The organism is Paraglaciecola hydrolytica (assembly GCF_001565895.1).
Taxonomy (GTDB): Bacteria; Pseudomonadota; Gammaproteobacteria; order Enterobacterales; family Alteromonadaceae; genus Paraglaciecola; species Paraglaciecola hydrolytica.
In genome coordinates, this window is record NZ_LSNE01000005.1 from 572665 (window position 1) to 688007 (window position 115343).

121 protein-coding genes and 1 pseudogene (1 of these 122 running past the window's edge) are annotated in these 115343 nt (G+C 42.1%); 58 read left to right on the forward strand and 64 right to left on the reverse strand.

Annotation, left to right across the window (positions count from 1 at the left end):
* The 17 genes and pseudogenes from AX660_RS10410 to AX660_RS10490 form a co-directional block, all read right to left on the reverse strand.
* Window positions 1-391, reverse strand: a pseudogene (locus AX660_RS10410) (transposase); the annotation flags it as partial.
* A gap of 363 nt (window positions 392-754) precedes the next feature.
* Entirely contained in the window at window positions 755-1039 is a 285-nt protein-coding gene (locus AX660_RS10415; RefSeq protein WP_131811785.1) for a hypothetical protein, read from the reverse strand.
* A gap of 84 nt (window positions 1040-1123) precedes the next feature.
* Window positions 1124-1624: a CC0125/CC1285 family lipoprotein gene (locus tag AX660_RS10420; protein ID WP_068376206.1), complete on the reverse strand. Its 501-nt coding sequence runs from the start codon at window positions 1622-1624 to the stop codon at window positions 1124-1126.
* Between the two features lie 97 nt (window positions 1625-1721).
* Entirely contained in the window at window positions 1722-1979 is a 258-nt protein-coding gene (locus AX660_RS10425) for a hypothetical protein (protein ID WP_068376208.1), read from the reverse strand.
* Window positions 1980-2396: 417 nt separating this feature from the next.
* Window positions 2397-2810 (reverse strand): hypothetical protein, encoded by a 414-nt coding sequence (locus AX660_RS10430; RefSeq protein WP_068376210.1) that lies wholly within the window; start codon window positions 2808-2810, stop codon window positions 2397-2399.
* Between the two features lie 109 nt (window positions 2811-2919).
* On the reverse strand, window positions 2920-3231 hold the full coding sequence (locus tag AX660_RS10435) for a hypothetical protein (RefSeq protein WP_068376212.1): 312 nt from the start codon (window positions 3229-3231) through the stop codon (window positions 2920-2922).
* 172 nt (window positions 3232-3403) lie between these two features.
* Window positions 3404-3790: a hypothetical protein gene (locus tag AX660_RS10440; protein WP_068376214.1), complete on the reverse strand. Its 387-nt coding sequence runs from the start codon at window positions 3788-3790 to the stop codon at window positions 3404-3406.
* Window positions 3791-3945: 155 nt separating this feature from the next.
* A complete protein-coding gene (locus AX660_RS10445) occupies window positions 3946-4251 on the reverse strand; it encodes a hypothetical protein (RefSeq protein ID WP_068376216.1) in 306 nt (101 codons plus the stop codon).
* A gap of 149 nt (window positions 4252-4400) precedes the next feature.
* On the reverse strand, window positions 4401-4811 hold the full coding sequence (locus tag AX660_RS10450) for a hypothetical protein (protein WP_068376217.1): 411 nt from the start codon (window positions 4809-4811) through the stop codon (window positions 4401-4403).
* An 82-nt stretch (window positions 4812-4893) separates the two neighbouring features.
* On the reverse strand, window positions 4894-5298 hold the full coding sequence (locus AX660_RS10455; protein WP_068376219.1) for a hypothetical protein: 405 nt from the start codon (window positions 5296-5298) through the stop codon (window positions 4894-4896).
* 139 nt (window positions 5299-5437) lie between these two features.
* On the reverse strand, window positions 5438-5737 hold the full coding sequence (locus tag AX660_RS10460) for a DUF1330 domain-containing protein (protein WP_068376221.1): 300 nt from the start codon (window positions 5735-5737) through the stop codon (window positions 5438-5440).
* 144 nt (window positions 5738-5881) lie between these two features.
* Window positions 5882-6214, reverse strand: coding sequence for a hypothetical protein (locus tag AX660_RS10465; protein ID WP_068376222.1), 333 nt, complete (start codon window positions 6212-6214; stop codon window positions 5882-5884).
* Window positions 6215-6339: 125 nt separating this feature from the next.
* On the reverse strand, window positions 6340-6714 hold the full coding sequence (locus AX660_RS10470) for a metal-binding protein (RefSeq protein ID WP_068376225.1): 375 nt from the start codon (window positions 6712-6714) through the stop codon (window positions 6340-6342).
* A gap of 103 nt (window positions 6715-6817) precedes the next feature.
* Window positions 6818-7264, reverse strand: a complete 447-nt coding sequence (locus AX660_RS10475; RefSeq protein WP_068376227.1) for a hypothetical protein — start codon at window positions 7262-7264, stop codon at window positions 6818-6820.
* Window positions 7265-7386: 122 nt separating this feature from the next.
* Window positions 7387-7665 carry a hypothetical protein gene (locus AX660_RS10480; RefSeq protein ID WP_068376229.1) on the reverse strand — a complete coding sequence of 93 codons (279 nt, stop codon included), beginning with the start codon at window positions 7663-7665 and terminating at the stop codon, window positions 7387-7389.
* A gap of 113 nt (window positions 7666-7778) precedes the next feature.
* Window positions 7779-8261, reverse strand: a complete 483-nt coding sequence (locus tag AX660_RS10485) for a hypothetical protein (protein ID WP_068376231.1) — start codon at window positions 8259-8261, stop codon at window positions 7779-7781.
* Window positions 8262-8375: 114 nt separating this feature from the next.
* Complete coding sequence (locus tag AX660_RS10490) at window positions 8376-8891, reverse strand: hypothetical protein (protein WP_068376233.1); 516 nt, start codon at window positions 8889-8891, stop codon at window positions 8376-8378.
* Between the two features lie 107 nt (window positions 8892-8998).
* Here AX660_RS10490 and AX660_RS10495 point away from each other — a divergent pair, with 107 nt between their 5' ends.
* A complete protein-coding gene (locus AX660_RS10495; RefSeq protein WP_068376235.1) occupies window positions 8999-9970 on the forward strand; it encodes an integron integrase in 972 nt (323 codons plus the stop codon).
* Window positions 9971-10225: 255 nt separating this feature from the next.
* Here the strand turns inward: AX660_RS10495 and AX660_RS10500 are convergent, their stop codons facing one another.
* The 15 genes from AX660_RS10500 to AX660_RS10570 all read right to left on the reverse strand — a co-directional run bounded on the left by AX660_RS10500 (window position 10226) and on the right by AX660_RS10570 (window position 25943).
* Window positions 10226-11254: an AgmX/PglI C-terminal domain-containing protein gene (locus AX660_RS10500; RefSeq protein WP_068376238.1), complete on the reverse strand. Its 1029-nt coding sequence runs from the start codon at window positions 11252-11254 to the stop codon at window positions 10226-10228.
* A complete protein-coding gene (locus AX660_RS22990; RefSeq protein WP_068376240.1) occupies window positions 11251-11796 on the reverse strand; it encodes an ExbD/TolR family protein in 546 nt (181 codons plus the stop codon). The genes AX660_RS10500 and AX660_RS22990 overlap by 4 nt, the downstream gene beginning before the upstream one ends.
* 4 nt (window positions 11797-11800) lie before the next feature.
* A complete protein-coding gene (locus AX660_RS10510; protein ID WP_068376242.1) occupies window positions 11801-12376 on the reverse strand; it encodes an ExbD/TolR family protein in 576 nt (191 codons plus the stop codon).
* A gap of 26 nt (window positions 12377-12402) precedes the next feature.
* The gene (locus AX660_RS10515; RefSeq protein WP_068376245.1) at window positions 12403-13068 is read right to left on the reverse strand and encodes a MotA/TolQ/ExbB proton channel family protein; all 666 of its coding nucleotides are present in this window, start codon (window positions 13066-13068) and stop codon (window positions 12403-12405) included.
* Between the two features lie 65 nt (window positions 13069-13133).
* On the reverse strand, window positions 13134-13445 hold the full coding sequence (locus AX660_RS10520; RefSeq protein ID WP_068376247.1) for a hypothetical protein: 312 nt from the start codon (window positions 13443-13445) through the stop codon (window positions 13134-13136).
* Window positions 13442-14197, reverse strand: a complete 756-nt coding sequence (locus tag AX660_RS10525) for a tetratricopeptide repeat protein (protein WP_068376249.1) — start codon at window positions 14195-14197, stop codon at window positions 13442-13444. Before AX660_RS10525 ends, AX660_RS10520 begins: the two co-directional genes overlap by 4 nt.
* Window positions 14184-17105, reverse strand: coding sequence for a tetratricopeptide repeat protein (locus AX660_RS10530; RefSeq protein WP_235594713.1), 2922 nt, complete (start codon window positions 17103-17105; stop codon window positions 14184-14186). The genes AX660_RS10525 and AX660_RS10530 overlap by 14 nt, the downstream gene beginning before the upstream one ends.
* A gap of 59 nt (window positions 17106-17164) precedes the next feature.
* Entirely contained in the window at window positions 17165-19231 is a 2067-nt protein-coding gene (locus AX660_RS10535) for a tetratricopeptide repeat protein (RefSeq protein WP_068376252.1), read from the reverse strand.
* Window positions 19232-19298: 67 nt separating this feature from the next.
* Window positions 19299-19790: a hypothetical protein gene (locus AX660_RS10540; protein ID WP_235594714.1), complete on the reverse strand. Its 492-nt coding sequence runs from the start codon at window positions 19788-19790 to the stop codon at window positions 19299-19301.
* 89 nt (window positions 19791-19879) lie between these two features.
* On the reverse strand, window positions 19880-21025 hold the full coding sequence (locus AX660_RS10545; protein ID WP_235594715.1) for a DUF3570 domain-containing protein: 1146 nt from the start codon (window positions 21023-21025) through the stop codon (window positions 19880-19882).
* Window positions 21012-21245 carry a DUF4266 domain-containing protein gene (locus tag AX660_RS10550; protein WP_068376256.1) on the reverse strand — a complete coding sequence of 78 codons (234 nt, stop codon included), beginning with the start codon at window positions 21243-21245 and terminating at the stop codon, window positions 21012-21014. Before AX660_RS10550 ends, AX660_RS10545 begins: the two co-directional genes overlap by 14 nt.
* A gap of 28 nt (window positions 21246-21273) precedes the next feature.
* Complete coding sequence (locus AX660_RS10555) at window positions 21274-21783, reverse strand: TlpA family protein disulfide reductase (RefSeq protein ID WP_068376258.1); 510 nt, start codon at window positions 21781-21783, stop codon at window positions 21274-21276.
* Between the two features lie 46 nt (window positions 21784-21829).
* Window positions 21830-22459 (reverse strand): outer membrane beta-barrel domain-containing protein, encoded by a 630-nt coding sequence (locus AX660_RS10560; RefSeq protein ID WP_068376260.1) that lies wholly within the window; start codon window positions 22457-22459, stop codon window positions 21830-21832.
* The gene (locus AX660_RS10565; RefSeq protein ID WP_068377092.1) at window positions 22429-23172 is read right to left on the reverse strand and encodes an SH3 domain-containing protein; all 744 of its coding nucleotides are present in this window, start codon (window positions 23170-23172) and stop codon (window positions 22429-22431) included. Before AX660_RS10565 ends, AX660_RS10560 begins: the two co-directional genes overlap by 31 nt.
* Window positions 23173-23249: 77 nt before the next feature.
* The gene (locus AX660_RS10570; RefSeq protein ID WP_164483515.1) at window positions 23250-25943 is read right to left on the reverse strand and encodes an HzsA-related protein; all 2694 of its coding nucleotides are present in this window, start codon (window positions 25941-25943) and stop codon (window positions 23250-23252) included.
* A gap of 728 nt (window positions 25944-26671) precedes the next feature.
* Here AX660_RS10570 and AX660_RS10575 point away from each other — a divergent pair.
* From AX660_RS10575 to AX660_RS10585, 3 genes are read left to right on the forward strand one after another with little or no spacing between them, the layout of a single operon-like run.
* On the forward strand, window positions 26672-27889 hold the full coding sequence (locus AX660_RS10575) for a hypothetical protein (protein ID WP_068376262.1): 1218 nt from the start codon (window positions 26672-26674) through the stop codon (window positions 27887-27889).
* A 1-nt stretch (window position 27890) separates the two neighbouring features.
* Complete coding sequence (locus AX660_RS10580) at window positions 27891-30365, forward strand: LamG domain-containing protein (protein WP_201027433.1); 2475 nt, start codon at window positions 27891-27893, stop codon at window positions 30363-30365.
* A 55-nt stretch (window positions 30366-30420) separates the two neighbouring features.
* Window positions 30421-32016, forward strand: coding sequence for a general secretion pathway protein GspF (locus AX660_RS10585; protein ID WP_068377099.1), 1596 nt, complete (start codon window positions 30421-30423; stop codon window positions 32014-32016).
* A 267-nt stretch (window positions 32017-32283) separates the two neighbouring features.
* Here the strand turns inward: AX660_RS10585 and AX660_RS10595 are convergent, their stop codons facing one another.
* The 4 genes from AX660_RS10595 to AX660_RS10615 form a co-directional block, all read right to left on the reverse strand.
* On the reverse strand, window positions 32284-32616 hold the full coding sequence (locus AX660_RS10595; protein WP_068376265.1) for a hypothetical protein: 333 nt from the start codon (window positions 32614-32616) through the stop codon (window positions 32284-32286).
* Window positions 32617-33150: 534 nt separating this feature from the next.
* The gene (locus AX660_RS10605) at window positions 33151-33618 is read right to left on the reverse strand and encodes a DUF1294 domain-containing protein (protein WP_068376269.1); all 468 of its coding nucleotides are present in this window, start codon (window positions 33616-33618) and stop codon (window positions 33151-33153) included.
* On the reverse strand, window positions 33603-33923 hold the full coding sequence (locus tag AX660_RS10610) for a VanZ family protein (RefSeq protein WP_235594716.1): 321 nt from the start codon (window positions 33921-33923) through the stop codon (window positions 33603-33605). The genes AX660_RS10605 and AX660_RS10610 overlap by 16 nt, the downstream gene beginning before the upstream one ends.
* A 378-nt stretch (window positions 33924-34301) precedes the next feature.
* On the reverse strand, window positions 34302-35288 hold the full coding sequence (locus AX660_RS10615) for an AraC family transcriptional regulator (protein ID WP_068376273.1): 987 nt from the start codon (window positions 35286-35288) through the stop codon (window positions 34302-34304).
* A gap of 290 nt (window positions 35289-35578) precedes the next feature.
* Between AX660_RS10615 and AX660_RS10620 the strand changes: the two genes are divergently transcribed.
* Window positions 35579-36991, forward strand: a complete 1413-nt coding sequence (locus tag AX660_RS10620; protein ID WP_235594717.1) for an FAD-binding oxidoreductase — start codon at window positions 35579-35581, stop codon at window positions 36989-36991.
* 62 nt (window positions 36992-37053) lie between these two features.
* Here AX660_RS10620 and AX660_RS10625 read toward each other — a convergent pair whose 3' ends face one another.
* Window positions 37054-37458: a GFA family protein gene (locus AX660_RS10625; RefSeq protein ID WP_235594718.1), complete on the reverse strand. Its 405-nt coding sequence runs from the start codon at window positions 37456-37458 to the stop codon at window positions 37054-37056.
* 150 nt (window positions 37459-37608) lie between these two features.
* Here AX660_RS10625 and AX660_RS10630 point away from each other — a divergent pair, with 150 nt between their 5' ends.
* The gene (locus AX660_RS10630) at window positions 37609-38052 is read left to right on the forward strand and encodes an SRPBCC family protein (protein WP_068376279.1); all 444 of its coding nucleotides are present in this window, start codon (window positions 37609-37611) and stop codon (window positions 38050-38052) included.
* A complete protein-coding gene (locus tag AX660_RS10635) occupies window positions 38049-38369 on the forward strand; it encodes an ArsR/SmtB family transcription factor (RefSeq protein ID WP_068376281.1) in 321 nt (106 codons plus the stop codon). Before AX660_RS10630 ends, AX660_RS10635 begins: the two co-directional genes overlap by 4 nt.
* A 46-nt stretch (window positions 38370-38415) precedes the next feature.
* On the opposite strand, the gene AX660_RS10640 is transcribed toward AX660_RS10635, so the two are convergent.
* From AX660_RS10640 to AX660_RS10650, 3 genes are all read right to left on the reverse strand, one after another.
* Entirely contained in the window at window positions 38416-39033 is a 618-nt protein-coding gene (locus AX660_RS10640) for a LysE family translocator (RefSeq protein WP_068376283.1), read from the reverse strand.
* A gap of 94 nt (window positions 39034-39127) precedes the next feature.
* Window positions 39128-42331 carry a glycoside hydrolase family 15 protein gene (locus tag AX660_RS10645; RefSeq protein ID WP_068376285.1) on the reverse strand — a complete coding sequence of 1068 codons (3204 nt, stop codon included), beginning with the start codon at window positions 42329-42331 and terminating at the stop codon, window positions 39128-39130.
* Window positions 42332-42657: 326 nt separating this feature from the next.
* On the reverse strand, window positions 42658-43578 hold the full coding sequence (locus AX660_RS10650; protein WP_068376287.1) for a porin: 921 nt from the start codon (window positions 43576-43578) through the stop codon (window positions 42658-42660).
* Between the two features lie 219 nt (window positions 43579-43797).
* On the opposite strand from AX660_RS10650, the gene AX660_RS10655 reads away from it, so the two are divergent.
* On the forward strand, window positions 43798-45438 hold the full coding sequence (locus tag AX660_RS10655; protein ID WP_068377102.1) for a methyl-accepting chemotaxis protein: 1641 nt from the start codon (window positions 43798-43800) through the stop codon (window positions 45436-45438).
* 135 nt (window positions 45439-45573) lie between these two features.
* Here AX660_RS10655 and AX660_RS10660 read toward each other — a convergent pair whose 3' ends face one another.
* The 4 genes from AX660_RS10660 to AX660_RS10675 form a co-directional block, all read right to left on the reverse strand.
* Complete coding sequence (locus AX660_RS10660; protein WP_068376289.1) at window positions 45574-46350, reverse strand: substrate-binding periplasmic protein; 777 nt, start codon at window positions 46348-46350, stop codon at window positions 45574-45576.
* Between the two features lie 107 nt (window positions 46351-46457).
* The gene (locus AX660_RS10665) at window positions 46458-46784 is read right to left on the reverse strand and encodes a YdbL family protein (protein WP_068376291.1); all 327 of its coding nucleotides are present in this window, start codon (window positions 46782-46784) and stop codon (window positions 46458-46460) included.
* A 20-nt stretch (window positions 46785-46804) separates the two neighbouring features.
* Entirely contained in the window at window positions 46805-46984 is a 180-nt protein-coding gene (locus tag AX660_RS10670) for a YnbE family lipoprotein (RefSeq protein WP_068376293.1), read from the reverse strand.
* Window positions 46981-49785, reverse strand: coding sequence for an intermembrane phospholipid transport protein YdbH family protein (locus AX660_RS10675; RefSeq protein ID WP_068376294.1), 2805 nt, complete (start codon window positions 49783-49785; stop codon window positions 46981-46983). Before AX660_RS10675 ends, AX660_RS10670 begins: the two co-directional genes overlap by 4 nt.
* Window positions 49786-49935: 150 nt before the next feature.
* Between AX660_RS10675 and AX660_RS10680 the strand changes: the two genes are divergently transcribed.
* Both AX660_RS10680 and AX660_RS10685 read left to right on the forward strand, forming a co-directional pair.
* Window positions 49936-50310 carry a BlaI/MecI/CopY family transcriptional regulator gene (locus AX660_RS10680; protein ID WP_068376295.1) on the forward strand — a complete coding sequence of 125 codons (375 nt, stop codon included), beginning with the start codon at window positions 49936-49938 and terminating at the stop codon, window positions 50308-50310.
* A complete protein-coding gene (locus AX660_RS10685; RefSeq protein ID WP_068376296.1) occupies window positions 50303-51529 on the forward strand; it encodes a M56 family metallopeptidase in 1227 nt (408 codons plus the stop codon). The genes AX660_RS10680 and AX660_RS10685 overlap by 8 nt, the downstream gene beginning before the upstream one ends.
* 36 nt (window positions 51530-51565) lie before the next feature.
* Here AX660_RS10685 and AX660_RS10690 read toward each other — a convergent pair whose 3' ends face one another.
* The 3 genes from AX660_RS10690 to AX660_RS10700 form a co-directional block, all read right to left on the reverse strand.
* Complete coding sequence (locus tag AX660_RS10690; protein WP_157884323.1) at window positions 51566-52282, reverse strand: substrate-binding periplasmic protein; 717 nt, start codon at window positions 52280-52282, stop codon at window positions 51566-51568.
* Between the two features lie 148 nt (window positions 52283-52430).
* The gene (locus tag AX660_RS10695) at window positions 52431-54125 is read right to left on the reverse strand and encodes an NAD-dependent malic enzyme (RefSeq protein WP_068376299.1); all 1695 of its coding nucleotides are present in this window, start codon (window positions 54123-54125) and stop codon (window positions 52431-52433) included.
* 96 nt (window positions 54126-54221) lie between these two features.
* Window positions 54222-56852, reverse strand: a complete 2631-nt coding sequence (locus AX660_RS10700) for a penicillin-binding protein 1A (protein ID WP_068376301.1) — start codon at window positions 56850-56852, stop codon at window positions 54222-54224.
* 138 nt (window positions 56853-56990) lie between these two features.
* On the opposite strand from AX660_RS10700, the gene pilM reads away from it, so the two are divergent.
* The 9 genes from pilM to AX660_RS10745 all read left to right on the forward strand — a co-directional run bounded on the left by pilM (window position 56991) and on the right by AX660_RS10745 (window position 65763).
* Entirely contained in the window at window positions 56991-58055 is a 1065-nt protein-coding gene (pilM, locus tag AX660_RS10705) for a type IV pilus biogenesis protein PilM (protein ID WP_068377105.1), read from the forward strand.
* Complete coding sequence (locus AX660_RS10710) at window positions 58043-58627, forward strand: PilN domain-containing protein (RefSeq protein WP_068376303.1); 585 nt, start codon at window positions 58043-58045, stop codon at window positions 58625-58627. Before pilM ends, AX660_RS10710 begins: the two co-directional genes overlap by 13 nt.
* Entirely contained in the window at window positions 58624-59256 is a 633-nt protein-coding gene (locus AX660_RS10715) for a type IV pilus inner membrane component PilO (protein ID WP_068376305.1), read from the forward strand. The genes AX660_RS10710 and AX660_RS10715 overlap by 4 nt, the downstream gene beginning before the upstream one ends.
* Complete coding sequence (locus AX660_RS10720; RefSeq protein WP_068376307.1) at window positions 59256-59789, forward strand: pilus assembly protein PilP; 534 nt, start codon at window positions 59256-59258, stop codon at window positions 59787-59789. Before AX660_RS10715 ends, AX660_RS10720 begins: the two co-directional genes overlap by 1 nt.
* A complete protein-coding gene (locus AX660_RS10725) occupies window positions 59782-61545 on the forward strand; it encodes a type IV pilus secretin PilQ (RefSeq protein ID WP_068376309.1) in 1764 nt (587 codons plus the stop codon). Before AX660_RS10720 ends, AX660_RS10725 begins: the two co-directional genes overlap by 8 nt.
* Before the next feature lie 230 nt (window positions 61546-61775).
* Window positions 61776-62291: a shikimate kinase AroK gene (aroK, locus tag AX660_RS10730; RefSeq protein ID WP_068376311.1), complete on the forward strand. Its 516-nt coding sequence runs from the start codon at window positions 61776-61778 to the stop codon at window positions 62289-62291.
* A 33-nt stretch (window positions 62292-62324) separates the two neighbouring features.
* Window positions 62325-63392, forward strand: a complete 1068-nt coding sequence (gene aroB / locus AX660_RS10735) for a 3-dehydroquinate synthase (protein WP_068376313.1) — start codon at window positions 62325-62327, stop codon at window positions 63390-63392.
* A gap of 41 nt (window positions 63393-63433) precedes the next feature.
* Complete coding sequence (locus AX660_RS10740; RefSeq protein WP_068376315.1) at window positions 63434-64861, forward strand: SPOR domain-containing protein; 1428 nt, start codon at window positions 63434-63436, stop codon at window positions 64859-64861.
* An 80-nt stretch (window positions 64862-64941) separates the two neighbouring features.
* Window positions 64942-65763 (forward strand): Dam family site-specific DNA-(adenine-N6)-methyltransferase, encoded by an 822-nt coding sequence (locus AX660_RS10745; RefSeq protein WP_068376317.1) that lies wholly within the window; start codon window positions 64942-64944, stop codon window positions 65761-65763.
* A 2-nt stretch (window positions 65764-65765) separates the two neighbouring features.
* Here the strand turns inward: AX660_RS10745 and AX660_RS10750 are convergent, their stop codons facing one another.
* The 3 genes from AX660_RS10750 to AX660_RS10760 form a co-directional block, all read right to left on the reverse strand.
* Window positions 65766-65966, reverse strand: a complete 201-nt coding sequence (locus tag AX660_RS10750) for a DUF2970 domain-containing protein (RefSeq protein WP_068376319.1) — start codon at window positions 65964-65966, stop codon at window positions 65766-65768.
* A 6-nt stretch (window positions 65967-65972) separates the two neighbouring features.
* Complete coding sequence (locus AX660_RS10755; protein WP_235594719.1) at window positions 65973-66296, reverse strand: hypothetical protein; 324 nt, start codon at window positions 66294-66296, stop codon at window positions 65973-65975.
* A 204-nt stretch (window positions 66297-66500) separates the two neighbouring features.
* On the reverse strand, window positions 66501-67184 hold the full coding sequence (locus AX660_RS10760; protein WP_068376321.1) for a TorF family putative porin: 684 nt from the start codon (window positions 67182-67184) through the stop codon (window positions 66501-66503).
* A 321-nt stretch (window positions 67185-67505) separates the two neighbouring features.
* On the opposite strand from AX660_RS10760, the gene rpe reads away from it, so the two are divergent.
* The 8 genes from rpe to AX660_RS10800 all read left to right on the forward strand — a co-directional run bounded on the left by rpe (window position 67506) and on the right by AX660_RS10800 (window position 76087).
* On the forward strand, window positions 67506-68189 hold the full coding sequence (rpe, locus tag AX660_RS10765) for a ribulose-phosphate 3-epimerase (RefSeq protein WP_068376322.1): 684 nt from the start codon (window positions 67506-67508) through the stop codon (window positions 68187-68189).
* Between the two features lie 30 nt (window positions 68190-68219).
* Window positions 68220-69227 carry a tryptophan--tRNA ligase gene (gene trpS, locus AX660_RS10770; protein WP_068376325.1) on the forward strand — a complete coding sequence of 336 codons (1008 nt, stop codon included), beginning with the start codon at window positions 68220-68222 and terminating at the stop codon, window positions 69225-69227.
* A gap of 87 nt (window positions 69228-69314) precedes the next feature.
* Window positions 69315-69917 carry an anthranilate synthase component II gene (locus AX660_RS10775; protein ID WP_068376327.1) on the forward strand — a complete coding sequence of 201 codons (603 nt, stop codon included), beginning with the start codon at window positions 69315-69317 and terminating at the stop codon, window positions 69915-69917.
* Between the two features lie 81 nt (window positions 69918-69998).
* Entirely contained in the window at window positions 69999-71168 is a 1170-nt protein-coding gene (locus tag AX660_RS10780; RefSeq protein ID WP_068376329.1) for an HDOD domain-containing protein, read from the forward strand.
* 326 nt (window positions 71169-71494) lie between these two features.
* Window positions 71495-72700, forward strand: coding sequence for an aspartate aminotransferase family protein (locus AX660_RS10785; RefSeq protein ID WP_068376331.1), 1206 nt, complete (start codon window positions 71495-71497; stop codon window positions 72698-72700).
* Between the two features lie 23 nt (window positions 72701-72723).
* A complete protein-coding gene (gene astA, locus AX660_RS10790; protein ID WP_068376333.1) occupies window positions 72724-73758 on the forward strand; it encodes an arginine N-succinyltransferase in 1035 nt (344 codons plus the stop codon).
* A gap of 2 nt (window positions 73759-73760) precedes the next feature.
* Window positions 73761-75233: a succinylglutamate-semialdehyde dehydrogenase gene (gene astD, locus AX660_RS10795; RefSeq protein WP_068376334.1), complete on the forward strand. Its 1473-nt coding sequence runs from the start codon at window positions 73761-73763 to the stop codon at window positions 75231-75233.
* A 23-nt stretch (window positions 75234-75256) separates the two neighbouring features.
* Window positions 75257-76087 carry a DUF1338 domain-containing protein gene (locus AX660_RS10800; protein ID WP_068376336.1) on the forward strand — a complete coding sequence of 277 codons (831 nt, stop codon included), beginning with the start codon at window positions 75257-75259 and terminating at the stop codon, window positions 76085-76087.
* A 78-nt stretch (window positions 76088-76165) separates the two neighbouring features.
* Here the strand turns inward: AX660_RS10800 and erpA are convergent, their stop codons facing one another.
* Both erpA and AX660_RS10810 read right to left on the reverse strand, forming a co-directional pair.
* Entirely contained in the window at window positions 76166-76510 is a 345-nt protein-coding gene (erpA, locus tag AX660_RS10805; protein WP_068376338.1) for an iron-sulfur cluster insertion protein ErpA, read from the reverse strand.
* A gap of 63 nt (window positions 76511-76573) precedes the next feature.
* Window positions 76574-77296 (reverse strand): DUF6776 family protein, encoded by a 723-nt coding sequence (locus AX660_RS10810; RefSeq protein ID WP_068376340.1) that lies wholly within the window; start codon window positions 77294-77296, stop codon window positions 76574-76576.
* A gap of 226 nt (window positions 77297-77522) precedes the next feature.
* On the opposite strand from AX660_RS10810, the gene AX660_RS10815 reads away from it, so the two are divergent.
* From AX660_RS10815 to AX660_RS10835, 5 genes are all read left to right on the forward strand, one after another.
* Entirely contained in the window at window positions 77523-79199 is a 1677-nt protein-coding gene (locus AX660_RS10815) for a chloride channel protein (RefSeq protein ID WP_068377112.1), read from the forward strand.
* An 86-nt stretch (window positions 79200-79285) separates the two neighbouring features.
* A complete protein-coding gene (locus AX660_RS10820; RefSeq protein ID WP_068376342.1) occupies window positions 79286-79714 on the forward strand; it encodes a CopD family protein in 429 nt (142 codons plus the stop codon).
* 115 nt (window positions 79715-79829) lie between these two features.
* On the forward strand, window positions 79830-80012 hold the full coding sequence (locus AX660_RS10825) for a hypothetical protein (protein ID WP_068376344.1): 183 nt from the start codon (window positions 79830-79832) through the stop codon (window positions 80010-80012).
* Window positions 80013-80158: 146 nt separating this feature from the next.
* On the forward strand, window positions 80159-80713 hold the full coding sequence (gene folE / locus AX660_RS10830; protein WP_068376346.1) for a GTP cyclohydrolase I FolE: 555 nt from the start codon (window positions 80159-80161) through the stop codon (window positions 80711-80713).
* 236 nt (window positions 80714-80949) lie between these two features.
* The gene (locus AX660_RS10835; protein WP_201027434.1) at window positions 80950-81966 is read left to right on the forward strand and encodes a 5'-methylthioadenosine/S-adenosylhomocysteine nucleosidase family protein; all 1017 of its coding nucleotides are present in this window, start codon (window positions 80950-80952) and stop codon (window positions 81964-81966) included.
* 60 nt (window positions 81967-82026) lie between these two features.
* Here the strand turns inward: AX660_RS10835 and AX660_RS10840 are convergent, their stop codons facing one another.
* Window positions 82027-82761, reverse strand: a complete 735-nt coding sequence (locus tag AX660_RS10840; RefSeq protein WP_068376350.1) for a YebC/PmpR family DNA-binding transcriptional regulator — start codon at window positions 82759-82761, stop codon at window positions 82027-82029.
* A 100-nt stretch (window positions 82762-82861) separates the two neighbouring features.
* Window positions 82862-83959, reverse strand: a complete 1098-nt coding sequence (gene zapE, locus AX660_RS10845; protein ID WP_407669388.1) for a cell division protein ZapE — start codon at window positions 83957-83959, stop codon at window positions 82862-82864.
* A gap of 352 nt (window positions 83960-84311) precedes the next feature.
* Between zapE and AX660_RS10850 the strand changes: the two genes are divergently transcribed.
* From AX660_RS10850 to AX660_RS10860, 3 genes are all read left to right on the forward strand, one after another.
* Complete coding sequence (locus AX660_RS10850; RefSeq protein ID WP_068376354.1) at window positions 84312-84752, forward strand: ZapG family protein; 441 nt, start codon at window positions 84312-84314, stop codon at window positions 84750-84752.
* Window positions 84753-84817: 65 nt separating this feature from the next.
* Window positions 84818-86182 (forward strand): DegQ family serine endoprotease, encoded by a 1365-nt coding sequence (locus AX660_RS10855; RefSeq protein WP_068376356.1) that lies wholly within the window; start codon window positions 84818-84820, stop codon window positions 86180-86182.
* 97 nt (window positions 86183-86279) lie between these two features.
* Window positions 86280-87332 carry a trypsin-like peptidase domain-containing protein gene (locus AX660_RS10860; RefSeq protein WP_068376358.1) on the forward strand — a complete coding sequence of 351 codons (1053 nt, stop codon included), beginning with the start codon at window positions 86280-86282 and terminating at the stop codon, window positions 87330-87332.
* Window positions 87333-87366: 34 nt separating this feature from the next.
* On the opposite strand, the gene murA is transcribed toward AX660_RS10860, so the two are convergent.
* From murA to AX660_RS10895, 7 genes are read right to left on the reverse strand one after another with little or no spacing between them, the layout of a single operon-like run.
* A complete protein-coding gene (murA, locus tag AX660_RS10865; RefSeq protein ID WP_068376360.1) occupies window positions 87367-88629 on the reverse strand; it encodes a UDP-N-acetylglucosamine 1-carboxyvinyltransferase in 1263 nt (420 codons plus the stop codon).
* A gap of 57 nt (window positions 88630-88686) precedes the next feature.
* The gene (locus AX660_RS10870) at window positions 88687-88944 is read right to left on the reverse strand and encodes a BolA family protein (protein WP_068376362.1); all 258 of its coding nucleotides are present in this window, start codon (window positions 88942-88944) and stop codon (window positions 88687-88689) included.
* A 27-nt stretch (window positions 88945-88971) separates the two neighbouring features.
* The gene (locus AX660_RS10875; RefSeq protein ID WP_068376364.1) at window positions 88972-89280 is read right to left on the reverse strand and encodes an STAS domain-containing protein; all 309 of its coding nucleotides are present in this window, start codon (window positions 89278-89280) and stop codon (window positions 88972-88974) included.
* Between the two features lie 3 nt (window positions 89281-89283).
* The gene (locus tag AX660_RS10880; RefSeq protein ID WP_068376366.1) at window positions 89284-89925 is read right to left on the reverse strand and encodes an MlaC/ttg2D family ABC transporter substrate-binding protein; all 642 of its coding nucleotides are present in this window, start codon (window positions 89923-89925) and stop codon (window positions 89284-89286) included.
* Between the two features lie 24 nt (window positions 89926-89949).
* Window positions 89950-90414 (reverse strand): outer membrane lipid asymmetry maintenance protein MlaD, encoded by a 465-nt coding sequence (mlaD, locus tag AX660_RS10885; RefSeq protein WP_068376368.1) that lies wholly within the window; start codon window positions 90412-90414, stop codon window positions 89950-89952.
* Window positions 90415-90422: 8 nt separating this feature from the next.
* Window positions 90423-91202 carry a lipid asymmetry maintenance ABC transporter permease subunit MlaE gene (gene mlaE / locus AX660_RS10890; RefSeq protein ID WP_068376370.1) on the reverse strand — a complete coding sequence of 260 codons (780 nt, stop codon included), beginning with the start codon at window positions 91200-91202 and terminating at the stop codon, window positions 90423-90425.
* Window positions 91199-91999: an ATP-binding cassette domain-containing protein gene (locus AX660_RS10895; RefSeq protein ID WP_068376372.1), complete on the reverse strand. Its 801-nt coding sequence runs from the start codon at window positions 91997-91999 to the stop codon at window positions 91199-91201. The genes mlaE and AX660_RS10895 overlap by 4 nt, the downstream gene beginning before the upstream one ends.
* A 332-nt stretch (window positions 92000-92331) precedes the next feature.
* On the opposite strand from AX660_RS10895, the gene AX660_RS10900 reads away from it, so the two are divergent.
* The 14 genes from AX660_RS10900 (at window position 92332) to AX660_RS10965 (ending at window position 103310) form a co-directional block, all read left to right on the forward strand.
* A complete protein-coding gene (locus AX660_RS10900) occupies window positions 92332-93288 on the forward strand; it encodes a calcium/sodium antiporter (RefSeq protein WP_068376375.1) in 957 nt (318 codons plus the stop codon).
* A 6-nt stretch (window positions 93289-93294) separates the two neighbouring features.
* On the forward strand, window positions 93295-94272 hold the full coding sequence (locus AX660_RS10905; protein ID WP_068376377.1) for a KpsF/GutQ family sugar-phosphate isomerase: 978 nt from the start codon (window positions 93295-93297) through the stop codon (window positions 94270-94272).
* Window positions 94272-94826 (forward strand): 3-deoxy-manno-octulosonate-8-phosphatase KdsC, encoded by a 555-nt coding sequence (gene kdsC, locus AX660_RS10910; protein WP_068376380.1) that lies wholly within the window; start codon window positions 94272-94274, stop codon window positions 94824-94826. Before AX660_RS10905 ends, kdsC begins: the two co-directional genes overlap by 1 nt.
* Window positions 94823-95389, forward strand: a complete 567-nt coding sequence (gene lptC, locus AX660_RS10915) for an LPS export ABC transporter periplasmic protein LptC (protein ID WP_068376382.1) — start codon at window positions 94823-94825, stop codon at window positions 95387-95389. Before kdsC ends, lptC begins: the two co-directional genes overlap by 4 nt.
* A complete protein-coding gene (lptA, locus tag AX660_RS10920) occupies window positions 95352-95897 on the forward strand; it encodes a lipopolysaccharide transport periplasmic protein LptA (protein WP_068376384.1) in 546 nt (181 codons plus the stop codon). Before lptC ends, lptA begins: the two co-directional genes overlap by 38 nt.
* Window positions 95897-96622, forward strand: a complete 726-nt coding sequence (lptB, locus tag AX660_RS10925) for an LPS export ABC transporter ATP-binding protein (RefSeq protein ID WP_068376386.1) — start codon at window positions 95897-95899, stop codon at window positions 96620-96622. The genes lptA and lptB overlap by 1 nt, the downstream gene beginning before the upstream one ends.
* A gap of 69 nt (window positions 96623-96691) precedes the next feature.
* Window positions 96692-98173, forward strand: coding sequence for an RNA polymerase factor sigma-54 (locus AX660_RS10930; protein ID WP_068376388.1), 1482 nt, complete (start codon window positions 96692-96694; stop codon window positions 98171-98173).
* A 25-nt stretch (window positions 98174-98198) separates the two neighbouring features.
* Window positions 98199-98486 carry a ribosome hibernation promoting factor gene (gene hpf, locus AX660_RS10935; RefSeq protein ID WP_068376390.1) on the forward strand — a complete coding sequence of 96 codons (288 nt, stop codon included), beginning with the start codon at window positions 98199-98201 and terminating at the stop codon, window positions 98484-98486.
* A gap of 15 nt (window positions 98487-98501) precedes the next feature.
* Window positions 98502-98945: a PTS IIA-like nitrogen regulatory protein PtsN gene (ptsN, locus tag AX660_RS10940; RefSeq protein ID WP_068376393.1), complete on the forward strand. Its 444-nt coding sequence runs from the start codon at window positions 98502-98504 to the stop codon at window positions 98943-98945.
* A 1-nt stretch (window position 98946) separates the two neighbouring features.
* Entirely contained in the window at window positions 98947-99792 is an 846-nt protein-coding gene (gene rapZ / locus AX660_RS10945; protein ID WP_068376395.1) for an RNase adapter RapZ, read from the forward strand.
* 34 nt (window positions 99793-99826) lie between these two features.
* Complete coding sequence (locus AX660_RS10950) at window positions 99827-100102, forward strand: HPr family phosphocarrier protein (RefSeq protein WP_068376397.1); 276 nt, start codon at window positions 99827-99829, stop codon at window positions 100100-100102.
* 189 nt (window positions 100103-100291) lie between these two features.
* Window positions 100292-101647, forward strand: a complete 1356-nt coding sequence (gene mgtE, locus AX660_RS10955) for a magnesium transporter (RefSeq protein WP_068376399.1) — start codon at window positions 100292-100294, stop codon at window positions 101645-101647.
* Window positions 101648-102523: a DMT family transporter gene (locus AX660_RS10960; RefSeq protein WP_068376401.1), complete on the forward strand. Its 876-nt coding sequence runs from the start codon at window positions 101648-101650 to the stop codon at window positions 102521-102523.
* A gap of 55 nt (window positions 102524-102578) precedes the next feature.
* Window positions 102579-103310 carry a DUF3313 family protein gene (locus AX660_RS10965; RefSeq protein WP_068376403.1) on the forward strand — a complete coding sequence of 244 codons (732 nt, stop codon included), beginning with the start codon at window positions 102579-102581 and terminating at the stop codon, window positions 103308-103310.
* 70 nt (window positions 103311-103380) lie between these two features.
* Here the strand turns inward: AX660_RS10965 and galK are convergent, their stop codons facing one another.
* Together galK and galT are read right to left on the reverse strand one after the other, a co-directional pair.
* On the reverse strand, window positions 103381-104544 hold the full coding sequence (gene galK / locus AX660_RS10970) for a galactokinase (RefSeq protein ID WP_068376405.1): 1164 nt from the start codon (window positions 104542-104544) through the stop codon (window positions 103381-103383).
* Window positions 104545-104549: 5 nt separating this feature from the next.
* Window positions 104550-105611 carry a galactose-1-phosphate uridylyltransferase gene (gene galT, locus AX660_RS10975; protein ID WP_068376406.1) on the reverse strand — a complete coding sequence of 354 codons (1062 nt, stop codon included), beginning with the start codon at window positions 105609-105611 and terminating at the stop codon, window positions 104550-104552.
* Window positions 105612-105782: 171 nt separating this feature from the next.
* Between galT and AX660_RS10980 the strand changes: the two genes are divergently transcribed.
* The 9 genes from AX660_RS10980 to AX660_RS11020 all read left to right on the forward strand — a co-directional run bounded on the left by AX660_RS10980 (window position 105783) and on the right by AX660_RS11020 (window position 114810).
* Window positions 105783-106787: a LacI family DNA-binding transcriptional regulator gene (locus AX660_RS10980; RefSeq protein WP_068376407.1), complete on the forward strand. Its 1005-nt coding sequence runs from the start codon at window positions 105783-105785 to the stop codon at window positions 106785-106787.
* A gap of 583 nt (window positions 106788-107370) precedes the next feature.
* Window positions 107371-108129 carry a hypothetical protein gene (locus tag AX660_RS23200; protein WP_157884324.1) on the forward strand — a complete coding sequence of 253 codons (759 nt, stop codon included), beginning with the start codon at window positions 107371-107373 and terminating at the stop codon, window positions 108127-108129.
* Entirely contained in the window at window positions 108074-108910 is an 837-nt protein-coding gene (locus AX660_RS10990; protein WP_157884325.1) for an ABC transporter permease, read from the forward strand. The genes AX660_RS23200 and AX660_RS10990 overlap by 56 nt, the downstream gene beginning before the upstream one ends.
* The gene (locus tag AX660_RS10995) at window positions 108907-109557 is read left to right on the forward strand and encodes an ATP-binding cassette domain-containing protein (RefSeq protein ID WP_068376410.1); all 651 of its coding nucleotides are present in this window, start codon (window positions 108907-108909) and stop codon (window positions 109555-109557) included. The genes AX660_RS10990 and AX660_RS10995 overlap by 4 nt, the downstream gene beginning before the upstream one ends.
* A 3-nt stretch (window positions 109558-109560) precedes the next feature.
* Window positions 109561-110562 (forward strand): MlaD family protein, encoded by a 1002-nt coding sequence (locus tag AX660_RS11000; RefSeq protein WP_068376412.1) that lies wholly within the window; start codon window positions 109561-109563, stop codon window positions 110560-110562.
* Between the two features lie 198 nt (window positions 110563-110760).
* Window positions 110761-111354, forward strand: coding sequence for a hypothetical protein (locus AX660_RS11005; protein WP_068376414.1), 594 nt, complete (start codon window positions 110761-110763; stop codon window positions 111352-111354).
* 79 nt (window positions 111355-111433) lie between these two features.
* Window positions 111434-112267 carry an ETEC_3214 domain-containing protein gene (locus tag AX660_RS11010; protein ID WP_068376417.1) on the forward strand — a complete coding sequence of 278 codons (834 nt, stop codon included), beginning with the start codon at window positions 111434-111436 and terminating at the stop codon, window positions 112265-112267.
* 8 nt (window positions 112268-112275) lie between these two features.
* On the forward strand, window positions 112276-113673 hold the full coding sequence (locus AX660_RS23560) for a transglycosylase SLT domain-containing protein (RefSeq protein WP_068376419.1): 1398 nt from the start codon (window positions 112276-112278) through the stop codon (window positions 113671-113673).
* 123 nt (window positions 113674-113796) lie between these two features.
* Complete coding sequence (locus tag AX660_RS11020) at window positions 113797-114810, forward strand: LPP20 family lipoprotein (RefSeq protein WP_068376421.1); 1014 nt, start codon at window positions 113797-113799, stop codon at window positions 114808-114810.
* On the opposite strand, the gene AX660_RS11025 is transcribed toward AX660_RS11020, so the two are convergent.
* Window positions 114811-115343, reverse strand: partial view of a hypothetical protein gene (locus tag AX660_RS11025; protein ID WP_131811787.1) — the 3' portion only. 298 nt of this gene lie beyond the right edge of the window; the window shows 533 of its 831 coding nt (coding positions 299-831); its start codon lies beyond the right edge, outside the window; it ends in the stop codon at window positions 114811-114813. It abuts the gene before it with no gap.

Genomic DNA, 115343 nt, shown 5'->3' on the forward strand with positions numbered 1-115343 from the left:
TAGTGACGATTTCTGTAACTGCAATTAATTCTGATTCACTCATATGAGCACGTTGTTCTACATTAAGATATTTGTTGGTCAACAACGTACCTTTATGTAAAAAATGCCAACGCACTAATACCTCTTCTATCGACCAGCTATCAGCCAGGGTTTTATCCACACACAACACCACATGTGTGTGATTACTCATCACTGCAAAAGCCGCAATATCAATGGCAAAAACAGTCCCTAAAAACAACAAACGTTCTTCAACCCAGCCACGACGATGCTCGTAACTTTGCCCGGTAAATTTATCCTCACCGCACAAAAATGAACGACGAACACACCGGGAAACACAATGGTAATAAGGGGTATCGGTTAAACTGATTTGAGTTTTGCGTGACTGTGGCATGGCGGACCATCCCTGTTTATGTGAATAACTCAGAGTTTAGAACAGAACAATTTTTTTGCTATTTTAAGATGGGTGTCTTTTTTATTACGATTTATCCAATGGTATGAATCGGTGAGCCCGCTTATCTTCAGGCATTCCTAATACAGATTTCATTGAATTATGAATGACATCTGAAAGTTGAGATTTAATTGGATTAAGATTTTCTTTAATTCCATAGATGACGATCATGCCGAAGCTTCCCTAAACGTATAACGCTTTGCGAAGGGGCGCAGACCGCTGGCTATACTGCGCGAAGCGCCAAGCCAGCGAGTTTGCGTCCCTGCCGCGTCGTTTGCGGCAAACTTACGCAACTTGTTATGAGTCTCATTCACTAGCATGAACAATGCTCATACATTTGTCACCGCATTCAGACAGTACCCGATTGAGGGTATTTACATCAAAACCGATACCTTCAACTTTTGTGCCGTCTTTGAGCCAAAGCTGAATCTCAGTTTCAGACATTCGAACAATGACTGTGACTTTTCCATTCAGAATGAGATCGCGAACTTCTTCATCGGAAGTTCCTTTGTTCGACGCTGAAGCTACTTCTTTGGCCCCAGCAAAGGATGACAGCAAGCAGAGCATTACCAGGATTACTGTGTTTTTCACGAGAGACTCATAACGCCCCAAGCAGGGGATTTTATGAGCGTTGTACAGCGAGTAAAATTCCCGCTGACTTGGCTTGTTATGTGCCTATTGCGCAGGTTGTTTAATATCATATTTTTTTGTGATGTTTTTAAATATGAACTCCGCATTATAACTAAAGCCATTTTTGGGCTTTTCTTTAAAGCATACGATTGTATTAGACGCGCTGGGTTTTGAAATATTATACGTTTGACCGCCACTAGTCGTTGTTGTAGCGTTGCCGTATGCGTAATTGCCTGAACCATAAACACTTGCAGTTGTATTCGACGTAGTTGGTGTTGTGTAAGTACTGTTTGACGTAGAAGTATTAGAATTAACAATTACAAAATATTTGTACCCACTTTGGATGGTTAATTCTGCACTCCTAAGAAGCGTAAAGTCAGCGACACGTTCTTTTGCCGTAAATCCGTTGCCACGAAAAGAAACTGTAAAAACATTTTCGTCAAGCTGGGTTTCTGAATAACCACCAGAATAACCACTATTTTGATATGTAGTTGCACAGCCCGATAACAAGATAGACGAGAGTAATAATACTGGTAGAAATTTCATGCTGACTCCTTTTGGCACATAACGCTTAATATAACTGGAAAATACGAGCGTTTTTGCAACGAAGTTGCAGCGAGTAGTTTTCCAGTTTATGTTTTTGTTAGGTGCGCTGTACATTTTTAAACTGATTTGCCACATAGGCTGCAACTGGGGAAAGCGTAAATAAAATAGTTGGCACGAATATACCTCCTGCAACAAATAGAATAATACTACCCACTAAACTGAGAACTGCGATACCAGCCCAGCCCATACAAATCATTAAAACTTTTTGGTCGTTACTTTCTGATTTCCAAACACGCCACGACATCGCTGAAAACACCAATAACATTATAAATGGTAAATAATTTGATAATTCCATTTGACTCTCCTTTAGCACCTAACGCCCAAAGCAACCGCGCGGCTTTTTGCGTCGGGTGCCTTTGCTTGTTATTGCGCCAACCTTTGCACTTTCGCGGCTTGCCGCCTGCCCTGTTTGCACAACAACGTGATTAAAATTATTACCCGTAGACTAAACCAACCTAGATTAAAACTGCAACGGATAAGTGACTGTTTGGCTGAACAAATTTGAATAAAAGCGCTGGTCGTTTAAAAGATTGTTGGTTTAAAAACTGAAAGGACAATTACCAAAAAGAGCACTGGCCAACCAAAACCTAATGAAGCTAAACCCCAGCTACCAACATCAAAAAACAATTAAAAAGCAAAAGCGCTATAACGCTTAATATAACGGGAAAATACGAGCGCTTTACAGCGAGTAGTTTTCCCGTTGATGTTTTTGTTAGGCATTGCCCGCCTGCGCCTTGATAATTTTGTACTGATTGTTCCACCAGACTACAAGCTCTGCGTGCTGTTCGTGGCTGACCCAAGTGAGATTTTCCTCGTCTTGTGGGTTTCCACCAAAAATTAATGGCTTCAAATACCATTTTACTTTGCCTGTGAATCGCTCATCGGATTCAAGGGATAAGTCTTCTGGAAAAAAGAACGGCACAATCATTTTTGGATCAATGGGAATGGTCGGTAGCGAACACATGACACCAGTAGGGCTGATTACAATCAAGTCGTCCCACCCCCGCAGGCCAACAAGCGTATAGCCGGGCAAATATTGAGACAATTCGTATTTTGACGAAGCCAATGCACTCTCAGCTTCAGTGAACACGACTATGTACTCGTCGTTGAGCCAACCTTCATTCATATAGGGATGCCTAACGCCCGCTTAAACGGAAAAATATTGTTGGCTAAAATGTTGAACGGAGTGAAAACAGCCAACTGTATTTTTTCCGTTTGAAGCGCTTGTTAAGTGTTTACAGCCAAGGAGTAGCTATTTCTTGATAACCGCCAAGCATACCTATATTGCCGTAATTTCCTGGGTTACCATAATTACCAACATTACCGTAGTTCCCATAGTTACCGTAATTTACGTTTTGATGACCAGAATTACGGTTGTACATTAACCTATTCTTTTGAACAAGCTCACCAAGATAGCGGCCATTCATATCAATAAAAATATTCTGCTGCTCTAAAAAGTGACCTATATTTTGGCCGCTTGGGGCATGTAATTGACCATTAACAAAATTTGCAATGTGCTGGCCTTTACTGTTGAACAAAAACTCCATAGTCGATTCTCCTTTTGACACTTAACGCCGAGCTAAGCGGCAGTTTTTAAGTTGTGGTTTTGTGAAATACTTTTGCGCAGCAAAACCACAAAAGCGCGACTTAAAAACTGTCCAGCGCCGAAGGCGCGGTGCTTGAGCGATTTGTTATGTAATTTTTTGCTTGCGAAAGCCTCTACAGCCATTTTTCATATGCTAAATAAGCTAAGTACACCACTAAAAGAGTACGAATCACAATACTGTATATGGAGTAGCCTAGTTTGATTTCACTTTGTTCATACTCGAACCCCAAGAACTTAAATGGGTTTGCCCATGGATTAAACCCAAACTGATAGTTACCAGTTGCAGTTACGAGCTGAAGAACGTTGACAGGAATAAACAACTGTTTTGCTTTGTATAAGTGAGCGGATTCAATTTCTGAGAATGGAATTTTCCAACTACCGCACTCAACACGATCATCATAGACTTTGAACATAGCTCGTTTAGCAGCAACCCAATTATGTGAGTATCTAGGTTCTTTGTCTTCTCGATTTGTTGCTTTACAAAAACACTTGTACTTCATTCATTCCCTCGCGAGACATAACGCCGAGCTAAGCGGCAGTTTTTAAGGCGTAGTTTTGTGGAATACTTTTGCGCAGCAAAACCACAAAACTGCGACTTAAAAACTGTCCAAGGAGCGTAGCGACTGATGCTTGAGCGACTTGTTATGCATATTTTCTATTGCCTTACTCTATTAAGTTCCTGTCTAATTTTTCTTGAAACAATGGCAGGAATAATAAACGCATTTACAAAAAGTACGTACAAAAAAATACTTTTCAAGAAAGAGTGGATGAAGGCGCCAAAGAATTCTAATTCTTTTGAATAAGCATTGATTGCAAATGCGTGCATTAGAGCAAGCATTAAAAGGGCTAGCCAAGGAATAATTGAGCCCCAACTTGAAAGAAAATACTTATACCAAAGTTTTTTCGCTTCCTCTCTTGATAGGGATTCTTGCAACGATAAGTCTTTGATTGAAAAATACATTATCAAACTCCATGATTTCGCTAATAAAAAATTAAACCTTTATACCTTCGAATTTTTGATGATCCCGTTCTAGCTTTGCATAACGCTTAACATATGGGGATTTTAGGAGCGCTTTACCAGCGAGTAAAATTCCCACCATGATGTTTTTGTTAGGTAACACTTTTACCAGACATATATATTTTAAACAAATGATAAATAGCGACAAGAAATGGCGCTAAAAAGAAATAAATAAAAAAACAAATATCAAAGTTTGTAGTGCTTTTATTTAACTCTGGAATGTTGCTAAGTGCGACATACGAAATAGTTAATATACCTGTGATTAAAAAATACATTCGCAGATTTTTAGAAATAGAAAAATTAAATAAGATAGATAACATACCTATATAACCAAGAAATCCTGCTATAGGTACGAACATCAAAGGAAATGAAAAATCATAGGTTTTATCAAATATAAGAGTAAAAGAAATACCTAGGGGGATAAACGAAAGTAATAACAATATTGTTGTTGGTACAAGCCCAAACAGTATTACCCACAATTTAGAATACATACGCAGATCCATCTGTGTTACCTAACGCTAAGCTAAATGGACCGAAAAGCCGCAGGCTTTTTGTGTCCATTTTGAGCGCTTTGTTAGATGCTTTTTATTTATTTCGCATTCTGCCTTTTGCGTCAGGGATCGCGCGGTTACCCGGCGCAATACTTACCATACGACCATCAGGCCCTTGTAAGCCTCGGTGACCTGCCCGTATTGCAACCATTCTTCCGTCAGAACCTTGCAGGCCTCTAGCACCACTGGGAATTTCCACCATACGCCCATCACTACCTTGTAAGCCTCTAGCTCCGGAACGAATTGCAACCATTCGCCCATCAGAACCTTGCAGTCCTCGGCCACCGGAAGGAATTGCGACCATGTGCCCATCACTTCCTTGTAATCCTCGTCCGTTCGGAGGTATTGGAACCATGCGACCATTAGAACCTTGAAGGCCTCGATAGCCATCGGGGATTACAATTTGCTTTCCGTCACTTCCGGCGAGCTTCCGTTTCATAAATTCTCCTTAAGTGTATTTTATGCTGCGCATCTAACGCAGAGTGCAGCTGCATTTTGGTTGGCGTGGAATTTTGTGTAAAATGGCGAAGCCATACACAAAATGGAGCGACGACCAAAATGTCAGCTGGCACATATTGTTATGCAGTTGCATTTTCAACAGGAAGAAGTAAATAATTACTACTTGATCCATTTTTTCGCGAATCTTTATAAGGTGCGTAATCTGAAGACTGATAAAATTCTAATGCCTTTTCTTTTGAAGAAAACTCAGCAACAAGAGTATATTGAGGTTTATTATCTCCTTCTAATAATTCAATATTTGAAGTTCTAGTTAAATACTTACCACCAAACTTTGATAACAATGGAGTCACCTTAAGCAGATACTCTTGTACCCACGATGGATTAGTAATATTGGTCTCGACTATCATAAAGTATTTCATATTATTCCTTGTGTAAAAAATTTAATTATTTAGAGTTCACTCACTCTTATTGATGCATAACACCCCAAATAAACGGTGCGCCCGACAACGTCAAGAAGAGAGCAAGTGTACATGCGCATCCGTTTCATTTGATTTGTTAGCTTTCTACTCTGTACTCAAAACGAGTTTGTCAGTTTCGACTAAAATACCGCTATCAATTGACTTCAAGATAATCTCTCCTGATTCCGCGCTAAACGTGTCCATATGTATTTTCACGTTACCACTATATGTAGTTACGCCGTTTATAGTTGAAACTTTATCAGCAGTTATTTCCAATGCCTCATTCGGCAAAAATGACAATTCCACTTCACCTATAAATGTTCGGGTTAAACCATCAGGTGATACTGAAACCTGTTTGGATGATATCGACGTTTCATTTGCCATCAAAATCGATGACGAGAAAAGTAGAGTTGCAACTAACATCTTGTACGTTTTCATGTTAAATCCTTCTATTATTTAAAACGAGTTACTGTGGTAAATCAAAAAGCTAACGCTTTTGGAAGGGGCAGCGTTGTGGCGAAGCCACGCTTTTAGCTGTCCCACTTGCCAAACTTGTTAAATGCTTAAGCACGCGTACCACCTTCATAAAGATGATTGACACAGTAAGCACTGCCTTTCACTTTATTTAAACTACAACCTAACGACAAACATTCACTGTCGGTTAAGCCACCACGATTTTTAACCATTAACTCTTTAACAAGAGCTTCGCTGTCAAAAGCCTCCCAACCTTCTCGTGAGGGTATTTTAACAGCGTAACAGTTTTGATATTTATCCCACTCATCTACTTTCCATAGCTGTTCGCAATCTGGGCATGACATAAGTAACACCCAGTTACCAACCTCCAGTTTTGATAGTTTGGATTTGAACTCAGAGTGATTATTACTTATCTCAACTAAGTCAGATTGTTGTTGGCAATCGCACATACTTCCCTTTGGCATTTAACGCCCTGTTAACAGGCAAAAAATTGTTGGCTTAAATAGTGACGAAGGAACAAAAGCCAACTGTTTTTTGTCCTTGTTTAACAGCTTGTTAGGTGAATTTTTAAAACACCTTTGGGTTAGAATCTGTTTCTTTTTGATATTGCTTTAACAGTTTTGAATTCATAGATTCTTGGACTAATTTCAATAAAATATATCTATTATCATCCGTTCGGTGATGCTTATCCAAAGAATACTTTGTAGTTTTAACAGCAATATTCCTATTTTTGTCTGAAATAATTCTAATTGCTAAAAGGTGCAAGTTTTCTAATTGTTCGCTTTTTCTCTGACGGGAACGAGCAACCTTAGCTTTGATATCAAGAGTTTCAGGCTCTGTTTTATAGTGATTTAGATCAGAATCAAGTCCTCCTATCTCTAGGAGAGATCTCTCAATTTCAAAAAGAAGGTTATTTTCTTCTTTTTGTTGAGCGTAATATAGTTGGACATGGTGTGTTAACACTCCACCGCCCAAAGCTAATACAGCACCTAAAATTATATACAATGCTTCCATGTACGATATTCACCTAACGCCCTGTTAAGGGGCAAATTGTAGTTGGCTAAAATGTGAAGCGAAGCGGAACCAGCCAACTGTAATTTGTCCCGCTTGAACAGCTTGTTATGTGTTTTTTACACTTATCTTGACTGTTTTGCTTTTGCCTGACGTAAAGCCTTGCGTTCTTGCTTACTTGGAATATTTTCACGAGTAGAAAGAACAGCCTTTAAATCTTGATATGCTTGCTTCCACTGTGGAGTATTTTTAAACTCAATTCCATTATGCTTAGTAGTTTGATATTGATCTGATAGTTCAAACGACTCTTCACATTTTAATAAAGCGTTTCTTCGACTCATCAAAGTACCAGTATGCATCTCTTCCAAGTCAGTTTTTGATATTACATCTAACTTTTTCGACACTCATAACTCCAGAAACACATAACGCCTAAATAACAGGCTAAGTAATGGTTGGCTAAAATTGTGTAGCGAAGCGAAACGTAGCCAACTGTTACGTGTCCTTGTTGATTTTCTTGTTATGTGCAATCTAACTCATTGACCCAATTTAAAACAGATTCACAAAATAAACTAACCGAAATATCCATTACCCATTCAGACTTACCATGACTACCTTTGATAGTCGTAACTGGTTTATTATCAGGATAAGGAGACGACTCTAATTCTCTTTCTATTGATTCTGCATGTATTATTTTATCGCATATATCTTTGATAGTTACACTAGCTCGATCTTTTGGATTATCACTTTCATAAAACCCGCAATAGCTGATACATTTGAGGTCAATATGTCCCTGATACAAGAGCGTTCTAACGGCCACAGCCAAATTCAAAAGAGAAGAAGAAAGCTTTTCTTCATAGATGTCTTTAGTTTTGTCTGCTTCGTCAGCGTGTATCCCATCAATAAATAAATTGAAAGCGACTAAATCAAGTGAAAGACAGTCAATAGATAATGACCGGATTAAGTCAGTAGATAATTTATGCTTCCCTAAAATCTTAACCATGCTACCAAACCTTCATTTGCACATAACGCTTTGCTAATTGGCTGCCGAAGCGCAGCGTAGGCAGTCCAGTGGAGGCCACGTTTTTTTGTGGCCGGAACGAAATTAAGCAACTTGTTAGCTGCTTGACACATGATTTTGTAAGTAACTAATTCGTGTTTTGCGCCAATATGGAAAAAAGATTAAGGCGGTAGTGCTGTAACTTACCCAGTTACCATCTTCAAATGCTTCCATGACCCATTTATATTCTGTCTTGCCTTTAGTAAAGACTTTTAGTCGACACTCTTTACTAAGACCAAATGCAAAGCAATTTAAAGCTTCATTTTTTTCCGAGAATTCTTCGTGCCAACCGTTGTAACCTACAGTACAACCTTGCTCTGATTCCGTAAGCCACACTGTAAACCCATTCTCTGGTGACACTGATATAGTTGAGCCGTCCAGTTCCCATTTGAGATCGGGATATTTCTCAAGTTTTACTTTAATTTGGTTGATGCAATCCATACTCATACCAACAGCTAACAGCTTAATCAGCCTGTCTTCGCCGTGTTTAAACACGGGACTTGGCCGCATATTAATTTTACCTACTTTTAGCACATACTCTAACTGCCTGTAAACTATATATTTTTCAAACATATGTGAAAATAGTTTGGGGAAACACGGCGAAGCACCTTGATATTGCGCATAGGCGGAACTACAGTTAAGCACTGTATATTAAAACAGTATTTTTCTGAGGAGCAAGGATGTCTAACTCGCCATTTTTAACGTTAATTTCGGATACCATGTTTGAGCGTCGTTATGCAAAAAGGACAATTGAAACTTACTTAATTTGGGTAAAAGGATTTATTTATTTTCACCATAAAAAACACCCTGCTCAAATGGGTGATACTGAAGTTGAAGCGTATTTGAATCACTTAGTGATCAACAAAAATGTCGCTGCCAGCACCCAATCTACCGCTTTAAATGCCCTCGCCTTTTTATATCGAGACATCATTAAACAGCCTTTAAAAATCGATTTAAATTTTGTTAAAAGCGGCAGGCCGGTCAAATTACCGGTGGTGCTAACGTTAGATGAAGCAAAACGATTTTTTGAAAACGTAGACAGCAATCATAGACTGGCCATTTCTTTATTATATGGTAGCGGTTTACGCTTGATGGAATGTGTGAGATTACGGGTACAAGATATCGATTTTGATTATAAGTCTATCCGCATTTGGAATGGCAAAGGCGGTAAACATCGTGTTGTCACCCTTGCAGAAGAATTAATACCCAGCTTACGCCAACAAATTATGTTGGTGACTCAATATCTTAATGCTGACCAACAAAACCCAGAATATCGAGGAGTCTGGTTACCACATCGTTTAAGAATGAAGTACAAAAATGCGGAAAAAGACTTAAATTGGCAATACTTATTTCCTTCTAGGCAACTTGCCATTGATCCAGAATCTACATTATTGCGCCGCCATCACATTGACGAAACTGCCGTGCAAAAAGCGGTGAAAAATGCCGCACGAAATGCACACATTTCTAAACATGTTACGCCCCACACTCTGCGCCATTCCTTTGCCACCCACTTATTACAATCAGGTGCAGACATTCGAACAGTGCAAGATCAACTAGGCCATGCAGATTTACGTACCACCCAAATTTATACCCATATATTGCAGCGCGGTGGAAATAGTGTAGTGAGCCCTTTGTCGCGACTATCAATTTAAGCAGAGTCAAACAGCTGCTTTACATGGTTGTGCCTTCCCGACGGAAGACGCTCCTACATGCTGGCATTGGCTTATCACTAGCAACTATTTATTAGCCTCTATTTACTGCACTTACTGTTTTACTTCGGTGAACTCTGTGGTTCAAATGCTTTTGATTTCACCGCTTGTTTCTTCCCGACGGACGTCGATTCTACATGCTGGCATTGGCTTATCACTAGCATCTAGTCGCTAGCCTCTATTTACTGCTCTTACCCCTTAAAACGGCAAAAAGTTAAACGAATAATCCAGCAGGGTTTGCGTAACATTTTGCTGGCCAAAGTTGATCAGACTAATGCGTGCTAACAAGTCTTTTTCTAACTCTGGTGAAGCGAGTTCACTGAAGACCAATTTAATCGCAGATACACTGCCGTCTGCTTCAATTTGCAGGTTAACAGTGAGTTTGCCTTGCAGGCTGGCATCGTTGCGCAAAGCGCGGCGATAAATAGCGTAGATCCCGCCTTTATTGGCATCTAATACCTGGCGGATAGATTCGATGTTACGACTGCCGATTACTTCATCTTCTAATACGGTTTGTTGGGCAGCAAGTGAGGCAAGGCCTTCGGTGGGTGCGACATACTCGGTATTTTTTCGTTCGGCTAATTCACCCTTAGAGCCGGTATCTGTCGTGAGTTTGCTGGTGTCTAAACCGCCACTGCTGCCTGTGACTTTTTTACCAACAAACTTGCGCTGGGTTTCGTCACTGGCACCCCCACCTTTAATGCTGTCGGTATTGGCTAAATTATTGATGCTAGGATTAGTACGCATACTCGCCAAGTCATCTTGCAAGGCTAATATGCCACTTTGTTTGGCTTTTATTTTAGCCTGCTCGGTTAACTCAGCCTGAGTGGGCACTTTAACCTTAGGCACTTCTGGCACTTTTACCGGCTCCTTGGGCACCACCACTTTAGGCGGCGGCTTTTTGATTAGTTCTGGTTTAGGCTCTATTTTAGGCAATTCGATTACCGGCACAGGTTTGGGCTCGATTATTGGTTTAGGTGGTTCGACTTTAACCGGCTTGAGCAAACGAGTTAACTGGGGGGGAATTTTTTCTTTTTCTGCCCTAGGTGTTTCGGGTAATTCTTGCCATTTCACTAACAAGGCCAACATGAGAGTGAGCGCTAAAATAATGCCTACGATCAGCTTAAAACGTTGGTTTTCTTTTTCACTGGATGACCAAGGCAATACCGATACATAAGTGCTCACAGGTAAACCTTTTAACTGGGCAGTAGCAAGGGCAACATTCATCCAGCCACCTCCGCGTCAGATGTGGTTTTGCTCTCTATGCTTTCTACCGCCAAGGATATATTCGTAAAACCAGCCTGAGCACAGGTTTGCATAATGCGTTTTAGCAAAGCATAGGGAATATCTTTATCACCCATAATGGTAATGGCTTTATCGGCTGGCTCGTCTTCACTATTGGCTGATCCGCTCAGGGTAGTCACAGTAGCTTTGCCACTTTGATAAGCTAATTCTGCGACCAATTCAGGGATCAGCTCTTCATTCCGCGCCATGATACTCGCCACTGTGGCTAATTTACGCCCCTGTAATAACAACTCATTGTTATTCACCATCAAGACTAGAGTTTCTTTGGCGGCTTGTTTGGCAGTGGATTCGGGCAGAACTACGCTTTTACTGTTTTGTAATACTTGTACATCTGAAGCGTTGAGCATTAAAAAGAACACCAAAATAGTAAAGATATCCATCAAGGACACTAAGCTTAATTTAGAATCTTTGGCCATTCTGCGGTGATGGCGCTCCATGCGCATGGCTCTGGCGGATTTTTTCATCAGCTTATTCTCCGTTGCCAATGGGTATAGACAACGCCGTTGCAGTGGTGGGCAGTTCTCGCTCATCCAGCGGCGCATCGCCTAAGGAGATTTCTGGAAACAACTCAGCATCGACTACACTGCTAACCACAACATCAGGATAAGAACGGGTGCTGTCCATCAACGCCACTATTGCCTGATAAGAAATGTTTTCTTCTAATAACAAGGTGGCGGCTTTTTTGTCGATGTCCTGACTCAATAAGGTTTGTTTGATTTGTTTTAGAACGGTTTGCAAGCCCTGATAATCATAGGCTTGTTCGATTAGGGCTAAGTCTTTAACTAAATACCCTTGTGGATAATACACCGCAATATTATTGGCTCTAACCACAATTTCGAGACGTTGATCTTTAATTTCAATGGGCAACTCAGAGGCTTCGCCCAATTCAGGCAGGGTGAGATCGAGCACGGTAATGCGCGAAAATACCATCATCATCAGTAAAACCGGCACTAGCACTATCATCAAATTCATAAATGAGGTGATGTCGAGCTCTGCATCTGGCTTGGCTTTTTTAGCCCTGCGGCCTAGGCCGATTCTTGCCATGTTAAAACTCCCAGCTAAACCAAAGCTTACTCAGCCCGATCAGAGCTACGTGAATGAGTGTTTAGTTCATTGCGCGCAATCAGTAAGTTAAGGCACTTCACACCAGCCATTTCCATGCTATCGATAATTTCAGTGGTTTTGGTTTGCAAAATAGAATGAAAGGCCAGTAAAGGAATAGCGGCAATCAAACCAAAAGCGGTGGTATTCATCGCCACAGAGATACTTTGTGAGAGCAAACTGGCTTTTTCAGAAGGATCGGCACTTGCCACTGCCGAAAATGCCGCAATCAAACCAATAATGGTACCTAACAAACCTAACAAGGTAGAAATATTGGCTAAGGTTGCTAAATAGGCCGTGCGTTTTTCTAGCCGTGGCGTGGTTTCCATTAGGCCTTCTTCCATGGCGTATTCAATATCTTCACGACGTTGGCTATGGTTTAAACGCGCCATACCTGCCCCAATAATGCGGCTGATTGGCGCAGTATCTGTGGTAGAAAAACTAAGTACTGCCGCATAGTTGTTTTTATTTAGCAGCGGTTCCATGTGGGCAAACGCTTTTTTGTTTACCCGTTTGGCACTGCTTAAAAAAAAGTAACGCTCGATGGCAATCGCCAAACCCAGCGCCAGTACGATAGCAATGGGCAACATAAAAGCGCCACCTTCCTGAAAAAAACGCACTATTACGTCAAACATGTCACTCACTCCTAATGTCGAATTTAATCACTATACCTTGTTTACCCTGCGTATTAGGTATCAGCTTAAGGCTTTAGGCCTTGCTCTGGATAACTGACTTGCTCTGGGTCACTAACCTGCTCAGTCACAAACTGCAACTGGCGGCTAAAATCGTCGCGCTCCAATGGCGTAAAACCTTTATTAATGCGCTCTACGATCTGGCTAGGCAAACTGTGTTTTACGCTTGCGGCCTGCCACGGCACTATGGTTAATACTTTGGGCTGTTCTTGATTGCCACGGATGGTGTCTTCGAGCTTAATTACTTTAGGCGCGGTTTGTTGGGCAAGACTCACAAAACTCATCATACTGAATACTATCAATAAACCGAGCTTATTCATTGGCTCTCTCCTTTAATACTGCCAGAGCTGGCATTGTATAACTGTTCTTGAATTTGCAGTTGCCGTTCAATATCAATGATCCAGCCTTTTACCTGCCTATTAGGCTCTGCCACTAAAGCTTGATAAAGCTGATAATCGTCCCGCGCGGCTTTTTTATTACCCAAATATAAATCATGCAAAATGGCTCGATTTAATCGTGCCTCAGGAAAAGCCGGCCACGCGCTAAGCGCCAAATCATAGTGATATAAAGCGCGACTAAAACGCCCTTGCTCACGCAATACCCTAGCCAATTGATTATGCGCATGGTAGTTGTCTGGATTGGCCTGAATCGCATTATTGAGATAAGCAATTTGCTTGTCGAGGCTTTGCTGTTTGGTCTGTGCATCTGTTGCCTGCGTTATAAAACTTGCCTGAATATGAGCCAGTTGTAACCACGAGCCAGACAAACGTGGATATTGCTCGGCCAAACTCAAATACACACTTTGCGCCTCAGATAATTTGTTTTGTCTAATTAACAATAAACCCTGTTCAAAGCGTCTATTGACTGCCTCTGGGATGACACTTGCCTGATTCAGATACCGATTAGGCAGGGCTTTTATAGTCTGAGCTTTATGTTGCCAAGGGTCGCCAGACATAGGCGCGGCAATAATGGCTTGCTTACTGACGATGTTTTGTTTATCTGCAACATTATTACTGCTACAAGCGTTGAGTAACACCACCAACCCTAAACAAGTTGACTTAATAAATGTCATTCGCCGCCTCCACGCTTAATTCTACTTTGAGGTAACGGGCAGGCATCAAGGTTTTCAGAGCGTTAAAACTCTCTTGTACCCACTTATCATAAGTGCCCTGCCATGCCCTTTTAGCATTAGTTTCGTGCAGAGTGATGGCTTGTTCTTCAAAGGGAAAGGCCTGCTCTTCTAACAATAATTCGTACTGTTCGAGCTCCAGTGCATTGAGATCTTTAGGTTTACTGGATGCCATTAAATCTTTGGCGAGCTGATGGTAAATATCACCAAGATAAAAATTGGCCGCCGTATTAAATTCTTCGACCTTATAATCCAATACCTGATTAAAGGCTGCGAGGCTTTGCTCCAGCGCTTGTTTTTTACGCGCTAGACTGGTTTTTAAGGGCAAGCTCAGTTGAATATTTTTAAAACCAACTAAGCGATCCTGAGCAAATACCAACGAACTCATGGCCGCCAAATATCGTGAACGCTCGCTGCGTTCAATGGTGATGTCTTGTAGCGCTTGTTTATCCCCCTCAATTAATTTATTCAGCCAAAAACGGCGTTTTTCATCATCTTGGGCCTTTAGATAAATTTCACTGAGGATAAAACGCGCTTCGTTGGCCTCGGCCAAAGGTAAGGGATAACGATGAGCATAATCCCGATAAGAGCTTAAGGCTTGTTGGCTATTACCAACTTTATAATAATATTGCGCCGCCACATAAAGCGCCTGGCGGCCTTCTTCTGAGTCGGGATTTTTTTGCCACAAGGCCGTCAATTCACTGGCCGCTTGTTGCCAGCTTTCATTTTGTTGATAGGCCACTATCAATTTATCGCCAATATCCGCACTTAAAACATGTTGCTTAAAACGCTGGCGAAAGTCTTCGAGCAAATCGATGGCTTGTTGCCATTCTTGCATTTCCAACAAATATGTAGCGGCATCATATTGGGCTTTAATTCTAATACTGGTATCGGGTGTCTTGGCCAGCACCCGTAAAAAATCACTGACTGCCAGCGGTAAATAATTTTGCGCCACATGCAGTTCAGCTTGTTTATAAATGCTCGCTGCCAAACGTTCTTGTAAGTCGCTAAGGCGTGGATCATCAAGAGCCAGATTTACTAACAAGTCCTGATAAGAACGTTCAGCTGCTGCATAGTCTTCTATGGCAAACTGACTGTGAGCGATCACCAACTTAGCGGCATTTTGTTCGTTTAACGGGATAGTAAGCGGCCAGTTAAGCAAACGTTGCGCTTGTTCAATCGCTAAGGGATAACGTTGTAATTCAAATAATTGCTGCATGCTGATATACAGCACATCTTTGGCTCTGTCATCTGTGGCAAAGGTCGTTACAAAATTGTCCTGACTGATTAGCTGGAGATCTAACCATTGCTCCTGAGAAAAGGGACTATTGGCACCACCCTGCAACTGAATTTGTCGGTAGGCCAAAATGGCTGCATAGGCCGCTTCGGCAGCTTTAGCATAAGCTTCATTGCCGTAGGCATAAGCTTCAAATACCTCGATAGCTTGCGCCTTATGTCCTGCGCTCGCATAGGCTTCACCTAAACTAAAACGCACCTCAGCCTGTTGTGGATCAAAAGGGAAAGTCTCAATAAATTCTTGATACCAAAGCGCGGCGGCTAAATAAGCCTGAGCCGCTTGTTTATTTTCTATTTGTTTATCCACTACTTGTTTATCCACTACTTGTTTATCCAAGAGTTGGCCTCGGCTATGCTCATAGTGAGCCAGCTCTAACAAATATTGATTTAAAAACGGTGCCACCAATTCTTGTTGTAATACACCCCACTGCGGCCAGTATTCACCACTCATTCCATAACGTTCAACAAAACGTTGTTTAGCCGGTAATACCTCAGAGGGAAACTTACCAAGGATATACACATCAATCTCTTTCACCGCCAAAATCGGGGCCTGAAAATGTTGGGGATTAACCAAACTAAAACCTTGGTAAACCTTGGCACTGTCTTTAAAGCGCCCTTGATTGAGATAGAGCTGAGCTAGTTGGTCGTACAATACATATTCGTAGTGACGTGAGCCGACTTGAGCAAAGTGAGTTTCGATACTATCGGCAGGTGATTCAAACTGACTTTGCTGATAGGAAAACAACAAGCTCATAATGCGCAGGGTATCGTTAACCAAACGTTTTTGCCCAAGGCCTAAGGCGTCGATTTGTGCCTGACTATCTACCTGAGCCAACATAGGCCTGGCAATAATGTCACTGGGTAAACGGTCATCGAGCAATAAGGTAAAAGCCCCCAAAGCTGCGCTGTTTTGATTGTTTTTAAAATAACTCCAACCCAGCATATAAGCAGAGGTTGAGTAATAGGCACTTTGCGCGCCTTGTACAATTACCTGCTGATAAGCTTTGATCGCCGCAGCAAACTGGCCACGATTATATTCAATTTCACCTAAGCGAAAATACACCTCGGCCAGATAAGGATTTTGTGGAAAGGCCTTTAATAACTGCTGCAAACTTGAGTAACTTTGCTCTATCTCACCTTGTTGCTCATAGGCTTTGGCTAATTGATAAAGCACCTGCATATTGTCATCGTGAGTTGGGTGCTCTGCCAACAAGGCTTGATATTGCTGGATGGCTGAATCAAATACTTTTGCTGGAGCTTTGCTCTTTTGCTCAGTGCTTGCCTGTGTTTGTTGGCTTGGCACGATAACTTGACCACTTTCTTGTGCTTGCTCGGCCAGCACACCACTGAGATCAGCCAAACGATAACGTACTATTTGTTTGATTTCAGGCTCTTTAACCAGAGGCAACAACGCGGCATATTCATCGCGCAATTGCTGTAAATCTGGTTTTTTAAGCAACTGGTTATCTAAGCTCTGGGGTTTAAAATATTGCTCACCCAGTGTTTGGCTGGGAATTTTTTTGGGTTTTATCTCTGGCGCAGGTTGCTCAAACATACTGCAACTGCTCAGGCTCAATCCCAAAACTAAGCAACAAGAGACCTGTATAAACCTCTTCATGGTTGTTGCCTTGCTTGTGGTTCAAGTGCTGGCGGGCGGCCAATATCAGCAGGTATTACCTTAGATTCAGCACCAAGTTCATTTTGATTTTGCTGCAAGGCTTGATCGTTCAAACGCACTAAAGCCAACTGGGCCTGCACCACATAGCCCTGCACTTTGCTTTTAAATTGACTGACGCTCAGCTCTAGTTGTGCGGATACCTTAGCCACAAGTTGTTGTTGCAAGTCTTGATTACGCGCCAATTGTTCTTCAATCCGGCTGAGTAATTGCGCGACACGCTGGCGCTGCTGGGCATAATCAGGACGTTGTGCGAGCATGGCCAATAAACGACGTTGTTGCTCAGCGGTATTGACAATCTCGGTATCTAACTGGTGTAAGGCTTGTTGTGCTTGCCAGCTATTGGCTGCAAAAGCTTCATTGGCCTGCCAGCTTAATATGCCTTGTATACGCCTGAGTCTTGCATCATATTCGGTATTGAGCACAGGTTCTTGCAGTGCATTTTTTTGCTGATTGATTGCACTTAAACGTGTTTGCGCTGTGCTTAATCTTGCTTGTGATTGTTGATGAGCAATAGACATCAAGCTGGTGCCGTCTTGTTGTTGCTGGGCGGCAGCAAGTTGCTCAGCTAATTTATCGCGGCGGTTTTGTAAAAAACTTAGCTTTTCAAAAATCCTTGCTTGCAACATGTTTTTCGCACGTTCTACTCGCTGCTCTTGGCGCTCATCTAACATCAGTGAAAAGTGGCTCAAACGCTGCTGCCACTCGTTTAATTGTTGTTTGATCATTTGGCTTTGTTGCAGCGCCGCTAGTTGATTGCGTGTGTTTTTCTGCAAACCCGCACTTTGTACTAATCGCGTCAGTAATAAATCATCTGTGGCGCCACGCTGAGCAGTAAACGCCGGTAACTCAATCGAGGGTTTAAGGGCAGAATAGTTGTGGGCCAACGATTGAATAAATTCACTTTGTTGAATAGTTTGACTGGCTTGTTTGAGTTCCACTAATGTCTGTTTAAAACGCTGCACACCAAGTTGCAAGGTTGCCACTGACTGTCTAGGCGCAAAGCCTTTTTCATAGACATAAGCCGCTGCCAGATACGCCTCTAAGCTATATTCTGAATGCTCTGGCAAGACCATTAAACTCTGCCACACCCCCAAGGCGATTTGCAATTCTTCACCTTTTGCCGCCGCCCAGCCATACCCCAAGAGTGCGGCATCACCATCTAAACCTTCACGGCGGATACGCGAAAATGCGCTATAAGCCTCATGGGATTTACCTTGCTGCAACAAGGTATAGGCTAGGGTTAGATTCACCCTGTCTTGAATAGCCAAAACTTCTTGTTGTTTAGCCATATATTCAGCTTCACTTTGTTCATCCGCAAAAGGCCTTAACCAGTTGGGCAACAATTCTTGCAAACCATCTTCCGGCACACTCACCAGTTGTTGTAACAGCTCAATGGCCTGCTCAGTTTGGCCGAGCGCTAGGTAAGTTAAGGCTTGGTTGTAGCTCAGGTAATAATGATAAATCGAATCAGCAGAGAGTTGTTGTTGCCACTGTATTGCTTGGCCACCTAAAGCATGTTGATTGGCCAATTGAACACGTAAATAGATCAGTTGATCTTGTGTACTAGTGTCCAAATAACTCAAGGCTTCTTTGGCATCGATATGGCTAAAAGCTTCATAGGCTTTTGACCACTGACCTTGCTGATAATAGCTAAGTCCCAATGAAAACCATGCAGCAGTACGTTTTTCAGGCAGGCCATAATTAGCGAGTAAACGTGAGAAAATCTCAGCGGCCTGATCCTCTAGGCCCCTAGTTAAACTGATGCTAGCTTTAAGCAACTCAGGCTCGCTTGGATGTAAATACAGGGATGCAGGGAGTTGCTGTAAACCTTGAGGGTAATAATGTTCTAACAAAGAGTATTGCAACAACGCGCCATCTAAATCATCTTGATAATAAGCAAACAATACTTGCTGATACCACTTTTCGAGGCGACTCGCGTCACTCGTTTGTTGATGCTCCCGTGTTTGGGCGCCAACATACACAGGTAGCAACATCAGCAGCATCAGCCACCGACAGAGGTAGCTATGATATCGCCCAAAACGAGTGTATTGATGGCTCAAGCTAAACATCTTAAAGTTCGATTACCTTAAACTCTGGTTGCTGATTGGCCGTTACGTCAACGATTTGCAACTCTAACATCTTGGCATCAGCGGATTTAGTAAAGGTAAAACTAGTGGCTCTTTTATATTCACGCTCGTGGGGGCCTTTACCCAAAAAAAATGCCGTGAGCACATGCTCGCCTTGGGCAATATTGGCCAGATGTAATTTTTGCACGCCGCCCTTAACCAAAGCCGCTTGCTGTTTTTCGGTATAAAGGTAATGAGTAACACTGACATCATCGAGCTTAAGTTCAACCGAATCGAGATTAAAATAGTTGCCCACGTCCATGGATAAATACACCACTAACTGGGTAGAAGAGGGAAACAATAAATCCTCTTCGAGCACAAACAAATCACGATTAAGGGCTATGACGTCTTTTTTAAGTTGCTGGAGTTTCTCGGCCAAGGTTTGTTCATCGTTAGTCTGCTGAGCCTGACTAGCAGCACCAAACACTAGAGTCATCGCCAAGAAAACTATTTTTATTGATGCCAAAAACTGCGATTTGAAACACTTAACATTGATCATAAACATGCCAAATTATTACCTTAGAATTAATAAAATAACGATAGGTACAAACGAGTGATATTGGCCGAAAACTCATAGAGAGGTTCATCGCCCACTGGCGCATCAGCTAATACGTTGCGAAAATCATCATAATCAAACTGTACATGATCGAAATCCAAATTTACCGTACTTTTTTTCAGCCAGTTAGTCGCCGAAAAACGAAACTCGTAAGTCACACTAACACCCAAGGATACATTGCTGAACGTACTCATTTCTTTATCACGGGCGCGAAAGTTAAATTCTTCACTGCGCTGATACAAGTCTTGATAAAAATCGGCTTTATCTTGGCTATAAAAACGGCTGCGCACTTCAACTATCCACTCATCACTAAAAGTATGGATATAACCCACTTTATAAGTGGTGGCATCTATGCCCCAAGTATCGGAAAACAGCTTGGCCTCAGCATAGATAGAAGCCCGATATGGCAAATAATAATTGGCGCTTAGTGCCGTAGCATTACTGGTACGGGTATTAGGGTAAACTTCTGTCTCATAACGATACCCTTTTTCACTGCTAGCATCGAGAAAACGCACAGCACGATAGGGATTATTCAGATAACCCTCATCGGCAATATTCTCAAAACTCAGTCCCATGATCATATTTTTAGTGATCACCTGAGTCAGGCCTAAACGATAATTTTGCCGTTCTGCCTGTTCTAAAAAGCTGTCATCCCCCCGTTTGCCCACGTCATCATTGCCGCGGGAATAACCCAAACTCAAGGTGGTTAAATCACCAAAAAAATCCTGACTCAAACCAAATGACAAGTTTTTTGCGGCAAAGTCATTTTCAGAACTGCTGGTGTAACTCACATTCATCAGGGTTTTATTACGTACATAGTCCAGGCCTACACTGTGTTCGGTGCGCTCTTCGGCATAAGGGCTGGCGGTGGCGAGCACATCTATAGACGCGCCCGATATAGTATCAACGTAGTAGTTAGCGCTAAGCGAAAAGCTATTACCTATTTGTTTTCTGAGCAAAATTGAGGGGCCATCAATAGACATGCCACCCCCCTGATAAGAGTGATACATGGCATCAGCCCGTTCTTGGGGTAATACTGCAGCATCAAGTGAGCTCAGCCCTACTAACAAACACAGCAAGCCAAAACATAAGTGCTTAAGTTTAGTTGCAACCACAACCGCCCCCTGCTCCGCCGTCTGCCCCTCGAGATCCTTCACGGGCACCAAAGGCGTGATGAGTATAAGCGCTCGCCACTGGATTGCGGTTAACACTCATAATGGGATCAGCTAGATTTTCCCGCTCATAGGGTTGCACCCAAGGCTCTATGCTGGCGCAGGCAATATTTAGACTACATACACTGAGGATTAACAACTGACGTTTTAGTGCTCTTACCATGTCTAATCTCCGTTTTGACTTAGTTAGCTTATTCACGTAACAAGCTTTTGACTACTTGTTCGTACTTAGCCACGTCACCCTTTTTATAACCTCTATGCAATAAACGTTGTTTACCATCACGATCAACTATCACTGTGGTAGGCATAGCACTGACATCATAGCGTTTGCTGACCACAGCCTCGTTATCAAACAATACCGGAAAACTCACCGCAATGTCATTTAACAATACATCGGCTTTAGCCGAGTCTTTGTCTACATTAATAGCCAATATGGTAAAACCCAGATCAGCATAGTTTTGTTGCAATTCTTCGAGTAGAGGTAATTCTTCACGACATGGTGTGCACCATGAAGCCCAAAAATTAATCAATACCACATTCCCTATTTGCTCTTGTAAACGCACATTACCGTGGTTTTTACTGGCTAGGGTAAAATCGACTGCGTTTTGTTTAGTGTCTGCTGCTTGACTAGGTAATTGGCACAGTAGCAACAACGCCGCAGCAAAACCAAGTGTTTTAATTGTTGAATAATTTGTTTTCATATCATGCTCTCTTACTGCTGTGATCAAGTACCAACCACAATGCTAACTAAAAAAAGAAGGTCGCACCTAAACCATATTGGATGTTGTGGGTGGTTTTTTCTTTGCCAATTAATTCGCTATTAAACAGGTGATCTTTGAGTTCAAGGCGCAGTGAAAAATAGTCAGTTAGCAAGACTTTATAACCGACTCCTAGGCTTAAGGTGAAATGCTCGTCACCAGCAAACTCCGTACTACCGGCACTGAGTACAAAAAAAGTGGCTGAATTTATGACCCAGCTATCAGTCACAAAGGTTTCGCCATTCAGGCTGTAACCCAACCCTAAACTGTAGTAACGATACTGACGTTCGTCGTCAGTTAATAATGGAGCACCGCCACTAAGCAACTCAAAACTGGTTTGCCCGGATTCAGCTTGTTCATAAGCCGCTTCAACAAAAAAGTTTTCACTAACATGGTAAGCCAAACGCGCGCCTGCAATCATGCTGCTAGAAAAATCTTCAATACTGATCACACCAAGAGTTAAACCTATCTCGACGTTTTCAGTGTCGATAGTAGCTTCGCTGATTTCACGGCGTTGTGGTTCAGGTTCAATCACACTCGTCTGCGCGTATGCCAACCATGGGCTGAGCAATACAACCCACATCGAGCTTAGAAAAATATCGCGAAACCTAATTTCCATTGTGCCAATTCCTCGTTTTCATCCCGGTCGGTTTTGACCAGCAAACTGTTGTATTCCAACTTCACTAAAAAATGTCGTGTCAGGTAATAACGTAGGCCTAAACCAGCCGATAAAACATTGGCGCTGCGTGCCTCATCACCACTTTGCACTAAACTGCCACGGGGTTTAGTACGGATTTTACCTGCACCAAACACCACATAAGGGGCCACTTGCCACTCTGGAAAAGCGGTATGACTTATAGTAAACATCGCCAACTGGTTTTCTGCATAGCTACCTACCGCCTGAGTCAGATTAATCCCCAGACTGATATTTTCAGTGGCTATCCAATCGGCCATTACCGTAAGACTTGGTACGCCATCAAAGGAGCCTGCCATGGTGCCTATTTCAAACTGCCGAGTGGCAAAATCTTCGAAAGAGCCATCCGCTAATAACACGGGCTCACCATTGGCGTTTAAGGTTAGATGCAAATCATCCTGACTGATCCAACCTTGTTGTCCTTTGGCGGTTTGCACTTTAAACCACGACGTACGGCGTTTAAGCACACTTAACCATTCATCTTTGGCTGCCACATATATCACGGGATACGCACCCGCCGGGCCAGAGCGCATATCCACATAGGGCTGTTTAACTTGTACCTGTGCCTGCTCCTGTAAATAGTCTTGTGCTGTACTTTGGCTAGCCCAAAAACACATGCCCACCAGGTACAGCGCCATCACAGAACCCGCAGCCCGGCATGCTTTTTTCAGCCTTTTAATGTCGGTAATAGTCATTGTATTGGTATACACAGTCATCAATTTAGGGGTGCCACAAAAGGATCGTTGTAATATTGTCCACCTATATCTAACCATTCAGCAATAAGCTTTAGCTCAACAGGGGATAACCAAGCATGGTGGCTGTTGCCAACATTAAACACTTGGAAAAACCTATTGCTTGCACGGGCGCCGTTAACCGACATGCTATTACTTACCGGCACGGTACGTAATACCGGAATAGGCTGACCTTCGCTATCAAGTAGCAATTCGCCATCTTCATCCACGGCAAATACGGGATCACCGTTGGCATCGGTGACAGCTATCAAACGTTCAACCAAGATACCTTCCAGCACTTCCTGCTCATTGTCGCCAAACAGCAATTCACGATAACTCGTTATATGGTCGGGGTTGTCACTTGAGTCGCTGCCACGTAAATCGAGTTGAGCCGCTGGCACTTGAGCTAAACCAAGAGCATCCTCAATGTTATGACAAGAGGTACAAGTATGATCTTGTAATACCGTCAAACCATCTTCTGCCAGAGTTTGCCTGTTTAAATCAAACATAGGTTGGATGTGTAAAGGATAGTTAATCTGAATGCGGCACAAGGATGTCCAACTCAGGGCACAAGCTGGGCTAACAGGAATGGCTGTCTGCATATCGCCATAAGCTAAATTAAAAGGATCCGCTGGGGTTTGACGGGCGGGATCAGTCCAAATATCACTAAAATGGATGTCAGCCGAGGGATAGTTAACGCCAACAATACGCCCAGCGGTTTGCGCCATGGTATCGCCCAAATCAGCAAACAAGGCCGGATTAGTATTAGGGAAAGGTAAACCCGTATTAGCCGCGCCCTGATTGATACTTTGAACCTCTGCGTCTTTACGCCCATGAGCAGCTGTGCTTGCCTGAGTATGGCAACCATTGCAGCTACGTATTTCACCGGGCGCAAATTGCAGCCAATTTTGATGCCTTTCACTTATACGTTTACCTTGGGCATCCACCACACTAAAGGCTAAAGGCACATTAGCTGGTACGTTGAACAAGGCCGAGCCATCAGGCTCAATGGGGCTATAACCCACTATCTCACGCATGAGTTGCCCAGTGCTGCGACCAAAGGCCGAATTATTAAAATCACGTACTTCATCATCGGGTTGCGACACTGCTTTAACGATACGTAAAAAACGAGCAGGCCTTTGTATAACTGGGGTCTGAGTTGGATCGGCTAATATCACAATACCTTGGGGCGACAAATCCTCACCGGCAAAATCATAAACACTACGAATATGTATTTGAGCAAGTTTGTCCAACGCCAGTTCAGGGTCAAAATTGGGACTTTGTTGACTATCGGCAGGAAAGGCTCTGGCTTGCATTGCCACGACTTCACTATACAGCTGACCTTCTTGTGGCACTGCTACCACCAACTGAGTATTTTGAATTGGATCAAACATCCACACACCATAGAGTATGGGCGCAGCTTGAATGCCCTGTGTCGCAAGCAATTCTGCTGTGCAAGGTAGGATCTTTGCGGTGGCATCTTCAGGGACTTCGGGATCAAATACCCGACATTGACTCCAGCTAAATAGCATTCTATTACTGCCATCCCACAGTGGATATACCGCAGCAAACCTGCCACCAGCGGACAAGCTACCATCGATAGTTACATTGTCGAATAGAGCAACTTGTTCAGCATTACCGCCTTGCCCCGTAATGGGCGCCGTTCGATCAATAAACTGCCGAATATCGATACTGACATAGTCACCGCCCCACAATTCTGAGCTCATTGGGCGCAGCGCGCTGAGGATTTTACCATCGGGTAATTCACGTAACTGGGTGTATTGAAGGGCCTCTGTAGAACGTTCGTTGTTATGACTATGGCGCCCATACATCAACTCCAACTCACTGCCATCCCCATTCATTTGGTACAAATTAAAACTATTGTTGTTGCCCGCATTATCCCAACGGCTAAACAAAATTTTGCCGTTACTTAATACCGTAGGATCAAGGTCGTGACTTTGATTAAAGGAGATTTGTTGAATATCACTGCCATCAGGATTGATCACATGTAGTACTGAGGCTATTTGTGAGCGGCGTTCATCCAAAGCTTGGTATTGGGGTTTGTTTTCATCCAGCAGTATGGCTTGATTAGCTTGTTGACGGGTTGAGCTAAACACGATGCGCCCATCGGGTAAAAACACCGGAGCCGTATCCTGGCCTTCTTCGGCCAAGGCATTATTAGTGATAATGCGCTGCAAAGTATCGCTGGGTAGATGGTAAGTCCACAAATTCCAGCTAGGTTGTTCGTCTTCATCGGCATCTGCAATTTCGGGCGCACGCAGAGCAAAAACCAGAGTATTACCGTCATAAGAAACTTCGAGATCTTTTACATCATAAGCAGCTAACGGATTATCTAGCGTGGCAGCCGCGATTTGTTCGGCACTAAAAAACGCCCTATCACTGATATTACGTTCTATTGCCGAAGCAGAGGCACGAGCTTTGAGATACAGCGCAGCGCCTGGTACAAAATCATTTAACCTGCGTAAGTCTTGGCCTATTAACTCGCCATCTGCATCAATAGGAATGGTACGTTTAATAAAGACTATAGGCACATCCACCACCACGGGATCAGGCTCTTGATCATTAGGCAGTATTTTGTCACCACCACAAGCAAACAAAACCAAACACATGAGCAGCGTAAGGCTTAATTTAATCACTTGCAGGAGACATTTGAACATAGCAGTTAATAGCCTTGAATTGCGGTGGATTTGTTAGGTTTAGGAAGTAAAGACTTGCCTTAGCCTAGCAATGAATATCATTTTGTAAAACTGTCTATCACTTGCAACAATATCGCTTAATCGACAAAAATTACTGCGGTATCCTGACAGGCTTGTATCAACGACTCAATTGCGCCAACCATCATAAGTAATAAATTTTAATACCCAAGCCTAAGCAGTAAGTCAGTTTATGAGCGTCACTAATTTAAAGCCTGATGGTATATACCCAAGCAATCTGAAGATGCAGGGTTATGAATACCGTCCATGGTATTCACCATAGGCCAACCTGCGGTTGTTTGGGTATAAGCTTAGCTTGTTACCGATCAATGACAGAGCTCAATAGGCTTAACGACCTGACTTTTTGAAAGTTTATATGCTATTTCAAACATAGTTCGTCTCTTATTCGCTACGTTCCAAGCAACCATTAAGACCAAACGTCAGTCCCTACCCTGTTCAGCCCCTTTAAGGTCTGAACTCAAATTTATGGTCTAAAATGTGCTGACGCATTCTTTGATGTGCAAAAGTTGCCTTTTGCAAATCAGAATTGGCCATTAACAACTTATCTTCCTTGGTTTAATCACCTACAAAGGTATAGGGATTAAGACCCTATAAGCTCAAGTCATATTTACCCATAGGGAAATTAAGCCTCTAATGAAGCCGTGTTAACCTATCCGCACAGGAGTTCTGCTTTGAAACAGCTTGTCAGACACATTAATTCACTCAGTTGCGCAATACTCTGCAGCCTAGTGTTATGCACTCAGTCTGTGGCAGGCTCCCGTGAACAAGCCAAACGTATTCATGACAGGTTAGCCGGTGTGCCACCTTCAGCCGCAGTATTAGATCTGATGGCAAGTAGTATTGAGCAGGGTGATGTCACCCAAGCCGCTTATCTGGCGATGGATAATGCCTCATTTTATAACATCACCTTAAAAAACTGGGTCACGCCTTGGACCAATGAAGAAGCCGATGTTTTTGCGACTTTAAATGACTATAGCGCCACTGTCATTGGCATCATTCGTGACGATGTGGATTTTCGAACCATCCTCTCGGGCGATGTACTCTATATTGCTGATAACAGCCTCAACCTGCCTGCTTACAGCCCTAACAACAACGCCCATTATCAAGCCTTAGAAGATCAACATGCTGATCTCAAAGCCGTATTACAAACCACCAGCCAATCAACTTTATTAGGTATTCCCAGCGACGCTACAGCTGGCATACTCACCACCCGCGCTGCCGCCAAAGCCTTTTTTAAAGACGGTACTAACCGCGCCATGTTTCGATTTACCCTGATTAACCATCTGTGTACTGATCTTGAAGGCCTTAAAGATACTAGCCGTGCACCGGATCGCATTCGTCAAGATATTAGCCGCAGCCCAGGTGGTGATAGTCGTATCTTTAATAACTCCTGTATTGGTTGTCATTCGGGCATGGATCCACTGGCTCAAGCCTTTGCTTATTATAATTATCAATACGATGTAGATAGTGACCCTGAGGGTGAAAACGGTCGTCTGCAATACAATGCCAGTGGTCAAATAGACCCACAAACCGGCACTCGAGTGCAAACCAAATATTTGATCAACGGCAATAACTTCCCCTTTGGTTTTATCACCGACAATGACAACTGGAGTAATTACTGGCGCGCGGGTTTAAATAAAAACCTTGGTTGGGATGAAAGTTTGCCTGCTCAAGGCAGCGGCGCTAAATCCATGGGTTGGGAGCTGGCTAACAGTCAAAAATTTGCCCAGTGCCAAGTAACTAAAGTATTCGAAAACGTGTGTTTACGCAGCCCGCAAAATGCCCAAGACCGAGCGGAGATTACCAACATGACCGGCAATTTTCGGCAAAATGGCTATCAGCTAAAACAAGTGTTTGCTGATACCGCCAATTATTGTAAGGGAGAATAAAATGCAGATTAATCATTCTCTCAAACTCCTGAGCAATAAACTTACTAGCATTTTATTGTTGGCCTGTTGGCTTAGCGCCTGTGGTGGAGGCAGTGCACCCGTGGTGCAAAATCCGGCTCCACCTCCAGTCGATACCAGCCCCATTACCTATTCTGGCCCGGTAGGCGCGACTGCCGACGTACAGCAATTTAAATTAGCGCTATGGGACAACATCAGCAGCAAAGAACGTTGTGGAGCTTGTCATGTACAAGACCAACAAAGCCCATCTTTTGCTCGCAATGACGATATTAACTTGGCCTACAGCGCCGCTAATTCACTGGTTAATTTAACCTCAGCGCAAGATTCGACTTTAGTGACGAAAGTAGCGGGCGGGCACAATTGCTGGTTGGCAAGTGACTCGGCCTGCGCTGACATCATGACCACCTGGATCAGTAACTGGGCCAATGTGGAAAACAATGCCAATGAAATCATCCTCGAAGCGCCCTTAGCTAAAGAGCCGGGGGCTAATAAAAACTTCCCCGCAAGTAATGAGTTATTTAGCTCGACCGTCTACCCCTTACTCGAAACCTACTGTGCTAATTGCCATACCAATTCAGCCACTATTCCTATCTCGCCCTATTTTGCCTCCAGCGATATTAGTGAAGCCTATGGGGCAGCTAAAGCACGAATTGAGTTAGACAACCCTGCCAACTCACGTTTTGTGGGTCGTTTGCGCGACGAATTTCATAATTGTTGGAGTGATTGTGCCAGCAATGCTAATGAACTAGTCATGGCCATCCAACAAATGGCCGATGCCATTGAGTTAACGCTTTTAGATGAAAAGCTGGTTAACAGCAAAGCCCTAAGTTTATTTGAAGGCACACTGGCAACAGGCGGCGGACGTTTTGAAAAAGACGTGATTGCCAAATGGGAATTTAAAACCGGCAAAGGCGGTACCGCCTTTGATACGAGTGGGGTTGACCCCGCCATGAACCTGAGCCTTAACGGTCAGTATTCGTGGATCAACGGTTGGGGTATTCAATTAGTGAAGGGCAAAGCCCAGAGCTCAACCGCCAGTAGTAAAAAGCTCTATGATTTGATTACTGCCACCAATGAGTTTTCAATTGAAGCTTGGGTGGTGCCGGCCAATGTCACGCAAGAAGGCCCAGCCCGAATTATTAGCTATTCGGGCGGCGCAGAAAATCGTAACTTTACCTTAGGCCAAAGCCTTTACAACTACGATGCTCTGTTACGCACCAGCAATACTGATAATAACGGCGATCCAGCTCTGTCCACCGCCGATGCCGACGAAGATTTACAAGCCGGTTTGCAACATGTAGTACTGAACTATGACCCAATCAATGGTCGACAACTATTTATTAACGGGGTGTTTACAGAAGACCTAGACAATACTGCGCCGGGCGATTTGAATAACTGGAACAGTACTTATGCTTTTGTGCTCGGCAGTGAAGTGTCAGGCGAATTTACGTGGGCCGGTTCTATTCGCATGGTGGCTATTCATAATAGAGTGCTCAGCGCCGAGCAAATCACCCAGAATTTTGAGGTGGGCATTGGACAAAAATTCTTTTTACTGTTTGATGTAAGTAGCATCACGCAGATTAACCAAAGTTATGTGGTCTTCGAAACCAGCCTCTACGACTCTTATAGTTATTTATTCAGCGAACCGTTTTTTATCTCCTTAGATGACAATGCGGTGATAGAACCGGCCCCACTCAAAGGTATGCGCATTGGCATCAATGGCCGTGAAGCGTCCGTCGGGCAGGTATTTGTAAATCTCGATACCAGTGTCAACCAAGCAGAGTATGTTGCGGGACAAGGGCAGATATTGTCACGTTTGGGCACCATTATTCCACTGGAAAAAGGCGCTGAGCTGGATGAGTTTTTCCTAACCTTTGAGCAACTGGGTCGCCAAACAAATGTAGTGGTCGAGGCTGATCCGCCCTTACCTGCCGAGGCGGTTGATCTAAGTGCACAAAGCGATATTGGCATGCGTAACTTTGCCGAAATTAACGCTAGCATGGCCACCCTCACCGGTGTTAGCCAAAACAATAGCGCAGTTAAGGCGGCTTATGAGCAGCTAAAACAACAACTGCCTGCTGTGACTAATATGGGTAGCTTTTTGGCATCTAATCAAATGGCCGTCACGCAAATGGCGATTAAATATTGTGACCAACTGGTGGAATCAAGCAGTTTACGCCCAGCCTTTTTTAGTGGTTTTGATTTTAGTCAGGCTGCCAGCAGTGCTTTTACTGATCAGGACAAGAGTTTGATTTTTAACCCTTTAATCACCAAGGTTTTAGGTCAAAACATCAGTACTCAACCTGAAAGTAGCGCAGTTGCAAACGAGTTAGACACCTTGTTAGAACTTCTTACCGACTGCTCTGCAGGCAAAGTATGTGATGCCAATTACACCAAGACAGTGGTTAAAGCCCTGTGTGCCGCCACTCTTGGCAGTGCCGCGGTCACCTTACAATAGCCACGTTGCAATAGGCATATGACAAAGATTTTATGAGAAATACCTTATGAAAAGAATGATGAAAAAGACCAGTACCTCCTTTGCACTCAATGAGCCTTTGCGCCATAACTGCCATGCAAAACCGCTGACCCGTCGGGAGTTTATCGCCCAAGGTTTTATGGCCGGTGTCGGCACGGTGTGCAGTGGCTCGGTGTTTAGTTTGTTAGCCAATACAAATAAGGCGCATGCTGGTTTATCATCGGATCTTGAAGCTTTAAAAAGTAGCTGCGGTATTGCAGCTCAAGGCGCAGGTAAAATCCCCTTTATCGTCTTTGATTTGGCTGGCGGCGCCAATATTGCAGGCTCGAACGTCTTAGTGGGTGGCCGTGGTGGTCAACTCGATTTTTTAAGTACTGCGGGTTACAGCAAACTGGGTTTACCCGGTGACATGGTGCCACCTATTGCCAATCCCACCACAGGTTTAAGTGATTTTATTAATACCGAACTGGGTTTAGCTTTTCACTCTGACAGTGCCTTTTTACGCGGTATTCAAGACAAATTAGCCATAACCAACCGCGCTAATGTGAATGGCGCTGTTATTCCCGCTCGTTCTGAAAATGATACTGGCAACAACCCCCATAATCCCATGTACGGCATTAACCGTGTGGGTGCTGATGGTAGTTTGTTAACCTTAGTGGGTTCGCGCAACAGCGATTCGGGTGGTAACTCCATGGCCCCCACTATGATGATCAATGCGGCAAAACGCCCTACCAAAATTGACCGCCCTTCTGACGTCACCGGATTAGTGGATACCGGCGACCTAGTGGGTTTATTAAGCCAGCAAGATTCGGTACTGGTAATGGAATCCATTCAACGTATCAGCGCCATGAAATTAGGCAAGGTCAATACTCAGATCACTAGCGACGACGTACTCAAAGATTTAGTTAACTGTGGTTATGTTAAAAGCGCCGATATTACCGACCGTTTTGGCGATCCTTCCTCGTTAAACCCTGCTCTTGATGCCGATCTAGTTGGTGACGGGGGTATTTTCAGCGCAGAAGAATTTGCCAATGACGGAGAATTTCAGAAAACCGCTTCAGTGATCAAATTAGTGATTAATGGTTTTGCCGGTGCAGGCACCATTACCATGGGTGGTTTTGACTATCACACCGGCGACCGCTCAACCGGCGAAACCAGAGATTTACGCGCAGGTCGCTGCATGGGCGCTTGCCTTGAATACGCCGCGCGCAAAGGCATGCCACTGATGATGTACGTGTGCAGTGATGGCTCGGTCTCCAGTAATGGTATGGTCGATAACTCCATGAATGGCCGAGGCAAAGGGGTATGGACTGGGGATAACTCTTCCACCGCTGCCAGTTTCTTTTTAGTCTACAACCCTAATGGCACGCCTCAGTTACTCGGCTCAACGGTTGAGCAACAAGCCAAACACCAGCAACTGGGTTATATGCGCAGTGATGCCTCAGTAGAGACTGGCGCCACACCCGCCGCCAATAACGTTAATTTATTAGTCGAAACCGTGGTGCTAAATTACTTAGCCCTACATGGTGAACAAGGCCAGTTTGGCTCGTTGTTTCCACAAAATGGCTTGGGGAACGCGGCACTATTGGATAGCCTCACGGCATTTGAGCCGATAGTCAGTGGTGTAATTTAATTATCTTAAATGGCGGTTGGCACTTAAAAATCACGCTTATACAAATAGCGAGTGAGTTATAGCTCGTATCTCCACTAGTTTATTAACAAGGAAATTTGAATATGAGCAACCAAACTAAACCTTGCCTTAACTTACCTTTATCTGCTGATTGTCATGAATCTTGTAGTCCCCACTGGCCTAAAACATTAGTAAGCACTAGCTCTATTAACACTCAGCCACCAAAGCCGAATAATAATGCTCGTCAAAACCAAAAGCTTAAGTGCTTATCTAATCTTGGTTTTTAGTTAATCTAACGTCATCAACAACCATAATCCATCGGTCGTCTATTTGATGCGGGGCTTCTGAGACCATGAATGTTGTTGTCAAAAAAGCTAATCCGACAACAAAATCATCGCCAACAAACTCTTTAAGAGGTCCGTTAATTGACGTTGTGCCGCCATTTTGAAGTCTTTGATAGGCGACCGTGCCATCAGCCAGAATTAACAAATACATTTCTTTGCTTTGCCATTCACCAACATAGGATAATTTATCTATAGGAATCGGTTTACTGCAAGAGCTAATAGTCAAAACGAATAACAGGAGTAAAACTAATTTTTTCATGCTATCTCTTAAATATGTCAAAGAATTGTATATTGCCAACGATAAAAAACTGCGACTTGAGAACAGAGTAATTGAAATATTTTAAGTAATTTCGTTAATGGCACAATAATTTACTTTTATAATCTCGGGCTCGCTTTTCATCAGTATTTTTTACTCTTCTCAGGTGTTTTTACAAATCTAGGCCTGAATCAGCATTTTTAAAGATTTTAGCAAGTCCTCGCAAAAGCAGGGCGATTGCCCTAAAGGGAAATTCGATCACCACTTCTACTGTGTCATACCACGATGTTTCGTCATCGTGTTTTGGTGGCCACAGATAATGAGCACAAACAAAACCCACTAGACTGCACAGTAACAACAGCCAATCAAAGCCATAAAGAAGCAAATCAATAAGAAAATAGCAACTTAGTATAAAAATTAAACTGGATAAAAATACGCGTAAACTATTCATCTCAATTGCTACCAGAGTAGATAACACAGGCCGAGGAAACAGTGTTCAACCCGTGTTTGTTGTGTGGATAATTACCTTTTACCTTGTTAATAAACATAGGATCTCTTTGGCCGGTAATGGGTTAAAAAATCCGTTACTAACATTATGTTTGTTGATTGAGTCTGGGCTAATGTAAAACGTCTAATATCATGGGAGACATTTCTAAGGTGAGCGTTTCCTTGTGAAGAATGGAGCCAAGCAAAAGCACTGACATTGACTAACAGGGTAAACCAAAATACGACTCTAAAGCCGAGCTTTTTAGTTTTATGTCGCAGAGTTGTTTGCGCGATGAGTGCACCGGGCCAACCACAACACAAGGCTAGAATGTGCAAAGTATTTTCTGACACGCGCCAATCGCCATTTACAGCGGCTTTTTTATCTTTAGCGTAATAGTAAAACGCTATCAGGCTAACAATACCAAATGTGATACCAACAAAGGGTGGAGTGTAGCCAAGAATGTAAGATCCCATAATGGCGGCCGTAGCAACTAAAACAACAACTATTTGGTACTGCATATTTTCTCATTTTTTACTAAATGTTGACGCATAAAATGCGCCACACCGATGGCCACGACTATGCCTACAAAATCTGCCGCCAGATCCATAAAATCAAAGGTACGAGAAGGGATAAATGCTTGGCTAAGTTCTTCGCCAATAACAAATAAACTCACTAATATCCCTCCATAGTAGATAGGCAATTTGCCCAGCGTAAAACGGCTAAATCTTAAACCGATTATGGCGACCAGAGTCAGAAAACCAAAAAGCCCAGCATGACCTACTTTGTCTCCATATGGAAAAGAAGCGACAAATTCAAAAAACACACTGCTACCACCTGTATTTGCCAGATAAATAATCCAGAGAATAAAGATGAAAAAGCAAATAGCTAAGGCTGAAATTATCCGATACATCGTTCGCTTCTTAATTTACAAAGGGTTGGGGATCATTAACAAAACCGATTATTGCGCTAAGGGTTGTACATTTCTAGCCCGTAACACTTCTTGTTTGAATATAAGACGTTTTGACGGAAAAGTGACTTAGCCAAGCACATACAAAACCTTACCAGTAATCATTAAGTTTTTATTACCCGACATAAAGGCCTGCAACTTTAATTCCTCGGTTACGGTTTTGCCATAGCCAAGAAAAGCGTGATAGGAGTCATGTTCCTCATGCTTAGGTAAATACCCCAAATTCACACTGCCTTATTGAGCATTATTATGGTGGTGACTTACTCGCCATTTACCTGCGGCTTGACCGACCGTGCGTTTAAAGGCTTTTTGAAAAGCGGATTCAGAGCTATATCCAATGTGCTCTGCAACACAAACAATACTCATGCCATCAGCAAGAAGTTTAGAGGCTAATTGCATTTTCCAGCGATTAATATATTGCATGGGAGATTGGCCAACATAATAACTGAATCGCTCGGCCAGCGATGAACGCGACATACCACACTCACTTGCCAACTGCGCCAAGCTCCAATCCTTCAGCGGGGTTTGATGGATCAATACCAGAGCCCTACCAATATGCTCATCTTTGATTGCTGTAAGCCAATTTGCTGTCGGGTTTTCGCTTTGGCTTTCCATATGCTGCCTAAGGGCTTGAGTGAAAATGAGTTCGCTTAATTTAGTCACGTTATGTCTGGCACTGGCTGTGGATTTGCGCATTTCCTTTAAGGTAGAAAGCAATAATTGTTGCATCAAACCTTTATCACTTATGTGCTCTTTTACTACCAACATTTTGGGCAGGGTTTCTAACAATGGATTTAACGGTCTCGCATTAAAACCAATATAGCCACACACCATTTTTGCGCATTCAAGCCCTTCCCCCAACTTTACTTTAGTAAAGGGATATTCTTTGGCCGCTGTTTCCTGATAAAAACCAGGATCTGCATATGTACCTTGCCAATTGTTAATATCAGACGTTAACGCGTGGCTTGAGCCCATGGGAAACATCACAACATCACCTGATTCGAGCTTTATTGGTGGCGCAGTATCATCGTCTGATCTCACCCAACCTTCACCGTCCATCATGATATGGAAGGGAATAACATGCTCTACTTCAGGCAACATAAATGCCCCAATTAAGTGCATGGGCGGGTTAACCAATACCCATGGTTGCCCTGCTTCTACCTCAAAATAGAGCGCGCCTTTAATATGTAAGCTATTCAGTACTTCGGTTAATACATCCATTTGATTATTCCTTAGAGGGCCTTTTTGCCTCTGGCAATAGCGGTTTTAGAATCAAAAGCGCGTACAACAAAGAATAGATTAGCTCATTTTTTGGACGATTGGACATAAATTCAGGTTAATTGGCTATTAACTTTTTTTGCTAAGACGAGCAAGATAAATCAGGTTTTTGGTTTAGTGGATTAAGCAGTGTCACTCATTTATTTTTAGTTAAATAACGTATGCTAATTGTAAGGTAAAAACCGATTAATTAAGGAATTTAAGGACGTTACAGACATCGAACCGGAGTACAAATGATGAATACACTACGATTTAAAAAATTAGATGGCACTGCTACAGATATAGACAAAAGCGCAATTAACCAAGCCCTGTCAGGGGAGATCATCATGCCTGATGCAGAACATTATGATGAAGCCCGCGCGTTATGGAATGGCATGATTGATAAATTACCTGGCGTAATTGTGCGGGTTAGTAATGCGCAAGATGTTGTAAAAGCAGTAAATTTTGCCCGTAGTCATGGCATTTTGCTAGCTATCAAATCAGGCGGGCATAATATCGCTGGCAAGGCCTTAGCGGATGGCGGACTGGTGATCGATTTTAGCGCTATGCAAGAAGTGAAGGTGGATCCACTGCAAAAAACCATGAAAGTCGCGCCCGGCGCAACTTTAGCTGATGTGGATAGCGCCACTCAACAACATGGTTTAGTGGTGCCAACGGGCATTAATTCTACCACGGGCATTGCCGGATTAACTTTAGGTGGCGGCTTTGGCTGGACGACTCGTAAGTTTGGTTTGACTATCGATAGCCTGATTGCAGTAACCATAGTCACGGCAGCAGGTGACATCCTTAAGGCCAATGCGGACGAACACCCCGACCTGTTTTGGGCAGTCCATGGCGGCGGTGGCAATTTTGGCGTGATCACTGAGTTCGAATTTACCTTGCATCAGGCAGGCCCGGAAATACTAGCCGGTATGGTGGTACACCCATTCTCTGAAGCCAAAAATGTACTTGAACAATATCAAGCCATCGTTGACAAAGCCTCTGAAGATTTAACCTGCTGGATAGTCATGCGGAAAGCACCGCCCCTGCCCTTTTTGCCTGAAGAATGGCATGGCAAAGAAGTACTGGTAATGGCGATGTGTTATATAGGCGATATGGCACAAGGCCAAAAAGCAACAGAAGGTTTTAGAAAAATAGGTCAACCCATTGCCGAAGCAATCGGTCCCATGCCTTTTACAGCATGGCAGGCAGCCTTTGATCCTTTACTTACTGAAGGCGCCAGAAATTACTGGAAAAGCCTGGATTTCACTACCGTTAATAACAACGTCGTCACGGAAATTGAAAAAGCCATCATGACTTTACCCGGCAATGAGTGTGAAATTTTTATTGCCCATGTAGGTGGCGCGGTGACTAAAGTCGCACCACAGGATACCCCTTGGTTAAACCGTAAACCGCACTTTACCATGAACGTGCATACCCGCTGGCAAGACGCCACTGACGATGACATATTCCGTAACTGGGCGCGGCGGCTGCATAGCAACTTAACGCCTCATGCAATGGGCAGTATTTATGTAAACTTTATTCCTGAGGGAGATGACAATTGCATTGGCGAAGCCTATGGCACTAATTTTCCCAGACTCAAACAGATCAAACAACATTACGATCCGGGCAATTTATTCAGAGTTAACCAAAATATTGTGCCTTAAACTTTGTATTGATAACGCCGAACATCAAGTTCGGCGCTATTTCGTTTGAATGCTTTAAGTCGTTAGGCTGACTTACCATCGAAGTATTGCACAGGAATAGCGGCCACATCTAAGCCTTCAACACACCTGATATTTATTGCAGCCACCGCATTGCCTTGTGGATCAAGACCTTCACCGTAAGGGTGAATACCACAAGTTGAGCAAAAGCGATGTTTAATTGTGTGTTTATTAAATGTATAAGTTACGGCAGCTTCTTCTGGAGTGAGAAGTTGCAATTCAGAACGTGGTATAAAAATCAATAGCGAGCCTCGGCGCTCACAAATAGAGCAATTACAAGACAGCGCTTCTTTTATTTCACTATCAAATACGAAGGATACGTTTCCGCAATGGCAACTCGCTTGGTATTTCATTTCAATCTCCAGTTTAATTAATACATTACGATTGTGTGTACTCTCACGATAACTCATCGATGGCACTCAAGGTGTCACGCTAATCAGGTAGTTAACAATGAGATTAGCTAAAAAATATGCAACATGCAACCAAATGGTTGCATGTTGATGTGTAGCTGTGCTTAAATAATGACTTCCTGAATATACAGCCAATACTAGGACTGAATTATGCAAGATGTCATCCAGCGAGAAATTATCATTCATGCCACTAAAGAACGAATTTATGACTCGATAGCCAATCCTGAGTTAGTCGTCTTATGGTTTCCAGAAACACTCGAAGGTGACTACATGGTCGGCGAGCAGACAATTTTCGGATTCGGTGAGCATGGAAAAACGAGTGTATATATTGCGGATGCCAAGCCTTATGAATATTTTTCTTATCGTTGGGTTCCAGGGAGCCAGCACTTTGTTGGTGATGTGCTTAGTGTCGCCAATACCCTAGTGGAATTTCGTATTGAAGAACTGGCAGACAATTGTTGTAAAGTGACCCTGACAGAATCGGGCTTTAACCATTTACCACGCGAGTTTATGGAAGCATCTTTCCAACAAAATTCCGGCGGGTGGGAGTTTATGATAGCTCGCTTGGGCGACTATTTTACAGCTAATAAATGATTGAAGCGGATATTTACAAAGCACTGGGAGATCCCATTCGGCTTGAGATCATCAAGCGACTGACTCGTGGATCTCCTTACACGATCACCGAGCTCTCCGACAATCTGGGTATCTCTCGTCAAGGCGCCAGAAAACAAATTCAGGTTCTTGTATCGTCCAATCTGGTGCAACTTAAACCACAAGGTCGAGAAACCCAGGTCATTTTAGATACAGCGACGTTACAAATTGCGCGAAAATTTATCGCTAAACTGGAAAGTCAATGGGAACTCCGTCTTCACGCACTCAAACGGCTCACAGAAGATAAGACACAAAATTAATTGGCTTTGCTTGGCCATGACTTTGCTAAACCCTGAATGAGTTTATTTATCCCAGCGCCAGCCACACACCAACACCTATCAACAAACTACCGGCTATTCGGTTTAACCAGCGCAGGTTGTTGCCTTTATTAAGCAACAAACGTAAGGATTTTCCGCCACTGGCGTAAGCCAACATGCAGATAAACTCGCTGCACATTATAATGCCCACTAACACCGCTAGCTGAGTTGTGAGTGGTTTATCTAAACTTAAAAAAGGGGGTAATAAGGAGATCATAAAAGCCCAGCCCTTGGGGTTGGCGATGGCAGTAATAAAACCCTGAGAGATTAGTACCATGTTACTAGGATCAATTTTGGTATTTTTTAAGCTGTCGATATGAGTTTTAGCCACAAACATTTTTATCCCGACATAGGCTAAGTAAAAAGCGCCTAGCCATTTTAAGAAGGCAAATACCTGCGGGTAATTTAACATCATCGCAGCTACGCCAAGCACTGCAGCAATTGCCACGGTGGCAACACCCAATACCTCACCTAACATCATCCACAAAGTGCGTCTTACCCCCACACTCATGCCCAGTGTCATGGCTAAGGTCATACATAAACCTGGGGTAATCGAGACAAAAAAGAAGGTCGGAATAAACACCGCAAGTACTGCAATATCAGGCATAGGTAGTGATCTTTTAAACGAGTAACGAATGTAAAAATGGTGAGTTGCAGACTGGCTAGTTTACGCTAGCCAGTCATAGGGGTAAATGTACTTATTACACAACGACCTCAGCGGCAGAAGTACGTACTGTTAATAAACTGCTCAGGGCAGAGATAATCGAGGCCGTGCTATCTTGCGGCGAAAGAGCATAAAAACACTCCCACGCATGACTTTTATGCTCATTGTAATTTTCGGCTCTTTGTGGGTAGGTGGCTAAATAGGCCAAATTAACCGCATGGCCAATAGTTACATCAACCACTATAGCCTCATCAACTTTTAAGCTTGGATTCTGTGCAAAAAAGCTGGCTAGCGCATTTAAGGTTTCGATGGTTAATTGGCGATACTCGGCGGCTTGAATATTATTCAGCATGTGCTCGGTTAACAAGGCGAATGCGGCTTCGCCCGGCGTCATATCGCTGAGCACTACGCCGCTATTAATGCGATTACGTTTATCCATTTTGTTGCCTATCACTAGACCAGTTGTATGGTGCAATATCAGCCAAATTTGTTCGTTAAAGGCCGCTGAACGACGATCAATAATTCCCTGATGCTGACGCCACACTAACCAGCCATCGGTGGGTATTGCGAGCTGTTCAAGACCTAAATTTTGTTGCCAATTAAGGGTATCAGAGGAACCTTTGGCATGGAGTTTTTCCATTTTTTGCGGTAAATCAGCCAGGGATTGATAATCCTCTAATACCGCTTCTATACGTTCTTGAATAAGCGAAGGTGCCATGGCCATTAAACGTTCGTAGGCTTGATCAGATGTAATATTTTCTGCTCTAGCAATTTGACTACTCAGGAGAATAATCAAGTGACTGACTCGAATAGTCAGAAGCTCACTAAACAATTCAGGACGAGCTTTAATCAATAAACCAAGGCACAGTAAAACCTCTTGAGTAAGGATTTGATCTCTTACATCTTCGCGGCAATAAGTATGTATTTTGGCTAATAGCTCATCATCATTGAGCGGGCGTGAAATCAATGATTCATCACTATAAGCACGACCCACTTGAATGATTTTTTGGGCGACTAAGATAGCACTTACCGCCAGCCCCAAATCGCCATCTACCTTACCTAATAAACCTGATGCTTGGCGCAGAACCGACCATAAGCGTAAACGTCCAGCTTCACTATAAACCTTTTCCAATAAGTCACTCAAACGATAACAACGGTCACTAAAGGTGATGGTAGAGTTAAGTGTTTGTCGTTTCACCAACGTATTTAATAGGGCTATTTGCTCGTAGAGATTATCTGATTGTGCCAGTCGCTCAATTAATATTTGTGGATCACTGGCCAGATCAATTTCTAACTCTTGGGCTTGGGTTAATACACTGTGCTGGCCACAGCTGATCAAGGGACTTGCCTGTACTAATAAATCCGCCAGTGGTTTTTCTGGCAAGGCATAGCCATGTAACTCATCAATGCGCTCCATACTTGCAGTCGCGCTTAGTTGCGCCATTTTACCCAGTTTGACAGGAATGCCATCCACATAACCCGATTCAATTTGTTTAACTAAGTCATAAAAAGCGCTGCGATCAGCATCCAATAAATTACGCGTTAACAAAACCGTTACTGTGGGTCTACCCAGCTCAGTCCAGTTACGATGTAGGTAACTCAGTTCACTTTTAAATCTGCGTACCAAAAAATCCAGATCATAACTTAAGAAAAATTCTTGCTGCATAAACGACGGGGTTAAACAAACCACACGAGACTTACCCAACATATACACACGACTAGTGGTAAGACTTTTAGGTACTCGATACACCCTGCCTGTTAAGCCTAGACTATCGCAGCGGCCAATTTGTGCATGCACCATGGCGATGTCCTCTGGGCGGCATACTTTAACGGGTGCGATGTCACTGAGGGTTTCGCTGTTAACACCAAAACTACTGAGTTCCTGTTGCAGTTTTTGATCTTCAGCCAGAAACATCAATTGCACTACAGGTTGCATCAGGGGTTTTACATGGCGACGACCAAGCGGATCTAAATCTCCTGGACGTAACAAACCATCTTCGAGCATGCAACCGAGCAAAAATAAACTTTGCGCCCAGACTAAAGGCACGTTGTCATTGGCGATACGCTGCTGCGACCCAGGATTAAGTCTTTCCTGCTCGATGGATTCGAGAGGCACATAATACAGTTCGGGCAAAAGTTTATGACTATTTTGCTCCACCAGCACCTTGTCTAGCCTTGCACGATAGTGACTTATCTGCTCGCGATCATCACGAAAGATGGCATCCAAATACAAATAGGCATAAAACAAGGGCCACTCTGACTCGATATTTTCGAATTGTTTAAGCTCTTGCTCTTCGTAATGCAGGCGTCCTTCATCTTCCAGCATGGTTTGATGGCCATCACGCAAAAAACGTTTTAAACCGTAAGGGCCTTCAAGTTTGGCGATGATGTCATCACGGACTTTGTTAGCAAGGTTCTGGTCTGGCACGGTAAAAGCCGGAAATCCAATCACACTCAACAAAGCCGCATCAATTTCTTTGGTATTGGATTCACGGGGTAACATAGCAGCTAAGGTGATATTCGCTTGGGCAATATTGTCTGGTACCACATGAACAACTGAACTTTGACCACCTTTGGCACCATATAAATTAAAACCAGATAAGGCCTCTAACGCCGCTTTAGCCATGCCTAAAGAGCTAGCGTTTAGCTCTACACTGCCACTGTTACTTTTAGCGCCACGCTCCCAGATCCCAAAATCCGGGGTGCGATAAGCTCGCTCAATGTAGTACACCAAATTCTGCACAAAACAGACTTCTTCGTCGCTCCAGATAAGCTCTAAACCTGAGGCTATCATCTGGGTCAACATCAATAAAAATACCGAGGTGGCATCAATTTGCAAATGCCCCCACTCGTGATCCGCTACGACATTCTGACCTGTCGCGGTATCGTATTTAGCATGTAACGAATCAATGGGATTACGCGTTTTTTTAAAAGTTTCTACTTTGGCCGACTGCGCCATCATGGAGCGCAACAAAGCCCGCATCAGTTTTACCGTACGTTGTTGTAATTCATAACCACGGCCGCCGTCATCATCTAATTGACGATATGCTAAGGCCAAGCCCCATACGGCCAATATGCTGTATACGTTATCCCTCACCCATGCATCTTGATAATTGCCATGTACAGTGATGGCGGTACTGGCAGGCAATAGACCGGAAATAGGGTGTTGTTTATCCAAGATCACTGTTTTAATTTGTTGATGATAGCTATCCAGCTTGGTTCTGAGTGTGAGGTCTTGCATGGTTTATCCTGATTACTGGCATTGGAGGATGCGAAAAATTGTTGGCACCCTGAGAAGTTAGCACGACTATATTACATTGCTAAGGTTTAGTAACTTTTGATCTTTTGTTGGTATTAAGTAAAACAGACAGCAAAGAGTGCGCCATTAATCTAATTCCTTGGCAAACATCGTCGTTATTAGTTTGTCGATAAGAGCAACGGGGAGTTTTAATAAGGTTTGTATTAGCACAGATCTACAACACTAATAGCGACTCACATCTTGTTGTACCCACACTAGCAACACCTTGCACAAACAAAGTGCAGCGAGTGTGGTTGCCAGCAATCAACTCAGAATTTATAAGAAAGCTTGTGTTCAAAACCGAGAGCGAGGAACTTATTGTCAGGATTATTCTCTTTTTCAATTTGCGAATACCAAGCAAAGACCTTGGTATTATTGCCCAAAGGATAATCTAAACCGAGATTGAGGTTGGTATCGTCTTCTAAGGTTTGGTACTGCACTTTGTAAATTACATTGCCAGAATTAAAACTGTAACTCACCAAACCTCCCATTTGGCTTTCGCCGCCGTCAGCGGGCTCTTGTTGTTGTAACATACCACCAATCACATGCTGGCCTATCTTGTACTGCACACTGGCGCGGGTGGTATCAAAACCATTTACATCAAAGTCGTGGGCGATTGCCGCAAACAAAGGATATTTTTTCAGGTTTTCATCACCATAAAATACACCTGCAGACGTGGCAGAGTCACCCTGCGCACTTTTTTCAGCTTGATAAGTTACTTTAATATTAAAACCCTGATAAGAAGGGGAGCTATAACTGGCAACATCGCTCAGACGATTTTCACCTTTCCAGATTTTGGCTATATCACCTTCGTAATGGTTGTATAAATCGATTTTACCTTGCGCCATCCATAATGCGGTAAAATTGCGTCCCAAGGTCAACTCGCCAAAACCGCCACGTATACCTACATACTGAGGTCTTTCGGTTAAACTATCGTTGCCAGATTCTGCGGTAATATCTACTTTCCATTCGAGGCGATACACCACCGAAATACCATCCACAATCTGATAATCACCTTTCACACCAATCCATGAGTTATTACTTTTAATTTCACTAAAACGCCCATCACCTTTATCAGAGGATTGCGCATCTACATTCAGCTTGGCATAAAATTCACCTTGATTTTGCTCTTCTCCTAAGGCCTGCATACTCACTAGAGCCATCAAAGGTAATAATTTACTCAGATTCATCTTAGCCTCGCTTTGCAAATTCAGAATTATTAGCATATACCAAAAGTATTAAAACGCTTGGTTGATATAAAAAAATAGCTATTTAACTTTTAAAATCAAGATTGTAGGCACAAGCGAATTTGGCGAACTACACTCAAAAGGCAATTTTACATAATCAAGTTATAATCTTTGCAGCCGATGTATTTACATGGTTTATTTAAGGTTTAAGGGGTGTTATTTGTGACTACCAATGATTTATCAATTCGCTATAAATTTGCTATTCCTCTGTTTGCCATCACGTTAATGTTGATACTCATCACCGTATTAAGCATCTCGACCAACAACAAATTAACCAATAATGTGGATAGGCTGTCCGGCACTTTTATGAACGCCATTGAAGTGGCCCTAAATGCTGACAGAGATCTCTATCAGGCACTCACCGCGAGTCAAAATTATTTACTAAAAGTGGAGCGTGGGAATAACAGCGCAAATGCAGAAATAGATAGCTTTAATGAAAATGCCCAACAAGCCTTAGATCGTATGAACAAAGCCAGGCAACTCCTTTTGGATTATCCGCAAGTTGAACAATCCATCAAAAACTTTGAAAGTGACTACCGAACATGGTTAACCGAAGCCCGCAAAGTATTTACCATGGCCGATTCAGGCAAAGTCACTGAGGCCGCCGAATTTGGCAGCACTGAGGTTATCGAACATTTCGAAAGATTACGCAAAAATTATGATGTGATGGGCAGTAAGGCCAAAGAAGTTGCCGATGTCATTACGCAGGAAGCCAGAGATGCCAGCGATTCACAGCGAGTTATTTTGAATGTATTAATAGTGGTAACCCTCATAGTCTGTACCTTAAGCGTGATTTACGGTCCCAAATTAGTCACCACCCGCGTAGCTGAATTGAACAATGTGATCAGAACCATTAGCGAAGGTGAGGGAGATTTGCGTACTCGCCTAAACGCTAACGGTAAAGACGAGCTAGCGACTTTGGCTGGCACTTTTAATGGCATGATGTCAAAACTACAGAACTTGATTGTAATGGTAAAAAATGACGCGGTAACGCTCAATCAAGCGGTTAAAGATTTAAATGGCTCGGCTAGCCAAAATCAGTCTATTTCTGATGAACAATCCATTAATTTGCATCAAATATCCGATGCCTTAAACCAAATGGGACAAGCCATTCATGAGATAGCCCATAGCTCTCAAACCGCACAAAGTGAAACTGAAGAAGTCAAACAAAATACCACTATGTCGAGCAAAGTGGTGGATGAATCCGTAGTAAACATTAGTCACTTATCTGATGCCATTGCTCATGCTAAAGAAGTGATTGCAAAACTTGCTGTTGAGTCTCATCAGATTGTTCAGGTACTGGCGGTTATCCGCTCAATCGCCGATCAAACTAACTTATTAGCCTTAAATGCGGCAATTGAAGCCGCCAGAGCGGGCGAGCAAGGAAGAGGCTTTGCAGTTGTGGCAGATGAAGTAAGAACCCTTGCGAGTCGTACGCAAAAATCCACCGAAGATATTCAAAAGATGATTGCTGGTTTGGAGAAAGGAGTGGAAGAAGCGGTTACTGCCATCACCCTAGGTTCAACTCAGGTTGAAGATGTGGTCAACATGTCGCAACGTTTACACGACTCGCTCAAAGTAGTACATGCTTCGGTCAGCACCACTTCTGGCATCATTATTCAAATCGCCACAGCAACTGAAGAACAAAGTAAAGTGGTTGATGACATCAATCACACTATCGGAATGCTCAATGGTTTGTCACAACAAAGTAGTGAAGTCGTCAAACAAACCAATACGGTATCGAGCAATATTGCGTTACTTGCGAGTGGTTTGAATAATAATGTTGGGCGTTTTAAAGTTTAGTTGGCTACTCTCACTCCCCCAAAAATCACTTAGTACGGCAAAGGTTATAGAGTTGATTTCCTTTGCCGCCGCCGTGTAATTCCAATGATTTTGGGTAAATACTGTGACGTTTAATCTTGTCACTGTCGTTTGGTATTAAAAAACAAGGATGTTGTTTACCACCTCAGAATCTATATTCAATTGGCTGCGTAAAATACCCTGCCAACGTAAAGCAATATTCTGTAATTCACCATTTTCTGCGATCTCGCTAAAAGCCATCTGCCACTGCTTAACCAACTGGGGAGATGAGCCCTTAGACATCACGATATAGACCGATGCCTGATTAAGTACAAACACCGACTTAAAACGACTAGATTCTATCCCTAAAGAATTGGCCTGAATTAACAAGCCATGTTTTTCATACACAATCGCCTCTACCCGCCCTAGCTCTAACATTTGAATATTTTGTTTGTGCATCGTCACGGAATTGAGATTTTTGAAATTGGCATTGACTAACCACTCTTCACGCACATCGCCACGTACCACACCAATGCTCGACAAAACACGCAGGTCTTGTAAGGATCCAACACTAATATGCCTGTTTGCCATGGTAAAAACTTCCCACTTTTTATCCATCACCTTAGCTATCCAGTTAAAATGGGGTTCACGAGAAGGGGTCCGGGAAATGCTCATCAGCAGAGTATTGGGCTCGTCAGCCATAATATTCAGCCCACGCGCTTCAGGGATAAAGTTGATCCTTGCATGATGGTTAAGCGTCTTTTGCATGGCTTTAACAATATCAACCACATAACCATCTGGTTGATTGCTACTATCAATAAAGGCAGCCGGTGGCTCATCCACTGCCAGTATTTTTAGCTCTTGTGCATCTATGCCGCAAACAATCAAACTGAGTAATATTAGGATATGTCTCAAAAGCGCTACCAGTAAAATCTACACTTAGGTCATAAATGTAGATTGTTCACCGATATTAAGAAAGAAATTCTGTAATTTTGCATTCTTTGTGCAAAAAAAATGTAGCACTATTTTTTTACCCAAGCCCCATTCACCCAAACATAGTGACCAGCCAAGGTTTTAGCATAGGCTTTTTGCGCCGCGAGTTTTTCAACCTGCTCCACACTGATATTATTTTTTGCCGCGAGTTCCCGATAAATCTTTTGACGCTGCTGATTAATATCCTCTACCAGAGCCTGCACCCCTTTCTCAGCAACAATCTGCGCTAAATAACCATTATCTTTTTCACCCACCCAGCCATTTTGTTTAGCTTCATCTAATTCCAAGGCCATACTCATGGTACTGAATAGCACCGCAACTACGACAATAACGTTTCGTAACCAATTGATTTTCATAAAATACTCCTGACTTCGAATTAAAATAAGTTGCTGTCTTCGCTGAAAATATTATCCAGCTCTTTATCCACTTTTACGCGGATCTCATGATCAATTTTGACGTTTATATTAATGGTAATTGGCTCTTTAGTTTCAACCTGTACGGTGTGAGTACAAGCTGTCATTAATATAAACATCGGCATCACTAGATAGTATTTCATTGCTTAGCTCCTTTGCTGATGTTCTGTTCAATTTTGTCCTGAATATTATTTGTCACTCTAAGTGTTTCCAACAGGGTAAACAGATTTTCTTGATGGGTGTAATTAAAATTTACTGCCTGTTTTTTATCTGGATTTTGCCCATAAAAAGCCAAGTCTAAATATAACCATCCATCAGGTTTTAAGGTAACCTTACTGGCTAACTGACTAAAATGATAATTTTCTAAAAATCCTAACTCTCCTTGCTGCTGTTTAATGCTGTCAAATGCAGGGTTACCCTTAATCGTTAATATACCACCGCCCTGACTCACTACCTTACCCTCGTCTATCCCTACTGTTTGTTTGTTACTATTCACTGGCAATTTACCACCGATATGACCGGTAATACTGATGCCAGGTTGATCTTGTAAGGCAACAATTTGCGCCAAATCAATGTTTTCTAGCACCACATCAATATGTTGTTCACGTCCATCTAACCAAACATCTTTAAGCCTAAACTGCCCACCAAGGGTATTGCCGTTGATATTTTCAAGTTTTAAAGCTGTATTTTGTGTTAACAAGGTGGCAGTAATATGTTCAATAGGTAAACCCACATTTAATAAATTTAGCCGCAGTGTAGATGCGCCCAACTGAAGCCCGGCTGAACTAATACTGATTGGCGACTGGCTCGACAAACCACTAAACAAATATTCTGCATAACGCCCACTGACATCATCGAGTTTCACATCAGCTGCAACATCAAGTTCACTATTTTGTGAGTTGAGCGTGGTAACTACCCTTGCATTTAACTTGCCCTGTGTGAGAGTAAGATCAGGACTGAGTTGTCGAATCAAAGGCTGTAAATCGGTGACATTTTGCTGCTCAACCAACAAACTTACATGTTGCTGCTGTTGTTCTACCTCTGCCTTCAACGAGTTTTCCAACAAGATTTTATGGTGTGAAAAAGAGTTATCTAGCGTAAATCCTGTCTTACCCTGATGCTCAAAACTAAGCGTTTTTAACAATAAAGGTTTGTCAGTCATTTCAATAACAAGGTTAGTGGCCTTAGTCTGCCCAGAAAACTCTGCACTATTGCGCTTTAATAATTTGGCATTTAGTTGATTGTTAACTTTACTAAGTTTAATACCTTCAAGCTGAATGGCGTCGAGTTGAGTACCTAAAGTAAACTGCAAGTCATCTACATTGTCACCCAACACTTGTATTTGATTATTGAGTTTTACAACTTGTACATCGTTGCTGTGTAACTTGCTTAACACGCTATCAACATGCAAATTGACTTGACTAAAGCTATCTATACCATCGTCAAAAGGTGTTGCGGATAACATCGCACTAAAACTTATTTGGTTGTCTAACTGAGCAGCCTTAAACAACTTATAGCTTGGCTGTTGCACCATATTATCGAGCTTAATCTGCAGTGTATTCTCTGGATTAATCGACATATCTAACTGGCTGTGCAACTTAGTCAAAGCAAGTTCAAAACCTATAACGGTATCAGCCTGCAAATCAGCACTCAACTGGATACCAGTGGCCTGACTGCCACTTAACTTAATATCTGCCGTTAGCTGAGTCAGCGATATATTATCCTTGCTCAGTTGGTGCACGTTTAAATGTGATAACCCATCAATAAGTGTCCATTGTAAAGCGCTGAGTGGCAGGTTTTCTGGCAGGACAGCGTGTAGTTGCCCTGTACTGTTTAACTCTAATTTTCCTGAGGAAAACTCAAATACACTTAACTGCTGCTTTATGCTGAGATTATACGCAAGCTCGATGACACCCTTAAATGTGTAGCGAAGATCCTGCAGCAACAATTGTTTTTCTAGCATGTGAGTAGTTAGCTGTAACTCTGGGAGCGTAATATGTTGAAAATCAAGATATACCGGCTTAGGCACACTAAAATCAAAACGTTGTAACTGTAGGTCTGCTAAAGGTTTTGGCAAGGCTTCACACTCACTCAGATCAATGGTGTTGTGCATAGCACTTAAATCAATATTCACATAAGGCGTCACAAGTAGTTCGGGCAGGCTAGTATCGAAGCTGCCTTGCATTTGCAGATGTGTACTACAGTTTGGCAATACTAGCCGTAAATCCACATTAACATCATGTTTTGCCCTGAGCTGGCGGCCATCAAAATCAATACGACTAACAAATTTTGCGTTGTCTGCGACATCATCCGTCAACCAGTTAATATGTTGTTGCTGAAAGGTTTGGGCAAGCGGCAGGGTTTTTATTACATCAGCTAAAGTCCATTCTATCTCAGCCTGCCAGATCTTATTTTGCAGTCGTATATTTGCGGTAATATCGCCACTTAGCACTAAAGTCGCGGCATTATCTAAGCTCACCGCCACTTGTATTTCTTTGGCCAGTAAGGGCGAGATTAAACGTAGTTTTTCTATTGAAACTGTGGGTAGATTGGCGGGTAATTGGAAATCTGTTAGCGCTGGGCTTGTTGATGGTTCAACAGGAGCGAGAGGCTTATCGACATGTTGTAAATACACACTACTGATCATTACGCTGTTTGCACTGCGTAACCACGTTGCATTATCTAAATTAAGTAGTAGATTTGGCAGTTCAATGCACAGTTTGTTGACTTGAATATTAGCTTGCCAATCAAAATCCAAGTCGAGACAGTTAACTTGTAATTGTTGCTCTTGGGTAATATGTTCAAGAATAATTTTGCCTAGGGTATTGCGCAGCAAATAAGCACCAGCCAATAAAATAACCAACAAAAAACACAAACCAAGTAAGGCAATTAAGCCTTTTTTATGGTTTCTATTTTTTCCAATGTTAGCCAGTAAATTATTCACTTCCCTACCCAATTAAGCTGCATAAGGCTCCTGTGTCCATATCATATCGGTTTTACAATTAAAGTATTGCTAATAGCCAATAAAAAGTTTGCATTTAATGATTACAGGTGTAATCTAAACACATTGACTACACTTGTAATCGGAAAGGCAATGATCGAAATAAGCAAAACTGAATTTGAAGTAATGGATGCCTTATGGCAAGGCTATCCGGCATCCGCCAGCGACATCATTGAACGTCTTAATCAAGGCAAAGACTGGCATGAAAAAACCGTAAAAACCTTGTTGAGCCGCTTGGTTACTAAACAAGCCATCGACTATGAAAAACAGCAACGCAGTTATTTGTACTTTCCCTTAGTTGAGAAAAGTGCCTATCTGGCCAATGAAAGCACCAGCATCGTCAGTCGTTTATTTGCCGGTAGAGTTGCGCCCTTAGTGGCGGGATTTGCCAATAGCGAAAACTTATCAAGACAGGATGTTAACGAACTAAAAGCCTTGATCGACCAATGGGAGAAAGACAATGGCTAACTGGATACTGACACAACAAATCGTCTTGAGCATTAGTTTGATTTTACTGTTAGTAAGCGAAAAACTAGCACTCAAACAACTTGGCACTCGGCGCTTCTATCACTTGTGGTGGCTGTTACCCCTTGCCTTATTAGTAAACAACTTGCCGCATAATTTTGTGCAATTTACTGATCCTAATATATATCAGTACCTCGTTAAATTTGAGCAAGGTACACAAAGCTTTGCGTCTCTCATAAACTGGCAATTTATCTGGCTAAGTGGTGTTGTGGTTGTCATCTTGGGTGCCGTGTACAGCCAGTGGAAAATATCCTCTTTTACGCAGTCAGAATTTGATCGCAGCCAGTTAGCCTTAAGTATGCCAGACGGTTTACGGGTGGTTGAAATATCCCAGTGCCACTCACCGCTGTTACTGGGTTTGTTGCGTCCCACGCTCGTGTTACCCACTGGGTTTCAACAGCAATTTAGCCCCTTGCAGCAGCAACTCATTTTACAACATGAATTAGTTCATTATCACCGCGCCGACAACCTGTTTAATGCCCTTGCAGTCATCTTTGTTGCGGTTTTTTGGTTCAATCCCTTGGTTTGGCTAGCTTACCCTGCATTTCGGCGCAGCCAAGAATTAGCTTGTGATCACACTGTTTTAGTCAACAAAAACAAAAACGAAAAAATCGCCTACAGCAAAGCCTTGCTGTTATGCCTTGCCCACCCAAACCAAACTTTTTCACTGTACTCACAATATGGAGCAAAACACGCTATGTTAAACAGAATAGAAGCCATCAAACATAATCCACCCAGCAAAACCCGTTCAACTCTATTAACCTTAATCTTGTCTGTCAGTTTGCTAAGCGGCATAACACTGGCGAATCAACAAACGCCCACCGTCAACACAAACAAGGTTAATGAAGCCAGCCCAGTCCTGCGTATCGAACCCAAATATCCCATTGCGGCGGCTCAGCAAAATATTGAAGGTTCAGTACTATTACAATTTGATATCAATCAGGATGGCTCAACCGCTAATATTAAGGTCATCAAAGCTGAGCCTGAGCATACCTTTGATAAAGTAGCGATCACGGCCTTAGAACAGTGGCGCTATAAACCACAGATAATCGGTGGCCAGCCACAGTTGCAAGCCAATTTGTTAGTGCAATTAGATTTTAGGATGGATGAACATTCAAGTCAGATTAAACCACTGATTGAGGGGATCAAGGTACTCAACTAACACAGCTACATATTTCCCTAATCAGTTGCCTTAGTACTAAGGCAACTGAGCTGAATATACTTTACCTATCTGCTGCAATAACTCAGGGTCTGAATCAATGTTCGCGGCTAAATACAAATCATGAATCCAAGTAGGCTCAGAATAACTAATACTCACCATAGCAGGATCAAGTTGTTGCGCGGCCAAAGCTAATTTAACCGATTGTATATCAGTAAATAAAAAATCTATCTTGCCATTAAGTAATAAAGAAATTTGTTGTTCTAGTGTGGCAACTACAAACAAATTTTTATCTATGGTAAAACCGAGCTCGATCAGTAGTTCATAAGCATAACCATCACGTACTGCGGCTGTAACATAATTTTTTGCGTCGGCGATACTGCTGAGATTTTGTTTGTTGTTACTCAATGAAATAAAACTATTGCCAATTTGGCCAAGTCTTTTTATCCAAAAAAAGTAGGGCTCACGCTCCGCGGTGCGATTCATGGAATAGATTAGGGTATTAGGTGTTGTTTTAACGGTATTGTAAGCTCTGGCCCAAGGCACAACATGAATGTCATAACTAAGCTGAGCATCCGCCAATAACTGCTCCACTTGCTCGGTCGCAGTGCCAACAAGTTGCTTAGCCACCATAATTTGGAAGGGGGGTAATATTTCAGTATAAACCTCAACATGCTGGGCAAATACGCTATGGTGGAAGAGCACAATCGCTACAGCCACCTTACGTATTATTATGTTGAGGTTGATCATTTTCAAAAACGTTTGTTCCTTAAAATGCTTGGCGTAATGCTGTTTACCAAACCATACCATCACCCACCAGTTTCACGCCATTTGAGCGTTAAATCAAGTCTCTACTAGCAATCTCTATTAACAATAAAGCCGGCATGACGCCGGCTTATGTAAGCTAAATACTGACCCGTTTATAAGGGCGATATTCGGGCAACCAAAAGTTTTTCTCAATCCGCTCTAATAAAACTTCGTCAGGTACTTCCAGCGCCAAACCTTGTTGAATGGCAATTTTACCCACTTCAAAAGCGATTTTTTTGCTTAGATTCGCTATTTCGCGCAAGGGTGGTAATAAAGAACCTTCGCCATTAAGCGCCAAAGGTGAGGCATTAGCTAAAGCAGCGCTGGTGGCCATTAACATTTCATCGCTAATCAGACTCGCTTTGGCTGCAATCACACCAAGGCCAATACCAGGGAAAATATAACTATTGTTACACTGGGCGATATGGAACGTTTTGCCTTTGTATTCTGCTGGTTTAAATGGGCTACCTGTGGCAATAATCACCTCGCCATCAGTCCATTCGATAACTTGTTGTGGCGTTGCTTCAACCTGACGAGACGGGTTACTTAAAGGAAATATAATGGGAACGGCGCAGTGTTGTTTCATACCGCGAATTACTTGCTCGGTAAAGAGTCCCGCTTGTCCGGATACACCAATAAGTACATCGGGTTTTGCGCAGTTAATTACATCTAATAACGCGGGAAATTCACCACTATATGACCAGCTTGCTAGTGCTTCATTACTTTGACAAAGTCGCTGCTGGAAATCACGCAAGCCCTGCATGTCTTCGGCTAATAAACCAAAGCGATCAACCATAAATACTTGACTACGGGCCTGTGCATCGGAAATTCCTTCACTGCACATTTGTTTAATTATTTGCTCAGCGATACCACAACCTGCCGAACCTGCTCCAACAAACACCACATTGAGCTTGGATAATTGAGTATTTTTGCTTTTACAAGCGGCTAAAATAGTGCCTACAGTTACCGCTGCAGTACCTTGAATGTCATCATTAAAACAACATACTTTGTCACGATAACGCTCCAAAATAGGCATGGCGTTGGGCTGAGCAAAATCTTCAAACTGCAACATCACTTCTGGCCAGCGACGTTGCACGGCTTGAATAAACATATCCACAAACTCATCATATTCAGCCTGCCCAATACGTTTATGCCGCGCGCCCATGTACATTGGGTCGGCCAAGAGCTTTTCGTTATTAGTTCCCACATCTAACATAACAGGTAAGGTGTAAGCAGGGCTAATACCGCCACATGCCGTATATAGCGATAACTTACCTATGGGAATACCCATGCCGCCTATACCTTGGTCACCCAAACCTAAAATGCGCTCACCATCCGTGACGACAATGACCTTTACTTTACGCTTGGTGGCATTGCGCAAGATATCGTCCATTTGATGGCGTTCTGAATAGGAAATAAACAGGCCACGAGAACTACGGTAAATATCCGAAAACTGCTCACAAGCATCCCCCACGGTAGGGGTATAAATGATCGGCATCATTTCATCAATATGTTGTTTGATTAGGCGGTAATACAAAGTCTCATTGTTGTCTTGAATTGCACGTAAATAAATATGTTTATTGATCGGCTCTTCAAAGCTGGAGTACTGCATATAGGCACGACTCACTTGCTCTTCAATTGTTTCATAACGCGGCGGAATTAAACCGGTTAAATTGAAAGCAACTCGTTCAGTGGCGCTGAATGCACTGCCTTTGTTAAGTAAGGGAGTTTCCAACAATGAGGGGCCGGAATGGGGAATATACAAAGCACTTTTGGTTGCTTTATCTGTCATGTTATTTTGTCCTGTCGTATTTTTCGCCCTAACACTGCTTATAAAATGTTTATATCAGTGTAGGGCTTGCATAGTTTTTATTGTTTTGAACGTTATTTAAAATATCTCTTCTGCGGCTTGTTTGGTGTCATCATCGCCGCTGTCAATAATTTCGCTTTCAGCCACAAAAACCTGTGGTTCGCTGCCTTCAACAAAATATTCAAACATCGAGGTTTTGTCGGTACGACTGGTTAACTTGCCAGAGTTTCTGTCGATACGTACCGTTACCAAGTCAGTAGGCATGGGCAATTGATGCTCAGGCACCCCATCTAGCGCTTGTTGCATAAACCTGATCCACGCTGGTTGCGCCGCTACTGCACCAGCTTCAGTTTCGACCATGGCATTACCGATATAATTGTATTTTTCAGGGTTTTTATTGACTAGATTACGGTTAGCCGATGCTCTACCTAAACGCCTGTTACTATCATCAAAACCAACCCAAGCTGTAGCAACTAAATCCGGTGTGAAACCGCTGAACCAGGTATCTCGCACGTCATTTGTGGTACCGGTTTTTCCAGCGACATCTTCACGTTTAAGCAGCAAAGCTGTACGCCATCCGGTGCCTCGATTTTCCCAACGCCCATTAATACTCACGGCTGAACGCATCATTTCGGCCACTAAAAAAGCATTTTCGGCACTGATCACTCTCGGTGCTTGGCGCTTTGTTTTTTGCTGACTAACAGGTGTTTGATGCAAACCAAACTCGGCCGCTAACATCGCTTCAACATCGGTTTCAGTTGGCTCTGCGATACTATCAGTTTCTTCGGCTTGCTTATCACAAGGGTCACAAGCGTAGGCGGGATCGACTTGCCACAACAACTTGCCGTAATCATCTTCAATGCGCTGAATAAAATGGGCTTGAATTAAAAAACCACCATTGGCGATGGTTGCCATAGCGGTCACAACTTCTAAGGGGGTATGAGAGCCAGAGCCTAAAGAAACTGTTTCATCGTTGGGAATATCAGCCAAATTAAAGCCAAAACGTGCTAAATGTTTTTCAACTAAATTAACGCCCAAAGCTCTGACTAAACGCACAGATACGACGTTTTTAGATTTAGTTAATGCCTCGCGCAAACGAATTGGTCCATCATATTCAGCAGGCGAGTTTTCAGGACGCCAAGCTGTGCCAGTGCCGGCTTCCCATTGGGTAATCGGTGCGTCGTTGATGATGCTAGCAAGGGTATATCCATTATCTAACGCAGCAGAATAAATAAAGGGCTTGATGTTAGAGCCAACCTGACGTTTAGCCTGAGTAGCGCGATTAAATTGACTTTGATAAAAGCTATAACCACCGACTACGGCCTGGGCGGCACCATTATGCGGGTCGAGCGCGATAAAGGCGCTACTCGCCTCTGGGTACTGGGCTAATTGCCAATGCTGATCATCTTCACGCTGACGGATTAAAATAAATGCGCCTGCTTTTAAAATATCACTGGCAACCTTAGGTTCAGGGCCTTGTTTAGTATCATTAATAAAGGGACGGGCCCAATCCAAGCCTTCCCAATCGATAGTGCGGTACTGACCTTGTTTATCAAATACCACAATATCCTGTTCGTTAACTTTTACCACTATCGCGGCATGCAAAGATTCAAAAGTAGGATAATCGGCTAATAACTCGGACATTTGTTGTTCTGACCATTGTTTAGGATCAGTACCTGTTATTTTTTCATCGTCTTCTTCAGTAGAGGGGGCCTTATTCGCCTCGCTATTTTCCCACAGCTGACGAATGGGTCCATGATATCCATGACGTTCATCATAGTCGTGTAAATTACGCTGCAAGGCTTGTTGGGCAGCTATTTGCAAATTTGAGGGGACGGTTGAAAACACTTGATAACCACCGGTTTCAGCCTCTTCTTTGCCATAGATACTGATCATTTCATTATAAATATGGTCAGCCAAATACGGCGCATCTAATTCAATTTCGGCACCATGGCGTTTGGCACTCACAGGAGCCGCCGCCGCTTCGTCAAATTCAGCTTGATTGATATACCCCTCATCTAACATACGCAACAGCACTATACGCCGACGCACAACAGCTCGATCAGGGCGGCTGATGGGATTTAATACCGAAGGCGCCTGTGGCAAACCAGCAATGGTAGCAATTTGTGCCAGAGTCAGTTCATTCACCGTTTTACCGTAATAAACCTGAGCAGCCGCACCAAAACCAAAGGCTCTATGGCCTAATTCGACTTTATTTAGATATAACTCTAAAATTTCATCTTTAGTCAGTACTTGCTCCATGTGCCAAGCGATGACTATCTCTCTGATTTTACGTATATAGTGTTTATCACGGGTTAAGAAAAAGTCTCGGGCCAGCTGCATTGTCAAGGTACTGCCGCCTTGACCTTTTTCACCGGTTAAAACTAAATTAACCAAAGCGCGCATCATGCCGATAGGATCTATACCCGGATGATCGTAAAAACGACTATCCTCAGTAGCAATAACCGCTTGAATGAGTTTAGGTGACACCTCAGATAATTTAAGCGGGATCCGACGTTTTACGCCATACTGCGAGATGAGCATACCATCCTGAGTATATATACGCATTGGTGTTTGTAGGCGCACATCTTTTAATACATCAACGCTGGGCAGATCGGCTTTGATATAAAAATAGGTACCTATAACAAGGACAAGGCCGAGTAAAAACAAGGCAGAAACACTGATTATTAATGGTTTTATATACTTCACGAACTAAGGATACCAAGGTAACTTTGCAAAAATGATTTATATTTTATACCTATGTACTGTTATTAGATCCATAAATAACAAAATTTTAAGTAATAATACTAAATCGAAGATTAACTTATTGTTGTGGAACGTAATGTGTTGAAAAACCTGTTTAGCAAAAAAGCCCAACAAGTCATTGGTTTGGACATTGGCTCCCGCTTTGTAAAAGCTGTGGTGCTAGAAAAAACCAGTAATAAGTTTAGCGTACAAGCTTTTGCCTGTGAACCCATCATTGGTAATGCCTTTGTCGAGCGCGAAATTAAAGATTTCGAAGCCGTAAGTACTGCACTTAAAAAAGTAAAGGCAGCGCTGAAGTTTAAAAACAAATTTGTGGCTATTGCCGTATCCGGCTCAACTGTACTTAATAAAATAGTCTACATGCAGCCTGGTCTTTCTGATTATGAACTAGAAAGCCAAATCGAACTTGAAGCTGACAGCTTGATACCCTATCCCTTAGAAGAAGTTTATATCGACTTTGAAGAACTAAGCGATAGTGTCAATAGTTCAAACAAGGTCGAAGTGCTACTGAGCGCTGTACACAAAGACATCGTCGATCGCCGTATCACTTTATTAGGTGAAGTCGGTTACGAAGCGAAAATTATAGATGTAGAAAATTATGCTTTAGCCACCGCAGTGAGTCAGTTTTATCCAACTGAACAAGACACTAACCTATGCTGTTTAAACATTGGGGCGACCTATATACAGTTTTGCGCAGTGAATAGCGGCAAAGTTGTATATACCAAAGATCATAGTTTTGGCATGGACTCGCTCATCCAAGATTTAGTGCTGTTGTATAACGAAGAACGTTCACATATTGAAAAGCAATTGCAAAACAATAGTTTACCAGACAACTGGAAATTGGATTCCTATCCTCTGTTTTTAGCTAATCTGCAACAGCATATTAATCGGGCTTTACAAGTGTATATCAGTGCTACTGGCGCTAAACGCCCAGAGCGTTTATTAATTTGTGGCGGTGCATGTCATATAGCCACTATCGCCAGTGACTTAACTTCTGAGCTGGGTATCGAAGTAGAATTATTTAATCCCTTTGCCAATATGACATTATCTGAATCTTTGCAAAATTCAGATTTTAATGTTTTTGCACCGCAGTTGGCTATCGCCGCTGGCTTAGCGAGCAGGAGTTTTAGTCCATGGCACATATAAATTTATTACCCTGGCGCGAAAGCCTACGGGTTGAACAAAAACGTAACTATCTAACGATGTTAGCCGGCATCGCCATCGTTGGCTTAGGGTTAATGTTTGGTGTAGGCACAGTGGTTGACAATATGATTACCAATCAAGGTAAACGTAATCAATTTATCGATACACAGATTGTTTCTTTAGATGCACAAATCGAAAAAATCAAAGACATCAAAAAAGATAAAGAAGCGATAGAGCAACGAATGGCCTTAATTGAACAATTAGAAGCCAGTCGTAACGCCGTACCTCGAGTGCTGGATGAATTAGTAAAATTAGTACCTCCAGGTCTGTCATTTAGGAGTTTTTCTCGCAAAGGTAACCAGATCGAAATATTAGGTGTCAGCGAATCCAACAATAGATTGGCGGATTTTATGCGCCAGTTAGAGCAATCAAAGGTTTTCAGCAGTGGCGTATTGTCCTCAATCGTGGCCGATACCTCTGCGCTCGAAGCAGTCAGTGACTTTAAATTGACCTTTACTATTAATCCTAGTGTTGCTCCCGACTTTTCCAAAATCAACGCTGAGGTCAAGCAATGAAATTTGATGTCAGCAAGTTAAAAGAAATTAATGAGTTAGATTTTGAACAGGTCGCAGTATGGCCTTTTGAAGTCAAAACCGTTGTTGCAGTATTTGTCGCCGTGATTGGTTTAGTGGGTGGATATTATGCTTTAGTGCAATCCAAATTACCTACTTTAGAAGCGGCACAAAAGCGCGAAGTGGAACTCAAACAAAACTATCAAGCCAAATATCGTATTGCGGTTAACTTAACGGCTTATGAAGAGCAGCTTGCAAGACTTAAATCAGACTTTTCCTCGATGTTAAAATCCTTGCCAACCAGCAATGAAACTCCAGGATTGTTGGATGATATTACTTTGGTAGGTACCTCTGCTGGTCTAACATTCAGATTATTAAATTGGCAACAAGAAGTTCCCAAAGAATTTTATACCGAACTGCCAATTCAGATGGAAGTGACGGGGGGTTATCATAATTTTGGCCAGTTTGCTTCGGACATAGCGGGCTTACCTCGTATAGTTACAGTGCATGATTTTGAGATATCTCAAGAAGCCTCAACCTTAAAACTTAAAGTCCAAGCTAAAACCTATCGAACTGGTAATGCTGACTTAGCGGCTAATCAAAGTACTGCCACTAATAAGGGGCAAAAATAATGAAACTATTAGTTATTGGCGCTTTAGCAATCGTACTTTGTGCATGTGATGCCAAAATTGACGACTTGCAGCTTTATGTTACCGAGGTTCAACAAAACACACCGGTTAGTATCGAACCCTATCCAGAGTTTGACGCCAAACCCACGTTTATTTATTCGGCCGAGTCCTTAAGAAGTCCCTTTCAGCATCCCAGAAATGTTGGAGTTGAAATGAAACCTTCTTCGCAGCCTAATTGTGCACAACCTGAATTTGCCAGAACCAAACAACCTCTTGAAAAGTTTGGTATCGACGCCTTATCGGTTACAGGAGTGTTCACGTCTAACGGTAAAAAGTGGGCACTCATTCAATCTAATACCGGTAGTTTATTCAAAGTAACTAAAGGTGACCACCTTGGGTTATTTTTTGGAACAATAGATTCAATCAACAATGGCACAGTTTCATTTACTGAAATGCTGCCCGATGGTGCTGGTTGTTGGCAGAAAAAACAAGCTACTCTCACCATGCTTTCGAAGGCAGGAGAAAATAATGTCTGAGCGTTACATTTTTAATAAAAAGCTAAATCGTACAAACCCAACATGGTACTGGCTTTTAGGCTCGGTGTTAGTGGTATGTGCGCTAACGGTTAAAAGTCAGGAAACACCGCTTGTTTTAGTTAATCCAGATGCTAAAGCCTCATCGGCATTTACCTCTGAACTGCAGGATATTGAGTTTAAGCGTAAACCTAACGGCGGCGCACAAACCATTCTGAGCTTTAACAACAGTAACTACCAACTGCAATTAAGTGAGGTTAAAAACAAATTAACCTTGTTATTACCCGCGACTAAATTAGCTGAAGAGCAACTTTACAAGTTAGATGTGGTGGATTTTGCTACCCCTGTCACTATGCTTGAAACCTTTCAGCAAAAGTCCAACAGTAAGGTAGAATTTGCCCTTAGCGATAAAGTCAGTTTTAGCCATCAAAAGTCAGCCAATCAGCTTATCATTAATATTGATAAAGCCAGCAAAGACGCTAAAACTGATACCAGCAGTAACTTCAGTGGCGAACCCATTTCATTAGATTTTCAAGATGTACCTGTCAGACAAGTTCTGCAAATTATCTCTCAGGTTAACGGCTTTAATTTAGTCACCACTGATACCGTAACGGGCAATGTCACTATTAGTTTATCTGGTGTGCCTTGGGATCAAGCGCTGGACATGATTTTAAAAATCAAAGGTTTGGATAAGAGACTCGAAGGTAATATATTGTTGATTGCACCTACCGAAGAACTCACTGCCCGTGAAACTCAGCAGTTGCAAGCAAAACAACAAGTTGCCGAGCTTGCCCCCTTGGTATCCACTAATCTGCAAATCAATTACGCCAAAGCCTTAGAAATGGCGGCTATTTTGAAAAATACTGAGAATTCAATCTTAACCCCAAGAGGCACAGTGGCGGTGGATGAACGCACCAACACTTTGTTACTCAGAGATACACAAACTTCAATTGATGAAGCCAAGGCACTGGTCAAGGCCTTAGACATACCCATTAAACAAGTTTTAATTGAATCCAGAATGGTCACGGTTAGAGATAATGCCGGAGAGCAATTAGGTGTACGTTGGGGTTTCAGCGATAAACAAGATAACAATGGTGTGTCTGGCTCACTGGATGGCGCAGATTCTATCGCCAGTGGTGTTATTCCTTCTTTGGCTAATCGTTTAAATGTTAATTTACCAGTCGCTAACCCAGCTGGCAGAATAGGTTTGCAGGTTGCACGTTTAGTTGACGGTACGATTTTAGACTTGGAATTGTCAGCCCTTGAATCTGAAAACAAAGGCGAAGTTATTGCCAGTCCGCGCATTACTGTGGCTAATCAACATGAAGCCTACATTGAACAAGGTACTGAAATTCCTTATGTGCAATCAACCTCTAGTGGCGCTACCTCAGTAGAGTTCAAAAAAGCGGTACTTAGCTTAAAAGTAACTCCTCATATCACGCCAGATAATCGTATTATCCTAGACTTAGTTGTTACACAAGATACTCGTGGTGATACGGTTTCTACTTCGACTGGTCCGGCTGTGGCGATTGACACTCAGGAAATTAGTACTCAGGTATTAGTTGAAAATGGTGAAACCATAGTATTGGGCGGGATCTTCCAGCAAACCACTTCCGACGATGTAACTAAAGTGCCATTGTTAGGCGACTTACCTATACTGGGCCACTTGTTTAAAAATACCTCAGTGATCAGTGAAAAACGTGAACTGCTGATTTTTGTTACCCCCAAAATATTGACAGATAATTTGCGCACCCAATAAAATTACGCTTTTAATCTATGTATTTGTTACAATACTCCACTTATTTAGCTGTCTAAACGTTTGATTAGACAGCTTTTTTGTATGTATTTTAACAAAGCTTGCAAAATTCAGGGTAAAACTGAGATAATCGCGCCCTCGAAATTTCGACGAGGTCTGGTTAATCCATATTAGGGTAGCCGCACAAATCATTTCTACCCCTTAAATAAACATAATTGTGAATAAAGCAAAAAATGGCTGAAAAACGTAATATCTTTTTAATAGGCCCCATGGGAGCAGGTAAAAGCACCATCGGTAGGCATCTCGCAGACGAACTTCATTTAGAGTTCTTTGATTCAGATCAAGAAATTGAAAAACGCACCGGTGCTGATATCGCATGGATCTTTGACATTGAAGGTGAAGAAGGATTTCGTGTCCGTGAAGAAAACGTGATCAATGATTTAACCGACAAACAAGGCATAGTATTGGCTACTGGCGGTGGCTCAGTGGTCAGCAAAGCAGTTAGAAACCGTCTTTCTGCCCGTGGCATAGTGGTGTATTTGCAGACTACCATTGATAAACAAGTTGCTAGAACTCAAAGAGATAAAAGACGTCCTCTGTTACAAAACGACGATCCTGAATCCGTACTACGTCGTCTAGCTGAAGAACGTAACCCCATGTACGAAGATGCTGCAGATTATATCGTAGATACTGACGATCAAAGTGCACGAGCTGTGGCTAATCAAATCATTGAGAAAATCGGTCTGTAACTTCTTCTTCGCAAACTGATAAGGGCTGCGCTTATGACAACACTAAAAGTTGAGTTGGGTGAGCGTAGCTACCCCATTTTTATCCAAGCAAATTTACTGCAACAACCCAATTTTTTGGCTCCTTTTTTAAAGACCAAAACAGTGGTGGTTGTCACCAACGAAATCGTTGAACCACTCTACTTCCCGCTATTGGCAGAAGCCCTTAAAGGCTGTCAAATAAGCAAGATTGTGATTAACGATGGTGAAGAGTTTAAAAATCTGCAAACTTTTGAGTTAGTGATCTCCGAGCTATTGGCAATGTCGGCGGCACGTGATACTACCTTAATCGCCCTTGGCGGCGGCGTGGTAGGCGATCTCACCGGTTTTGTAGCAGCCTGTTTTCAACGTGGCATGCCCTTTATTCAAATCCCTACCACCTTATTATCACAAGTTGATTCTTCAGTTGGTGGTAAAACTGCGGTCAATCACCCCTTAGGCAAAAACATGATTGGTGCTTTTTACCAGCCCCAAGCCGTCTTGATTGATACCAATACTTTGGCAACGTTGCCAGAACGGGAGTTTGCGGCAGGTATGGCCGAAGTCATTAAGTACGGCGTAATTTATGATGCTGAATTTTTTGAGTGGCTAGAAACTAAGCAAGAACAAATAAAAGCAAAAGACACTGATGTATTGCAATACATGATCGGCCGCTGTTGTGCGATTAAAGCAGAAATCGTGGCGGTTGACGAACGCGAATCAGGCCTGCGAGCTTTACTCAATTTAGGTCATACCTTTGGTCATGCCATCGAGGCTGAACAAGGTTACGGTAACTGGCTGCACGGTGAAGCCGTCGCAACAGGCATTGTTCTTGCTAGTTCGGTAGCTACTAAGATGGATTGGTTGCAAACGTCAGAATTCCGACGCATTTTTGAACTTATAACAAGTTTTAACTTGCCCACCTCTGCTCCGGCAGAAATGAATTACGACTGTTTTATGCGGCATATGCGTCACGATAAAAAAGTCCAAGCTGGCAAACTCAATTTTGTCATCCCAACTTCAATCGGCGCAGCCAAAGTAACAAGTCAAATCAGCGAAGAGGTATTGCGTACCGTTCTTTCTTAGTGTCGGGCAAGGTGCCCATAATCGACTAAAAAGAGGCTGTTATGGCTGTATCCGGACTGCAAGATCGCTTAGATTATTTGGTAAGTTATGCTTCCCAACTCATTTTTATTGAGAGTGAAAGCACTGATCAAACAAGTGTATTAGATACTTTTATAAGTGAGTCGCCTGAGCAAGTTGAAATTGCTTTGCTCAGCGCATCTCCCACTACGCCTTTAGTAAAGTATCGAGAAACGATATACAGACAGCTTGTTAGTCAAAGCAAAAATCCCGACTTTAACCGCCCATTAAATCAGTTATTGGTAGACTTAAACGAGCATAACGGCCCGCTTATCATTAGTATTTCGAAAGCCGAAAATCTACCTAACAAACTACTTCAAGAGCTATGGGAGTTAGTACTCCAAAGTCGCTTTGCCAATAACAAACAACACCTAAATGTACTGCTATTTGCACAAGCAACATGGGCTAAACAAGCAAGAAATCAATTACAAAGTCGCACGGGTGATAAACCATTATTACTTAATCAAACCAACAAATTACCTAAATTAAAACAAAGTAGCTCTGAGCTAGATTCACTCATCGCGCTCAAGCGTCAACAGTTTTCCGATCGCCTGCAAAAAAGAGCGCAACAGCAAGCATCCTATCGTCCCTTGTTAAAAAGAAAGGGAGTCATCGCCATATTTATAGGGGTATTTTTACTGCTATTTGCTGGCATTCTTAGTCTGCAATACCCAGCTTTATTTACTCCAGCACCGGAAGTATCGACACTACCAAATACATCCGCACAAGCAAACGAACAGGATGTCAGTACTAATACTCAAGAGGTGGCGGAACTAGTATCAACAAAAGAACAAGTAGCTAAACCTATTACCAGCCCATCCATCAATATAGCCACACAATCCGCCGTTGAGTTATCAGATGATTCCGCTGTATTGGCTGAAACCTTATCCTCATCCCCCGATCCTCTAGTTACCAGTTGGAGTGAGGCCGTTGCCAAAATAGAAGAGGATCCCGCTAAATATTTAGTGGCAAAACCACAACAAGCCTTTATTGAACAACAAGAAACCAATACTCAGCAAATAAACCCAGAAACTGAAACAAATACAGCGGTGGCCATAGATAGCGCGCCTGCGCCCACAAACAACGTTGCTCGCGCGCCAATCAGTTCAGTTGAGTTTCCCAATGGTTTAGAACTAAGAGATGGCCAATATTTGATCCAGATTTCAGCGATGTCTGATAACTACTTACTCCAACAATTTATGCAAGAAAACCCACTAAGCCAACACGTCTGGAGCTACACCACTCAGCGTTTTGGCTCTGACTGGCATGTATTATTGTTCAATCAACTCTATCCTAGTCTTGATAGTGCCCGTGCAGCTTTAGTAAAACTAAGCCCTGCTTTACTAACCTATGAGCCCTTTATAAAATCAGCGAAACAGATTAAACAGGAATTGGCACAAAAAGGTCGATAAGCTATTGGTGTTTGGCCTGATGGTCGTTACAATTCGGGCCGTTTAAGCACTTTCTTCATTGGGCTGCAGTATTAGTCATTATGACAACTAAAAAAAATAGAGCGTTTTTAAAATGGGCAGGTGGTAAGTACAGCCTAATAGACGCCATCAGCGCCAAATTACCGGATGCTAAAAAACTGATAGAACCTTTTGTGGGTGCAGGCTCGGTGTTTTTAAATACTGATTACTCTCAGTACCTACTAAATGATATCAATCCAGATTTAATTAATTTGTACAAAATACTGCAAGTCAATCCTGCGGCATATATTGCAGATAGCGCCAGCTTATTTGTGCCAGCCAATAATAACGCAGATTGTTATTATACTTTGCGACAAAAGTTTAATCTAAGCAGCGACACCTATGAACGCGCTGTCATTTTCCTTTACTTAAATCGTTTTGGTTACAATGGATTATGCCGCTACAATCAAAAAGGTATTTTTAATGTGCCTTTTGGCAAATACCTCGCCCCATATTTTCCTCACAAAGAGCTAGAATATTTCGCCCAAAAAGCACAGTGCGCCACTTTCACTTGTTTGCCTTTTGAAAAGGTATTTGCCAGAGCACGCGCCGGTTCGGTTATATATTGTGATCCACCCTATGCACCTATCAGTAAAACAGCTTTTTTTAATAGCTACGCCACCAACGGGTTTTCACTTGAAAATCAAAGTACCTTAGCCAGTTTGGCCAATAAAGCAGCTTATCAACGCAACATTCCGGTACTCATCAGTAATCACGACACCGAACTGACACGTGAACTATATAAGAATGCAATGTTAACAGAGTTGCAAGTGAGTCGTTTTATTAGTCAGAAAGGGGATGCACGCAAAAAAGTAGGTGAGTTGTTAGCGCTCTATGTGAACTAGTTTTACACTATGATAGATACGACAGCCACAAGCCCAATGATAAGTAATAGAACAAAAATAACCCCGACCACAATATAAGGCACTATGGAGCTTTGTTGAAAATCCCGCTCTCTGTTTTTAGCACTTTGCACACCAAACATACTGGCGGCGACACTTTTAAAAACATCAAATAGCTTAGCTTTATCAGCAGAATACTTAAACAAACTCGTTCAACTTGCCGTTTTATCTTTTGGAATCTCAGCCTGTCTCGACAGTAACTCTAGAAGATCCAAAAAGTGGAATTGATAGGAATTTGAGTGTCCATGAAACCAAGATGACCAACTCACCTCAGCAACTTGCTCTGACGCACAACGATTAATTGGATGGCTCATGGGTAATTCGGCGGCAAAACCAATATCATTTGCACAACTGCAAAATACACTTCCCGAGTTCTGTGGTACTTGCGCAAAGACCAACGCAACAGTTAACGCACTGCCCCCTAGAGTTAATAATGTTTTTGACTTCCTGTTCATAAGATTATCTGTATTTGACATAAGTTGTTGCATTATACCTATGTGCAAAATATCGACAACTCTGCTTTAACGTGATTGTTGCACTGTTCATCTCATGTTCAGCTAAATTAAGAGTTTCGGTGCTTTTTTAACCGCTTAGAACCACAACATTCCTTATGACTACAGGTAAAAAAATACCAGCTAAAAAGCTGGTATTTTTTGGTCTAAGTGAAGTTTAAGCAATACTTAGAAAGAAGCGCCCCAGCTAACTGCAAAGTTGGTATCATCACTACCGGATTCTTCATCAGCTTTAGACACAGTAAAAGTGAAATCACCTTTAGTCACATCAATTTGAAAATGTCCATAATCTGATTCACTGGTAGGTGTATCAAAATCGTAATAACCATAAGTTAAGCCTAGGCCAAATTCATTAGGAAGTTCAAAACCGTAACTTACGTTGTAATAAAGATCACCGGTACCAAATGGCGCATCATTGTCTGCTTCGCTGTTAATGGTATAAGCAACACCAAAGCCAAAAGCACCAACACTGCCATTAAAATATAATTCACCAAAGTTACTGTCTTCATAACCGGTAGAAGGGTAATAGTAGTAGATGTAACCTACGTCATAAGCAAAGTCACCTGCTTCGCCGCCATAACCAAGATATAAGTCTACTTCAGCACCTTTAGTATCACTATCATCGCCACTCCAATCGATAGTTCCGACCCAAGTTCCTGCATATACGCCGCTTTCGCCCGCATAATCTAAGCCGCCAGATAGAGAAGGTGCATTGCCACTTTGTGTAACTCCGCGCCAAAGATAATTACTGGTAGCACCAAAATTTGCACTTACTTCTGCCTGAGCTAATTGACTGAAACCTGCTGTAGTTAATACTGCGGCCGCGATAACACTTAGTTTTAAAGTTTTCATGTGTGTACTCCAGTTTTATTTTTAATATTTTCAGTGTGTTAATGAAATATTCTATCGTTATTTATAATTATTTTTATCTCACTACTAACGCAAATCTAATGCCTAAAAATAAAACTCTCCATAATAGCTAACAAAAACCCCTAACCACTTGTTTTATATTAATTTTTTAGTCTTCTCTGAAATTTTAGATCTGTAGGGAGTTAAAAATATTGCGCATAATTGCACCACATTACCTCATTAGCATCAAAATGGTGCAAGCGAAGCGCTTTTGTCAATCTGCATTTTTCTGTAGAGTAGCGTGTTTTAATCAAGGGAATATTTATGTCGGAATTTTTACTCGCCCCCTCAATATTAGCGGCTGATCTCGCCAGATTGGGACAAGAAGTAGACGCTGTATTAGAGGCTGGAGCTGACATCATTCATTTCGACGTGATGGACAATCATTACGTGCCTAATTTGACCTTTGGACCGATAATTTGCCAAGCATTACGCAATTATGGGGTAAAGGCTCCGATTGATGTGCATCTTATGGTAGAGCCGGTAGACAGCTTGATTGAAAGTTTTGCACAGGCTGGTGCCACGATGATCAGCTTTCATCCCGAGGCATGCAAACATGTTGATCGCAGCGTGCAATTAATTATCGACTCCGGTTGCAAACCCGGTTTAGTGCTTAACCCAGCAACCCCCTTAAATCATCTCGACCACATCATGCACAAATTACATCATATCTTGCTGATGTCGGTTAATCCTGGTTTTGGAGGTCAGCAATTTATTCCACAGAGCTTGGATAAACTTCGCCAAATAAAGCAGTTAATCATGCATTCTGGACATAATATTCGATTAGAAATTGACGGTGGCGTAAAAGTCGATAATATCCGCAGCATCGCAGAAGCGGGAGCCGATATGTTTGTCGCAGGCTCGGCCATTTTCAATCAAAGTGATTACCAGCAGGTTATCCAACAAATGCGCCAGCAACTCGCTCTGGCAGACGCCAATTTTTGTTAATTTACTCAAACTAATACAGACCTTCATATCATGACTAAACCTATCGTACTTAGCGGCTGCCAGCCATCGGGACAACTTACCATTGGGAACTATATGGGCGCGCTGCGTCAATGGGTAGCCATGCAGGATGACAATGATTGTCTATATATGTTGGTGGATTTACATGCCATTACGGTAAGACAGGATCCCAAAGCCCTGCAGCAGGCTTGTTTAGATGGTTTAGCCCTGTATGTTGCCTGTGGTATCGATCCAGCCAAAAGCACTATTTTTATGCAATCCCATGTAGCAGAACATGCCCAGTTAGCTTGGATCATGAACTGTTATACCCAAATGGGTGAGCTCAATCGTATGACGCAATTTAAAGATAAGTCAGCTAAAAACATCAGCAATATTAATGCTGGCTTATATAGCTACCCTGCGCTGATGGCCGCCGACATATTGCTGTATCAAGCCAACAAAGTGCCAGTGGGTGAAGATCAAAAACAACATCTCGAATTAACCCGCGATATCGCCACGCGTTTTAATAACATCCACGGTGATATTTTTAAGGTACCTGATCCCTATATTCCGGAATTTGGTGCACGAGTGATGAGTTTGCAAGAACCCACTAAAAAAATGTCTAAATCGGATGAAAACCCGAATAATTTTGTCGGTTTATTAGAAAATCCTAAAACGATTAGTAAAAAAATCAAACGTGCCATGACTGACTCAGACGAGCAGGCGCGCATATATTTTGATACCGCCGAAAAGCCTGGCGTATCTAATTTACTTAGTTTGTTATCTTGCGCAACTAATCAATCGGTTGAGTCTTTAGTTCCTCAGTATGAAGATAAAATGTACGGCCATTTGAAAACCGATGTGGCTGACGCTGTAGTAGCCCTGCTTGAGCCCATTCAACAACGTTATGCCGCTTTGCGTGAAGACCGCAGTGAATTAAATAAAATCATGGCTGCTGGTGCTGAGCGAGCAAGTGCTAAAGCGCAGGAAACACTTGCCAAAGTTTATGACGCAGTTGGATTTGTAGCACGGCCTTATTAATCCGCTTTGTGCAATAAACAGTAAGTATCTTCATTACATAAGCTTTTTGCCCAACTCAAAAAGCTTTGTTTTTCAGGTTAAGCACCAATGTTGTTATTAATCGATAACTACGATTCATTTACCCATAATTTAGCCCGTTATTTTGTTGAGCTTGGTCAACAGGTAAAAGTGGTGCGCAATGATCAGCTCGATTGTCATGATATTGCCAAGCTCAATCCTGACTATTTAGTCATTTCTCCCGGACCATGCACCCCAGATCAAGCCGGAATAAGCTTAGCCGCTATAGAACAATTTGCCGGCAAAATTCCGCTCTTGGGGGTGTGCTTAGGGCATCAGGCTATTGGGCAAGTATTTGGTGCAAAGGTCGTCAGAGCACTCAACATTAAACACGGTAAAACATCTTTAATTGAACACAGTAACAGTCGTTTATTTAGCGATGTGCCCTCACCTTTTACCGCCACTCGTTACCATTCATTATTGTTGGAGCCTAGCAGTATAAGTGCTGATTTTACTATCAGTGCTTGGTGTAACGAGGGCGAAGCAAACCACGAAATAATGGCCATTGAACACAAATTTTTAGCTCTCGCAGGAGTACAATTTCACCCAGAGTCATTGTTAACTGAATTTGGGCACCAAATACTCGCTAATTTTATTAACCATTTTGCGCCTAAACCCGCTGGTGAAGGCTAATTTCCTAGCGCTAAGTGTGGAACTATGTAATATTCCCACTTAAATATGCACCTCTCTTGTGTTTACCCTAATAAAAATATAATGACTCAAATTTCCAATATTCAAGACATTTTCACGCAACGTTACGATGCCTTCTTTTTAGACGTCAGAGCGGCTCAGGCCAACTTGCAAAACCCTGACAAACCCATTTTAAGTGGTGTTGACTTGGAACAAAGTCTTACCTCACGCAGTTTATTGCGGGTTGAAAAACAAGCCATTCGTGAAAAAGATCTCAATCAAAAACACAACATAAATTATCTTAATGAAAACCTTGCGAAGATAAATATTAAAGTTGAAGAAAGATTGACTGAAGAATTAAAAGACATTGAAAATGTTTATCGCAAAGTTGTAGGTATAGAAGATACCATTCCACAATTACTCGATTTGCTCAATGTTAAAGCCGCCACAACCTCACGGATTGAAACACTGGCGATGGAACTTCCATGGTTTTATCAAGATTTACTCAAGTTAGTTAATCAGCCTAAATATCGTCGTACTGATAGTAACGGCAAAATAATTCATGTGGATAGTCTGCGGGCTGCTTTAAATCGTTTTGGCATCGAAAACCTTAATCCAGTGGTATTATCTTTAGCTTTTAGGCGTTGGTTACCGCAAATTACTGACCCTTACCCGCAAATAAAAAACCGTATTTGGGATGAAGCGCTGGCCACCAGTATTGTCAGTCGTAAACTTGCCAGCCTGCACAAGATCGATGAAAACTTTGCATTTAGCCTCGGCATGTTAAGTTTATTGGGCACCATAGTGGTAGTGAGATTGTATTTTCGCCTATTTGATGTGATACAGCGCGAAGCCTTGATTGAGGCGCAAAATGAGCAGCAACATGAATTACATGCTGCGCTTTCACGCTTAGTGCCAGCAGGTGACTTTTTAAATCAACTGCTCGATAAGTTTGCTTTGCCTATGAGTGCAGAATTAATTAGCAAAATGGACATGAAACGGGTGTTTATTGCTAATGCCATGAATGAAGTGGTAAGCAATGAAACAGAAATATCACCTTTAGCTTTGTTATTAAAACAAGCACGTGGATATAGCCGCTATCGTTTACTTAAACAATATGGCTTAGTTAATATGCAAGAAGCCAAAGATTATGTCAGAACTTTGCGCCTCCCTAACGGTGCTTTAACGCTTTTAAAAACCACTGACATACGTACTTTAAATCTACAGTTTATTGCAAACACCCCTAACAATTAATCGCCAATCCTTGGCTAAAGGCAGGATTTTCATCTTTGTCTTTAGCCCACATGCCATAAACACCAATTTTTTTTCAGCATAATCATTCAGGCTCTTAAAAAAGTCGCTATATAGCCGCACTCTCATGATGCATCTGGTCTGGCCTTACAATGCACTGCCACAAATTATGCAAGTGACTAAATAGTTATTCACTATTCCTGCAAGTTTACATGAAAGCCTTTAAAAATAAGGATTTAGTCTATTTACGCATGCAGACAAGGCGGTTTTTTCCTGTAATACTACAGCACTTTTTTTAGCCGATTGGCAGCAAATATTAAGGTGGTCCTATGAAAGTTACCCGCGATTTATTTAATGAAGTTATGGTTCCTAATTACAATCCAGCAGCCATGATCCCGGTTAAAGGACAAGGTTCTCGAGTTTGGGATCAAACTGGTACCGAGTACATCGATTTTGCCGGTGGTATCGCGGTTAATGTCTTGGGCCACTGTCATCCAGAACTGGTTGCGGCATTAAAAGAGCAGGGAGAAAAACTCTGGCACTTAAGTAATGTATTAACCAACGAGCCAGCCCTACGTTTAGCTAAAAAACTCACTGATGCGACATTTGCCCAACGTGTTTATTTTGCTAACTCTGGTGCAGAAGCCAACGAAGCGGCCTTAAAATTAGCTCGTCGTTATGCTTTAGATGTTTATGGTGAAAGCAAAAATCAAATTATTGCCTTTAACCAAGGATTCCATGGCCGTACCTTTTTCACTGTCACCGTGGGTGGTCAAGCCGCTTATTCAGATGGTTTTGGTCCAAAACCTGGTGGCGTAGACCACGTAGATTATAACGATCTAGCCGCGCTTGAAGCCCTGATGTCAGACAATACCTGCGCCGTGATGATGGAACCCCTGCAAGGAGAAGGTGGGATTATTCGCCCTACCGACGAGTTTGCAAAAGGTGTACGTGCACTCTGTGATAAATACAATGCCTTGTTGATTTTTGATGAAGTGCAATCAGGCGTAGGCCGCACCGGTGAACTCTATGCTTATATGGGACTAGGAATCGAACCCGATATACTAACCACAGCTAAAGCATTAGGTGGTGGTTTCCCGATTGGCGCTATGTTAACTACAACTAAAATTGCTGAGCATTTAAAAGTGGGCACTCATGGCAGTACCTATGGTGGTAATCCCTTAGCCTGCGCCGTTGCAGAGAGGGTCCTTGACATCGTCAATACCCCAACAGTACTTGATGGGGTAAAACATAAAGAACAATTGTTCCGCCAAGGTTTAGAAGCCATCAATCAAAAATACCAATGTTTCAGTGAAGTTCGTGGACAAGGTTTATTACTTGGCTGTGCCTTAACTGAAAAATTTGCCGGTCGTTCAAGAGAATTTTTAGTGGCGGCGGCTGACGAGCATCTTATGTGTTTAATTGCTGGTGCCAATGTGGTGCGCTTTGCCCCTTCGTTAATTATTCCAGACGAAGATATTAAGGCCGGTTTAAGCCGCTTTGAACGTGCCGTAGCCAAAGTAGTTAATGGCTAATAATAAGCGATAGAGTAATAAGCATGAAAGTCATCAGACCTATTCAAACCAGCGATTACGCGGCCTTGCTTGATATTGCTAACGAGTCCGGCATAGGGTTTACCTCTTTGCCGGTTAATGAAGACTTGTTGACCCATAAAATTAACCAGTCTGTACTTTCGTTTGCCAAAGACATCAACGAGCCTTGTGACGAAAGTTACCTGTTTGTGATGGAAGAAACCGATAGTGGTGAAGTAGTGGGCACTAGTGGCATTGCCTCGACTGTTGGTTTAGACGATGCATTTTATCACTATCATTTAAGCAAGGTTGTACACGCTTCGCGAGAACTGAATATCTACAATACTGTAGATATTCTTACCCTGTGTAATGATTACACTGGTGTATCTGAAATTTGCACTTTGTTTTTGCGCCAAAGTGCCCGCGAAGGCAACAATGGCAGATTGTTATCCAAGTTTCGTTTTCTGTTTATGATGGAACATGCACAGCGCTTTTCAGACACAGTCATCGCGGAAATGCGTGGGATCAGTGACGACAAAGGTAAATCCCCTTTTTGGCAGTGGCTCGAAGAACACTTTTTCTCCATGGACTTTCCCACCGCAGACTATCTGACTGGCATTGGTCAAAAGCAGTTTATTGCCGAGTTGATGCCTAAATATCCGATCTATGTCAGCTTGCTGAGTAAACAAGCACAAGCAGTCATTGGTAAAGTACATGAAAAGACCAAACCAGCCTTACAATTGTTGGAACAAGAAGGTTTTATCTGCCGCGGTTATGTAGACATTTTTGATGGTGGACCCACAGTTGAAGCCAATTTAAAACACATCCGCACTGCCCAGATGAGTTGCAAAATGGCCATCCAAATTAATGATCGCCTTGCCGTACAGGGACGCGAGTATTTTGCGATCAATACCAAAATCGAAGAATTCAGAGGTGTGTGTACCAGACTGAATATTGATGACGATCAAGATATCGCCTATATCAGTCAGGCTGCCGCTGACGCACTGACCTTGACCGAAGGTCAGGACATTCGCTTCGCCCCCACTACTTTCAGGACATAAATATGAACCATTTTACTCACTTCATTAATGGCCAGTGGCTCGCTGGCCAAGGCCATGCAATTCAATCTAACGATCCGGCTAAAAAACAAATTATTTGGCAAGCCATGAGTGCTAGCAAAGAGCAAGTTGCTTTAGCCGTTCAAGCTGCACGTCAAGCCTTTGTAAATTGGAGCGAGCTAACGTTTGAACAACGTTTGGCTATTGTCAAAAAATTCGGTGAATTACTGGCGACCAACAAAGAAAAACTGGCGCTGACTATTGCCCAAGAAACCGGTAAACCTTTGTGGGAAACCGCGACTGAAGTCGCATCGATGATTGGCAAAATTGGCCTTTCAGAAAAAGCTTATCAACAACGTACCGGTGTGACTGAAAATCCTATGCCACTTGGCAAAGCCTTTATTCGGCATAAACCTCACGGTGTAGTCGCCGTCTTTGGTCCTTATAATTTTCCGGGTCACTTACCTAATGGTCACATCGTACCTGCACTATTAGCCGGCAATACTGTTGTATTTAAACCAAGTGATCTGACACCTTTAGTGGCACAAAAAACCGTGGAATTATGGGAACAAGCAGGGCTGCCTACTGGGGTGTTAAACTTAGTACAGGGCGAAGTAGAGACGGGTAAAGCCTTGGCTGCACATCCTGGACTGGATGGACTGTTTTTTACTGGCAGTTCACGCACCGGTAAAATTTTGCATGAACAATTTGCGGGGCATCCCGGCAAAATTTTAGCCTTGGAAATGGGCGGTAATAATCCCCTAATTGTTAAAGATGTGACTGATGTTAAAGCCGCCGTGCACGACATTATTCAATCAGCCTTTATTACCTCTGGGCAGCGCTGTACCTGTGCCAGACGTTTGTTTATTGCTAATAATGCCCAGGGCGATGCCATCTTAAACAAGCTAGTTGAAGTCACTCAGACTTTAACAGTTGGACTGTATGATGCAGAAGTACAACCCTTTATGGGCGCGATGATTTCACCTCAAGCAGCAGCCTCTATGCATAAAGCCCAACAACAACTATTAGCCTTGGGGGCAACATCTTTAGTAGAGCTTAAACATCTTGATCCTGAATCTGGTTTTGTGACTCCTGGCATTATTGATGTCACTAGTATCCTCAGTGACATGCCAGATGAAGAGCATTTTGGCCCCTTACTCAAAGTCATTCGCTATAGTGACTTTGATCAAGCCATTGACGAAGCGAACAATACCAGTTTTGGTTTATCAGCCGGTTTGCTGGCCGATTCACCAGCTGATTACCAACACTTTTATAAGCGTATCAGAGCCGGTATTGTTAACTGGAACCGCCCCATTACAGGAGCCAGTGGTGCAGCCCCTTTTGGTGGTATTGGCGAAAGTGGCAATCACCGTGCAAGTGCTTTTTACGCAGCGGATTATTGCGCCTACCCCGTCGCTTCAGTGGAATTAGACAAAGTTGAGTTGCCAGCAAGCTTAAGCCCTGGCTTATCTATTTAACTTATTAGTGAGAATACCAAGACATGCATACTAACGTTAATACGCTCTTCGATAATCTATGGCAGGACTACGTTGCTATTACCCCTTCGGCGCAAAAAATTCATGCCTTGCTGGATACTTATGAAGCTAAGCATGACAAGGCCAAGGCTCAGATCATCAATGATCACATTGCCCTGCGTACCTTTAATATTGCCAAGATCAATCTGCAAAAGCTCGCAGCACATTTTCTGGCTTTAGGTTATAGCGATAAAGGCGACTATATCTTTGAACAAAAAAAATTGGTTGCCAAACATTTTGAACATCCAGACGACAGGTTGCCAAAAGTGTTTATCAGCGAGCTATTAGTTGAAGAGATGCCTGCTGAGGTACAAAGCATTATATTAAAAATGATTTCATCGGTAGCTGATGACGCAGCAAAGCAGGATAACTTTTTGTATTCTGGTGCCCACTGGCAAGTATCAGAGCAGGATTACGCCACTTTAGTCGCAGAATCTGAATACGCGGCTTGGATGGCGGTTTGGGGATTTCGCGCTAACCACTTTACTGTCAGTGTTAACCACCTGTCACATTTCACTGAGTTAGCCGATTTAAACAACGCGCTGACGCAAGCGGGCTTTGTCTTAAATCAAAGTGGTGGTGAGATCAAAGGCGGCCCTGAAGTATTATTGGCTCAGTCTTCCACTATGGCAGATAAAATCACTGTACAATTAAGTGATACCCAAAAATCAGTACCTAGCTGTTTTTATGAATTTGCCCAGCGTTACGCCATGGATGATGGCAATCTCTATCAAGGTTTTGTAGCAGCATCTGCTGATAAAATTTTTGAAAGTACCAATGCAAGTATTACGATGTAAAACAGCGTTTTAACTGAAGGCCCATAAAAAAACCCGCCAATCTTAGCGGGTTTTTTATGCACTACTAATTTGCGACATTTATACGGTAAAGGATGATCCACAACCACAAGTGGTAGTTGCATTTGGGTTATTAACTAAAAACCTAGAACCTTCCAAGCCTTCGGTATAATCAACCCGTCCACCGACCAAGTATTGTAAACTCATTGGGTCAACCACTAAGGTGACTTCGTCATTATCAATAGTGGTATCACCTTCATTGACCTTTTCGTCAAAAGTAAAACCGTACTGAAAACCAGAACAGCCACCACCGGTCACATAAACTCGTAATTTTAAATTGGGATTTTCTTCTTCTAATACCAAAGCTTTGACTTTTTTGGCAGCAGAGTCGGAAAATTCAATAGGATAAGCGGTTTGCACCGACATAACTTGCCTCTAATATTAATAAACTCATGGCTACATTATCTAGTACTTGAGTAATATGGTCAACTATTCGCTAGAAGTGCTAAGAGTGTTGACCAGTGTCCAATCGAAAACAGAGTGCAGTTCACCTTTTTTGCGATTGAACTGGAAGATCTCCGACTGTACTAAAATACGTTCAGGTTGGAACCCTTCTGGTAACTTAATCTGACCATCTAATATCTGAAAATACTTAAAACCAAATGCCAGTACTTGCTCAGGATCCACCAGCAAATTTTTTAAAGCATATTGTTTAGACTTGCCCGCTTCACTGCCTACTAGGGTAATATCCATGCTACCTTTTAAGGTATTTTTAATCTTTTCGCGCTGCATCATCACCAGCTCAAATCGATAAACTCGATCACTTAACGTTTTTTCGACGTTAAACGCATCAATTACAAAACCTTGTTGGGTCAATTCTGGAGCCATGACCTGCTGATAAAACGCGATGTCTTTTTGTAAGGCTTTTTCTCGCTCAATACTGAGTTTGATTTCCGCAAAGGTTTTTTGCTGTGAAAGAGCCGCGACATCCAACTCAACCCGTAAAATGTTGAGTTTTTTACTTAATTCATTATTTTCTAGCTGCAAATTTTGCACTGTATGCTCAAGGGTTAGCAGGGCTTTTTGTTGGTAAGAAAAATACTGGTTACCTAACCAAAACCCCAACATTAACGTAAGTGTTAAGCCCACAATGAGAAAGGCATACACACTGAAAGCCCCCCATTTCTGTTTTAATTGTTTTAATCTCAACATCGCTGCTCGTCATTTGATTATGCTTAATGTGCGCTGAAAAAGGAGTCTATCACTTAGTGCCACATTAACTGACAACAAAAGTCAGCTTATGTACATTTAAATCCATTTTAAACCAAGGCGGTTTTTTCTTTTCTTTTGCAAACGATATAAATTAGCATAACTCCAATAGTTACAATAACTTGTGGTAAATTAAGGCCATAGGTTAGATTACAGTGGTGACAGCATGATAACGCTTGCAGCATTCAGAAAAGAATTGGCTTACCCGCGCACCTCTATACAACTGTGTTTGTTGGGTGTGGTCGGTGGCATCAGTGCAGCAACCATTATTATATTATTTCGTTTAGCTATCGAATGGCTACAACTGCAGTACCTACCTGAGTTGGATGCCTTTTCGGCCTTATCCGCGACCCAACGTTTGATGCTACCAGTCATTGCTGCCAGTGCCATTATTGTCATTGCCTATATTACTGGCTTTAAACATTACCGTATGGGCATTCCCTTTGTTATTCATCGGGTTAAGTATTATTTTGGTCAAATACCGGCAATGACCACGGTAAATCAATTTTTTGGGGGCACTATAGCTTTGGCCGCGGGATTTTCAGTGGGCCGCGAAGGCCCTTCAGTACATTTAGGTGCGGCCGGCAGTAGCTTTTTTGGCCAGTGGTTAAAACTTCCCTACAACAGTATCAGGATTTTATCTGGTTGCGGCATAGCAGCTGGTATCTCTGCATCCTTTAACACCCCTTTTGCTGCCGTTATATTTGTGATGGAAGTCGTGCTGCGTGAATATCGAGTGCACATTTTTATTCCCATTATGCTGGCTGCTGCTTGTGGCAGTGTGATGACTCGCTTAGTGTTTGGCAGTACTCACGAATTATCTTTTATTCAGTTTAACGAGTTTAGCCATTGGATCTATTTGTACTTGATCTTATGTGGCATTGCCTTAGGTGGCCTCGCCTCCTTTTTTAACAACTCACTCATGCATGTTATGCGGGGTTTCAAACGTTTTAATATGATGAAACGTTTATTAATGGCAGGGGCAATTACCGGTGTCGTGGGATTCTATTTACCCGAAGCCATGGGTGCTCATTTTAATTCTGCCGATGCGTTAATATCCGCACAAAATAACAGTTTATTAGTGGCCATTTTAATTGCCAAATTGATCCTCACCATTATCGCTATTGGATTAGGTGTACCTGGCGGGATTATGGGACCTGTTTTTGTGATAGGCATGTTAAGTGGTGCCTTGCTTGCCACGCCACTGGGTTTATTTATGGCAGATAGTTCTGAGTTGACTGGCAGTTTTTCATTATTGGGCATGGCTGGACTGATGGCTGCCGTGGTACATGCGCCGTTAGCCGCGCTATCTGCGGTCATGGAATTGTCTTTTAGTCCTGAATTAATTTTGCCGGCTATTTTGGTGATTGTGCCAGCTTACGTAACCTCAACTCAGTATTTAGGCAACAGCTCCATTTTTATTCGTCAGTTGGATTTTCAAAAATTGTCTTACTCCATTTCGCCAGTGCTTGAGTCCCTACAAAAAACCGGCGTATTAGCGGTTATGGACAACAACTTCACTTTATTTAGTGCAAACGAACAACAAAAAATCTTGGCATGTTTACAAGATGCCCCCACCCATCCGGTGCTGCAACGCTCTGACTCTGAGACTGATGTACAATATTCACTGGTACAATTTGATGTCAGCCTTGGTCAGGATTCTGAACCACTGATTTATAGCAAAATAGGTGGTGTTAGTTCACAAGCCACCCTTGCCGAAGTTTATGAATTGTTACAGGCCAAACGAGATGGCGCTGTTTATGTATTTGGTGAAACTAAACAGGATGTTGTCGGGGTCATTACCTGGCATAAATTACGGAATTATTTACATCAAGCGAGCTATTAATTACATCAAGCCCGTCATTAATCGTATCAAACAAACGAATAACTACATCAGGTACAATATTAACTAACACGGAGTAACAAACAAAAATGTCATTATTGTGGATAAAAGCCTTACACATGTTTTTTATGGTGGCCTGGATGGCCGGTATTTTTTATCTGCCTCGTTTGTTTGTTTACCATGCTCAAAGTGATAATCAGGCGGTTAAGGATCAGTTTAAAATAATGGAAAGACGTTTGTGGTGGTTTGTCACACCCTTTGCGTTTTTAACCTTATTGTTTGGTTTGTGGCTGATACATGGCTATGGCATGAGCTGGTTTAAAGCTGCACACTGGCTGCATGTTAAGCTGATATTGGTTGCTGCCATCTACATTTATCACTTTTATTTGTATCACTTAGTTAAACAATTTGCCCGTGATATTAACCAACACTCAAGCCGCTTTTACCGCATTCTAAACGAAGCTCCTGTGCTAGTTTTATTGGCTATTGTTTGTTTGGCGGTGGTAAAAATGTGGTGATAAAAAATATGCTGCTTATATGCAGAAACTAACTAAGCCAGAACAATGTTAATGTTGTGTTAATTAAAAGCTATGCTAACGTTAGCTTAACTAATGACCGCTGTTGAGATTCGATATGGATGTCACCCAACAAAATTTAAGAAGTTTAATCCACGAAACAGATCGTGCCTTTGATTTACTGATTAAACATCCAAGCTCGGCAGATTACACCGCTAAATATGAATCTGCTAAACGCGCCTTAGAAGAATACCTTTGTGTTATGCGCCAAGCTTTGCAGAAAAAAGCAAAATGTCGCTAGTGTATTAGTTTCATTTACGAGCATCTCCCCCTAACCCTTGGCTATTTAGTTTAAGCAGTTATCGATATTGCCATAACATGCTATGATCCCACCCAGCCAGATTTAGCAGCAAAGCAACTTGCTTTCTATTAGTTAAGAGTTTTTTCATGTCAGATAAATTAGCCGCACACTATTCCGAGATTTTAACTATTTTAGGTGAGGATGTTAGCCGAAATGGCTTACTTGATACCCCAAATAGAGCAGCCAAAGCCATGCAGTTTTTAACTGATGGTTACGCAACCGATTTAGATACCGTCGTCAATGGCGCTATTTTTGAGGCCGATAGTGACGAAATGGTCATAGTACAGGACATCGAATTTTATTCACTGTGTGAACACCATATCCTGCCTTTTATTGGTCGCTGCCATATTGCCTATATCCCACAAGGTCGAGTACTAGGTTTATCCAAATTTGCTCGTATTGTTGATATGTATGCCCGTCGTTTACAGATCCAAGAAGGTTTAACCAAACAAATTGCCGATGCCGTGCAACAAGTCACCGGCGCTTTAGGGGTAGGTGTGGTAATGGAAGGCAAACACATGTGCATGATGATGCGCGGTGTGCAAAAACAAAACTCCTCCATGATCACCTCGGTCATGTTAGGTTCGTTTCGTCGTTCACAAGCCACTCGTGACGAGTTTTTACGTTTGATTGGTAAATAACACCAAGCTACTCACTACACAGCCACAACCTATTCGGCCACAAACTCTGGTTGTGGCTCCTCAATAAAAATTGACGCTCAATCCAACAATTGGCATGGTTTTGTCATACTCAGCTAGGATGTGTAGTTTGCCTCTTGATGTTGAATTCAAGCTCACCATAATCAAGCAAAACATCACTTAATCTCATTTTCCTGCGCTAAAACGGAGCAGGTACATATATTAATAAGTTGAAATCAATGAACAAAACGATAATAAAAATCCTGTTAGTGTTAATGACAGTCACAAGTTTGCAACTTAAAGCTGAAAACTATAGCCAATATGGCCCAAAAGAATTTACCACGGCTAACAAATGGACGGCCATTGTGGCGGCTTATGAGCCTGAAATTAATGCCATTGATCATGCGTTTTCACAGTTATCTGATGCCAAAATAGAAAAAACATTGACCATCAAAGGTGTGAAATACCAAGTTGGTCATTATAAAGGCGAGCCTGTGGTTATTTTTACTACGGGTATTAGTGTGCCAAATGCCGCCATGACCATGCAGATGGCCCTGGATTATTTCCCCATCGAACGAGTTGTGATGATGGGCATAGCTGGTGCGATTAATCCTGAGTTTAACCCTGGCGATATTGCAGTCCCAGAGCGTTGGTACTTTCATGATGAGTCAGTGTATGTAAATCCCGAACCAAAAAGAACAGGTGAGTTTATCCTGCCTGATTATTATGAAAATGCGTTGGCGGATTATCAAACTCGCCGCAAACAAGATCCCCACTCACCCGCTTACGAAAACTATGGCTTTATTCACCCAGAAGAGATGGCCGTGATTAAACAAGGCTGGGATAGCCCACGTCAGATGCCCTATTTTACTGCCACGCCTAAGCTTGTCGAGCTTACTAAACAAGCCATCAAAAACATTAAGCCTATCAAGATGCCTTCTGGCCATCCTATTAACATCAAAGTTGGTGGTAATGGTGTGACCGGTTCGGTGTTTTTAGACAACGCGCAATATCGTCAATGGTTACAAAGGGTGTTTGATGCACAAGTAGCTGAAATGGAATCAGCGGCGGTCGGCCAAGTGTGTTTTGTCAATGATGTGGACTGGATCATTATCCGCTCTGTCAGTGACTTAGCCGGTGGTCAAGAAGGCAAAAACGTTGAAAATGTATTTGATGGTATCGCCTCGGGCACAGGCACAAAGTTACTACTGGGCTTGTTAGACGAAATAGTATTGGCCTACCCTTCCAAAATATAAGTAGCGCCCATTCATAAAAAAACCGAGCTAAGGCTCGGTTTTTTTTAACATTATTACTTATTATTCTGCGTCGTCGCGCTCTACTGTGGCATTGTGATAAATATCTTGTACATCATCACAGTCATTGAGCATATCCATAAACTTATCAAATACCGCCACGTCTTCACCGCTGACGATGGTTTCGGTCTGCGGCACAAAACTAATTTCTTCAGCTTCAAACTCAAGTGCCGGATTATTGTCCATTAATGCCGTTCTGGTCTTGTTGTATTCAGTATGAGGGGCATACACGGTGATCATACCGTCTTCGCATTCTACTTCAGTTACGTCAACATCGGCTTCCATCAGTACTTCTAATACGGCGTCTTCATCATCACCTTTAAACACAAAGATAGCTTGATGATCAAACATGTGCCCGACTGTACCTGCGACACCTAATTTCGAATGGGTTTTGGTGAAACAATTGCGCACATCAGTGATAGTGCGGTTATTGTTATCAGTCAAACAGTCAACGATTACCATACAACCACCAGGACCAAAACCCTCGTAACGGGCTGGCACATAATCTTCACCGGCGCCGGCTGTAGCTTTGTCTATAGCCTTTTCAATAACGTGGCTAGGTACCTGATCTTTTTTGGCCCTGTCCATTAAACGACGTAAAGCTAAATTAGCTTGAGGGTCCGCACCACCATTTTTAGCACACATGTAAATTTCTTTACCGTACTTAGAATAGACTTTGGTTTTTGCGCCCTGAGTTTTGGCCATGGCCATTTTACGAACTTCGAATTTTCTTCCCATCTAATAATCTCTTTTAATCATATCTTAGATTTAAGTGCCGCGGATTTTACCGACTTTCAAGCCATAGTACAAAAGCAATAATTGCATACTTATGGTTTATTTACGGAATATGCTGGGTCGCCAAATAGTCGTGAGACTGCATTTCTTTTAAACGACTTAAACAACGTTTAAATTCGAAATTTAAACTACCTTGGGTATAGAGTGACTCCAGAGCAACATGGGCAGACATAATGAGTTTTACATTACGCTCATAAAACTCATCCACCATAGCAATAAAACGCCGAGCCACATCATCCATAGATTGCCCCATTTGCTCTACATTGGCGATCAACACAGTATGATAACAACGACTAATTTCAATATAATCAACTTGACCACGTGGGCCATCACATATAGCTCTAAACTCAAACATCACCACCCCATCGGCATATTGTAAAGTGGGGATCAAACGCCCTTCAATTTCAATACTTTGCCTTTCAACACCTTGCTCGGGTGCCAACTGCCTAAAATACAAATGCAAGTCTTCCATCGCATCAGCATCGGCTGGAGAATGATAAATCTCCGCTTGTTGCAAAGTACGCAAGCGATAATCAATACCGCTGTCGACGTTCACCACGCGAGTATTTTGATTTATTAACTCGATAGCTGGCAAAAAACGCGCGCGTTGCAAACCATTACGATACAGCTCATCAGGAATAATATTAGAGGTAGCCACTAACACTATGCCATGGCTAAAGAGCTCTTGCATCAAAGTGCCTAATATCATCGCATCGGTAATGTCCGATACAAAAAACTCGTCAAAACAAATAACTCGAGTTTCAGTAGCCAATTTTTTTGCAATGATTTTAAGGGGATCAGGCTGCCCCGACAAACCTTTAAGCTCATGGTGCACACGATGCATAAAACGGTGAAAATGGATACGTAATTTACGGCCAAAAGGTAAACACTCATAAAAGGTATCCACCAAATAGGTTTTACCGCGGCCTACTCCGCCCCAAAAATACAAACCTTGAATAGAGGGTTGTTGCAAACCTTTGCCAAAAGTCGTTTGCAATTTAACTCGCCAAGTGAGCTTTTTTTCTGGCTGAGTGAGTTCCTCATATAAACGTTGTAACTCTTTAACTGCATTTTCTTGAGCGGCATCATAATGAAACCCCTCTTCCAACAGATCATCTTGATATTTTTGCCAAGGGCTCACATTTAACATAGAGCAACTAACTTCCTTTCAACATAAGTTGTGTATATACCCTTCACCCTTGAAACTCCACGTTGGTTGGCTGTACGCCTCATTTGGCACCCGCGTTACACTTAATAAACGAAGCTCATGGGGTTTCATTTATTTACCACCGCCATGCAATTCCAATGCGAAGGGGTATATATATACTTGAATACAAATAAAATGACCGCATTAAATTACCAGCGCGTATAATATCAATAATGATTGTGTTTTGCGCTGCAATGATTGGAATTCGCTAGTATTAATAACCAATAATATTAGCGAGGGATTCATTAGGTGTTAAACGATGTGCACGAATAATTAAGGAGTTAAGATGGATTGGTTGATCGGTATTTTGTTGTTAATAGTGGGTGGAATAATAGGCTATTTTGTTGCAAAGTTTGTCAATGAGAGAAGTTTATTAGCCTCAAAAGATGCTAAGAAAGAACAAACCTTTAAAGAAATCATGACGCAACAGGCTGCAGATCACATTCAAGCGAGCAAACAACTTGTGCAAAATTTGGCTCAACAAACCGATGCACTAAATCAACAAATTGCAGCGTATGAACAGCTCACTACCAGCATGAATGCCAATGAAAACGCCGATTCTTTAAATTATTTTGGCGAACATGCCACTAGTTATTTACGCTCTAACGTCGCACCTCAAACCAAAGAAAAAGCCACTACTGAGTTTCAACCATTGGATTTTGCATCACAAAGTTCAGGTTTGTTTTCAGGTGCAGAAGACAAAAAAATCAAAAATGCGAAACAGTGAACTTTCTTCTCAAGTACACAGTCATTGTAGTGAATTTAATTTAGGCTCAATTGGAGATAATCTCGATGAATAAAGTAGTTAATCGTCTGTTTGCTATGTGCTTAATCATGACGTCTGTTGTTACTGTACCAATGTCAGCCAATGCGGCATTGCCCTTTTTTTCCGATGATAAAAATGAAGTGCCCAGCTTAGCGCCCATGCTGGAAAAAGCCACACCCGCTATCGTCACTATCTCAGTGGAGGGTACTCAAGTATCACGTCAGCGAGTACCTGAAATGTTCAAACATTTTTTTGGCGGGCCAGATGAACAAGTACAAGAACGCCCCTTTAAAGGTCTTGGTTCTGGGGTGATTATCGATGCCGAAAAAGGTTATGTGGTTACCAATAACCATGTGGTAGATAACGCAAGCGAAATTACCGTAACCTTAACCGATGGCCGTGAAGTAAAAGCCAAAAAACTCGGTGCTGATGCTCAAAGTGACATTGCACTACTGAAAATTGACCCAGATAAACTAGTGGCATTGCCCTTAGCCGATTCAGATAAATTACGTGTTGGAGACTTTGTCGTCGCCATAGGTAATCCCTTTGGTCTAAGCCAAACAGTAACCTCGGGGATTGTTAGTGCTTTGGGTCGCTCAGGTTTAAACATTGGAGGCTACGAAAACTTTATTCAAACCGATGCGGCCATTAACCGTGGTAACTCAGGTGGAGCCTTAGTCAGTTTGCGTGGCGAACTGGTTGGTATCAATACCGCTATATTTGGTCCCAATGGCGGTAACGTAGGTATAGGTTTTGCCATTCCATCTAATATGATGAAAAGCCTAGTTGATCAAATTATTGAGTTTGGTGAAGTGCGCCGTGGCTTGCTTGGCATACTAGGTCAAGATGTAGACTCTGGTTTAGCCGAGGCTATGAATCTGGATGTCAGCAAAGGTGCTTTTGTCAGCGAAGTATCTGCCGATTCTGCTGCGGAAAAAGGTGGTATACAGGCCGGTGATATTATTACTGACATCAATGGTATTGCGGTAGTCAGTTTTCAAGAATTACGCGCCAAAATTGCCAGTAAAGGGGCCGGTAGTAAGATCAAACTGGGACTACTACGTAAAGGTAAACGCCTTAAAGTAGACGTGGTATTAGGTGATGCAACACAGGCGGTGGTGGCAGCCAAAGAAATACACCCTGCCCTAGAAGGTGCCACATTAAGCAATGGTGCGACTAAACAAGGTGATACTGGCGTGGTTATTTCAGATCTGGTCGCCCGCTCGCCCGCTGCCATGATTGGCTTGCAAGATGGTGACGTGATTATTGGCGTCAATCGTCAGAAAATCGATAATGTCATCGCACTGCGCAATAGCTTGGATGAAGCCAAGGGTGTCATTGCTTTGAGTGTAAAACGCGGAAATTCATCGTTATATTTGGTCATAAGATAAATAGAATAGAGTTGATAGTAATCGCTTGATTGCTATCAACTCACTGATTTCAGTGCTATTCTTGCAGGCATCTCGTTAAAAAAATAAATAATTTTCTGTGTTTAAATCCTTGTCTTTTTTTATTAAATCGATATTAATCGGTGTTGTGGTCGCAGCCGTGATATTGACGTTGGTGCCTGAACTTCGTAAAGGCAGTAAAATCTCCTTTGCTATGTTAAGTCAGCAACAAGTTACTCAAGAAAAACTCAGCTTCAATCACGCTGTTAACGCTGCCGGCCCTGCTGTAGTTAACATCTACAGCCAAAGCATTGACAATACCGCGAGTTTTAATAGACGCCAACCAGTCGAACGTATCAGTATTGGATCTGGTGTCATTATGACCGAATCGGGTTATATCCTAACGTGTCAACATGTAGTTGAAAACGCCAATAGCATCCTAATAGGCTTGCAGGATGGCCGTCGCTTCGAAGCACAAATAATAGGTAAAGATCCTATTACCGATTTGGCCGTATTAAGCATTAATGCGGACAATCTGCATGCCATCCCTCAGCAAAATGATATGGATACTCGTGTGGGGGATGTAGTATTAGCGGTAGGCAACCCATATGACTTAGGTCAAACCATCACTCAAGGTATCGTTAGTCGTTTTAGCCAAAGTTTGTTTGCAACCTATTTTGATTATATTCAAACCGATGCGGTATTAAATGAAGGTAATTCAGGTGGAGCATTAGTCGATAGTAACGGTTACTTAGTCGGTATTAATAATGCTAACTATAAAACCTTTGATAATCGTCGCAGAGTAATAGAAGTTGAAGGTGTTTATTTTGCCATTCCTTATGGATTGGCTAAAAAAGTCATGGACGAAATTATCGCTACTGGCAAAGTGACCCGCGGTGCCCTAGGTTTTGGTGGCCAAGAAAATCCTGTGGGTGACGGCATTCTGGTAACTGCAGTGACACCTGATGAACCAGCGGAGCTTGCTGGGTTGCTAGTAGGTGATGTTGTGGTGGCTATTGACAATGTCGCGGCCAATGATTTAAGAAAGACCCTAGAAGTAATTACTAATACCTTGCCCGGTAAAACAGTAGAGCTGCAAATAAACCGAAATAATCAGTTGCTCAATATTGTTGTGGTAGTTGCAGAGTTATGAGGTAGTAATTATTTACTACCTCAAAAACAATTTATTAATAGTTTACACGCTTGATATTTGCCCCTAAACCATTGAGTTTAGCTTCAATATGCTCATAACCCCGGTCTAAATGATAAATACGATCTACTACGGTTTGCCCTTGCGCAACTAATCCTGCAATCACTAAACTCGCTGAAGCACGCAAATCTGTTGCCATAACTTGCGCCCCCTTCAGTTTAGAACTGCCTTCGCACACAGCACTATTCGCTTCTAAGGTTATTTTTGCGCCCATGCGTTGTAACTCAGGTACGTGCATAAAACGATTTTCAAATATATTCTCGGTGATTACACCTACGCCCTCAGCCACGCAGTTCAAGGCGACAAACTGAGCTTGCATGTCAGTCGGGAAACCCGGATGAGGAGAGGTTTTGATATTAACACTTTTCAGGGTTCTGCCACGCATGTCGAGTTCAATCCAGTCTTCACCGCTGGTGATCACCGCCCCTGCTTTGGTTAATTTATCCAGTACCGCATCTAGGGTATTGGGCGCCGCTTTTTCACAACGTACATGGCCCCCCGTCATAGCTGCAGCCACCAAAAAAGTGCCCGTTTCAATCCTATCGGGTAATACTGCGTAACGACAACCTTGCAGAGATTCAACACCTTGGATCACAATACGATCTGTACCCGCATACATGACTTTTGCACCCATAGCATTTAAACAATTTGCTAAGTCTACAATTTCAGGTTCGCGCGCGGCATTTTCTATGATGGTCTCACCTTCTGCCAAACTCGCCGCCATCATCAAATTTTCGGTAGCACCAACACTGACGATGTCCATGACGATATGTGCGCCTTGTAAACGCCCATTAACTGAAGCACGGATAAACCCTGCATCTACATCAATAGTCGCGCCCATTTGCTCTAAACCAGTCAAATGTAAGTTAACAGGACGGGCACCGATAGCGCATCCACCGGGTAGCGATACGTTAGCCTGCCCGAATTTAGCCAACAACGGACCAAGCACCAAGATCGACGCACGCATGGTTTTTACCAAATCATAAGATGCCGTAAAATTATTAATACTGGCAGGATCAATGACCACAGACTGGCCATCAGTTCGCTCAGCTTTAGCGCCTAATTCACTTAATAGTGCCAGACTGGTACGGATATCCCTTAACACCGGCACATTATCAAAATAACAAGTCGAGTCCGCCAAGATACTGGCCATTAAAATAGGTAAGGCGGCATTTTTAGCGCCTGAAATAGTCACACTACCACTCAAAGGTGGGCTGGTTTCAATAATTAATTTATCCATATACTGACTCTAGGTTGACCGGGAGATACCGCTGTGGCTAAAAGAAAAGAGCATTATTTACTGAGGCATATTAAACAGTTTTTCACGTTTCCATTGAGAATCTGTGAAAGTCTTTATTGAAACCGCATGCATACCACCTTCAGCGATTAGAGCACTTAAAGGGGCATAAACAAATTGTTGTTTTTTAACTCGACTCATTTCAGCAAATTGATCGCTGACGGCAATAATCTGAAAATGTGAACCATCTCCGCTCACAAATACTTCACTTAGTCCAAGTGTCTCTTTTAACATGGACTGGATTTGCTGGTTTTCCATACTAACTCTCACATCCAAAAACAGCCTTTATTGTAACGGTAAAAATCCCTCAACGTCGCTTATTTTTGCCAGATTAATTAAGGTTTGTGGCACATTAGCCAGAGTAAACGCAATATCCTGCGTTTTGCAGTCTCGTAACAAATTAATCAGCCAAGCCAAACCGGCGGTATCGACGTGTGAAATACTCTTTAAGTCAAGTACTACGGGCTGTTGACTAACAGCCTGTTTGATATCACTCAGACTAGTAGGCCAGCAACTTCTCACATTAGAGCGATGAAGCTGACCACTTAATAAAAAAGTTCCGACGCGGGGTGATGAAACACTAAAGTTTTGCACACATTATCCCTTGTTATCTTGCTGCAAATTGATCGGCCTATTGATGGTATTGTTCATCGCATCAATCACCGCCTGAATACCATCCTGGCGTAAGATGCTTTCAAATTCACTTTGTTTGCTGGATAACAGACTGATGCCTTCTGCCACCATGTCGTAAGCTTTCCATTCATCGGTTTTGTTACTTTTACGTAATTTAAACGCAATGTTGATATCAGGACGTCCAGGTTCTTTGACTACCGCACGTACGGTTACCGTGTTTTCATCCTCAACATCTTTGCTGGGTTGAAATACCACTTCTTGACCATTGTAATAAGACAGTGCCAAAGCATAAGTGGTGATTAAATACGAACGGAATACCTTAATAAACTCAGGGATCTTTTCTTTGGGTACTGTTCTAAAATGTTTGCCCAATACTTTAAGTGCAGCAAAGTTGTAATCTACATAAGGCAGCAGTTCTTCTTCCATTACGGTACGTAATAATTCCGGATTAGCTTCAATTTTAGTGTGCTCTGCTTTGATACGAGTAAACGTTTTAGTCGCTACTTGCTCTAACAAATCATAGGGATTCACTTCTTGCGCTTGTGACACACCATTTGCCAGCACCGCAAAACCTATAAATATCGCCTGTAATATTCTTTTTTTCACTTTATGTCCTCATCTTAAACGGGCTTACTGGCCTTTACTAAACAAAAACTGACCAATTAAATCTTCTAATACCAAAGCTGACTTCGTGTCTTCAATAAAATCACCTTCAGCTAAATTTTCTATACCTTCAATTTCAAAACCAGGTTGAAACCCAACATACTGCTCGCCTAGTAAACCTGAAGTTAAAATCGATACCGAACTGGTTTCAGGGAACTGATTGTATTCTTTTGAAATACTCATCTTGACCACTGGGGTAAAATCTCTTGAGCTTAAGGTAATACTGTCTACACGACCGATAGTCACTCCACCGACTTTGACCGCAGAACGCACCTTTAATCCACCAATATTGTCAAATTTGGCATTTAAGGTATAAGTTTCAGTTTGTCCAGCCATGCTCTGATTAGCCACTTTAAGTGCCAGCATCATGCCCGCAGCAAAAGCCAGCACCACAAAACCACCTACTAAAATTTCTGCTTTCCTAGAATTCATCTTTCCTCCTACTCAATTCCAAACATAAGTGCAGTTAGCACAAAATCCAAACCTAAAACGGCCAGCGATGAATACACCACGGTTTGTGTCGTGGCTTTACTTATCCCTTCCGATGTTGGAATAGAGTCGTAACCTTTATATGTCGCGATCCAAACAATCACAAAACCAAATACGGCACTTTTAATCACGCCATTCATAACATCTTTGTCCCAATCAACTGTGGCTTGCATGATTGACCAATAACTACCTGAATCTACACCCAACCAGTCCACACCAACCACATGTCCACCCAAGATACCAACGGCACTGAAAATCAAGGTCAACATTGGCATGGAGATCATGCCTGCCCAAAAACGTGGCGCAATTATGCGGCGCAATGGATCAACCGCCATCATTTCTAAGCTGCTTAATTGTTCAGTGGTTTTCATCAAACCTATTTCGGCTGTTAAAGCTGAACCTGCGCGGCCAGCAAATAACAAAGCGGTGACTACTGGGCCTAACTCTCTTAGTAGAGATAAAGCCACCATAGGCCCAAGACTGCCTTCAGCTCCGTAACTTACTAAAATCGTATAGCCTTGTAAGGCCATTACCATGCCAATGAACAAACCTGACACCACTATGATTAACAGAGACTGAACACCTACCACATAGATTTGCATAATGGTCAGTGGGGTATTTTTGATAAACTGCGGCTTGGCAATTATCGCTCCCAACAACATCAAGGTGGCGCGCCCAAATGAGCCCATTTTGGCAATAGTTAAGGCACCTATACTTGCTAACCAATTCATAGGCTACTACCTAAAAAAGCTTGTCTTATATCCCCTGCAGGATAATGAAAAGGCACAGGGCCATCAGCTAAACCTTGCAAAAATTGTTGCACCAAGGGTGAATCACTATTTTTGATTTCCGCCGGAGTGCCACTACCAATGATTTTTTTCTCAGCCAGTATATAAATGTAGTCGGCTATGGTCAGCACCTCTGTGACATCATGAGTCACCACCACGCTGGTTAATTTTAAGGCATCATTTAAGGCTTTAATGAGTTTCACCAACACGCCCATTGAAATAGGATCTTGCCCAGCAAAAGGCTCATCATACATGATCAACTCTGGATCTAAGGCGATGGCTCTAGCCAAAGCCGCGCGCCGCGCCATACCCCCAGACAACTCACTAGGCATAAGATGAGCAGCACCACGTAAACCTACTGCCTGTAATTTCAACTGCACCACGGTATTGATCAAGTCTTCAGTTAAGTTGGTATGCTCGCGCAAAGGGAAGGCAATGTTGTCAAACACCGACATATCGGTAAATAACGCGCCGCTTTGAAACAACATGCTCATTTGGCGACGTACTTCAAACAAACGTTTACGACGCATATTAGGGATGGACTCGCCCTTAAATTTAATATCTCCACTATCAGGTTTTAACTGGCCACCCATTAAACGCAACATGGTGGTTTTACCTATGCCACTTGGCCCCATAATGGCAGTAGTTTTACCTTTTTGAATACGTAAGGAAATATTGTCGTAGATCAAACGACCGCTTCGACTAAAGCTCAGATTATCGATCTCAATCAAATTTTCCATTTAATTGTTTTGTTCCCTATTGATAATGAGGATTGGCTATATACCAAGACCCGCTAAATTGCGTCTATTTTACGTTTTTTCAAGACTGAATAACAAAGAGAAAAAGTAACAAGTTATATTCGATTTTTTAGAAATGAATACAGCATCCCAAATAGAAATAAAAAACCTTTAATTAACATAAACTTATATTTTTCTATTTATTACAATTGAATACAATTAGGCATGACTGAATTGAATTCAAATTTTACACTTTAATTAATATACTCATCGCATAGGAATTAACTCGGGTTTTTGCGACAATCTGTAACAATCCAAATAGTAAGTGAGTTTTTGTGGTTCTAGAAGTTTGCATTTTTTTAGTCTGGCTGGCCGTGCTCAGCTTTTCTGCCGACCGTTTTGTCTACGGTGCCGCAGCGTTAGCTAAAAATATGGGCATATCGCCCATGATAATTGGTTTAACTATAGTCGCTATGGGCTCATCTGCACCTGAGATTTTGGTGTCCGCTACCGCTTCTTTTAATGGCAACGTGGATACGGCAATTGGTAATGCGATTGGTTCAAATATTACTAATATTGCCTTAGTCTTGGGTTTAACGGCTTTGCTTAAACCTTTAACTATCGCATCTTCTACGTTAAAACGAGAAATGCCGGTTTTGTTAGTTTTATCCTTACTCGCCACCTATATGTTATCTGACTTAGTCTTAAGCAGATTTGAAGGCAGTATCTTGATTATCTTGTTTTTTATGGTGATAGCTGCGCTTATCTGGATGTCATTTAACCTCGATAAAAACGATCCACTGATTGCCGAAACTGAGAGTGAGGTCCCCAGCAATGTACCCACTATTAAGGCCGTAACATGGCTGATTACAGGACTCATTTTACTGCCCTTAAGCGCAAGTTACATGGTGGATTCGGCGGTGATTATTGCCCAAGCCTTAGGGATAAGTGATCTGATTATTGGTTTAACTATCATAGCCATAGGTACCAGCTTGCCTGAATTAGCCGCCAGTATTGCTGGTGTATTAAAAAATGAAGATGACATGGCACTAGGTAATATTATTGGATCTAACATATTTAACATACTGGCGGTTATGGCCATGCCCGGTTTAATTGCTCCGGGACTAATTGATGCCAACGCGGCTCAACGCGATGTGTATGTTATGTTAGCCCTCAATTTTTTACTCATCTTACTCAGTTTCAACTTTCGTGGGGTCAGACGCATTAATCGTATCGAAGGCTTGCTGTTGATCGCCTGTTTTATCGCCTATCAATTTTTACTTTTTGGCTAAACCCTTATGAACCAACAAAATCGTGATTTTATCCAGTCGGCTCTCAGTGTCATTGCCATTGAACAACAAGCCATTGGCGAACTGACACAATATATTGACCACAATTTTGTCGCGGCGTGTGAACTGATATTAAAGTGCAAGGGCAAAGTTGTAGTCTGTGGCATGGGTAAATCCGGCCATGTGGGCAACAAGATATCAGCAACCTTAGCAAGCACCGGCACCCCTGCATTTTTTATGCATCCCGCCGAAGCTAATCACGGCGATTTAGGTATGCTTACCGAGCAAGATGTGCTGCTGGCAATATCCAATTCAGGTGAAACCGCTGAGTTGCTTGCCTTATTACCAGTGGTGAAACGTTTAGGTGTACCCATCATTGCTATGTCAAACAGCACATCGAATACCCTTGCCAACTATGCAGATGTTAATTTGTGTATTAAAGTGCGCCAAGAAGCCTGTTCTCTTGGGCTTGCACCCACTTCTAGTACCACGGCAACATTGGTTATGGGTGATGCTCTAGCCGTGGCTTTACTCAACGCCAGAGGCTTTACCACTCAGGATTTTGCCCTATCCCACCCTGGTGGTTCTTTAGGCCGCAAGCTGTTACTAACACTTAGTGATATTATGTTGAGCAACGAACGCTTGCCTTTGGTTAAACCTGAGCAAAGCCTACGTCAGGTATTAGTCGAAATATCCCACAAGGGTTTGGGCATGGCGGGTATTATCGATGGTGAAGACAAATTGATCGGCATATTTACCGATGGAGATTTACGTCGAGTACTAGATGATAGAATTGATGTGCATAATGTAGCCATTAAACAAGTAATGACTGCCAACTGTATTACTGCACCTCCATCCATGTTGGCGGCTGAAGTACTTAAAATCATGGAAAAACGAAAAATTAACTCCTTGTTTGTAGTGAATGCGGAAAATAAACCCATTGGCGCAATCAACATGCAAATATTATTACAGGCAGGCATTATTTAATGGCAACAGTAGACACCCTATATGGCCCACTTTCACAAAATCTACTCAAGCAGTTTGCTAAAATAAAGATTTTAGCTTGTGACGTGGACGGCGTTTTCTCCGATGGCCGTATTTATATGGGGCAACAAGGTGAAGAGCTAAAAGCCTTCCATACCCGCGATGGTTATGGGATCAAGACCTTACAGGCCATAGGTGTGCAAGTCGTTGTTATTACTGGTCGTCGTTCTAATATTGTTGAACAACGTATGAATTCACTTGGGGTAAAATACATTATTCAGGGATGTGAGGATAAACAACAAGCTCTCGCAGATTTGCAAAAACAATTAGGCGCGAACAACAAATTTACCGCAGCAATTGGCGACGATGTACCCGATTTAGGTATGTTTGAGCTTAGCAACATCTGTTTTACGGTGCGAGATGGTCACCCCAGTGTCAAACAACGAGCCAACTATATTACCCAAAATAATGGCGGCTTTGGTGCAGTCAGAGAAGTTTGTGATTTAATTTTGTTAGCCAAAGGCAAACTAAATTCAATAAACGAGAGCAGTACATGAACCGCGTAACCATTTGTATTGCCTTACTGTTTTTATTAGCTTTGGGATTGAGTTTACCTGATTGGCTGGCCGAGGAAGACATAATACCTAAATCTCAGACTGAAGAAGCTTGGGTGCCAAATTATCAGGCACGCACTATGCGTAGCACGGTTTACAACAAAGACGGCAAGATTAATCATCAGGTGTTTGCACAAAAAATGGAACACTTTGATTTATTAGGATTTACCTTATTTAAGTTCCCTGAATATAGCTTATATTCACCAACCGCTACACCGTGGAAAATTAATGCTAACGAAGGTACTTTGTACGATGATCAACGCCTGCAGTTTGAAACTGATGTGGTTGTCACAGGTCAAACCGACGATGGTTTACAACAAACAGTCTCCACTAACTTTGTTGAAATCAATTTAAGTGATAAAACCATGACGTCGGATCAATATGTTAAAATTGTCGGCTCAAATTATGTTATTAACAGCAATGGTTTCAAGGCCAATCTTGAAACACAACAATACGAGTTATTAGATCATGTCAAAACCGTGTTTCAACCTTCTACTCGGCATTAGCCTTATCGTCATGACAGGTTTGCCTGCCGTGAGTTACGCCGGTAAAGAAGATTTTTCTAAAACCATTGAAATTGCTTCTCAGCAATCTTTTCTTGATCGTATCGCTAAACGTTCGGTTTATCGCGGTAACGTATTAATTACACAAGGTACCTTAGAGCTTAAAGCAGAAGAAATGCAAATTGATGCCAGCAATGGTGCAGACAGAGAAGTATTTGTCGCCACTGGTACGCCAGCACAATATTCACAGCAACAAGAAAATGGCACTATGGTGCACGCCAGAGCCAATAAAATCGAATATCATCGCGAAACCCGTACCTTATCACTCGAAGGTAATGCCGAAGTGGAGCAAAATAGTAGCAGTGTTAAAGGCAACTCAATTGTATTTAATATGGAACTCGAACAAATTATGGCCCAAGGGCAAAATCAAGGTGATGGTCGAGTGATCACGATTTTACAGCCAGAAAACAAAAAACCTCAAAGCGCCAATACACAGGATGATCAACCTTAATGGCCTTACTTAAAGCCACCAATTTAGCCAAATCCTATAAATCTAGACAAGTCGTGCGTGATGTCAGTTTGGAAGTATCTTCAGGCCAGATAGTAGGTCTACTTGGGCCTAATGGCGCGGGTAAAACCACCACCTTTTATATGATTGTTGGTTTAGTGCCTTTAGACAAAGGCAGTATCTTTATTGATCAGCAAGAGCTGACTTTGCAGCCAATGCATATCAGAGCAAGACAAGGTATAGGTTATTTGCCACAAGAAGCGTCTATCTTTAGAAAACTGACTGTCTACCAAAATTTAATGGCCATACTGCAAACCCGTAAAGAGCTCTCAACAGAGCAGCGTGAGTTGCAGGCTGATGCCTTGTTAGATGAATTTAATATCAACCATATTCGTAATAGTTTGGGCATGAGTTTATCCGGCGGTGAACGCAGACGAGTAGAGATTGCCAGAGCCTTAGCAGCCGAGCCAAAATTTATTTTATTGGATGAACCTTTTGCTGGAGTTGATCCCATATCAGTCAACGATATCAAAAAGATCATTCAGCATTTACGCGATCGTGGTATAGGTGTTTTAATCACCGACCATAACGTGCGCGAAACTTTAGATGTCTGTGAAAAGGCTTATATTGTCAGCCACGGCGAGCTTATCGCCGCCGGCACAGCTCAGGAAGTTTTAAACGATCAACGTGTAAGAGATGTATACCTAGGTGAGCAATTCAGGCTATAGTTAGACCCTGACTCAACATGATATTTCGCACGGTTAAACTAACCACAACGGACTAAGCATAAGAAGTACATGAAACCCTCTTTACAGTTAAGATTTAGCCAACAACTCACCATGACGCCTCAGTTGCAGCAAGCGATTAGGCTATTGCAACTTTCTACTTTGGATTTACAACAGGAAATTCAGGAAGCACTGGATTCCAACCCTTTATTAGAAATTACCGATCCTTTTGAAACCGCTAGCGGTGATAGCGCCTTAGAAACCAATTTTAGCTCTGATGGTTCAAACGACCGAATAGAAGTTGATGCGGCGACCATAGAAACCGGTGATGCCTTACAAAATAATGACATCCCTGAAGACTTGCCTTTAGACAGTACTTGGGATGAATACATTAGCGCTTCATCTGCTCCCTCAATGAGCTCAGGCAGTGTCAGCGTGGATGACGATCAAGTTTTTCAGGGTGAAACCACCGACAACATTCAAGATCACTTGTTGTGGCAAATGCGGTTAACTCACTTCAGTGATACCGATATTGCCATTGCTACCGCCATTATTGATTCCATCGACGAATCAGGTTATCTGACCATCAGTGCCGAAGAAGTACTGGAAAGCATGAACGATGAAGACATCGATCTGGATGAAGTGGAATGTGTGCTCAAACGCATTCAAATGTTTGATCCCATTGGTTCAGGTTCACGCAGTCCACAAGAATGTTTGTTGATTCAATTGCGCCAATTTGCCCCCGACACTCCTTGGTTAGAAGAAGCCAAAATGCTGATCACCGATTATTGTGATCTCATTGGCAGCAAAGATTATCGCACTCTAATGCGCAAAACCCGTCTTAAAGAAGATGAGCTGCGCGAAGCCATGCGTTTATTGCAAACCCTTAATCCACGCCCTGGCAGTGCCTTAATTGTCGGGGAGCCAGAGTATGTCATTCCTGATGTTTCGGTGACCAAAAAGAATGGTCGCTGGATGGTTGAACTTAATCCCGATAGTTTACCCAAACTCAATGTCAATCAGCAATATGCGGCCATGAGTAAGAGCATTAAAAACAGCAGTGACAGCCAGTTTATCCGTTCTCATTTACAAGAAGCTAAATGGTTTATCAAAAGCGTAGAAAGTCGCAACGAAACCTTACTCAAAGTTTCTAACTGTATCGTGCAGCAACAAATTGGTTTTTTTGAGCACGGGCCAGAAATGATGAAACCAATGGTGTTAAATGATGTCGCAGAAATGGTGGACATGCATGAATCAACCATTTCGCGGGTAACTACGCAAAAGTACATGCATACCCCCAGAGGAATATTTGAGCTTAAATACTTCTTTTCGAGCCATGTAGCCACTGATGTCGGCGGTGAATGTTCATCAACCGCGATCAGGGCCTTGATCAAAAAGTTAGTTGCAGCAGAAAAACCAAGTAAACCTTTGAGTGATAGTAAAATTGCCCAATTGTTGGCCGACCAAGGCATAGTCGTGGCGCGGCGAACAATAGCAAAATATCGGGAGTCATTGTTGATCCCCCCGTCTAACCAACGTAAGAGTCTTTTATAGGCAAATTAGAAAAGGAAGAGGCGATATGCAAATAAACCTAACTGGTCACCATTTAGAAATTACTGATTCATTAAGACAATATGTCGATTCAAAGTTTACCAAACTTGAACGACATTTTGATCACATCAACAATGTACATGTGATCCTTAACGTCGAAAAACTCAACCAGAAAGCCGAAGCCACTCTCCATCTTAGCGGTGCTGAAGTTTTTGCCAATGCTGAGCATTTAGATATGTACGCCGCCATTGATGCTTTAATCGATAAACTTGACCGTCAAGTGATTAAGCACAAGGAAAAAGTTAAACGCCATTAAGTGATTGTATAAATAATGGAAATCAAAGACATTCTCCAACCTGACTGCACTCTCTGTGCAGTTCAGGGTACCAGTAAAAAGCGGGTTCTCGAATTGATCAGTAATGTGGCGAGTAAACATATTACTGATATTGATCAGGCGACCATTCTAGCCAGTTTAATGAACCGCGAAAGAATGGGCAGTACAGGAATTGGCAATGGCATTGCCTTGCCCCATGGACGACTTAAAGATCTGAAAAACGTTTTAGCCATAGTGCTAACTAACGAAACACCTATCGACTATGACGCCATCGACAAACTGCCAGTTGATATCTTTTTTGCCATCTTAGTTCCAGAAGACAAAGCTGCTGAGCATCTGGGCACGTTGTCGGCAATTGCGGCTAAATTAACTGACAAAGACACATTGCAACGTATGCGTGATGCTCATACCGACGAAGAATTGTTTAAGGTCATGAGCTGACATGAAACTCATTATTATCAGTGGGCGTTCGGGCTCAGGTAAATCTATCGTATTAAGAGCTTTAGAAGATTTGGGATATTACTGTGTTGATAATATTCCGGTTAATTTGTTACCTACCCTCACCCACACTGTAGTAGATGAATACGATCAGGTTGCGGTCAGTATTGATGTGCGCAACTTACCCAAAGATCCTAATGAATTAGTAGAAATCCTCGATTATCTGCCATCTACTTGGCACATGACGATCCTGTATCTAGATGCCAGTGATGATATTTTAGTAAAGCGTTTTAGTGAAACCAGACGTTTACATCCCTTATCCAGACAAAATAAATCCTTGGCAGAAGCCATTCACGCTGAATCTATATTATTAGCGCCCATTGCTGAACGTGCGGATTTGTATCTTGATACCGATCAACTCTCGGTGCATCAGTTAGCAGAATTAGTACGTGAACGTATACTCGGTAAAAAAAGCTCCAGATTAGTGTTAGTCTTTGAATCTTTTGGATTTAAATACGGGATACCCAAAGATGCTGACTACGTATTTGATGCACGTTTTTTGCCTAATCCCCATTGGGAACCAGATTTAAAACATCTAACTGGCTTAGATATACCAGTGCAAATTTTTCTGGGTTCACAGCCTATTGTGACTAAATTTATCTGGCAAATTCAGAATTTAATTTCGACTTGGTTGCCCCATTTAGAGCGTAACAATCGTAGTTACGTAACAGTGGCGATTGGTTGCACAGGTGGGCAGCATCGTTCTGTGTATGTAGCCGAAACATTGGCAAAGACCTTTAGCGATTCACATCCCGATGTACAGATTCGTCATAGAACCTTAAATCAATAAACAGCTTATATCTCACTTTTTACTCAGAAGTATTATGAACAAACTTGAAAAAACCTTTGTCATCATTAACAAACTCGGCTTACACGCCAGAGCTGCAACTCAGTTAGTGCAATTGGCTAATAACTTTTCAGCCACTGTGACATTACATCTGGGTAATAAACAAGCCTCAGCCAATAGTGTATTGGGGTTGATGATGTTAGAAGGTAATCAAGGTAAAGAAGTGACGGTGGTCAGTGAAGGTGAGGACGCCGAAGAAGCATTAGCTGCGGTAGAATCTTTAATCGTAGGGCGTTTTAACGAGGCTGAGTAATAACTTAAGTGTGACAAGCTCACCCTCTGCAATTCGACTAGCTTGAGTTTGTTTTCAATATTGTCCTAAATTTGTACTGATCGAAAAGCCAGCTTACTTTAAACTAGCAATACAAAATCAACACATCATTGATTTTTCTGCAATTTTCCCAAATACACAAATCACTTTAAAGGACATCAAGTTAAACCTATGCCAGATACTTTCGAAGCCTTAAGCACCAATCACCAGTTACGCGCAATTAATGATGCGCTCAGTGACGGTGATTTTGTGCTAGTTCAGGCCAAGTTACGCAGTCTAGCGCCTTGTGATGTTGCCTTATTACTTGAATCCAGTCATAGCCGTATCAGAACTGAAATATGGCAGTTAATTGAACCTGAATTATACAGTGATGTACTGGAAGAATTATCTGAAGATGTGCGTAACGGCATTATCCGCAATATGTTGCCGGAAAAGTTGGCCGATGCTCTCGAAGAGATGGATACCGATGATCTGGTTGAGACCCTAAGCAGTCTGCCAGAAGCGATATCTCAAGATCTATTGGCGTCAATGGATGAACAAGACAGACTGCGTGCACAGCAGGGTTTATCTTACGGCGAAGAAACCGCCGGTTTTATCATGAACACCGATGCCATTACCTTGCGTCCTGAAATCAGCGTCGAAGTATTTTTACGTTATCTGCGTTTAAAGGGCCAAATTCCAGAAAATACTGATACTTTTTATGTGGTTGATCGAGAAGATAAACTCATTGGTGGCGTGGCCTTAACTAAGTTAGTCACCGCCGCCGCAGATACCAAAGTCGATACCCTGATCAAAAGCTCAGAAGCTATTCCGGTGAACATGCCAGACAACGAAGTGGCAAGCCTGTTTGAACGTTATGACTGGTTATCCGCCCCCGTAGTTGATGAAAATAATCGTCTCGTGGGCCGAATTACCATTGATGATGTAGTAGACATTATCCGTGAAGATGCCGAACACTCGATGATGAGTATGGCCGGTTTGGATGATGAAGAAGACACCTTCGCCCCTGTGGTTAAAAGTACACAGCGACGCACCATTTGGTTGGGTGTTAATCTGTTTACTGCTTTGATGGCCGCCGCGGTTAGTGACTTATTTGAAGCCGCTCTGAGTCAATTAGCTGTTCTTGCCATATTAAATACCATAGTGCCAAGTATGGGTGGAGCAGCAGGTAACCAAACCTTAACCTTGGTTATTCGTGGTATGGCTTTAGGTCATGTGAGTGCTAATAATGCTAGGTGGTTAATCACCAAAGAACTGGCCATCGGCTTTTTGAATGGCATCATCTGGTCGATACTGATCGCTTCTGTTATCGCCTTGTGGAAACAAGACTTAATGTTAGGCGCTGTGATCGCCTTTGCTATGTTAATCAATATGATAGCCGCGGGTTTAGCGGGTGCAACGCTACCAATGATCATGAAAAAATTGAACATAGATCCAGCCTTAGCCGGCAGTGTAATACTCACCACCATTACCGATGTGGTTGGCATCTTCGCCTTTTTAGGCACAGCCAGTTGGTTGCTGTTATAAGTGACTAGAGGGCAACTTAGCACTACTAGTTTTACCTTGTTAGCGCTGTTAGCCTTTGCTGCCAATTCCATACTTTGCCGTTTAGCCCTATCCCTTGAGTCCTTGCCCCCCTTAGATTTTACTGTCATTCGTATTAGTGCCGCAGCACTGACATTATGGCTGCTTTTGTTGGCCCGCAATAAAGCTCAACTCAGCAAAATAACTCAATATGGGAGTACGACCGGTGCTGCATATTTATTAGTTTATCTTGTGGGGTTTTCCTTTGCTTATGTACAGTTGGGCACTGCCAGCGGCGCTTTACTGTTATTTGCTGCTGTGCAATTTACCATGTTATTAGCCAATCGATTATCAGGGCATCGTCTTAACACCATAGAAACCATGGGCGTAGTCATTTCATTAATTGGTTTTGTCTATTTTGTTTTTCCACAACTGAATGCATCAGATACGCTGAGCTGTATTTCAATGATATTAGCTGGCATTGCATGGGGACTTTATAGTCTGACAGGTGCCCGTTCGGTAGCCCCCTTAGAAGATACCGCCAGTAATTTTATCCGTTTAGTACCCTTCGCATTCATCGGCATGGTCATCATTTATTTACAGGGCGAGTTCAACTACCGTTTATCTGGGGTAATGTATGCTGTTTTGTCTGGCGCCTTAGCATCGGGCTTAGGTTATGCCTTGTGGTATCTGGTGCTACCTAAACTCCCTAGTAGCCTTGCGGCGGTCTGTCAATTGTCGGTGCCAATTTGGGCGGCTTTAGGTGGATTATGGTTAGTAGATGAGGCACTCACCCTGCATCTAATATTGTCAGCTGCTTTAGTCTTAGGTGGAATAGCAGTGGTGATATTGTCACGATTTAATAAAGATATTTCATAATTTGGCTAGTCTACAAGCCATGTTATTTTCAATTTTTAGGCCTCGAGTATCAACAATGAACAAATTTTTATGTGTATTAGTTATTCCCTTTTTGACTGCCTGCAGTAGTTCAAAACAGGCAACAGTAGCCGAGTTTAGTGCGGTTCCCCAATCAGCAATGCAACAGCTAAACAATAGTCATTTTGATCGTTTTGTGGTGAGTCATCCCGAGGTTTTCAGCCGCTATAATAAAGTCATTTTTTTTCCCATGCAGTTTGACCGCCTCACCGTAGATTCAAATGCCGATAAAGATTTAAGAAATAGCTGGTATGACTCGTCGTGGGATGAAATGGACAGTATCTGCCAATATTTTGATGATTTTGCACAAAAAATATTTAATGAACGTGCAGGTTTCAGTACGACATTGCAAGGCGGAAAAGATGTGTTGGCGGTGGAATTCCGCTTAAAAAACTTTATGCCTTACAACAAACGCTACAAAGACAATAATCTCGGCACCGTAGGCGTGAGTTCAGATGAAAAGGGTATTGGCACAGTGACTTTTCAGGCCGTAATTGCTGACTCACAATCAGGTGAGTTGCTGGCGGTAATAGAAGACGGCATGGAAGTGAACACCGGAAATATAGCAATCAATGGGAATTTAAACTTGCAGGTTGATAGCAACAATAAAACCTCGCAAAATCAGGCATGGCGTAAAGTATTTAAACGTTGGGTTGAATATTTACATGACGATCTGAGTAGTTTGCAGTCAAGTTCGTTGGCGCAAATGCAAGCACAAGGTTCTGATTAAACATCTCAGAATTAACCCGACTTAAAACCACAGAGCCACTCATGTGGCTCTTTTAGCGTTAACTTAACCCTTACAATTCGCCTGCGCCATTACTCGCCTTACAAATATAAATATCTTCTTTAATACCCGTTTTGGCCTGATAGTGCTGAGCAACAAGCTGTTTGGCGCCATCCACTAAAGCATGGGGCATCAGCGCCACAATACAGCCACCAAAACCACCACCCGTCATACGTACACCGCCTTGCTCAGCTAAATATTCACTGAGTAACTCAACGATATAGTCGATAGGTTTTACAGTAATTTCAAAATCATCACGCATAGATACATGGGAATCGGCCATCAATGTTGACAGTGTTTTAATATCATTATTACGCAGTGCATCAGCCGCTAACAAGGTACGTTCACTGTCAGATACCACATGATGGGCGCGGCGATAAACCACTTCAGGCAATAATGATTTTTTATTTTGTAGCTCAGTTAAACTGATATCACGCAAGGCTTTAATACCAAGAATATCAGCGGCCTGTTCACATTGTTTACGTCTGGTATTGTATTCACTGTCAACCAAGCCACGTTTTACATTGGAGTTAATGATCATGACTGACAAGGACTCAGGCATGGAAATTAACTGGGTATCGTATGAGCGGCAATCCAGTAACAATGCATGATGCTGTGCTCCACAGGCGCTGACCATTTGATCCATAATGCCGCAATTACAACCTACAAATTGGTTTTCAGCGGCCTGACCATTGAGCGCTACTTCAGCCTTAGTCATGGGCAAGTTATAAAGTTGTTGGAAGGTAGTCCCAATAGCCACTTCTAAGGAAGCGGAAGAACTCAAACCAGCACCTTGAGGTACATTACCGGTAATAGCAATGTCAGCACCGGTAAACTGCATGCCGCGTAATTGTAAATGCTTGACCACACCACGGACGTAATTACTCCACAACTGAGTCGGATGTGACTCAATCTCATCACTAAGGCTAAACTCGTCTTGCTGGTTTGCATAATCCAAGGCCACGACTCGCACCCTCATGTCAGTTCTGGGGGATGCTGCCACTAGGGTCTGGTAATCAATAGCGCAAGGCAGCACAAAACCATCGTTGTAATCGGTATGTTCACCAATCAAGTTGACGCGGCCTGGGGCTTGAAAATGGCGAGTAGGCGCCAAACCAAAGATGGTTAAAAAAGTACGGTTTAGCTCGGCTAAACGAGATTCAGAAATACCGGTCATGTGGATTACGCTCTAGTGTTTTTGTTATTGAGGATGTCGTTGTAGTGAACATCACTCACTTGTTGTAATTTTTCTGCTGCCTGTTCAGGTGTTAAGTCACGCTGTGGTTCAGCCAACATTTCATAACCCACCATAAATTTGCGAACTGTGGCAGAGCGCAACAAAGGTGGATAAAAATGCGCATGCACTTGCCAATGTTCGGTCTCATCAAGGTTATTTGGAGCCCAATGCCAGCCCATAGAGTAAGGGAAAGAACACTGAAATAAATTGTCGTAGCGGCTGGTTAACTTTTTGATCGCAATAGCCAAATCAGCTTTCTGTTGGGCATTCACATCCACCAAGCGCGCACATTTAAACTTGGGTAATAACAAGGTTTCAAATGGCCAGGCTGCCCAATAAGGTACAACTGCGATCCAGTGTTCGGTTTCCACTACAGTGCGGCTACCATCGGCGGATTCACGCTGTGCATAATCCAATAGCAAAGCGCTGCCATGTTTAGCAAAATACTTACGTTGATTGGCTTCCGCCTTAGCGACTTCATTAGGAACAAAATCATTGGCCCAGACTTGACCATGGGGATGGGGATTTGAGCAGCCCATTGCAGCGCCTTTATTTTCAAAAACCTGCACCCACGCATACTCATTCGATAAGTCAGCGACTTGCTCTTGCCAAGTTTGAATAACACCTTCCAATTCGGGCAAAGATAATTCAGGCAATGTGAGGTTGTGTGCAGGTGAAAAACAGATTACCCGACTGGTGCCACGGGCAGCCTGTAAGGTAAATAAGTCATCGTTACTTTGGGCAGAGCTAGGTGTATCTTGCATCAAGGCGGCAAAGTCATTATTAAAAACAAAGGTGCCACTGTAATCAGGGTTCACTTCACCGTTAATTCGAGTATTACCCGAACATAAATAACATTCAGGATCATGAGCTTGATTAGTATTTACTTGAGGTTTTTCAACCTGCCCTTGCCAAGGACGTTTAGCACGATGAGGTGAGACCAACACCCATTCATTTAATAAGGGGTTACAACGACGATGAGGATGTTCTGTAGGATCAAAAACCATAGTCACTTTACCTGCTCAAAATTGATATTACACTTGATATAACAAAGGGTACACGTTTTCCCCAATCAGATCCACGTTTATTGTATGAGGGTATTTATTGATTTTCATGCCATTACATTATAGGTTGTTACGCATGTATAGGATTATTAATAATCAGGTTTCACGTTTACCATGACGACCTTAAAAGATATCGCCAAAGCCGCAGGGGTTTCCCATGCCACTGTTTCAAGGGTGGTGAACAATGGGCCAAAGGTTGGCCCCGTTTTGCGCGATAAAATCCATAAGCTCATTATAGAAATGGGCTATCGTCCTAATGCCAATGCTAGGGCGTTAGTCACCAATAAAAGCACCACTATTGGGGTAGTCATTCCGGATGTCTCCGACCCTTTTTTTGCCACGCTAGCTAACGGCATCGACAAGGTCTCGCGCCAACAAAACATGCAGTTACTTATCAGTACCGGTAGCTTAAGTGCTGAATCCGAGCGTGAAGCGATAAATTTATTACTTGAGAGACGCTGCGAAACCATCGTCATCCACAGTAAAAAAATAGCAGATGACGAACTGATAACACTGTTTAAGGCCCACCCCCACTTTGTATTGATTGACCGCTATATCGCAGACATTAAAGATAGATGTGTATGGTTGGATAATAACGAAGGTGGAAAAATTGCCGCTCGGCACTTACTGGCATTAAAACACCGGCAATTTGCCTGCATCACCAGTACGTTTGACATTGATGATCCTAAATTACGCCTGGCTGGTTTTGTGGATGAGCTTGCAAAAGCCAATATCACTTTTGATAGTAAAAATTTAGTGAGTGCAGAGCCGACTTTACAAGGAGGCGAAATCGCCGCGCAGACCTTATTGGCTTCTGGTCAAGATTTTAGCGCTATCTTTGTTTATAACGATGCGATGGCCATTGGCGCTATTTCAACCTTAGAAGACAACGGCTATTCGGTGCCCAAAGATGTATCGATTATCGGTTTTGATGATGTACTATTAGCCCGCTATTCCAGACCTAAACTGACTACGCTGCAATACCCCATCGACCTTATGGCGCAACATGCTGCTCAACTGGCCTTACGTAACAGCCAAGAGCCGAGAATTGCGACAAATAAGCTAAAATTCATACCTCAACTGATAAAACGAGAATCAACATCGACATATTTTAAGTAGTTTTAGCCGCGAGGTCTTTTACAACGGTCAATAAACCTATTCAACGAAAGTGTAAAAGCATTTGAATTCAACCAGAATGCCTATAACGGCAAAATCAAAGGAACGTGGTCTCATGCAAATGTAAGGAAACCAGGTAAATCGGAGCTGTTTCCACAACCTAACTTAATTGACATGCTGCTTAGCCTGTAACTTTATTTTTTAGCCGTAAAATTGATTATTAGATTGAGATTCAAGCACGGAACTTTCAAGCATATTACACCATGAATTTTACTAATAACTTACCTACATGTTGCCAACAGCACAGTTGGCAACAAACACTAGGCTAATGTTGCTCATGTCTAACCTGAATAAATGTTAGCTTTACTTTTTAAAGGATACGCAGTTAACTAATATAAATGCTTCGATACGCCACTTACAACGTATACCACTTATACACAGCAGGTTGCCAATAGGGATGTCCGTGCAGAGCAGAATTAACCATCTGAGCCATACACTCGCACTTTATACAAAACAATTTAAACTATTGTTCGCATACACCTTGTTAAAAAAGCTCAAACATAGGCTAAGGTATTTATCCGCGCTGTTGCAAAAGATAAAGCAGTGTCTTACTACTTTCCCATATTTACTGTTATTGCCCATATGCTTAGGTGCTTGTACTGCTCATACCAATGGCAATTTGCAATCAGAACAATTACAGCTACAGTGGCAGAAAATTGTTAACGAGCCAATCACACCTACCCCACCTTTAACTAACCTACTAAATGAGGCTCTCAGGCAGCAAAATTGGTTAATTGTATGGCATAGTGCCTTGTTACTCTGCCAAGTGGAAACCCAGCAAGAACGTAAAAAGATGGCCTGTCAACGAGCTCAATATGCGGTTGAATTATTACCAGATCAGGGGGAGCGACATTTTCAAACAGAATTAATTTATTATTTACAGTTCCAAGATGCAACAAGCTTAAAACGGGCTGAAACCTTTGCATTTACTCCACAACAAATAACAGCTGTACAATTGGCAAAGGGCGAAATCCCCCCTCAAGCGCAACAACGCAGCATTGCAGAAGGTAGTTTGCAACAAGCACAACTTTTATATTTGCTCGGCAAGCAACAAGCAGATTTGCGCAAACTAGAACAGGCAGCGTTATTATTCCACCAGCATAAACAACGGCATAAGATAGCCGATTGTTATTTTCTAATGGCACAGCTTTATTATGCAACTGGTGACAAACCAATGGCCCGTCAATTTGCAGCGCAAAGTCTATTGCTCTTGGATGGCCTGCAAAGTCATGAAGCCCATCAACATGTTAGCGAATGGTTTAATGTTTGGTTATCTGCTCGCTAACATTCCTCTCAAACTCGCGGCTATTTTGCATGCCAGCGGTGACTTATTTGGTTTGTTCTTTTTAAGTGTAAAACGTTGTTCCACCTTAATTTCAGCGCCCAAACGTGCCATATTCTGGTTATTATTTAAACGCCAACTGTTCAACATCGCCTTAAAATCCATTTATATCAACGTATTGATTGCTTTACTGTTGAGCTCGTTAGTCATGTCCAGAGCCTATACTTTATTACCTGAAGGCATGTTGTTCAGCGACTATTACGCCAAATTTTTTGTCACTGTGGTGGTAAGAGAAGTAGGCCCGATGTTTTCAGCATTGATTTTAATTGCACGCTCTGCAACCGCAATTACATTCGAAATGGGTCACCTTAAATTACACAACCAATTTGAAGCATTAAAAGCACAAGGCATGGATCCTCTTGCTATTTTTTTACTGCCAGTACTGTTTGCCTTCCCCTTAAGCTTATTAATGATGCAGCTTATTTTTGTATTGGTGTGTTTGTTTTCTTCTTATTTGTTTATTAACTTTTCCTATCAAGCAGATCTACCATTGCAACATTTTGTACAACTTATCAGCACGCAAATTTCTGCGGTAGACGTAATAACCAGTATATTAAAGGTGTTGTTTGGCGGCATATTGATAGGTTTAATTTGTATTTATTTTGGCAGTAAAGTAGGCAATCGCTTTACTGAAATTTCGCGTGCTATTGCCTCGGCCACCTCACTACAACTATTACTTGTTGTAAGTATTAATGTCGCGTTGTCAATCGTGGGCTATTTATGACGCAGTTTGAGCTGGTCAATTTTTCACTGCAGTTTAATGAGATCCGTTTGTTTTCTGACGTTGCTTTAAGCATTAAGGGCGGGCAAACATTTTGTATTGAAACTGCGGTATTAGATGGTGGCTCATCATTTCTGAAATGTTGCGCCGGCATCCATAAGCCAAGCGGTGGTCAAGTATTACTCAACAAACTCAGTGTGCATGATATGCCAGATGAACAACGATTTAGAACGGTGGCATATTGTTATGAGCACGGTGGTCTCATTAGTACATTTAGTAATTACAACAATGTTGCATTTCCACTGTTATACAATTCAGTATTAAATAAAAAAAAAGCCAAACAACGCATCTTAGAAATGGCAGACTTGCTAGACCTTAGTCATTTATTGGCCCTAGAGCCTCATCAACTAAATGATGTACAAACGCGCTTAATCAATTTATTGAGGGGATTATGTATACAACCCCAAGTCTTGTTAATTGATGAATTGCAGGCAGGAATGTCAGACGAGATGTTAGACAATACCTTAGCCGTAATAGCACAACAGCAAAAAGAGATTGGCTTTGCCACTATCATGACAACCAGCTCTGGTGACGAAATTGGCTTTGCAGACCAGATATTGACCATTAATGAATGTAAGTTACAGGAGTAATTGGTGAGTTTTTCAACTAATCACGCATTTAACCCTTCTTGGCAAGACAAGTTGATTGGCCTAGTCATCGTGCTCGGGATTATTGCCTCAGTGTTGTGGTGGATCATAAATCTTAAAACGGTGGATACTCGATATTGGTTGCCAGTAGAGGCCACACTCAGCGAAAGTTATGGCATAGGTAAAGACACACCAATCAAAGTTTCGGGCATAGCCATAGGAAAAGTACAAAATATTGAATTGACCGATAAAGCCCAAGTAAGATTAAAAATCTTACTTAATAGACAATATATGCGTTTTTTTCACACAGATAGTCGCTTAGAAATCGACTCGGCCATCGCACTAAATTCAATGTTGTCTGGCAACTCCCTGTCTTGGCATATTGGTCTAAGTGAAGATGAATTGACAGCTGGTGCAAGCGTACCCGTCACTGAGCCACAATCCATGAATGCCTTATTTCAAAAATTAGATCTCGAAGGCTTGTTAACTACCTTATCCAATATCATGGCTAACTTAGACAGGGTCAGCCAAACACTCAGTAATAACCAACAAGCCATCAATTTGACCCTACAAAATTTGGCCAACAGTAGCGATACACTAAGCCAATCATTACAAAAACTGCCACCATTGCTGGACGCTGGCAACTTTTTAATCAGCAATGTTAATCAGGCCGTAAATAATATTGATCCACAAATCACCCACAGCCTGCAAAATTGGAATAGAACCCTCAATGATTCTCAGCAGCTAATGCAAAATAGCAATCATCTCATCAGTAATTTAAATGAAACAGCAACACTTGCCCCTGATACCTTAATGGCAACTAATACAGCCCTGTATGAAGTTACAAAATTAACTAAAACTCTGCAGTCACACTGGTTATTTGCTTCTCCTAATGAAAACCCCGAAACTAAAACTGAAGTCCCTATTATTTATCCCGCAGATTCGACGTTATATTCCAATCAAGAGCAAACAAATACATCGTCAAAATTATCACTAGAAAAACCGTAATTTAATATCAGAAGGCTAAAGAAATTGACTTTACCAGTGAAAGTCGACTAGTTTTTAGACACCGTTGGTGTTTGCTGTATAAATCAATCGGAACTACGTCAGGAATTGCCAGTGCCCCCTGAGAAAGGGAACTTAAAAATGTTGCCACTCTCATTTTTATGAGTGGTAAATTGATAACGAAGGAAAAAGGAAATAACAATGCAATTAAAACACATAATACTCGGCGCAATCATAGGTACATCGCTTTCCGCTTGTGGTGCTACATCAAAAAAAATGCCTGAAGAAGCACCTAAAAATAAGTTGACTATGAATATTCCATCCTGGGTGCTAAACCCTGTGGTCGAAGATGGCATAGCCGCCACAGACTGCGTAAAATTTTCAGGCAACATGTCAATTGATCAAAAAATGGCCAGCGCGAATGCTAGGCTAGCCTTGGCACAACAAATCGAAATTAAAGTAGAGGGTTTGGATAAAACTTATGCCAGCAGAGTTGATTCAAATGATGAAATGACTACGGGTACAAATTTTAGCTCAGTATCCAAACAATTAACTCAACAACGATTAAATGGCTCAAGAGTCATCAAATCCGATATCGTTGATATTGGTGGTCAAAACCATTTTTGCGCGATGATGACCTTAAGTCCGACGGCAACCAAAGAATTGTTTGACGCCATTATGGAGCAAAGCAAACGTAACATTAACCCACAAGATGAAAGGTTTTTGTATCAAGAATTTAAAGCGGCCAAAGCACAAGAAGAGCTAGATGTTACTATTAAAAAACTGACAAACTAATTATAGGGTTCATGGAAAGGTGGTGATGACCAGAAAGCCACGCTGCCTGTATGTTAGACATTGAATAAGGAAGATAAAAATGCAACATGAGCCAGAAGATAACGGTGCAATTAAGTTGAATGGCGATGATGTTATTGCCATTCAGGAGGCGCAAAAAAATAGCTTTTGGCGCCGAGTGCAAACATCAATAATGATGACGGCGGCCTTAATGATTTCTGCCGGTCAATGGAACGACACCAAAGAAATCGCAATTACAATATATGAAAGCATTCTGGCCAATTTTACCCACAATATTGAGTACGACCAGATTAAACAAATCAACGTAGGTAATAGCCTTGAATATGTAAAGTCGATGGTGGGTGAACCTTATGTGATTAAACGTTCAAAACTGAATCCTGAAATTCAATTCCACTATTATTCCAAAGAAAAATACGATCTCACTCTGGTGTCACAAGACGAACAAATTGTTGGTTATACCGTGATCAGTAAAGTTGATGACTTCACGCCAATTATCCCTTTTGCAGAAAACTTAGGCAGTTCAACTATTGAACAGGCTAATCAAGATCCGCGCATTTATGCACTTGATAACTCAAATTTATTGTACTTTATTGATTCAAAAATGCTGGGTAAACAGCAAATGTTTTTAACTCAAATTCGTGGTTATGTAGAGTACGGCGCTAATCTTGCTCCAGCTTCGGCAACAACCATGGCACGTGAGAAAGTGAGCGAAGTGTTGACCTCCTTGATTGAAAAAGAGACGTATTCAGCAACTGAAGAAGAGACATTGGAAGCCGTTCATTTGGTACGATCTTCAATTTACCCTAACTTTTATTCTATGACGAACATTGAACCTGCTTTTATCGCTGAGGCATTGTTAACGCGTTATGAATATCAACAGTTTACCCAAAGCTAGGAGCCAACATGAAACCTGCAGGTATCTCAGTCATTCTCTTACTTACATTATTTGACGTATCCGCCCAAGAAACCGATCCTTTTGCAGAATTAGAAGCTGAAATACAAAAACAAAGTCCTCAAGCACTCGCCCGAGAACAGGTTGAATTTGAAGTGTGGAAGGAAAAATATTTAGCAGAATATCAACAATTTAGAGTAGAACACTTTAAACGACTTGATGATATTCGTGATAAATTGATCAGTAGATGGGGTGAGGCCGAGATCTCGTCGGAAAGTAAATACGTCATTTACGATGAAAGGGGTGACAGTAAAACGGTCTTGGATTATGAAAATAATCAAATTGTCATCAGTATCTTACATGAAGATGATGAGACAGTTAGCCCTAAGCAAATTTCACAGGCAATACAACAAGCCACAGAGTCCAACACCAAGTCAGCCAATAGGCCCCCACCCCTAGAGCAATTCACTGGCAAAACTTTAGATAAATCAACCCTCAATCAATTGGTAAATAAGGCGATAGAGAATACAGAAACACACAAACCCCTTGTCGAAAATAACTTAGAACAGCTCATTTCCAATGAAGTGGCCAACATCAAGCGCCAGACAGAAGCTCAGAAAAACCAAGTAGAAATCATGTTAGACATTGTTTCTGTAGAATCGACAGAGGTAGATGGTTCGGCTAAGAATAGTGAAGACTTGATCACTCGCCAAAAGCAGGAAATAGACAAAGAGCAACAAGCTCGTCTGCATAGATTGCAGGAGCAAAGCAAAAAATTTAACAATAACAAAGTAGAACGAGCTGAATTAGCTAAAAAACAGATCACCACTTTTCACATTCCTCTGGCAGAAAAAGGTGACATGCAAAAAGCAGAGCCCTATTTAAAAGAAGTCATTCAACAGAGTAAACGATGGGAATTACAGCCCAGTTTACTGCTGTCGATCATTCACACCGAAAGCTACTTTAACCCACAAGCAAAGTCGCATATTCCGGCTTTTGGCCTGATGCAGATAGTCCCAAGATCAGCAAGTATTGATGTAAATCGTTTTTTATTTGATAAAGATGAAGCCATGGCCGAGGCCTATCTTTATAGCCCACAACAAAATATTGAAACAGGAGTGGCCTACGTCCACATACTCAACAGCCGATATTTGAAAGGAATCAACGACCCTTTAAGCCGTATGTATTGCACTGTCGCTGCTTACAATACGGGTAGTGGCAATGTCGCCAAAACCTTCAATAAAGACAAATCACGCAACATTAATAATGCCTTGAAAATAATCAATGGCCTAAGTCCAGAGCAGGTTTACCAACGATTAGTTGAAGATTTACCCTATGAAGAAACACGAAATTATTTAAATAAAGTCATCAACAGAAAGAGTATTTATTTAAAAGTTGATGCAATTTAATGTAAAAAAGTTGTGGTTCTGGCTGGTAACTTACAAAAAATATTAGCCAGCTCAGAACATGTAAATAGTAACCATTTTATTCAATGTCAGATGCTACTGTCACAAAAGCAAGGAAGGGATTTAATGCTATTAAGCACCAGTTTAAATTTTGTTCATATAATTAAAAATATCCTACTCTCAAGGTTTTTTACCCTTCTCATCATGTTGTTCTCAGCAAACTTGTATGCTCTACCTGACTGGGTTAAGCAACCCCCCTTGGATGACGACAAGTTTATTTATGGTATTGGTTCTGGCATTGATTTCGAAACAGCTAAAAAAAATGCACTCAGTGACATTGCCGCAAAATTTAATGCCAATGTTAAAGAGAGTTATGTTTCTGCTCAGCGTGTATTAAATGAAAAAATAACCAGTGATGTAAAAATTAACACCCAAGTCGAAGTTCAAGGAACTCGGCTTAATCATTTCCACGTGTCCAAAAGTGACACAGAAAACAATATTTATTGGACTCTTGTACAATTAGATCGCTTAGCCTTCGCCAAAGATTTATATGCACATTGGTTCAAAGTAGACAAAGAAATGGCAACAAACATCAAGCAAATAGGCACGGTTCCATCACTACTGCACATTGACAAACTAAAACCCTTGCTGGAAAAAAATGAGCAACTTAAAGCCATATTAGTACAATCGAACTTTATTCAACCGAGAACTGACTTTAAAACGGCTTTTTCTCTTTATAACCATTACCAAAGTTTATTAAATACCCTGTTAGACAATCAGTTTGTTTTAGTGACTTTCAACGACGTAGACGACTCTTTGGCCGCGGTTATTAAGGAACAATTGACCGCCAAAGGTTTAAAACTGTTAGACCAACAAAATACACAAGCTCCCTATTCCGTCATCGCAGTTTCCCTAACTAAACAACAGCGAGAAGATGATAGAAATGCCTTTATTAGCCAAATTGAACTTTATATAGAAACCACTGCTGACAATAACGAAAATATTGGTTCAAACCACTTTAGCGCACGAGGTAGAGACTATGTTTCACACGTTGCCTCTTTTGAAAAAGCAACCATTAGCATCCAACGGCAATTGAATAAATTGCCGTTGGATGCACTATTAAATATTAGTAGCAAATAATCACCAATCCACCGTCGATAAAAACTCATCTGTCGTATCTGAAGGTAAATCTAAGTTCTGTTGATTGGCATACTCAATAAAATAAGTACCTGTTTCATACAAGCTTTTGCCATGTAGAGGCAGTCCAGCAACAATGTCATAGATCTTTTTGCCATCCCCTAACACCGAATTAAACGATCCTGAGACAGCATCCATTGCTGAGCCTAAATAATCTGATTTGGCTGATTTAGCAGTGGCAGAAAGCTTGTCTGACGTTTTATCTACATATTTGACCATTGCTTTTTTAATTTTCATAGTGGTATAGGTGCCACTTAAATAGGTTGTGATGCCCAAAATTAAACTTTTTTTCTGCTCGGGTGCCAAGGAATCCACTTGTGCGCTAGCGGCTTTTATTTCTTTACTAGCCGCTTGTGAGTATTCACGATGCTGCGCAATTTCTTTTTTACTTAAACTGGTACCACCAAGTAGGATGGCTTTTTCTTTTAACAGATTTTCAGTCGTTGATTTCAGCGCCAAGGCATGTGACAAGCACA

What these genes read in the sequence shown, in the direction of transcription:
- AX660_RS10420 (WP_068376206.1), bottom strand. Translation starts at nt 1,624, where the DNA reads ATGAAATTTCTACCAGTATTATTACTCTCGTCTATCTTGTTATCGGGC.
- AX660_RS10425 (WP_068376208.1), bottom strand. Translation starts at nt 1,979, where the DNA reads ATGGAATTATCAAATTATTTACCATTTATAATGTTATTGGTGTTTTCA.
- AX660_RS10430 (WP_068376210.1), bottom strand. Translation starts at nt 2,810, where the DNA reads ATGAATGAAGGTTGGCTCAACGACGAGTACATAGTCGTGTTCACTGAA.
- AX660_RS10435 (WP_068376212.1), bottom strand. Translation starts at nt 3,231, where the DNA reads ATGGAGTTTTTGTTCAACAGTAAAGGCCAGCACATTGCAAATTTTGTT.
- AX660_RS10440 (WP_068376214.1), bottom strand. Translation starts at nt 3,790, where the DNA reads ATGAAGTACAAGTGTTTTTGTAAAGCAACAAATCGAGAAGACAAAGAA.
- AX660_RS10445 (WP_068376216.1), bottom strand. Translation starts at nt 4,251, where the DNA reads ATGTATTTTTCAATCAAAGACTTATCGTTGCAAGAATCCCTATCAAGA.
- AX660_RS10450 (WP_068376217.1), bottom strand. Translation starts at nt 4,811, where the DNA reads ATGGATCTGCGTATGTATTCTAAATTGTGGGTAATACTGTTTGGGCTT.
- AX660_RS10455 (WP_068376219.1), bottom strand. Translation starts at nt 5,298, where the DNA reads ATGAAACGGAAGCTCGCCGGAAGTGACGGAAAGCAAATTGTAATCCCC.
- AX660_RS10460 (WP_068376221.1), bottom strand. Translation starts at nt 5,737, where the DNA reads ATGAAATACTTTATGATAGTCGAGACCAATATTACTAATCCATCGTGG.
- AX660_RS10465 (WP_068376222.1), bottom strand. Translation starts at nt 6,214, where the DNA reads ATGAAAACGTACAAGATGTTAGTTGCAACTCTACTTTTCTCGTCATCG.
- AX660_RS10470 (WP_068376225.1), bottom strand. Translation starts at nt 6,714, where the DNA reads ATGCCAAAGGGAAGTATGTGCGATTGCCAACAACAATCTGACTTAGTT.
- AX660_RS10475 (WP_068376227.1), bottom strand. Translation starts at nt 7,264, where the DNA reads ATGGAAGCATTGTATATAATTTTAGGTGCTGTATTAGCTTTGGGCGGT.
- AX660_RS10485 (WP_068376231.1), bottom strand. Translation starts at nt 8,261, where the DNA reads ATGGTTAAGATTTTAGGGAAGCATAAATTATCTACTGACTTAATCCGG.
- AX660_RS10490 (WP_068376233.1), bottom strand. Translation starts at nt 8,891, where the DNA reads ATGTTTGAAAAATATATAGTTTACAGGCAGTTAGAGTATGTGCTAAAA.
- AX660_RS10495 (WP_068376235.1), top strand. Translation starts at nt 8,999, where the DNA reads ATGTCTAACTCGCCATTTTTAACGTTAATTTCGGATACCATGTTTGAG.
- AX660_RS10500 (WP_068376238.1), bottom strand. Translation starts at nt 11,254, where the DNA reads ATGAATGTTGCCCTTGCTACTGCCCAGTTAAAAGGTTTACCTGTGAGC.
- AX660_RS22990 (WP_068376240.1), bottom strand. Translation starts at nt 11,796, where the DNA reads ATGAAAAAATCCGCCAGAGCCATGCGCATGGAGCGCCATCACCGCAGA.
- AX660_RS10510 (WP_068376242.1), bottom strand. Translation starts at nt 12,376, where the DNA reads ATGGCAAGAATCGGCCTAGGCCGCAGGGCTAAAAAAGCCAAGCCAGAT.
- AX660_RS10515 (WP_068376245.1), bottom strand. Translation starts at nt 13,068, where the DNA reads ATGTTTGACGTAATAGTGCGTTTTTTTCAGGAAGGTGGCGCTTTTATG.
- AX660_RS10520 (WP_068376247.1), bottom strand. Translation starts at nt 13,445, where the DNA reads ATGAATAAGCTCGGTTTATTGATAGTATTCAGTATGATGAGTTTTGTG.
- AX660_RS10525 (WP_068376249.1), bottom strand. Translation starts at nt 14,197, where the DNA reads ATGACATTTATTAAGTCAACTTGTTTAGGGTTGGTGGTGTTACTCAAC.
- AX660_RS10530 (WP_235594713.1), bottom strand. Translation starts at nt 17,105, where the DNA reads ATGTTTGAGCAACCTGCGCCAGAGATAAAACCCAAAAAAATTCCCAGC.
- AX660_RS10535 (WP_068376252.1), bottom strand. Translation starts at nt 19,231, where the DNA reads ATGCTGCTGATGTTGCTACCTGTGTATGTTGGCGCCCAAACACGGGAG.
- AX660_RS10540 (WP_235594714.1), bottom strand. Translation starts at nt 19,790, where the DNA reads ATGACTCTAGTGTTTGGTGCTGCTAGTCAGGCTCAGCAGACTAACGAT.
- AX660_RS10550 (WP_068376256.1), bottom strand. Translation starts at nt 21,245, where the DNA reads ATGGTAAGAGCACTAAAACGTCAGTTGTTAATCCTCAGTGTATGTAGT.
- AX660_RS10555 (WP_068376258.1), bottom strand. Translation starts at nt 21,783, where the DNA reads ATGAAAACAAATTATTCAACAATTAAAACACTTGGTTTTGCTGCGGCG.
- AX660_RS10560 (WP_068376260.1), bottom strand. Translation starts at nt 22,459, where the DNA reads ATGGAAATTAGGTTTCGCGATATTTTTCTAAGCTCGATGTGGGTTGTA.
- AX660_RS10565 (WP_068377092.1), bottom strand. Translation starts at nt 23,172, where the DNA reads ATGGCGCTGTACCTGGTGGGCATGTGTTTTTGGGCTAGCCAAAGTACA.
- AX660_RS10570 (WP_164483515.1), bottom strand. Translation starts at nt 25,943, where the DNA reads ATGTTCAAATGTCTCCTGCAAGTGATTAAATTAAGCCTTACGCTGCTC.
- AX660_RS10580 (WP_201027433.1), top strand. Translation starts at nt 27,891, where the DNA reads ATGCAGATTAATCATTCTCTCAAACTCCTGAGCAATAAACTTACTAGC.
- AX660_RS10585 (WP_068377099.1), top strand. Translation starts at nt 30,421, where the DNA reads ATGATGAAAAAGACCAGTACCTCCTTTGCACTCAATGAGCCTTTGCGC.
- AX660_RS10595 (WP_068376265.1), bottom strand. Translation starts at nt 32,616, where the DNA reads ATGAAAAAATTAGTTTTACTCCTGTTATTCGTTTTGACTATTAGCTCT.
- AX660_RS10605 (WP_068376269.1), bottom strand. Translation starts at nt 33,618, where the DNA reads ATGCAGTACCAAATAGTTGTTGTTTTAGTTGCTACGGCCGCCATTATG.
- AX660_RS10615 (WP_068376273.1), bottom strand. Translation starts at nt 35,288, where the DNA reads ATGGATGTATTAACCGAAGTACTGAATAGCTTACATATTAAAGGCGCG.
- AX660_RS10620 (WP_235594717.1), top strand. Translation starts at nt 35,579, where the DNA reads ATGATGAATACACTACGATTTAAAAAATTAGATGGCACTGCTACAGAT.
- AX660_RS10625 (WP_235594718.1), bottom strand. Translation starts at nt 37,458, where the DNA reads ATGAGTTATCGTGAGAGTACACACAATCGTAATGTATTAATTAAACTG.
- AX660_RS10630 (WP_068376279.1), top strand. Translation starts at nt 37,609, where the DNA reads ATGCAAGATGTCATCCAGCGAGAAATTATCATTCATGCCACTAAAGAA.
- AX660_RS10635 (WP_068376281.1), top strand. Translation starts at nt 38,049, where the DNA reads ATGATTGAAGCGGATATTTACAAAGCACTGGGAGATCCCATTCGGCTT.
- AX660_RS10640 (WP_068376283.1), bottom strand. Translation starts at nt 39,033, where the DNA reads ATGCCTGATATTGCAGTACTTGCGGTGTTTATTCCGACCTTCTTTTTT.
- AX660_RS10645 (WP_068376285.1), bottom strand. Translation starts at nt 42,331, where the DNA reads ATGCAAGACCTCACACTCAGAACCAAGCTGGATAGCTATCATCAACAA.
- AX660_RS10650 (WP_068376287.1), bottom strand. Translation starts at nt 43,578, where the DNA reads ATGAATCTGAGTAAATTATTACCTTTGATGGCTCTAGTGAGTATGCAG.
- AX660_RS10665 (WP_068376291.1), bottom strand. Translation starts at nt 46,784, where the DNA reads ATGAAAATCAATTGGTTACGAAACGTTATTGTCGTAGTTGCGGTGCTA.
- AX660_RS10670 (WP_068376293.1), bottom strand. Translation starts at nt 46,984, where the DNA reads ATGAAATACTATCTAGTGATGCCGATGTTTATATTAATGACAGCTTGT.
- AX660_RS10680 (WP_068376295.1), top strand. Translation starts at nt 49,936, where the DNA reads ATGATCGAAATAAGCAAAACTGAATTTGAAGTAATGGATGCCTTATGG.
- AX660_RS10685 (WP_068376296.1), top strand. Translation starts at nt 50,303, where the DNA reads ATGGCTAACTGGATACTGACACAACAAATCGTCTTGAGCATTAGTTTG.
- AX660_RS10695 (WP_068376299.1), bottom strand. Translation starts at nt 54,125, where the DNA reads ATGACAGATAAAGCAACCAAAAGTGCTTTGTATATTCCCCATTCCGGC.
- AX660_RS10710 (WP_068376303.1), top strand. Translation starts at nt 58,043, where the DNA reads ATGGCACATATAAATTTATTACCCTGGCGCGAAAGCCTACGGGTTGAA.
- AX660_RS10715 (WP_068376305.1), top strand. Translation starts at nt 58,624, where the DNA reads ATGAAATTTGATGTCAGCAAGTTAAAAGAAATTAATGAGTTAGATTTT.
- AX660_RS10720 (WP_068376307.1), top strand. Translation starts at nt 59,256, where the DNA reads ATGAAACTATTAGTTATTGGCGCTTTAGCAATCGTACTTTGTGCATGT.
- AX660_RS10725 (WP_068376309.1), top strand. Translation starts at nt 59,782, where the DNA reads ATGTCTGAGCGTTACATTTTTAATAAAAAGCTAAATCGTACAAACCCA.
- aroK (WP_068376311.1), top strand. Translation starts at nt 61,776, where the DNA reads ATGGCTGAAAAACGTAATATCTTTTTAATAGGCCCCATGGGAGCAGGT.
- aroB (WP_068376313.1), top strand. Translation starts at nt 62,325, where the DNA reads ATGACAACACTAAAAGTTGAGTTGGGTGAGCGTAGCTACCCCATTTTT.
- AX660_RS10740 (WP_068376315.1), top strand. Translation starts at nt 63,434, where the DNA reads ATGGCTGTATCCGGACTGCAAGATCGCTTAGATTATTTGGTAAGTTAT.
- AX660_RS10745 (WP_068376317.1), top strand. Translation starts at nt 64,942, where the DNA reads ATGACAACTAAAAAAAATAGAGCGTTTTTAAAATGGGCAGGTGGTAAG.
- AX660_RS10755 (WP_235594719.1), bottom strand. Translation starts at nt 66,296, where the DNA reads ATGTCAAATACAGATAATCTTATGAACAGGAAGTCAAAAACATTATTA.
- AX660_RS10760 (WP_068376321.1), bottom strand. Translation starts at nt 67,184, where the DNA reads ATGAAAACTTTAAAACTAAGTGTTATCGCGGCCGCAGTATTAACTACA.
- rpe (WP_068376322.1), top strand. Translation starts at nt 67,506, where the DNA reads ATGTCGGAATTTTTACTCGCCCCCTCAATATTAGCGGCTGATCTCGCC.
- trpS (WP_068376325.1), top strand. Translation starts at nt 68,220, where the DNA reads ATGACTAAACCTATCGTACTTAGCGGCTGCCAGCCATCGGGACAACTT.
- AX660_RS10775 (WP_068376327.1), top strand. Translation starts at nt 69,315, where the DNA reads ATGTTGTTATTAATCGATAACTACGATTCATTTACCCATAATTTAGCC.
- AX660_RS10780 (WP_068376329.1), top strand. Translation starts at nt 69,999, where the DNA reads ATGACTCAAATTTCCAATATTCAAGACATTTTCACGCAACGTTACGAT.
- AX660_RS10785 (WP_068376331.1), top strand. Translation starts at nt 71,495, where the DNA reads ATGAAAGTTACCCGCGATTTATTTAATGAAGTTATGGTTCCTAATTAC.
- astA (WP_068376333.1), top strand. Translation starts at nt 72,724, where the DNA reads ATGAAAGTCATCAGACCTATTCAAACCAGCGATTACGCGGCCTTGCTT.
- astD (WP_068376334.1), top strand. Translation starts at nt 73,761, where the DNA reads ATGAACCATTTTACTCACTTCATTAATGGCCAGTGGCTCGCTGGCCAA.
- AX660_RS10800 (WP_068376336.1), top strand. Translation starts at nt 75,257, where the DNA reads ATGCATACTAACGTTAATACGCTCTTCGATAATCTATGGCAGGACTAC.
- erpA (WP_068376338.1), bottom strand. Translation starts at nt 76,510, where the DNA reads ATGTCGGTGCAAACCGCTTATCCTATTGAATTTTCCGACTCTGCTGCC.
- AX660_RS10810 (WP_068376340.1), bottom strand. Translation starts at nt 77,296, where the DNA reads ATGTTGAGATTAAAACAATTAAAACAGAAATGGGGGGCTTTCAGTGTG.
- AX660_RS10820 (WP_068376342.1), top strand. Translation starts at nt 79,286, where the DNA reads ATGTCATTATTGTGGATAAAAGCCTTACACATGTTTTTTATGGTGGCC.
- AX660_RS10825 (WP_068376344.1), top strand. Translation starts at nt 79,830, where the DNA reads ATGGATGTCACCCAACAAAATTTAAGAAGTTTAATCCACGAAACAGAT.
- folE (WP_068376346.1), top strand. Translation starts at nt 80,159, where the DNA reads ATGTCAGATAAATTAGCCGCACACTATTCCGAGATTTTAACTATTTTA.
- AX660_RS10835 (WP_201027434.1), top strand. Translation starts at nt 80,950, where the DNA reads ATGAACAAAACGATAATAAAAATCCTGTTAGTGTTAATGACAGTCACA.
- AX660_RS10840 (WP_068376350.1), bottom strand. Translation starts at nt 82,761, where the DNA reads ATGGGAAGAAAATTCGAAGTTCGTAAAATGGCCATGGCCAAAACTCAG.
- AX660_RS10850 (WP_068376354.1), top strand. Translation starts at nt 84,312, where the DNA reads ATGGATTGGTTGATCGGTATTTTGTTGTTAATAGTGGGTGGAATAATA.
- AX660_RS10855 (WP_068376356.1), top strand. Translation starts at nt 84,818, where the DNA reads ATGAATAAAGTAGTTAATCGTCTGTTTGCTATGTGCTTAATCATGACG.
- murA (WP_068376360.1), bottom strand. Translation starts at nt 88,629, where the DNA reads ATGGATAAATTAATTATTGAAACCAGCCCACCTTTGAGTGGTAGTGTG.
- AX660_RS10870 (WP_068376362.1), bottom strand. Translation starts at nt 88,944, where the DNA reads ATGGAAAACCAGCAAATCCAGTCCATGTTAAAAGAGACACTTGGACTA.
- mlaD (WP_068376368.1), bottom strand. Translation starts at nt 90,414, where the DNA reads ATGAATTCTAGGAAAGCAGAAATTTTAGTAGGTGGTTTTGTGGTGCTG.
- mlaE (WP_068376370.1), bottom strand. Translation starts at nt 91,202, where the DNA reads ATGAATTGGTTAGCAAGTATAGGTGCCTTAACTATTGCCAAAATGGGC.
- AX660_RS10895 (WP_068376372.1), bottom strand. Translation starts at nt 91,999, where the DNA reads ATGGAAAATTTGATTGAGATCGATAATCTGAGCTTTAGTCGAAGCGGT.
- AX660_RS10905 (WP_068376377.1), top strand. Translation starts at nt 93,295, where the DNA reads ATGAACCAACAAAATCGTGATTTTATCCAGTCGGCTCTCAGTGTCATT.
- kdsC (WP_068376380.1), top strand. Translation starts at nt 94,272, where the DNA reads ATGGCAACAGTAGACACCCTATATGGCCCACTTTCACAAAATCTACTC.
- lptC (WP_068376382.1), top strand. Translation starts at nt 94,823, where the DNA reads ATGAACCGCGTAACCATTTGTATTGCCTTACTGTTTTTATTAGCTTTG.
- lptA (WP_068376384.1), top strand. Translation starts at nt 95,352, where the DNA reads ATGTCAAAACCGTGTTTCAACCTTCTACTCGGCATTAGCCTTATCGTC.
- lptB (WP_068376386.1), top strand. Translation starts at nt 95,897, where the DNA reads ATGGCCTTACTTAAAGCCACCAATTTAGCCAAATCCTATAAATCTAGA.
- AX660_RS10930 (WP_068376388.1), top strand. Translation starts at nt 96,692, where the DNA reads ATGAAACCCTCTTTACAGTTAAGATTTAGCCAACAACTCACCATGACG.
- hpf (WP_068376390.1), top strand. Translation starts at nt 98,199, where the DNA reads ATGCAAATAAACCTAACTGGTCACCATTTAGAAATTACTGATTCATTA.
- ptsN (WP_068376393.1), top strand. Translation starts at nt 98,502, where the DNA reads ATGGAAATCAAAGACATTCTCCAACCTGACTGCACTCTCTGTGCAGTT.
- rapZ (WP_068376395.1), top strand. Translation starts at nt 98,947, where the DNA reads ATGAAACTCATTATTATCAGTGGGCGTTCGGGCTCAGGTAAATCTATC.
- AX660_RS10950 (WP_068376397.1), top strand. Translation starts at nt 99,827, where the DNA reads ATGAACAAACTTGAAAAAACCTTTGTCATCATTAACAAACTCGGCTTA.
- mgtE (WP_068376399.1), top strand. Translation starts at nt 100,292, where the DNA reads ATGCCAGATACTTTCGAAGCCTTAAGCACCAATCACCAGTTACGCGCA.
- AX660_RS10965 (WP_068376403.1), top strand. Translation starts at nt 102,579, where the DNA reads ATGAACAAATTTTTATGTGTATTAGTTATTCCCTTTTTGACTGCCTGC.
- galK (WP_068376405.1), bottom strand. Translation starts at nt 104,544, where the DNA reads ATGACCGGTATTTCTGAATCTCGTTTAGCCGAGCTAAACCGTACTTTT.
- galT (WP_068376406.1), bottom strand. Translation starts at nt 105,611, where the DNA reads ATGGTTTTTGATCCTACAGAACATCCTCATCGTCGTTGTAACCCCTTA.
- AX660_RS10980 (WP_068376407.1), top strand. Translation starts at nt 105,783, where the DNA reads ATGACGACCTTAAAAGATATCGCCAAAGCCGCAGGGGTTTCCCATGCC.
- AX660_RS10990 (WP_157884325.1), top strand. Translation starts at nt 108,074, where the DNA reads ATGAAGCCCATCAACATGTTAGCGAATGGTTTAATGTTTGGTTATCTG.
- AX660_RS10995 (WP_068376410.1), top strand. Translation starts at nt 108,907, where the DNA reads ATGACGCAGTTTGAGCTGGTCAATTTTTCACTGCAGTTTAATGAGATC.
- AX660_RS11005 (WP_068376414.1), top strand. Translation starts at nt 110,761, where the DNA reads ATGCAATTAAAACACATAATACTCGGCGCAATCATAGGTACATCGCTT.
- AX660_RS11010 (WP_068376417.1), top strand. Translation starts at nt 111,434, where the DNA reads ATGCAACATGAGCCAGAAGATAACGGTGCAATTAAGTTGAATGGCGAT.
- AX660_RS23560 (WP_068376419.1), top strand. Translation starts at nt 112,276, where the DNA reads ATGAAACCTGCAGGTATCTCAGTCATTCTCTTACTTACATTATTTGAC.
- AX660_RS11020 (WP_068376421.1), top strand. Translation starts at nt 113,797, where the DNA reads ATGCTATTAAGCACCAGTTTAAATTTTGTTCATATAATTAAAAATATC.